This window comes from Leucobacter sp. USHLN153, from assembly GCF_037145615.1.
In the GTDB taxonomy this organism is placed as follows: Bacteria; Actinomycetota; Actinomycetes; order Actinomycetales; family Microbacteriaceae; genus Leucobacter.
The window spans coordinates 455,929-571,271 of record NZ_JBBCXE010000001.1 but is presented as its reverse complement, the minus strand read 5'-3'; the positions used below and the strand labels follow the sequence as shown (position 1 = coordinate 571,271).

93 protein-coding genes, 7 tRNA genes and 1 pseudogene (1 of these 101 running past the window's edge) are annotated in these 115,343 nt (G+C 65.8%); 54 read left to right on the top strand and 47 right to left on the bottom strand.

What is annotated here, in order from left to right:
- Together hpf and WFH00_RS02635 are read left to right on the top strand one after the other, a co-directional pair.
- Positions 1-223 carry the 3' end of a ribosome hibernation-promoting factor, HPF/YfiA family gene (gene hpf, locus WFH00_RS02640; protein WP_336659041.1) on the top strand. 407 nt of this gene lie to the left of the window's left edge, so 223 of the gene's 630 nt are visible here — the last part of the coding sequence; the start codon falls outside the window, past its left edge; it ends in the stop codon at positions 221-223.
- An 836-nt stretch (positions 224-1,059) separates the two neighbouring features.
- The gene (locus WFH00_RS02635; protein WP_336659040.1) at positions 1,060-2,289 is read left to right on the top strand and encodes a hypothetical protein; all 1,230 of its coding nucleotides are present in this window, start codon (positions 1,060-1,062) and stop codon (positions 2,287-2,289) included.
- Between the two features lie 1,175 nt (positions 2,290-3,464).
- Here the strand turns inward: WFH00_RS02635 and WFH00_RS02630 are convergent.
- Positions 3,465-4,196: a polyprenol monophosphomannose synthase gene (locus tag WFH00_RS02630; RefSeq protein ID WP_336659039.1), complete on the bottom strand. Its 732-nt coding sequence runs from the start codon at positions 4,194-4,196 to the stop codon at positions 3,465-3,467.
- A gap of 185 nt (positions 4,197-4,381) precedes the next feature.
- On the opposite strand from WFH00_RS02630, the gene secA reads away from it, so the two are divergent.
- The 4 genes from secA to WFH00_RS02610 all read left to right on the top strand — a co-directional run bounded on the left by secA (position 4,382) and on the right by WFH00_RS02610 (position 9,728).
- Positions 4,382-7,168 carry a preprotein translocase subunit SecA gene (secA, locus tag WFH00_RS02625; RefSeq protein WP_336659038.1) on the top strand — a complete coding sequence of 929 codons (2,787 nt, stop codon included), beginning with the start codon at positions 4,382-4,384 and terminating at the stop codon, positions 7,166-7,168.
- A 60-nt stretch (positions 7,169-7,228) separates the two neighbouring features.
- A complete protein-coding gene (locus tag WFH00_RS02620; RefSeq protein ID WP_336659037.1) occupies positions 7,229-8,191 on the top strand; it encodes a DsbA family protein in 963 nt (320 codons plus the stop codon).
- A 35-nt stretch (positions 8,192-8,226) separates the two neighbouring features.
- Positions 8,227-8,299, top strand: a tRNA-Thr gene (locus WFH00_RS02615).
- Positions 8,300-8,780: 481 nt separating this feature from the next.
- Positions 8,781-9,728: a DMT family transporter gene (locus tag WFH00_RS02610; protein WP_336659036.1), complete on the top strand. Its 948-nt coding sequence runs from the start codon at positions 8,781-8,783 to the stop codon at positions 9,726-9,728.
- A gap of 16 nt (positions 9,729-9,744) precedes the next feature.
- Here WFH00_RS02610 and WFH00_RS02605 read toward each other — a convergent pair whose 3' ends face one another.
- Positions 9,745-10,314 carry a nitroreductase family protein gene (locus WFH00_RS02605; RefSeq protein ID WP_336659035.1) on the bottom strand — a complete coding sequence of 190 codons (570 nt, stop codon included), beginning with the start codon at positions 10,312-10,314 and terminating at the stop codon, positions 9,745-9,747.
- Between the two features lie 253 nt (positions 10,315-10,567).
- Between WFH00_RS02605 and WFH00_RS02600 the strand changes: the two genes are divergently transcribed.
- Together WFH00_RS02600 and groL are read left to right on the top strand one after the other, a co-directional pair.
- On the top strand, positions 10,568-11,449 hold the full coding sequence (locus WFH00_RS02600; RefSeq protein ID WP_336659034.1) for a LytR C-terminal domain-containing protein: 882 nt from the start codon (positions 10,568-10,570) through the stop codon (positions 11,447-11,449).
- Positions 11,450-11,640: 191 nt separating this feature from the next.
- A complete protein-coding gene (groL, locus tag WFH00_RS02595) occupies positions 11,641-13,260 on the top strand; it encodes a chaperonin GroEL (protein ID WP_336659033.1) in 1,620 nt (539 codons plus the stop codon).
- 109 nt (positions 13,261-13,369) lie between these two features.
- Here the strand turns inward: groL and WFH00_RS02590 are convergent, their stop codons facing one another.
- From WFH00_RS02590 to WFH00_RS02540, 11 genes are all read right to left on the bottom strand, one after another.
- Positions 13,370-14,929, bottom strand: a complete 1,560-nt coding sequence (locus WFH00_RS02590; RefSeq protein WP_336659032.1) for a sensor histidine kinase — start codon at positions 14,927-14,929, stop codon at positions 13,370-13,372.
- A 1-nt stretch (position 14,930) separates the two neighbouring features.
- Positions 14,931-15,632 (bottom strand): response regulator transcription factor, encoded by a 702-nt coding sequence (locus WFH00_RS02585; protein ID WP_336659031.1) that lies wholly within the window; start codon positions 15,630-15,632, stop codon positions 14,931-14,933.
- A 54-nt stretch (positions 15,633-15,686) separates the two neighbouring features.
- Positions 15,687-16,646 (bottom strand): carbohydrate kinase family protein, encoded by a 960-nt coding sequence (locus WFH00_RS02580; protein WP_336659030.1) that lies wholly within the window; start codon positions 16,644-16,646, stop codon positions 15,687-15,689.
- Complete coding sequence (locus WFH00_RS02575; RefSeq protein WP_336659029.1) at positions 16,643-17,902, bottom strand: AGE family epimerase/isomerase; 1,260 nt, start codon at positions 17,900-17,902, stop codon at positions 16,643-16,645. Before WFH00_RS02575 ends, WFH00_RS02580 begins: the two co-directional genes overlap by 4 nt.
- An 84-nt stretch (positions 17,903-17,986) precedes the next feature.
- Positions 17,987-19,114, bottom strand: coding sequence for a sugar-binding protein (locus tag WFH00_RS02570; RefSeq protein ID WP_336659028.1), 1,128 nt, complete (start codon positions 19,112-19,114; stop codon positions 17,987-17,989).
- Between the two features lie 132 nt (positions 19,115-19,246).
- Positions 19,247-20,671, bottom strand: a complete 1,425-nt coding sequence (mmsB, locus tag WFH00_RS02565) for a multiple monosaccharide ABC transporter permease (RefSeq protein ID WP_336659027.1) — start codon at positions 20,669-20,671, stop codon at positions 19,247-19,249.
- Entirely contained in the window at positions 20,668-22,257 is a 1,590-nt protein-coding gene (gene mmsA, locus WFH00_RS02560) for a multiple monosaccharide ABC transporter ATP-binding protein (RefSeq protein ID WP_442918766.1), read from the bottom strand. The genes mmsB and mmsA overlap by 4 nt, the downstream gene beginning before the upstream one ends.
- Positions 22,258-22,337: 80 nt before the next feature.
- Complete coding sequence (locus WFH00_RS02555) at positions 22,338-23,366, bottom strand: LacI family DNA-binding transcriptional regulator (RefSeq protein ID WP_336659026.1); 1,029 nt, start codon at positions 23,364-23,366, stop codon at positions 22,338-22,340.
- Positions 23,367-23,516: 150 nt separating this feature from the next.
- Positions 23,517-25,187 carry a DNA repair helicase XPB gene (locus WFH00_RS02550; protein ID WP_336659025.1) on the bottom strand — a complete coding sequence of 557 codons (1,671 nt, stop codon included), beginning with the start codon at positions 25,185-25,187 and terminating at the stop codon, positions 23,517-23,519.
- Between the two features lie 85 nt (positions 25,188-25,272).
- Entirely contained in the window at positions 25,273-27,114 is a 1,842-nt protein-coding gene (locus WFH00_RS02545) for a helicase-associated domain-containing protein (RefSeq protein WP_336659024.1), read from the bottom strand.
- 15 nt (positions 27,115-27,129) lie between these two features.
- On the bottom strand, positions 27,130-27,411 hold the full coding sequence (locus WFH00_RS02540) for a hypothetical protein (protein ID WP_336659023.1): 282 nt from the start codon (positions 27,409-27,411) through the stop codon (positions 27,130-27,132).
- A gap of 138 nt (positions 27,412-27,549) precedes the next feature.
- Between WFH00_RS02540 and WFH00_RS02535 the strand changes: the two genes are divergently transcribed.
- The 5 genes from WFH00_RS02535 (at position 27,550) to WFH00_RS02515 (ending at position 34,847) form a co-directional block, all read left to right on the top strand.
- Complete coding sequence (locus tag WFH00_RS02535; protein ID WP_336659022.1) at positions 27,550-27,927, top strand: cold-shock protein; 378 nt, start codon at positions 27,550-27,552, stop codon at positions 27,925-27,927.
- Positions 27,920-28,645, top strand: coding sequence for a DUF3027 domain-containing protein (locus tag WFH00_RS02530; protein ID WP_336659021.1), 726 nt, complete (start codon positions 27,920-27,922; stop codon positions 28,643-28,645). The genes WFH00_RS02535 and WFH00_RS02530 overlap by 8 nt, the downstream gene beginning before the upstream one ends.
- Positions 28,646-28,954: 309 nt before the next feature.
- On the top strand, positions 28,955-32,221 hold the full coding sequence (locus WFH00_RS02525; protein WP_336659020.1) for a SpaA isopeptide-forming pilin-related protein: 3,267 nt from the start codon (positions 28,955-28,957) through the stop codon (positions 32,219-32,221).
- Between the two features lie 40 nt (positions 32,222-32,261).
- Complete coding sequence (locus WFH00_RS02520; RefSeq protein ID WP_336659019.1) at positions 32,262-33,740, top strand: SpaH/EbpB family LPXTG-anchored major pilin; 1,479 nt, start codon at positions 32,262-32,264, stop codon at positions 33,738-33,740.
- A 102-nt stretch (positions 33,741-33,842) separates the two neighbouring features.
- Positions 33,843-34,847, top strand: a complete 1,005-nt coding sequence (locus WFH00_RS02515; RefSeq protein ID WP_336659017.1) for a class C sortase — start codon at positions 33,843-33,845, stop codon at positions 34,845-34,847.
- Positions 34,848-34,964: 117 nt separating this feature from the next.
- Here the strand turns inward: WFH00_RS02515 and serC are convergent, their stop codons facing one another.
- Positions 34,965-36,083, bottom strand: a complete 1,119-nt coding sequence (serC, locus tag WFH00_RS02510) for a phosphoserine transaminase (protein ID WP_336659016.1) — start codon at positions 36,081-36,083, stop codon at positions 34,965-34,967.
- Between the two features lie 99 nt (positions 36,084-36,182).
- Between serC and WFH00_RS02505 the strand changes: the two genes are divergently transcribed.
- The 5 genes from WFH00_RS02505 to WFH00_RS02485 all read left to right on the top strand — a co-directional run bounded on the left by WFH00_RS02505 (position 36,183) and on the right by WFH00_RS02485 (position 40,053).
- Positions 36,183-36,875 (top strand): metal-dependent transcriptional regulator, encoded by a 693-nt coding sequence (locus WFH00_RS02505; protein WP_336659015.1) that lies wholly within the window; start codon positions 36,183-36,185, stop codon positions 36,873-36,875.
- Between the two features lie 115 nt (positions 36,876-36,990).
- Positions 36,991-38,343: an NADP-specific glutamate dehydrogenase gene (gdhA, locus tag WFH00_RS02500; RefSeq protein ID WP_336659014.1), complete on the top strand. Its 1,353-nt coding sequence runs from the start codon at positions 36,991-36,993 to the stop codon at positions 38,341-38,343.
- Between the two features lie 276 nt (positions 38,344-38,619).
- Entirely contained in the window at positions 38,620-39,378 is a 759-nt protein-coding gene (locus tag WFH00_RS02495) for an NlpC/P60 family protein (RefSeq protein WP_336659012.1), read from the top strand.
- A 163-nt stretch (positions 39,379-39,541) separates the two neighbouring features.
- A tRNA-Arg gene (locus WFH00_RS02490) sits at positions 39,542-39,614 on the top strand.
- 40 nt (positions 39,615-39,654) lie between these two features.
- Positions 39,655-40,053 carry a LysE family translocator gene (locus tag WFH00_RS02485; RefSeq protein ID WP_336659011.1) on the top strand — a complete coding sequence of 133 codons (399 nt, stop codon included), beginning with the start codon at positions 39,655-39,657 and terminating at the stop codon, positions 40,051-40,053.
- A gap of 323 nt (positions 40,054-40,376) precedes the next feature.
- Here the strand turns inward: WFH00_RS02485 and WFH00_RS02480 are convergent, their stop codons facing one another.
- The 3 genes from WFH00_RS02480 to WFH00_RS02470 form a co-directional block, all read right to left on the bottom strand.
- Positions 40,377-40,748: an antibiotic biosynthesis monooxygenase family protein gene (locus WFH00_RS02480; RefSeq protein ID WP_336659010.1), complete on the bottom strand. Its 372-nt coding sequence runs from the start codon at positions 40,746-40,748 to the stop codon at positions 40,377-40,379.
- Complete coding sequence (locus WFH00_RS02475) at positions 40,745-41,686, bottom strand: redoxin family protein (protein WP_336659009.1); 942 nt, start codon at positions 41,684-41,686, stop codon at positions 40,745-40,747. Before WFH00_RS02475 ends, WFH00_RS02480 begins: the two co-directional genes overlap by 4 nt.
- Before the next feature lie 131 nt (positions 41,687-41,817).
- Positions 41,818-42,147: a DUF7882 family protein gene (locus WFH00_RS02470; protein WP_336659008.1), complete on the bottom strand. Its 330-nt coding sequence runs from the start codon at positions 42,145-42,147 to the stop codon at positions 41,818-41,820.
- Positions 42,148-42,808: 661 nt separating this feature from the next.
- Here WFH00_RS02470 and WFH00_RS02465 point away from each other — a divergent pair.
- Positions 42,809-46,138, top strand: coding sequence for a DUF7927 domain-containing protein (locus WFH00_RS02465; RefSeq protein WP_336659007.1), 3,330 nt, complete (start codon positions 42,809-42,811; stop codon positions 46,136-46,138).
- A gap of 305 nt (positions 46,139-46,443) precedes the next feature.
- Here WFH00_RS02465 and WFH00_RS02460 read toward each other — a convergent pair whose 3' ends face one another.
- The gene (locus WFH00_RS02460) at positions 46,444-46,998 is read right to left on the bottom strand and encodes a hypothetical protein (RefSeq protein WP_336659006.1); all 555 of its coding nucleotides are present in this window, start codon (positions 46,996-46,998) and stop codon (positions 46,444-46,446) included.
- Between the two features lie 118 nt (positions 46,999-47,116).
- On the opposite strand from WFH00_RS02460, the gene WFH00_RS02455 reads away from it, so the two are divergent.
- The 7 genes from WFH00_RS02455 to WFH00_RS02425 all read left to right on the top strand — a co-directional run bounded on the left by WFH00_RS02455 (position 47,117) and on the right by WFH00_RS02425 (position 56,239).
- Positions 47,117-47,860 (top strand): CYTH domain-containing protein, encoded by a 744-nt coding sequence (locus WFH00_RS02455; protein WP_336659005.1) that lies wholly within the window; start codon positions 47,117-47,119, stop codon positions 47,858-47,860.
- Entirely contained in the window at positions 47,857-48,081 is a 225-nt protein-coding gene (locus tag WFH00_RS02450) for an HPP family protein (protein ID WP_336659004.1), read from the top strand. Before WFH00_RS02455 ends, WFH00_RS02450 begins: the two co-directional genes overlap by 4 nt.
- 183 nt (positions 48,082-48,264) lie before the next feature.
- Positions 48,265-49,689, top strand: coding sequence for an NAD(P)/FAD-dependent oxidoreductase (locus tag WFH00_RS02445; RefSeq protein ID WP_336659003.1), 1,425 nt, complete (start codon positions 48,265-48,267; stop codon positions 49,687-49,689).
- Complete coding sequence (locus tag WFH00_RS02440) at positions 49,686-50,066, top strand: cupin domain-containing protein (protein ID WP_336659002.1); 381 nt, start codon at positions 49,686-49,688, stop codon at positions 50,064-50,066. The genes WFH00_RS02445 and WFH00_RS02440 overlap by 4 nt, the downstream gene beginning before the upstream one ends.
- 143 nt (positions 50,067-50,209) lie before the next feature.
- Positions 50,210-51,577: a uracil-xanthine permease family protein gene (locus tag WFH00_RS02435; RefSeq protein ID WP_336659001.1), complete on the top strand. Its 1,368-nt coding sequence runs from the start codon at positions 50,210-50,212 to the stop codon at positions 51,575-51,577.
- Positions 51,578-51,784: 207 nt separating this feature from the next.
- Positions 51,785-55,711 carry an AAA family ATPase gene (locus WFH00_RS02430; RefSeq protein ID WP_336659000.1) on the top strand — a complete coding sequence of 1,309 codons (3,927 nt, stop codon included), beginning with the start codon at positions 51,785-51,787 and terminating at the stop codon, positions 55,709-55,711.
- Between the two features lie 258 nt (positions 55,712-55,969).
- Entirely contained in the window at positions 55,970-56,239 is a 270-nt protein-coding gene (locus tag WFH00_RS02425) for a hypothetical protein (protein WP_336659179.1), read from the top strand.
- Positions 56,240-56,253: 14 nt separating this feature from the next.
- Here WFH00_RS02425 and WFH00_RS02420 read toward each other — a convergent pair.
- Both WFH00_RS02420 and WFH00_RS02415 read right to left on the bottom strand, forming a co-directional pair.
- Positions 56,254-56,394 (bottom strand): annotated as a pseudogene (locus tag WFH00_RS02420) (FmdB family zinc ribbon protein); the annotation flags it as partial.
- 55 nt (positions 56,395-56,449) lie between these two features.
- Entirely contained in the window at positions 56,450-57,031 is a 582-nt protein-coding gene (locus WFH00_RS02415) for a 5-formyltetrahydrofolate cyclo-ligase (protein ID WP_336658999.1), read from the bottom strand.
- 78 nt (positions 57,032-57,109) lie between these two features.
- Here WFH00_RS02415 and WFH00_RS02410 point away from each other — a divergent pair, with 78 nt between their 5' ends.
- The 3 genes from WFH00_RS02410 (at position 57,110) to WFH00_RS02400 (ending at position 59,815) form a co-directional block, all read left to right on the top strand.
- Positions 57,110-58,039, top strand: coding sequence for a UTP--glucose-1-phosphate uridylyltransferase (locus WFH00_RS02410; protein WP_336658998.1), 930 nt, complete (start codon positions 57,110-57,112; stop codon positions 58,037-58,039).
- Positions 58,040-58,045: 6 nt separating this feature from the next.
- The gene (locus WFH00_RS02405) at positions 58,046-58,654 is read left to right on the top strand and encodes a GNAT family N-acetyltransferase (protein ID WP_336658997.1); all 609 of its coding nucleotides are present in this window, start codon (positions 58,046-58,048) and stop codon (positions 58,652-58,654) included.
- A 123-nt stretch (positions 58,655-58,777) separates the two neighbouring features.
- On the top strand, positions 58,778-59,815 hold the full coding sequence (locus WFH00_RS02400) for a hypothetical protein (protein ID WP_336658996.1): 1,038 nt from the start codon (positions 58,778-58,780) through the stop codon (positions 59,813-59,815).
- A gap of 131 nt (positions 59,816-59,946) precedes the next feature.
- Here the strand turns inward: WFH00_RS02400 and WFH00_RS02395 are convergent, their stop codons facing one another.
- The gene (locus WFH00_RS02395; protein ID WP_336658995.1) at positions 59,947-60,576 is read right to left on the bottom strand and encodes a hypothetical protein; all 630 of its coding nucleotides are present in this window, start codon (positions 60,574-60,576) and stop codon (positions 59,947-59,949) included.
- A gap of 243 nt (positions 60,577-60,819) precedes the next feature.
- On the opposite strand from WFH00_RS02395, the gene WFH00_RS02390 reads away from it, so the two are divergent.
- On the top strand, positions 60,820-61,005 hold the full coding sequence (locus WFH00_RS02390; RefSeq protein ID WP_336658994.1) for a CsbD family protein: 186 nt from the start codon (positions 60,820-60,822) through the stop codon (positions 61,003-61,005).
- Between the two features lie 142 nt (positions 61,006-61,147).
- Here the strand turns inward: WFH00_RS02390 and WFH00_RS02385 are convergent, their stop codons facing one another.
- The 3 genes from WFH00_RS02385 to WFH00_RS02375 all read right to left on the bottom strand — a co-directional run bounded on the left by WFH00_RS02385 (position 61,148) and on the right by WFH00_RS02375 (position 63,124).
- Positions 61,148-62,089, bottom strand: a complete 942-nt coding sequence (locus WFH00_RS02385) for a cation diffusion facilitator family transporter (RefSeq protein WP_336658993.1) — start codon at positions 62,087-62,089, stop codon at positions 61,148-61,150.
- Between the two features lie 173 nt (positions 62,090-62,262).
- Positions 62,263-62,334, bottom strand: a tRNA-Lys gene (locus tag WFH00_RS02380).
- A 148-nt stretch (positions 62,335-62,482) separates the two neighbouring features.
- Positions 62,483-63,124 carry a LysE family transporter gene (locus WFH00_RS02375; protein ID WP_336658992.1) on the bottom strand — a complete coding sequence of 214 codons (642 nt, stop codon included), beginning with the start codon at positions 63,122-63,124 and terminating at the stop codon, positions 62,483-62,485.
- A gap of 73 nt (positions 63,125-63,197) precedes the next feature.
- Between WFH00_RS02375 and WFH00_RS02370 the strand changes: the two genes are divergently transcribed.
- Positions 63,198-63,273, top strand: a tRNA-Ala gene (locus WFH00_RS02370).
- 592 nt (positions 63,274-63,865) lie between these two features.
- Here WFH00_RS02370 and pstB read toward each other — a convergent pair.
- The 8 genes from pstB to WFH00_RS02330 all read right to left on the bottom strand — a co-directional run bounded on the left by pstB (position 63,866) and on the right by WFH00_RS02330 (position 72,809).
- Entirely contained in the window at positions 63,866-64,645 is a 780-nt protein-coding gene (pstB, locus tag WFH00_RS02365) for a phosphate ABC transporter ATP-binding protein PstB (protein WP_336658991.1), read from the bottom strand.
- Between the two features lie 59 nt (positions 64,646-64,704).
- Positions 64,705-65,826 (bottom strand): phosphate ABC transporter permease PstA, encoded by a 1,122-nt coding sequence (gene pstA / locus WFH00_RS02360; RefSeq protein WP_336658989.1) that lies wholly within the window; start codon positions 65,824-65,826, stop codon positions 64,705-64,707.
- Entirely contained in the window at positions 65,826-66,764 is a 939-nt protein-coding gene (gene pstC / locus WFH00_RS02355) for a phosphate ABC transporter permease subunit PstC (protein ID WP_336658987.1), read from the bottom strand. Before pstC ends, pstA begins: the two co-directional genes overlap by 1 nt.
- 105 nt (positions 66,765-66,869) lie before the next feature.
- On the bottom strand, positions 66,870-67,970 hold the full coding sequence (gene pstS, locus WFH00_RS02350) for a phosphate ABC transporter substrate-binding protein PstS (protein ID WP_336658986.1): 1,101 nt from the start codon (positions 67,968-67,970) through the stop codon (positions 66,870-66,872).
- A 139-nt stretch (positions 67,971-68,109) separates the two neighbouring features.
- Positions 68,110-69,063, bottom strand: coding sequence for an NUDIX hydrolase (locus WFH00_RS02345; RefSeq protein ID WP_336658985.1), 954 nt, complete (start codon positions 69,061-69,063; stop codon positions 68,110-68,112).
- Between the two features lie 7 nt (positions 69,064-69,070).
- A complete protein-coding gene (locus WFH00_RS02340) occupies positions 69,071-71,200 on the bottom strand; it encodes an RNA degradosome polyphosphate kinase (protein WP_336658984.1) in 2,130 nt (709 codons plus the stop codon).
- Entirely contained in the window at positions 71,197-72,138 is a 942-nt protein-coding gene (mshD, locus tag WFH00_RS02335) for a mycothiol synthase (RefSeq protein WP_336659171.1), read from the bottom strand. The genes WFH00_RS02340 and mshD overlap by 4 nt, the downstream gene beginning before the upstream one ends.
- Positions 72,138-72,809 (bottom strand): winged helix-turn-helix transcriptional regulator, encoded by a 672-nt coding sequence (locus tag WFH00_RS02330; RefSeq protein WP_336658982.1) that lies wholly within the window; start codon positions 72,807-72,809, stop codon positions 72,138-72,140. Before WFH00_RS02330 ends, mshD begins: the two co-directional genes overlap by 1 nt.
- Positions 72,810-72,929: 120 nt before the next feature.
- Here WFH00_RS02330 and WFH00_RS02325 point away from each other — a divergent pair, with 120 nt between their 5' ends.
- The 3 genes from WFH00_RS02325 to WFH00_RS02315 all read left to right on the top strand — a co-directional run bounded on the left by WFH00_RS02325 (position 72,930) and on the right by WFH00_RS02315 (position 75,437).
- Complete coding sequence (locus tag WFH00_RS02325) at positions 72,930-73,232, top strand: hypothetical protein (protein WP_336658981.1); 303 nt, start codon at positions 72,930-72,932, stop codon at positions 73,230-73,232.
- A gap of 225 nt (positions 73,233-73,457) precedes the next feature.
- A complete protein-coding gene (ygfZ, locus tag WFH00_RS02320; protein WP_336658980.1) occupies positions 73,458-74,600 on the top strand; it encodes a CAF17-like 4Fe-4S cluster assembly/insertion protein YgfZ in 1,143 nt (380 codons plus the stop codon).
- A 90-nt stretch (positions 74,601-74,690) separates the two neighbouring features.
- Positions 74,691-75,437, top strand: coding sequence for a phosphoglyceromutase (locus WFH00_RS02315; protein ID WP_336658979.1), 747 nt, complete (start codon positions 74,691-74,693; stop codon positions 75,435-75,437).
- Positions 75,438-75,558: 121 nt separating this feature from the next.
- Here WFH00_RS02315 and WFH00_RS02310 read toward each other — a convergent pair whose 3' ends face one another.
- Both WFH00_RS02310 and WFH00_RS02305 read right to left on the bottom strand, forming a co-directional pair.
- A complete protein-coding gene (locus WFH00_RS02310) occupies positions 75,559-75,747 on the bottom strand; it encodes a DUF3073 family protein (protein ID WP_336658978.1) in 189 nt (62 codons plus the stop codon).
- A 120-nt stretch (positions 75,748-75,867) separates the two neighbouring features.
- Positions 75,868-77,166, bottom strand: a complete 1,299-nt coding sequence (locus tag WFH00_RS02305) for a DUF445 domain-containing protein (RefSeq protein ID WP_336658977.1) — start codon at positions 77,164-77,166, stop codon at positions 75,868-75,870.
- 81 nt (positions 77,167-77,247) lie between these two features.
- Between WFH00_RS02305 and WFH00_RS02300 the strand changes: the two genes are divergently transcribed.
- From WFH00_RS02300 to ypfJ, 4 genes are all read left to right on the top strand, one after another.
- Positions 77,248-81,099 carry an efflux RND transporter permease subunit gene (locus WFH00_RS02300; RefSeq protein ID WP_336658976.1) on the top strand — a complete coding sequence of 1,284 codons (3,852 nt, stop codon included), beginning with the start codon at positions 77,248-77,250 and terminating at the stop codon, positions 81,097-81,099.
- A gap of 2 nt (positions 81,100-81,101) precedes the next feature.
- Positions 81,102-82,541 (top strand): DEAD/DEAH box helicase, encoded by a 1,440-nt coding sequence (locus WFH00_RS02295; protein WP_336658975.1) that lies wholly within the window; start codon positions 81,102-81,104, stop codon positions 82,539-82,541.
- A gap of 234 nt (positions 82,542-82,775) precedes the next feature.
- Positions 82,776-84,875 carry an acyl-CoA dehydrogenase family protein gene (locus WFH00_RS02290; RefSeq protein ID WP_336658974.1) on the top strand — a complete coding sequence of 700 codons (2,100 nt, stop codon included), beginning with the start codon at positions 82,776-82,778 and terminating at the stop codon, positions 84,873-84,875.
- A 127-nt stretch (positions 84,876-85,002) separates the two neighbouring features.
- Complete coding sequence (gene ypfJ / locus WFH00_RS02285; RefSeq protein ID WP_336658973.1) at positions 85,003-85,890, top strand: KPN_02809 family neutral zinc metallopeptidase; 888 nt, start codon at positions 85,003-85,005, stop codon at positions 85,888-85,890.
- Between the two features lie 24 nt (positions 85,891-85,914).
- Here ypfJ and WFH00_RS02280 read toward each other — a convergent pair whose 3' ends face one another.
- The 4 genes from WFH00_RS02280 to WFH00_RS02265 all read right to left on the bottom strand — a co-directional run bounded on the left by WFH00_RS02280 (position 85,915) and on the right by WFH00_RS02265 (position 90,158).
- Positions 85,915-86,853 (bottom strand): LysR substrate-binding domain-containing protein, encoded by a 939-nt coding sequence (locus tag WFH00_RS02280; protein WP_336658972.1) that lies wholly within the window; start codon positions 86,851-86,853, stop codon positions 85,915-85,917.
- Positions 86,850-87,248: an MGMT family protein gene (locus WFH00_RS02275; protein ID WP_336658971.1), complete on the bottom strand. Its 399-nt coding sequence runs from the start codon at positions 87,246-87,248 to the stop codon at positions 86,850-86,852. Before WFH00_RS02275 ends, WFH00_RS02280 begins: the two co-directional genes overlap by 4 nt.
- Positions 87,249-87,330: 82 nt before the next feature.
- Complete coding sequence (locus WFH00_RS02270) at positions 87,331-88,050, bottom strand: VIT1/CCC1 transporter family protein (protein ID WP_336658970.1); 720 nt, start codon at positions 88,048-88,050, stop codon at positions 87,331-87,333.
- 179 nt (positions 88,051-88,229) lie between these two features.
- A complete protein-coding gene (locus WFH00_RS02265; RefSeq protein WP_336658969.1) occupies positions 88,230-90,158 on the bottom strand; it encodes an ABC-F family ATP-binding cassette domain-containing protein in 1,929 nt (642 codons plus the stop codon).
- Between the two features lie 460 nt (positions 90,159-90,618).
- On the opposite strand from WFH00_RS02265, the gene WFH00_RS02260 reads away from it, so the two are divergent.
- Positions 90,619-91,122: an SRPBCC domain-containing protein gene (locus WFH00_RS02260; RefSeq protein WP_336658968.1), complete on the top strand. Its 504-nt coding sequence runs from the start codon at positions 90,619-90,621 to the stop codon at positions 91,120-91,122.
- 105 nt (positions 91,123-91,227) lie between these two features.
- Here WFH00_RS02260 and WFH00_RS02255 read toward each other — a convergent pair whose 3' ends face one another.
- From WFH00_RS02255 to WFH00_RS02240, 4 genes are all read right to left on the bottom strand, one after another.
- Complete coding sequence (locus WFH00_RS02255) at positions 91,228-91,491, bottom strand: type II toxin-antitoxin system RelE family toxin (protein WP_336658967.1); 264 nt, start codon at positions 91,489-91,491, stop codon at positions 91,228-91,230.
- Positions 91,492-91,713 carry a type II toxin-antitoxin system RelB family antitoxin gene (gene relB, locus WFH00_RS02250; protein WP_336658965.1) on the bottom strand — a complete coding sequence of 74 codons (222 nt, stop codon included), beginning with the start codon at positions 91,711-91,713 and terminating at the stop codon, positions 91,492-91,494.
- A gap of 518 nt (positions 91,714-92,231) precedes the next feature.
- Complete coding sequence (locus WFH00_RS02245; protein ID WP_336658964.1) at positions 92,232-93,998, bottom strand: AIPR family protein; 1,767 nt, start codon at positions 93,996-93,998, stop codon at positions 92,232-92,234.
- A 212-nt stretch (positions 93,999-94,210) separates the two neighbouring features.
- Complete coding sequence (locus WFH00_RS02240; protein WP_336658963.1) at positions 94,211-95,263, bottom strand: LLM class flavin-dependent oxidoreductase; 1,053 nt, start codon at positions 95,261-95,263, stop codon at positions 94,211-94,213.
- Positions 95,264-95,453: 190 nt separating this feature from the next.
- Between WFH00_RS02240 and WFH00_RS02235 the strand changes: the two genes are divergently transcribed.
- From WFH00_RS02235 to WFH00_RS02225, 3 genes are all read left to right on the top strand, one after another.
- On the top strand, positions 95,454-97,025 hold the full coding sequence (locus WFH00_RS02235) for a leucyl aminopeptidase family protein (protein WP_336658962.1): 1,572 nt from the start codon (positions 95,454-95,456) through the stop codon (positions 97,023-97,025).
- A gap of 4 nt (positions 97,026-97,029) precedes the next feature.
- Positions 97,030-98,379 carry a M18 family aminopeptidase gene (locus WFH00_RS02230; RefSeq protein ID WP_336658961.1) on the top strand — a complete coding sequence of 450 codons (1,350 nt, stop codon included), beginning with the start codon at positions 97,030-97,032 and terminating at the stop codon, positions 98,377-98,379.
- Between the two features lie 125 nt (positions 98,380-98,504).
- Complete coding sequence (locus tag WFH00_RS02225) at positions 98,505-98,792, top strand: hypothetical protein (RefSeq protein WP_336658960.1); 288 nt, start codon at positions 98,505-98,507, stop codon at positions 98,790-98,792.
- A gap of 4 nt (positions 98,793-98,796) precedes the next feature.
- Here WFH00_RS02225 and WFH00_RS02220 read toward each other — a convergent pair whose 3' ends face one another.
- Positions 98,797-99,756 carry an Lrp/AsnC family transcriptional regulator gene (locus tag WFH00_RS02220; RefSeq protein ID WP_336658959.1) on the bottom strand — a complete coding sequence of 320 codons (960 nt, stop codon included), beginning with the start codon at positions 99,754-99,756 and terminating at the stop codon, positions 98,797-98,799.
- A gap of 256 nt (positions 99,757-100,012) precedes the next feature.
- Between WFH00_RS02220 and WFH00_RS02215 the strand changes: the two genes are divergently transcribed.
- The 8 genes from WFH00_RS02215 to WFH00_RS02180 all read left to right on the top strand — a co-directional run bounded on the left by WFH00_RS02215 (position 100,013) and on the right by WFH00_RS02180 (position 108,109).
- Entirely contained in the window at positions 100,013-101,359 is a 1,347-nt protein-coding gene (locus tag WFH00_RS02215; protein ID WP_336658957.1) for an MFS transporter, read from the top strand.
- 43 nt (positions 101,360-101,402) lie between these two features.
- A complete protein-coding gene (locus WFH00_RS02210; protein ID WP_336658956.1) occupies positions 101,403-103,073 on the top strand; it encodes an amidohydrolase in 1,671 nt (556 codons plus the stop codon).
- A 5-nt stretch (positions 103,074-103,078) separates the two neighbouring features.
- On the top strand, positions 103,079-104,728 hold the full coding sequence (locus WFH00_RS02205) for a thiamine pyrophosphate-binding protein (RefSeq protein WP_336658955.1): 1,650 nt from the start codon (positions 103,079-103,081) through the stop codon (positions 104,726-104,728).
- Positions 104,729-104,820: 92 nt separating this feature from the next.
- Positions 104,821-105,813, top strand: a complete 993-nt coding sequence (locus tag WFH00_RS02200; protein WP_336658954.1) for a C-terminal binding protein — start codon at positions 104,821-104,823, stop codon at positions 105,811-105,813.
- A 94-nt stretch (positions 105,814-105,907) separates the two neighbouring features.
- Positions 105,908-107,530 carry an amidohydrolase gene (locus tag WFH00_RS02195; protein ID WP_336658953.1) on the top strand — a complete coding sequence of 541 codons (1,623 nt, stop codon included), beginning with the start codon at positions 105,908-105,910 and terminating at the stop codon, positions 107,528-107,530.
- A gap of 257 nt (positions 107,531-107,787) precedes the next feature.
- Positions 107,788-107,860 (top strand) — tRNA-Glu (locus WFH00_RS02190).
- 35 nt (positions 107,861-107,895) lie between these two features.
- Positions 107,896-107,972, top strand: a tRNA-Asp gene (locus tag WFH00_RS02185).
- Positions 107,973-108,036: 64 nt separating this feature from the next.
- Positions 108,037-108,109 (top strand) — tRNA-Phe (locus tag WFH00_RS02180).
- 134 nt (positions 108,110-108,243) lie between these two features.
- Here the strand turns inward: WFH00_RS02180 and WFH00_RS02175 are convergent.
- Positions 108,244-109,404, bottom strand: coding sequence for a site-specific integrase (locus tag WFH00_RS02175; protein WP_336658952.1), 1,161 nt, complete (start codon positions 109,402-109,404; stop codon positions 108,244-108,246).
- Between the two features lie 107 nt (positions 109,405-109,511).
- Here WFH00_RS02175 and WFH00_RS02170 point away from each other — a divergent pair, with 107 nt between their 5' ends.
- Entirely contained in the window at positions 109,512-111,053 is a 1,542-nt protein-coding gene (locus tag WFH00_RS02170) for a hypothetical protein (RefSeq protein WP_336658951.1), read from the top strand.
- A gap of 233 nt (positions 111,054-111,286) precedes the next feature.
- Here the strand turns inward: WFH00_RS02170 and WFH00_RS02165 are convergent, their stop codons facing one another.
- Positions 111,287-111,769, bottom strand: a complete 483-nt coding sequence (locus WFH00_RS02165; protein WP_336658949.1) for a hypothetical protein — start codon at positions 111,767-111,769, stop codon at positions 111,287-111,289.
- Between the two features lie 559 nt (positions 111,770-112,328).
- On the opposite strand from WFH00_RS02165, the gene WFH00_RS02160 reads away from it, so the two are divergent.
- Positions 112,329-113,180: a hypothetical protein gene (locus WFH00_RS02160; RefSeq protein WP_336658948.1), complete on the top strand. Its 852-nt coding sequence runs from the start codon at positions 112,329-112,331 to the stop codon at positions 113,178-113,180.
- On the opposite strand, the gene WFH00_RS02155 is transcribed toward WFH00_RS02160, so the two are convergent.
- The gene (locus tag WFH00_RS02155; RefSeq protein ID WP_336658947.1) at positions 113,177-113,944 is read right to left on the bottom strand and encodes a DUF488 domain-containing protein; all 768 of its coding nucleotides are present in this window, start codon (positions 113,942-113,944) and stop codon (positions 113,177-113,179) included. The two genes, WFH00_RS02160 and WFH00_RS02155, sit on opposite strands and share 4 nt — an antisense overlap.
- Before the next feature lie 73 nt (positions 113,945-114,017).
- On the opposite strand from WFH00_RS02155, the gene WFH00_RS02150 reads away from it, so the two are divergent.
- On the top strand, positions 114,018-114,257 hold the full coding sequence (locus WFH00_RS02150; protein ID WP_336658946.1) for a hypothetical protein: 240 nt from the start codon (positions 114,018-114,020) through the stop codon (positions 114,255-114,257).
- 94 nt (positions 114,258-114,351) lie between these two features.
- Here the strand turns inward: WFH00_RS02150 and WFH00_RS02145 are convergent, their stop codons facing one another.
- Entirely contained in the window at positions 114,352-114,558 is a 207-nt protein-coding gene (locus WFH00_RS02145) for a helix-turn-helix domain-containing protein (RefSeq protein ID WP_336658945.1), read from the bottom strand.
- A 162-nt stretch (positions 114,559-114,720) separates the two neighbouring features.
- Here WFH00_RS02145 and WFH00_RS02140 point away from each other — a divergent pair, with 162 nt between their 5' ends.
- Entirely contained in the window at positions 114,721-114,909 is a 189-nt protein-coding gene (locus WFH00_RS02140; RefSeq protein WP_336658944.1) for a hypothetical protein, read from the top strand.
- Positions 114,910-115,343: the final 434 nt, after the last annotated feature.

Genomic DNA, 115,343 nt, shown 5'->3' with positions numbered 1-115,343 from the left:
GGTGCCTGTCGTTCAGGATGAGGAGCAGGATTACTCGCCCGTGGTGATCCGCACCAAGGAGTTCCCGGCGGAGCGGATGACCACCGAAGATGCCGTGGACCGAATGGAGCTCGTCGGTCACGACTTCTTCCTGTTCATCGCGGAGGAGACCGGGCGCCCGAGCGTTGTCTACCGTCGCAAGGGCTGGAACTACGGAGTGATTTCCCTCACTGACGGAGAGTAGGGAAGTGCGGTTCCTGCCGGGCGGCCCGCGGGTCGCCCGGCAGACTGTGAAGTGTCGGTTTTGGTAGAGGCTGATTTAGTTGGATTCGGTCAGCGAAAGCTCGCGCGTCGTAGCGCGACAGGCCGCTTCGAGCTCGTCGGGCGGGACGTGGCCGATCTTGACATCGTTGATGCCGCGCCCCGCATGAGGCGACGGACCGTGGACTCGGCGACCTTCTCGCACCCAGGTGCGCAGTGCTTCGGGACGGGCACCGGGCTGCTCACCAATGCGCTTGTAGGCGCCGGTGCGGGTCTCGGGATTTTCCGCGCGTCGATCGCCATGCGCGTTGCTCGTTCTTTGAGCTTGGTGAGGTACTTACCGGGTGCTGCCATGATGGCGGGTCCCTCCGGGTGCCGTTACCCTCCATCAAACCCGACACGATTCATGCACGTTGCGTGCCGTATTACGTCGACGCTCGGCGCGAAGGTCGACTATATTCCACGCGCGAGTTGAGCCTCAGCGATGAATCGGTGCGCAGACCGCATGAGCTCTTCTCCGAAGACGGAATGCTGTGCTCGAGCCAAGGCCTTGAAAGCGTGAGCAGTGGACCTAAATGGAACCTGGGCAGTACCTATGCGGCGGTGAATCCTCGGATTCGTTCACGGCGCACCGTAACGTGCGGCTTACTACTTCTCGACCCAAGGACGTGTTGTGAAACAGAAATCATTGAAGCTCGCCGCTCTCTTATCCCTCCCACTCCTCCTGGCTTCGACGCCCGCTATCGCTCAGGCTGCCCCGGAGTCTGAGGATCCGGCTGTGGTGATCCCAGGCTCGCCCGTTGAGCAAGTCCGAATGGAATGACTGAGAGCGAATGGCGCGCGCTTCCTGAAGAACGGCAAATCACACTCAAGGAGCAGCAGAGCTCTGAGGAAGAGCGCTCCGAAGCTGACGTGCTGATGGCACCTACCGCAACTCTGTTCATGGACAGTGTGCGCTCATCCAGCGACGATCTCGAAGCCATTTTTGCTCAGTACTCGGACGTTCATTCGCGATTTGAGGTGAGCACTGAGGACTCGACTTACTGGTTGAAGTACTACTCCGGAGCGGAGCCGAACCGCATCGAAGAATACAAGCGAGCTATACGAAAGATAGTGAAAGCGACCGGCTTCGGCGCGAAAATAGAGCCAGTTGACTACCTCTACTCGCGCAATGAAGCCGTACTGTCTGAAATCGTCGCTCGTGAAGGCGTTTGGGCCGAACGCCTCGGGGACGGAAACATCGTAGGCGCTCCTGACCCGCTTGGAGACGGCGTCGTCCGTGTCGGCGTCGCACTTGACGGAGTCGAGGGAAAACTCGACGCATCCTGGCAAAAGTCGGAAATCGACGGGGTCTCCGTCGTGTTCACATCATCGGACTCCCCACTCGTTGAGCCGCAATCAAGAATCGTTGATTACTCCCCGTACAGTCCTGGCGCCCGGCTAAACAAGTACAACGGAAGTTTTGTCTGCACGAACGGCTTCGGGTGGAGACGATGGTCTGACAACAAGCTCATGGGCTCGACGGCCGCTCATTGCTACGGCTACTCCGGCGCTGATCAATTCTTCAACAACGGAAACATCGTAGGAACTCGTAATGCGTCCCATCAGAACTTCAGTAAGGATGCCGTCCTGATGACGCTTTATGGTGGCAACTCTGTTGCGCCGAATGTGTACGTCGGCGCGAGCAACTCGTCGACAATCTACCCGTTGGTCGGCGCGGCAGTGTTGCCAATCGGCTCCCCGATCGCGCTCACTGGCGCGTCTTCTGGAAGCCACGTATCATCCGTCGCTGCCAAAGGGCTACAAGCGTCATACACCACTATCAATGGCAGTTCAATTGTGGTCTCGCCGCTGTATGGTACGTGGTCTCGAACTGCGAACAGTGGCGATTCTGGTGGCGGCTGGATCACTTCCGACTCAAAGAATCGAGCGTATGCACATGGATCCCATTTCGGTTATGCCACCATTCCCGGTGTCGGCTCATACGCTTCCTACATCGACATCAACACGTTCAGCGCTGCAGTCAAAGCCACCATTTACACGCAGTAGTGCTGCGGTCGCTGCTATGAGATCGCGCCAGCGTCTACTTCTGCCTATCGCTGGCGTCGGCCTCCTTATATCGGCGGCTCTCGCAGGGTGCGCTTCGGCGGAACCCGTGAGAGCCACACCTCAGACAGCGGTGCCCACCGCACCTCCGACGCCAGTAGGAACATGGGCTTCCGAGGACATATCCGGCCTGACCGCTGAGATTGACGAAAGCGGCGAATTTTCCTTCGCCGGGCCCTGTCAGGTTTCGGGGCTCTGGAAGGAGACAAGCACGGGGTACTCCGCGTGGATGGACTCAATGTTGGGCATCGGGGGTTGCCCTGAGAGTTTCATTTTCGACCGCATGACGATCACTTCGTTTGAGCTCGATGGGCCTCGTCTCACCTTTTTCGACGCAGGCGGTGGAACGGCCGCCTTTATCAAGGAGTAGCCGCGAGCCACTTGCGGCTTGGAGTCACTTCCACACGGTGTCGCGGATGTCCCCCGACCGTCTTCGAACTGTTTGAAGAAGGGCACCGACTCCGGTGGCTTTTCTGGCGCACCAGTAAAGCCACCGAGCTGTTTAACGCGCGGAACAATGCGCAGCGAGCGAAGGCCGTCGTTCCGCAGGAGCTCGTAGGGTGATCAGCGAGCGCCCGGCGGCATGAAGGCCTCCGGGCGCTCGCAGTGCAAGCCGCGCGATGGTGGCGAGAGGATCGATATCGTTGACTCGCGCGGATGCCAGTGTGCGCAGGTCGGCGTCGCCCTTCTCGTGCAAGAGAGCGTGAATCTCACTCGGGTCATCGGTCAGGTGGAAGCCGCGGACGTAGCCTTCGGGCGCCACCCTTGAACATCCGGACTTACCAGCGGCCTGCCTGTCTCCGGTGCCGGTTTCGTTGTCCGCGGGCCTTTCGCCCGTGAGATCCCCTGCAACCCCGCGCCCCGCATGAGGCGACGGACCGTGGACTCGGCGACCTTCTCGCACCCAGGTGCGCAGTGCTTCGGGACGGACACCGGGCTGCTCACCAATGCGCTTGTAAGCGCCGGTGCGGGTCTCGGGGTTTTCCGCGCGCCGATCGCCATGCGCGTTGCTCGTTCTTTGAGCTCGGAGGGGTACTCACCGGGTGCTGCCATGATGGCGGGTCCCTCCGGGTGTTGTTACCCTCCATCAAGCCCGACACGATTCATGTTGTCAGGCGCTACAGCTGGTCCCGACGCAGACGCCATCCCCAGCGCAGCACATTCGCGAACGCCTCGGCGACGATGCCGAGCGTCATCTTCGAATGCCCGTCGGTTCGCTCGACGAACGTGATGGGAATCTCGGAGATCGGGCAGGCCAGGCGTTCGAGAGTCCAAGCCGTCTCGACCTGAAACGCGTAACCCTCGGAGTCGAGCTGGTCGAGGGAGACGACGCTCAGCCACTCGGCGTCGTACACGCGAAAGCCGCTGGTGAGATCCCGCAGGCGCGAGCGGAGCACGACTCTCGCGAAGCCGGTGCCCGCGCGCGAGATCCACCGACGGTAGAGCGGCCAGTTGACGATGCGGCCCCCGGGAACCCAACGGGCGCCGATCACGAGTCCCGCTCCGGCATTCGCTTCGGCGAGCAGCCGCGGGAGGTCGCTGGAAAGGTGGGAGCCGTCCGAGTCCATGGTGACGATCCGCCGGTAGCCCTCGGACAGCGCGATTCGGAAGCCGTGGGTATAGGCGGTGCCGAGGCCCAGCTTCGCGGCACGATGGTGCACGCGCACGTGAGGGAGGGTCTCGGCAATGCGATCCGCCGCCGCGCCGGTGCCGTCAGGGCTCGCGTCGTCAATAATGAGGATGTGCGCGTCCGGAATGTGCTGCCGCACCGAGGCGACCGTCGACCCGATCGTCGCGAGCTCGTTATACGTCGGGAGCACGACGAGAATTTCCGGTCGTGAATGCGGCACGAGATCCTCTCTTCGGGAGCGTCAGAGAGGTCAGACACTGCCCCGCCGCTCCGAACACCTATATTGGCATCTCCCCAGCCGCACGACAGATAGCCATTGCTAAGCTGGGGCGTTGTCACAATTTGACAACAACGGCGGCCCTCAGCCGAGGTGCCTCACCGTGCAGAACGTACAGGAGAGACAACGTGGCCACAGTTCTCGAAAAGCTTCTTCGCGTCGGCGAAGGTCGCATCTTGAAGAAGCTCGAGCGCCAGGCGAAGCTCGTGGCGGACCTCGAGGGCACCTTCTCCGAACTGAGCGACGAGGAGCTGCGCGAGGAGACCACGGAGTTCCGCGAGCGCCTTGAAAAGGGCGAATCGCTCGACGACTTGCTCCCTGAGGCGTTCGCCGCCGTGCGTGAGGCCGCGAAGCGCACCATCGGCCTCAACCCTTTCCCCGTGCAGATCATGGGTGGCGCGAACCTGCACCAGGGAAACATCTCCGAGATGAAGACCGGTGAAGGCAAGACGCTCGTGGCGACGATGCCGGCATACCTGAACGCACTCGCGGGCAAGGGCGTCCACATCGTCACTGTGAACGACTACCTCGCGAGCTATCAGAGCGACCTGATGGGCCGCGTGTTCCGCGCGCTCGGAATGTCCACGGGCTGCATCGTGTCGGGGCAGGATCCCGCAACGCGCCGCGAGCAGTACAACGCTGACATCACGTACGGCACGAACAATGAGTTCGGCTTCGATTACCTGCGCGACAACATGGCCTCCACGGCGGCCGAGCGCGTGCAGCGCGGTCACTTCTTCGCGATCATCGACGAGGTCGACTCGATCCTCATCGACGAGGCTCGTACGCCTCTCATCATCTCGGGACCGTCGTCCGGCGACGCGAACCGTTGGTTCAACGAGTTCGCGCGAATCGCGCGCAAGCTCGAGGCAGGGGTCGACTACGAGGTCGACGAGAAGAAGCGCACCGTCGGCGTGCTCGAGCCGGGCATCGAGAAGGTCGAGGACTACCTCGGCATCACGAACCTGTACGAGTCGGTCAATACCCCGCTGATCTCGTTCCTGAACAACTCGATCAAGGCGAACGCGCTGTTCACGCGCGACAAGGACTACGTCGTGCTGAACGGCGAGGTGCTCATCGTCGACGAGCACACCGGCCGTATTCTGGCGGGTCGTCGCTACAACGAGGGCATGCACCAGGCGATCGAGGCCAAGGAAGGGGTGCAGGTCAAGGCCGAGAACCAAATGCTCGCGACCGTCACCCTGCAGAACTACTTCCGCCTGTACGAGAAGCTCTCCGGCATGACCGGCACCGCCGAAACCGAGGCGAGCGAGTTCATGTCGACGTACAAGCTCGGCGTGGTTCCGATCCCGACGAACCGCACGATGCAGCGCAAGGATCAGCCGGACCTCGTTTACAAGAACGAAGAAGCGAAGTTCGCGCAGGTCGTCGTGGACATCGCTGAGCGTTACGAGAAGGGGCAGCCGGTGCTCGTCGGCACGACGAGCGTCGAGAAGAGCGAGTACCTCTCTCGTCTGCTCGCGAAGGCCGGTGTGCGCCACGAGGTGCTCAACGCGAAGAACCACGCGCGTGAGGCCGCGATCATCGCCCAGGCCGGTCGCCTCGGAGCGGTGACCGTCGCTACGAACATGGCCGGTCGTGGCACCGACATCATGCTCGGCGGCAACGCCGAGTTCCTCGCGGTGCAGGAGATGACGTCGCGGGGGTTGTCGACCGAGGACGACCCGGACGCCTACGAGGCCGCCTGGGACGACGTGTTCGCCTCCGTGAAAGAAGCCGTCGCCGTCGAGGCCGACAAGGTCATCGAGGTCGGTGGTCTCTACGTGCTCGGCACCGAGCGGCACGAGTCGCGCCGCATCGACAACCAGCTGCGCGGCCGCTCGGGTCGACAGGGCGACCCCGGCGAGAGCCGCTTCTACCTGTCGCTCGGCGACGACCTCATGCGCCTCTTCAACTCGGGCGCTGCGGCTGCGCTGATGAACCGAGACAGCTTCCCCGACGATCTCGCGATCGAGTCGAAGGTGGTGACGCGCGCGATCCAGAGTGCGCAGAGCCAGGTCGAGCAGCGCAACGCTGAGATCCGCAAGAACGTCCTCAAGTACGACGACGTCCTTGATCGTCAGCGTAAGGCGATCTACCACGACCGTCAGCAGATCCTCGACGGCGAAGAGATAGAGTCGCGCATCGACACGTTCCGTGAGCAGACGATCGACGCGATTCTCGACTCGCACGGGCACGACGGCGACTGGGACTTCGACGCGCTCTTCAACGACCTGCGTCAGGTGTACCCGGTCGGGCTCACCGTCGACGAGCTGCTGGCGGAGGCCGGTGGATCCCGCCGCGTCGACCGTGCCTTCCTGCGTCGCGAGATTCTCTCGGACGCCGAAGTTGCATATGAGAAGCGCGAGGAGACCCTCGGGGCCGAGGCGATGCGGGAGCTCGAGCGCCGTGTTGTGCTCGCGACCATTGACCGCCGCTGGCGCGATCACCTCTACGAGATGGAGTACCTCAAGGAGGGCATCGGGCTCCGCGCGATGGCGCAGCGCGATCCGCTCGTCGAATACCAGCGCGAGGGCTTCAACATGTTCGAGGGCATGATGGGGCAGATCAAGGAGGAGTCGCTGGGGCTGCTCTACAACCTCGAGGTCCAGGTGCGTCCGGCCGCGGGGCCGCAGGATCACGTGCACCTCGAGGGCGGCGGCCTCGAAGCGGAGCAGAGCGCCGACCAGTCGAAGCTGAGCTACAGCGCGCCGAGCGAAGATGGCGAACCCGAGGTGAGCGGCGCGAAGAGCCCGTCGGGTGCGAAGTCCGCGCGCATGTCCGCGGCGTCGCGAGCCACGCCCGGAAGGGGCGGCGCGGCGGCCCCCGCGGAGGAGCCGCGCGGCGCCTTCGGTCAGGCAAGCGGCAACGGCGCGAAGAACCGCGCCGAGCGGCGCTCCGAGAAGAAGAAGTAAGGCGCTTTCGCGCTGCAACCACCCGTGATCCGCTCCGGCGGACCGAGCGAGAGAACATCTATGGCGAACGAGACGAACCCGCGTCCGACCAAGAACGAACGACGCGCTGAAGCCCGCGCGCAGGCCGCTGCGGCACGCGAGCAGGAGAAGAAGCGGGAGAAGCGCAATCGCCTCTACCTGCAGGGCGGTATCGCGGTCGGCGTGATCGCCATTCTCGCGATCGTCGCACTCGTGCTGACTCAGTCCGTGAAGCCGGCAGGTCCCGGGCCCGCCAATATGGCGTCGGGTGGCGCGGTGTTCACCAAGGATCTGAAGGTGATCGAGGGGCCGGCGCTGGAGCCCGGTGAGGACCGCGTCGCGCCCGAGGCTGACTTCGACACCCTCCCAGTCGAGGTAGCGGTGTACGCCGACTACATGTGCCCCTTCTGCGGCCAGTTCGAGCAGCAGTACGGCACGATGCTCGAGAACTATGTCGGCGCCGGAGACGTGCAGCTCGAACTGTACCCGCTCAACTTCCTCGACAATAGCTCGCTCGGCACGAAGTACTCGACGCGAGCAGCGAACCTCTTCAGCTGCGTCGTCGACCAGCAGCCCGACGTCGCCTTCAAGCTGCACAACGCGCTGCTGAGCGCCGACGTGCAGCCCGCGGAGAACACCGCCGGTCTCACTGATGCGGAACTCCTCGAGCAGGCGGAAGCCGTGGGCGCCGAGGTGAACACCGAGCTGAAACAGTGCGTCAAGGATCGTCGCTTCGCGAACTTCATCTCCGCGAACTACAAGCAGGTGAGCGAGGAGGGCATTCTCGGCCTCGCCAAGGGTGCCCAGCTGCTCGGACCCGACAACCAGACGCTGCAGGACGCCGACGAGCCGCAGCGCCTCATCAGCACGCCCACCGTCATCGTCAACGGGCAGCAGTGGAGCCCGAACCGCGACGGCGACCTCGAATCGTACCTGCTCAAGGTGAAGAGCGAACTCGAGCAGAAGAGCGACGAGTCGTCGGATAAGGCCGCCGACGAGAAGTAGAATATACAGGGCGGTCGTTCCGCGACCGCCCTCATGCCGCCTTAGCTCATCTGGTAGAGCAGCGCCCTTGTAAAGCGCAGGTGATCGGTTCGAGTCCGATAGGCGGCTCCGCGAAAAGGCCCCGCAGTCGCGGGGCCTTTTGCGTCGCCGCCTATCGGCCTGCGAACCGATACCGACGAAGCGCAGCTTCGTCGGCTCGCCGCGCGCAACGCGTCACGTTGCTTCAAGCGCGGCGAGCAAGTCCGATAGGCGGCTCAAGGAGAAACGCGTAGCGTTTCGACGCGGAGCCGGTGCCGCTACAGCGGCAGCCCATGGAGCGTAGCGCGGGGTGGGCTCAAGGAGAAACGCGAAGCGTTTCGACGCGGAGCCGGTGCCGCTACAGCGGCAGCCCACGGAGCGCAGCGCGGGGTGGGCTCCGCGAAAAGGCCCCGCATGCGCGGGGCCTTTTGCGTCGCCGCCTATCGGCCTGCGAACCGATACCGACGAAGCGCAGCTTCGTCGGCTCGCCGCGCGCAACGCGTCGCGTTGCTTCAAGCGCGGCGAGCAAGTCCGAAAGGCCTGCGAACCGAGCCGGAGTAGAGTGGGCGGAATGCCGCACTCCAAGTTCCCCATCTGGGCGGCGCTCCTCGCGTCCGGGCTCGCCGGTGTGCTCGTCGCAGTGCAATCGCGTATCAACGGCGGGCTGAGCGCAGAGCTCGGAGACGGATACGTGGCGGCCGCCGTCTCCTTCGGTTCGGGGCTCGTCGTGCTGACCATAGTGCTGCTCGCCACTCCACGCGCACGGCGGGGGATCCAACGCGTCCGCGCTGAGGTGCGCAGCGGCGCGCTTCCCGTGTGGACGCTTCTCGGTGGCCTCGGCGGCGCGCTGTTCGTGCTGGGGCAGGGGCTCGTGGCTCCGATCACCGGGCTCGCGCTCTTCACCGTCGGAATCGTCGCCGGCCAGGTGCTCGGCGGCTTGATCTTCGACCGGGCGGGTCTCGGGCCGGGCGGTCGCATCGATCCGTCGCCGACCCGCATCACCGGCACGGTGCTCGCGGTCGCAGCGGTCGCGCTTTCAGTCGGGTTCGGAGGCGCCCCCGGCGTGTGGCTCGTTTTCTTTCCATTCATCGTCGGCGTTTGCGTCGCGGCGCAGTCGATGGTGAACGGTGTCGTGCGTGCCGCAGCTCAGAGCGCGGTCACGTCGACCTTCGTCAACTTCGTGGCCGGCACGACGATCCTGGTGATCATGGCCGTGATTTCGGTCGCGCTGCACGGTCTCCCGGCGCACTGGCCAACCGAACCGTACTTGTATCTCGGCGGCTGCATCGGCACGCTCTTCATCGCGGCGGCGGCTATGCTCGTGAGGACCGCAGGGGTATTGCTGCTGAGCATGTCGAACGTGGCGGGGCAGCTCGTTGCCGCCGTCGCATTCGAGGCGGGCCTCCCGCTCGGCGGCGGACTCACGCGCGGAATGATCGCCGGATCGGCGCTGGCGCTCCTCGCGGTCGCTGTTGCGGCGCTCCCCTCAAAGCAGCGGCGCTCGCGCGCCACTCGATAGCGGATCGGCTCCCGCGCTATTCGGAGCTCTCGGGGGACGAGGGCGCGAGTGAACTGAGATGCTTGCTCACGTCGAGCGGCTTCCGGGGTTTCGACTTGTGATCGCGCTGAGGGATCCCGCCGACGTACAACCAGCCGAGGAGATAATCGGGCTTCTTCACGCCGAGTGCTCGGCGCACGGCCTTCTTACGCGTCAGCGATCCGGTGCGCCAGATCGATCCCCAGCCGGCCTCCTGCAGGAGAAGACCTAGGTAGTGAGCGACGCCGCTCGCGACCGCCTCCTGTTCCCAGACCGGAATCTTGCCCTCGCGCGGGCAGACTACGACGGCGAGCACCAGCGGCGCTCGCTTCGCCTTCGCGATGTACTTGGCTGGGTCCTCGTCGGCCGCCGCGGCGAGGCCCTCACCGAGCCGCGCACGATCGTCCCCGCGGAGTTCGATGATCCGCCAGGGGCGAAGCCCGGAGTGGTCCGCGACGCTCGAGAGCACCGAAAGCAGCTCCCTCAGTTCGTCAGAACTGGGCGCCTCCTCCGTGACCTTCGAATGAGACCGACGCTTACGGATGGCATCAAAAACAGGGCGCGGCATGCCTGTCACTGTTCGATCTCCAGTTCCTTGTTCGTCGTCAGTTGCGGGGTGGGACGAACGCGATCTCGCGAGTGCGAGCTGGGCGCGGCCTTCGTCATCGCCACCTCCGAAGTCTCAACTGGGCGCCGCCAGTCTACGCGGGAACCTGGAATCGCTTCGCCGCCTGTCACCGTCCTGGCAGCCCAGTCCCGGTAGTGTGGTGACATCTCGCGGAGACGCGAGCTCAAGGGTGGTCGACAGCGGAGGGTGACGAGTGGCGCAACGGGACGAGGGAAGTACACGTCCGAGCACGCGTCAGTTGTACCCGGAAGACCGCTTCGACCGGGTGCAGCACACCGGCAGGGTGGGCGCGCACCGAGTGACGGCTCGTCCACGGTATATCTGGCAGTACCTGGTCGCGGGTCTTGTCGCGTTCGCCTTGCTCACCACCCTCGGCATATTCGCGGTACAGAGCATCGGCAGCACGGGCGACTCGCGCCTGTCTCCATCGGCGGGAAGCGAGCCGTCGAAGCCCGCAGAGGCAGAGGCGAAGCTGGATCCCGATGCGACGGTCGCGGTGCTGAATGGCACGACTACGAAGTATCTCGCTGCCGCCGTGGACTCGATCATCACCAAAGAAGAGTGGGGAACGATCGGGTTCTCGGGAAGCGCGGAGTCGAGCGACGTCGCGATTTCAGCCGTGTTCTACAACGATGAGGACGATGCGGCGGCAGCGGCCGGCCTTGCCGAGAAACTGGGCGGTGTTTCCACATACACCTCTGCCGATTACGAGCAGTACGACGTGCAACTCGTGGTGCTGCTCGGGGCTGACTACACCGGCCCGGGGCTGGATGAAGCGGCGAAGCTCGCAGCCGAAGAGGGCGACAGCGCGAGCGATGAGAGCGCTCAGGCCGAGGCTGACGCGGACGCGTCGGGGGAGGCTCAGCGCGAGGTGAACCCCGACACCGGTCGCGAGATCAACCCGGACACCGGGCGTGACATCGACCCGGACACCGGCTGGGACGTGGATGCCGCGACCGGGTACCCGATCGATCCGGCGACCGGCATGCCGACGGATCCGGTGACGGGCTTCCCCATCGATCCCGCGACCGGTCTTCCGACCGATCCTGCGACCGGCCTTCCCGCCACCCAGTAGGGCGGAACTCCTGCGCGCGCCCCGTTCACGGAGTGTTCGCTGTGCGCGAGCGGCGGCGCTTGCACTCGCAGTGTGGGAGTGCCAAGATTGGTGTTAGCAGTCGATCTGACTGAGTGCTAAACACCCGTGCGCAGGCGTTCCGCGTCGGCACGGTGCTCACCACACCGAGAACGTCCGGGAGGGGCGAATACATGGCAAAGATCATTGCGTTTGATGAGGAAGCGCGTCGTGGACTCGAGCGGGGTCTGAACACCCTTGCTGACGCTGTGAAGGTGACGCTGGGCCCGCGTGGCCGCAACGTCGTCCTGGAGAAGAAGTGGGGCGCCCCCACGATCACCAACGACGGTGTCTCCATCGCCAAGGAGATCGAGCTCGACGATCCCTACGAGAAGATCGGTGCTGAGCTCGTCAAGGAGGTCGCGAAGAAGACCGACGACGTCGCGGGCGACGGCACCACCACCGCAACCGTGCTGGCTCAGGCGCTCGTGCGCGAGGGACTGCGCAACGTCTCCGCTGGTAGCGACCCCATCGCGATCAAGAAGGGCATCGAGAAGGCCGTTGCGGCAGTTTCGGCGAAGCTCCTCGAGAACGCTCAGGAGATCGAGACCACCGATCAGATCGCGGCTACCGCTTCGATCTCGGCAGCTGATGAGCAGATCGGCCAGCTCATCGCTGAGGCGATCGACAAGGTCGGCAAGGAAGGCGTCGTCACCGTCGAGGAGTCGAACACCTTCGGCACCGAGCTCGAGCTGACCGAGGGCATGCGCTTCGACAAGGGCTACCTGTCGGCGTACTTCGTCACCGACGCTGATCGCCAGGAGGCGGTCTTCGAGGATCCCTACATCCTCATCGTCAACAGCAAGGTCTCGAACATCAAGGACCTGCTCCCCGTCGTCGATCCCGTGATCCAGTCGGGCAAGCAGCTCCTCATCCTCGCCGAGGATGTCGAGGGCGAAGCGCTCGCTACCCTCGTGCTCAACAAGATCCGCGGCATTTTCAAGTCGGCAGCCGTCAAGGCTCCGGGCTTCGGCGATCGTCGTAAGGCGATGCTGCAGGACATCGCGATCCTCACCGGTGGTCAGGTCATCTCCGAGGAGGTCGGCCTCAAGCTCGAGAACACCACCCTCGACATGCTCGGCACCGCGCGCAAGGTCATCATCACCAAGGATGAGACCACCATCGTGCAGGGTGGCGGCGACGAAGAGGCGATTCAGGGCCGCGTAACCCAGATTCGCCGCGAGATCGACAACACCGACAGCGACTACGATCGCGAGAAGCTGCAGGAGCGCCTCGCGAAGCTCGCCGGTGGCGTGGCCGTCATCAAGGCTGGCGCTGCGACCGAGGTCGAGCTCAAGGAGCGCAAGCACCGCATCGAGGATGCTGTCCGCAACGCGAAGGCTGCGGTCGACGAGGGCGTGCTCCCCGGCGGCGGCGTCGCGCTGATCCAGGCCGGCAAGGACGTGTTCGAGGGCCTCGAGCTCTCGGGCGACGAGGCTGTAGGCGCGAAGATCGTGCAGACCGCTATCGAGGCTCCGCTGCGCCAGATCGCTCAGAACGCTGGCCTCGAGCCGGGCGTCGTCGCGGATCGCGTCGCGAACCTGCCGATCGGTCACGGCCTGAACGCGGCGACGGGCGAGTACGGCGACCTCGTGGCCCAGGGCATCCTGGACCCGGCGAAGGTCACCCGCTCAGCGCTGCAGAACGCTGCGTCGATCGCCGGCCTGTTCCTCACCACCGAGGCCGTCGTGGCCGACAAGCCGGAGCCGGCATCCGCCGCTCCCGCTGACCCGACGGGTGGCATGGACTTCTAAGTCCTCGCTGACTCAGTCAGTTGCGGTAGGGGTCGCACCTTCGGGTGCGGCCCCTACTGTCGTTTGTGGGGGCGGGGCTAGGCGGCAGGCGGGGCGAGATCGGCAGCGGCTAGGCGGGCAGACGGCGGATCGGCACGGTGTCGTCCGAGGGCGGCGCACTCGGCAGATCGACGCGGAAGGTCGCCCCGCCGCCCGCCGTCTCGTGAACGCTCACCGAGCCCCCGTGCGCATCGACGATCGACTTCACGATCGCGAGCCCGAGCCCCGAGCCGCCGGTCTCGCGATTGCGAGACGTATCGGCGCGCCAGAAGCGCCCGAAGATCTTGTCGCGGATCTGCTCGGGCACGCCCTCACCGTGGTCGACGATCTCGAAGCGCGCGAAGGGCGCCGCTACGGCCGGCGTCGCCGCCGCAGACGTGCCTGACGCACTCGTGGCCTCCGCCGCATCGCCCCCGGACACCGGGCTCGACACCACGAGCTCGATCGGACTCCCGCTCGGCGTGTGACGCATCGCGTTGCCCAGCAGGTTGGTCATGAGCTGCCGCACCTTGTGTTCGTCGCCGATCACCGCGGGCTCCGTGGGGTCGGTGATCACGGTCACCTCGCGGTCCGGCGCCTGAGCGCGAGCATCGAGCGCCGCGTCAGTGGCAAGCTGATTGAGGGGGAGCGGTGCGATTTCGAGGGCACGCCGCTCGTCGAGGCGCGCAAGAGCGAGCAGATCCTCCACGAGGGAGGTCATCCGGATCGCCTCCTTCTCGATGCGCTCCATCGCCTGAGCGACGTTTTCCTCCTCCTGCAGCGCGCCCATGCGGTAGAGCTCCGCGTAGCCGCGCACGGACACGAGGGGCGTGCGCAGCTCGTGGCTGGCGTCGCCGATGAATCGCCGCATCCGCTCGATGGTGCGGGAGCGATCCTCGAGCGAACCGTCGAGCCGGTCGAGCATGATGTTGAGCGACTGGCCGAGGTGCCCGACCTCGGTGTGCGGGCTCGAAATCATGATGCGCTTCGAGTAGTCACCACGCGCGATCTCGAGCGCCGTACGCTCGACCTCGGCGAGGGGAAGGAAGGTGGCGGTCACGAGGAGGCGCGTGAGCGCTGCACCCAGGAGGATCACCGCGATCCCGAACCCCGTGAAGATGATGATGTATTGCGCGACCGTCTGCGTCACGGGGGCCGTGGACGACGCGATGAGCAGCGTGCCCCTCACCTGTCCGTCTACGCTGATCGGTTTCACCACAGCGTTCCACTTGGTGCCGTCGCCGGAGTGCAGCGGTACGAGAGCACTCGCGTACCGCTGCACGACCGCATCGATCGTGAGCAGGCCGTCGGGCACTGTGGGAAGAGCCCGGCTATCGAGATCGCGCGTATTGTCTCGCACGATGTCGCCGTTTTCGTCGAGTTGCGCGACGTAGTATCCCTGCGGCGCCTGAGTGATATCTTCGGGCTCCAGCCCGTTGACGTTCGCAAAGGGTCGGAGCGCGTTGGTGGGGTCGTTCCGCAATCGCTCCAGCGCCTGCGTCTGATTCGAGTTCAGCATCGGCTGCAGCACCGCGAGGGTGCCCACGCCGGCGACGATGAGCCCGAGGAAAAGGATGAAGACGGTGACGCCGGTGATCTTCGCGCGAAGCGAGACATCGGCCCAACGCTCGGTCCAGTTGGGCCGCGCCACGCTACTTCACTTCGGTCTTGAGCATGTAGCCGAAGCCGCGCTTCGTCTGGATCAGCGATTCGTCGGTGAGCGGGTCGAGCTTGCGGCGCAGGTACGAGATGTACGACTCGACGATGCCGGCGTCGCCGTTGAAGTCGTACTCCCACACGTGATCGAGAATCTGCGCCTTCGACAGCACGCGGTTCGCGTTCTGCATGAGGTAGCGCAGCAGTTTGAACTCGGTGGGGGAGAGCTCGACCGACGCGCCCTGGACCGTCACCTCGTGCGTGTCCTGATCCATCGTGATGGGCCCGACGCTCAGCACCGAGTCCTCATCTTCCTGGATGGTGCGGCGCAGCACGGCCTTGATGCGCGCGATGATCTCGTCGAGGCTGAACGGCTTCGTCACATAATCGTCGCCGCCGACGGTGAGTCCCTCGACCTTGTCCTCGGTGTCGTCCTTCGCGGTGAGGAAGATGATTGGCGCGGTGTAGCCCGCGGAGCGCAGACGCTTCGTCACGCTGAACCCGTTCATGTCGGGCAGCATCACGTCGAGCACGATGAGGTCGGGTTCCTCCTCGAGCACGGCCGAGATGGTCTGCGCGCCGTTGCCCACTGCGCGCACTCCGAACCCGGCGAAGCGCAAGCTCGTGCTGAGCAGCTCGCGGATGCTGGGCTCGTCATCGACGATAAGAATCCGGGGTCCCTTGTGCTGAGTGTTCATATTCCCAGTCTCTGACTGTTTGCTATGAAGTGCCTGGAAGTTCGTGCCGGCGTGTCACTCCAGCTCGCGCACCCAGGGCGGGTTCGCGCCGACGCGAGACGCGGTGATGGCGGCGACGCGCGACGCGAAACGCAAGGCGGCTTCGACGGGGGCAGGATCCGGGGCGGAGCCTGCCCGCAGCGCCCCGGCGAGGGGCCCGTCGAGCACCGCGGTGAGCAGGGCCGCCATGAACGAGTCGCCCGCGCCGACGGTGTCCGCGACCACGATGCGCTCCGAGGCAGCGCGCAGGGTGTGCTCCGCTGTTCGGGCGACGCACCCTTCGGCGCCGCGGGTGAGCACGGCAAGCCGGGTGCCCAGAGCGAGGAACCGATCGAGTGCCTCCTCGGGCGCGCGGTCGGGGTACAGCCACTGCGCGTCTTCGTCGCTGAGCTTCACGATGTGGCTCAGCGAAGCCAGACGTTCGACCTGCGCAATGGTCGCGTCTCGATCCGTCATGAGCTGTGGCCGGATATTCGGGTCGTAGCTGCGCAGCTGCGGGCCGGCGGCGCTGAACGCCTGCAGCACCGTCGAGGCACCCGGATCGAGCACGGCCCCGAGCGACCCGGTGTGCACGAGCTCGACCCCCGCGAGCGGGGTATCCGGCAGAGCTGAGTCGAGCACGAAGCGGTAAGTCGCGTGGCCTGCCTCGTCGAGCGTCACTTCGGCCCGGGAGGTCTCTGCGCCGGCGACGGGAGGCGCGAACTCGACGTGTGACTCCTCGAGGTGCTCGACGATCAGCGACCCGTGCGCGTCGGCGCCGAGTCGCGCGGCGAGGCGCGTGCGCACGCCGAGGCGGCTGAGCCCGACCGCCACGTTGAGGGGTGAGCCGCCGGGGAGCGCGACCCCGTTGATCACGTCGACGAGCGCCTCCCCGAACACCAGCGCGCGCGGCGCTGCACCGTGGTCAGAGCCCGCGGCAGCGGCCGAGCCCCCGGCAGAGGCCGAGCCGGTGACAGCGGCGGAGCGGGCGCTCACGCCAGCGCGCCCGAACGCAGGCCGTGCGTCACGCTCTGCGTGACCGGGAGCCGCGCGAACAGTGTGGCCTGCAGCGCGTGGTAGAGGTCGGGCTTGCCGCTCCACGTACCACTCGCGCGCTCACCGTCGGCGTCAAGCTCGTGAATCCAGCTCCCATCCGACTCGATGTGGTGCTCGGCCGCGTAGGCCCAGCTGCGGGCGTACCACTGCGCGTAGGCCTCGTTGCCCGTCACGCGGTAGAGCGCGGCAGAGGTGCCGATCGCCTCGGCGATCACCCAGTGGAAGCGGTGGTCGTTCAGTACGTTGCCCTCCCAGTCCGTGCTGAAGGCGAAGCCGCCGCGTTCCTCGTCCCACGCGTCCTGCACGGCGCGAGCGAAGAGGTGCTGCGAGGCGGGGATCATCCACGAGTCAGAGACGCCGAACACCTCGCGCTGGGCCGCCTCGAGCGCGATAAGGAGACGCGCCCACTCGAGCCAGTGCCCCACGGTCGCCCCATACGGGCGGAAGTGGCTGTCTGGGGAGTCGGCTCCGTATTCGGGGTCGGGCGTCCAGTCCTCGAGGTAATGCTCGGGGAGGCGCCAGTCGTTCTGCGCGGTGACGTCGGCGATGACGCGGCGCGCGATCGAGCTGGCGCGCTCGATGTGGCGGATGTTGCCGTCCGCCTCGAAGGCGAGGAGGCTCGCCTCGACGAGGTGCATGTTCGGATTTGCGCCGCGGTACGGGTCGAGCACCGTGAAGTCGCGGTTCCAGGTGTCCGCGTACATTCCGGCGTCGACTTCCCACCAGCGGTCGAGCTCGCGCAGCACGTCGGCGTAGAGGTCGTCGGCGTCAAAACCGGCGAGCTTCGCCGATGCGGCTGCCAGCAGCACGAACGCGTGTCCGTAGCTCTCCTTCGCGTCGGAGTTCGTCTCCGGATCCGCTGCCCCGACGGTCGTGAACCACCCGCCGTTCTCGCGATCGCGCAGCGCTCCCTCGCGGAGGTGGGCGAGACCGTGTTCGACGCGCTCTGCCTGACCGGGAACACCGAGCAGGTGGCCGAGCACGGCGCAGTACGTGTAGCGGCCCACCAGCCAGAGCTGCGAACCCTCGGCCGGCACGGGCGATCCCGCGTCATCAAGCCAGACGAAACCGCCGCGAGCATCGAGAGCGGGTTCTGCGAACTCGAGCAGGAGCTTCGCCTCTGCTTCGAGCCATCGTCGGTGCGCGTCGCTGTCGATGGCGAAGTCTTCGGCGTCGGTGGTTTCCGGGAGATGCATGCGCAACCTTTCACACAGCGCTGCGCCGAGGCACGGCAGATCGATCCTGCCATACCTCGGCGCAGCTCACGTGGTCGATTCGACCTAGTTGTATTCCTTCACGATCTCGAGCAGGCTCGGAACGTTCTTGTAGGCGTCAGCGGCGTTGTCCTTCGTGACGATCACCGGGTCGAGCAGGTACGCGGGAACGACCTTCGAGCCGTTGTCGTACTGGTCGGTGTCGTTGACGTCGACGTCGGAGCCTTCCTGCAGCTGGCCGACCATCTTGATGGTCTGCTCGACGAGCAGGGCGGTGTCCTTGTTGATGGTCGAGTACTGCTTGCCCTCCATGATGGAGCGCACCGACTCGACCTCGGAGTCCTGACCGGTCACGACGGGAAGCGGCTTGCCGGCCTGCTCCACTGAAGTGAGCACGGCGCGGGCGAGCGTGTCGTTGGGGGAGAGCACGCCGTCGAGGTCCTCGCTGCTGTAAGCGGAGGTCAGGATGGTGTCCATGCGGCTCTGCGCGTTCTCGGCCTTCCAGCCGGCGGTCGCGGTCTGCTGGATCTCGGTCTGACCCGATCCCACGACGAGCGTGCCGTCGTCGATCTTGGGCTGCAGCACGTCCATCGCGCCGTTGAAGAACACGGCCGAGTTCGCGTCGTCGGTCGAGCCGGAGAAGAGCTCGATGTTGTAGGGAGCATCGTGATCGGCGCGCTCTTCGAGCCCGTCGAGCAGAGCCTGGCCCTGCAGCTGACCGACCTTGAAGTTGTCGAACGCGACGTAGTAGTCGACTGCCTCGGTGTTCTCGATGAGGCGGTCGTACGCGATGACGGTCGCGCCGGCGTCCTTCGCGGCCTGCACCTGCGTGCCGAGCTGCTTGCCGTCCTTCGCGCCGACGATGATCACCTTGGCGCCGCCGGTGACCATTGCCTGGATCTGGTTCTGCTGCTCGGCGACGGTGTTCGACGCGGGAGCGTACTGCACGTCAGCCTTGTAGCCGGCCTCTTCGAGACCGTCGGTGAAGAGCTTGCCCGCGAGCACCCAGTTCTCGCTGGTCTTGTCGGGGAGCGCGACGCCGATGGTCGAGCCGGCCTCGAAGCCGGTCGTCGCCTCAGCCGAGTCGGAGGAGCCGCCTGCATCGCTGCCACCGCGCTCCGAGGAGCAGCCGGTGAGCGCCAGTGCTGCCGTGGCGAGCAGGGCGCCCGCCGAGAGGAGGATTCTCTTGTTCATTGGTTCCGTTCACTTTCTGTGTGGATGGCCCTCGTCGTCGGGAGCCGGATTCTCTCTTCGGGCTGTCGCCCTCGGGAGAAGTTGGGTGGATGCCGCGCGAGCGGCGGGAAAGGTCGGGGCGGTGGAGCTGCCTCAGACCGCGGGCGGGGTCGGGCTACCGGGATCCGCCGCCCGTGACCCTGCGGGGGTCGGCGCGTCATCACCTGAGCCGCCCGGGGTGGCCGAGGTCGCGCTCCCGTTTTCGGCCTGCATCGCGCGCGCCCCGATGGGAGTCGTGTCGATCGCGCCGAACTCGCCGGCGGGCTTGCGGCGCTTCGTGAGGAACCCGAGCACCGAGGGCCGGCCCTGCTGCTTGTTGTAGGCGTCGATGCCGACCGCGACGAGCAGCACCGCACCCTTCACCATCTGCACGGTGTCGGCGCCGAAGCTGAGCAGCTGCATGCCGTTGTTCAGGAACGCCATCACGAGACCACCGATGATCGAGCCGATTACGGTGCCGATGCCGCCGGAGACCGCTGCGCCGCCGATGAAGACGGCCGCGATGGCGTCGAGTTCCCAGCCGTTGCCGTCCTGAGGGCCGGACGCCTGCGAGCGCGCCACGAAGATCATGCCCGCAACCGCCGCGAGCACCGACATGTTCATCATGACGAAGAAGTCGACGCGGCGATCCTTGACGCCCGAGAGCTTCGCGGCCTGCCGGTTGCCGCCGACGGCGTAGATGTGCCGACCGAACACGGTGTGGTTCGTCACGAAGGAGTAGAGGATGACGAGCGCGAGGAGAATCAGGCCCGAGATCGGGAAGCTCGTGCCGGGGCGGCCGCTCGCGAAGAGGAAGGCAGCGCCGATGATGACGGCGCAGAGCAGCACGACCTTGACGACGCTGACCCAGAGCGGCGCGCGATCCGCACCCATCTTCTTCTGCTGGCGACGCGTGCGCCACTCGAAGAAGACGAGCCACGCAGCCGCGAGCAGACCGAGGATGAGCGTCGGCACGTTGTACGGGATCGGGATCGCGATCTCCGGCAGGTAGCCGGCGCCGATGATGACGAACTCGCGAGGCACCGGCACCGAGATCGAATCGCCGATCCACTGGTTGGCGCCGCGGAAGAACAGCATGCCCGCGAGGGTCACGATGAACGCCGGCACGCCGACGTACGCCACCCAGAGGCCCTGCCACGCTCCGACGAGCGCGCCAAGGGCGAGGCCGAGGAGGATCGCGGCCCACCACGGGAAGTTCCACTCGGCCATCGACTTCGCGACCACGATGCCGACGAAGGCCGCCACGGAGCCGACCGACAGATCGATGTGACCCATGATGATGACCATCACCATGCCGATCGCGAGGATCAGGATGTACGAGTACTGCTGCATCACGTTGATGACGTTGCCGGGGGAGAGCGTCAGGCCGTTCGAGAAGATCTGGAAGATCAGGATGATGGCGATGAGGCTGCCCAGGATGCCGAACTGACGCAGTGTGGACTGCCCTCCGCCGAACATCTTCCTGATGTCGGAGAACCGGAAGCCGCGATGCTCGGTCGTCGTGTCGGTCTTCGTCATGCGTGTGCCTTTTCGTTCAGCGACGTCATGCTGCGCATGAGCGTCTCGGGAGTCGCCGTTTCGGCGGGGATGCAGTCGGTGATGCGGCCCTCGAACACTGTGTAGATGCGGTCGCAGATGCCGAGCAGCTCGGGGAGCTCGCTCGAGATCACGACGACGCCTTTTCCAGCGTTCGCGAGCTCATTGATGATCGAGTAGATCTCGTACTTCGCGCCGACGTCGATGCCGCGGGTCGGCTCGTCGAGGATCAGCAGGTCGGGGTCCGTGAACATCCACTTCGCGAGCACCACCTTCTGCTGGTTGCCGCCCGAGAGGCTCGCGACCCCATTGTTGACGTCGGGAGTCTTGATGCGCAGTGACTTCCGGTATTCCTCGGCGACGATGCGCTCCTCGCGCGCGTCCACCATGCCGCGATGCGTGATCTTGGAGAGTTTCGCCGCGACGACCGAGCGCTTGATGGAGTCGAGCAAATTGAGCCCGAGGGTCTTGCGATCCTCACTCACGTACGCGATTCCGTGGCGGATCGCGGCAGGCACATCCGGCAACGAGATTTCAGCGCCGTCCTTCGTGATGGTTCCGGAGATGAAGCGACCGTACGAGCGGCCGAAGACGCTCATTGCGAGCTCGGTTCGACCAGCGCCCATGAGGCCCGCGATGCCGACGACCTCGCCGCGACGCACGTTGAAGCTCGAGCCCTTCACGACGTAGCGCTCCGGGACGGTCGGGTGCTGCACGACCCAGTCCTTGACCTCGAAGAAGACCTCGCCCGGGTTCGGTGTGCGGTCGGGGTAGCGGTTCTCGAGGGAACGGCCGACCATGCCGTGAATGATGCGGTCCTCGTTGATCGCGCCCTGCTTCACGTCGAGCGTCTCGACGACGCGCCCGTCACGGATGATCGTGATGTCGTCGGCGATCTGCTCGATCTCGTTGAGCTTGTGGCTGATGATGATGGAGGCGATGCCCCGCTCACGCAGGTCGCGGATCAGACCGAGCAGGTGCTCCGAGTCGGTGTCATTGAGTGCCGCTGTGGGCTCATCGAGGATGAGGAGGCGCACGTTCTTGTTGAGGGCCTTCGCGATCTCGATCAGCTGCTGCTTGCCCACACCGAGCGTCTTGATCGGGGTGTCCGGATCCTCGCGGAGGCCGACTCGCTCGAGCAGTTCGGCGGTGCGCGTGCGGGCCGCCTGCCAATCGATCGCGAAGCCCCGCCGCATCTCGTTGCCGAGGAAGATGTTCTCGGTGATCGAGAGCTCGGGGATGAGGGCGAGCTCCTGGTGGATGATGACGATGCCGGCTTCTTCGCTCGCGCGGATGTCGCGGAACTGCATGGGCTGGCCCTCGACGATGATCTCGCCCTCATAGGTGCCGTGCGGGTAGACGCCGGAGAGCACCTTCATGAGCGTCGACTTGCCGGCGCCGTTCTCACCGCAGATCGCGTGGATCGTCGCCGGTCGAACGGTGAGCGAAACGTTCGAGAGGGCCTTCACGCCGGGAAAGACCTTGGTGATGTCCCGCATCTGGAGCGCGGGCGCCCCGTGCTGCGAATTTGACTGGGCTTCCACTCGTGTGACCTCGCTGTCGTTCATCCCGACCCCTTTTGTGACCGTTCACATCGTCAATGATGTTACGCCCCGTGTCAATACGTTGTCGGCAGGTAACAAAAACGTTACCGATGCGTTGCGTACCTTCTTGTCGAGTCTCGTGCGATGAGTTCGGGGTGCAGCAGTCCGAAGGCCGGAGGAGCGGAGCCGTCGATCGCTGCGAGGAGATGCGTTACGGCGCGTCGCCCAAGCTCGGTGAAGTCGATGCGCACCGTCGAGAGGGTGGGCCATACGTGCCGTGCCACCGGCACATCGTCGAAGCCGATGACGCTCATCTCCGCGGGCACGGCCACGCCCGCGTCGCGGAATCCGTGCATCAGCCCGATAGCCATCAGGTCGTTCGCCGCGAAGACGGCGGTGAAGTCGCGTCTGGCCGCGAGCTCCCGCCCCGCAAAGTATCCGAAGTCGGCCGTCCAATCCCCTCGAATCGGCGGGATCGCGCTGAGGTCCGCAGCAGACATCGCGTCGAGGTAACCGCGCATCCGCGATTCCGCCTCGATCCAGTCCTGGGGGCCCGCTAGGTGGAGCACGTCCGTATGCCCGAGTGCGAGCAGGTGCTCGACCGCGAGGCGTGCGCCGTCCACCTGGTCCTCCGCGACACGTTCAGCGCTGCCGCCCGCCGACGTCTGCAGGCTGACGACCGGAATCGAGAGACCCAGCCCGCCGATGACGTTGTACACGCGCAGTTGCGGGGCGAGCACGATGATCCCGTCGACCTGCTCGTGCTGGAGGAGCCGCACCGCTTCACCGATGGCCTCGGGGGTCGAGTCGGCAAGGTTGAGCGTGCTGATCGAGTACCCGTGCTCGCGCGCGGCCTGCTCGATCGCGACAATGGCCGAGGTGGTGCCGTACTCGCCCACCGTGGCCGAAAGGATGCCGAGGAGGTTCGTGCGGGAGGAGGCGAGGGCCCGAGCCGCGAGGTTCGGGCGGTAATCGAGGGTCCGGATCGCGTCGAGCACCCGCTGACGCGTCTCTTCGCGAATGCTCGGATGATCATTGAGCACCCGGGAGACCGTCTGGTGCGACACCGAGGCGAGGCGTGCGACATCGCGAATGCTCGCCGGCCGAGGCTTCGTTTCCCCGTTCCCGGACATTAGGTCCTCCGCGCTGCGTTTCGAATGTGCACGTTCACATTATCGACCAGATGGAGCAGCAGGGCGCGGTCATTTCGGTCTGGCAGCGCCCGGATCATCGCGAAACGCCCGCGAACGGCTCGCGAACAGCCCGCAAACCGACGGCCCGATCTACAGGTCTTCGGCGTCGAGAATCGTGTAGGCGTACCCCTGCTCGGCGAGGAACCGCTGTCGGTTCTGCGCGAAGTCCTGATCCACCGTATCTCGCGTGATGAGGGTGTAGAACGAGGCGGTCGCGCCGTTCGACTTCGGGCGAAGGAGGCGTCCAAGTCGCTGCGCCTCCTCCTGGCGGGAGCCGAAGGAGCCCGAGATCTGAATCGCGACCGAGGCGTCCGGAAGGTCTACGGAGAAGTTTGCGACCTTCGAGACGACGAGGATCCGCTCTTCGCCCGAGCGGAACGCCTGGAAGAGGCGCTCGCGCTCGTCGACCGGAGTCTGGCCGGTGATGAGCGGAGCCTGCAGCGCCTCGGCCATCGACTCGAGCTGATCGATGTACTGGCCGATCACGAGCACGCTTTCGCCCGGATGCCGATCGATGATGCGCTGGGCGATCGGCTGCTTGATGAGCGCGCTCGACGCGATGCGATACCGTTCCTGGTCCTCGGCAACCGCGTAGTCCAAGCGTTCGCCCTCGCCGAAGTCCACGCGCACCTCGAAGCATTCGGCGGGTGCGATGAAGCCCTGAGCCTCGATGTCCTTCCACGCGGCGTCGTAGCGCTTCGGGCCGATGAGGCTGAAGACGTCGCTCTCCCGGCCGTCCTCGCGCACGAGCGTCGCGGTGAGCCCGAGTCGACGGCGTGCCTGCAGGTCGGCGGTGAGTTTGAATACAGGTGCCGGAAGGAGATGCACCTCGTCGTATACGATCACGCCCCAGTCCTCGGCGTCGAGCAGCGAGAGGTGCTGGTATTCGCCCTTCCGGCGGCTCGTCAAGATCTGGTACGTCGCTATCGTGACCGGCTTGATCTCCTTGACCTGTCCCGAATACTCGCCGATCTCGTCTTCGGTGAGGCTAGTTCGACGGAGTAGCTCATCTCGCCACTGGCGCGCCGAGACGGCGTTGGTCACGAGGATCAGGGTCTTCGCTCCGACCGCCGCCATCGATGCGGCGCCGACGATGGTCTTGCCCGCGCCGCAGGGAAGCACCACGACACCGGAACCGCCCCGCTCAAACGCGTCGACCGCCTTCGCTTGGTAATCGCGGAGCGTCCAGCCGTCCTCCACGAGCGCGATGTCGTAGGGCTCGCCCGGCGTGTACCCCGCGAGGTCCTCCGCGGGCCAGCCGCGCGCGACGAGCTGCTGCTTTAGCTCACCGCGCGCCCAAGGCTCGACGGGGAACGTGTGCTCGTCGATGCGATTTCCGAGGAGCGACGCGATCTTCTTCGCGCTCGCCACCTCGCGCAGCACCATTGGGTCCTCCGACCGCAGCACGAGCTGCGTTTCGTCATCAGCATCGGAGCCGCTCTCGGAGCCCGCGACCGGAGCGCGCTCGATCGTCAGCCGCCCGTAGCGGCGCATGGTGTCCTGGATCTCGCTCGCAACCCCGCTCGGCACCGGGAACTTCGCGTAACGGTTCAGGGTGTCGAGAATCTCCTCCGCAGTGTGCCCGGCGGCGCGTGCGTTCCAGAGGCCGAGCCGCGTCACGCGGTACGTGTGTATGTGCTCGGGCGCGCGTTCGAGCTCCGCGAACACCGCGAGTTCGTGGCGCGCGTCCTCCGCGTCGGGATGCGCGACCTCGAGGAGAACGGTGTGGTCGCTCTGCACGATGAGGGGGCCCAGAGTCATAACGTGCAAGTCTACCGCGCTGCGCTGTGCGGAGAGGAGGCGTGCGACGAGTTCGATGACCAGACGTGGCCGCGGCGCACCGCGTCTACGCCGGTTCGACCCCGGTGATCATGCTCACGGGAATGGTGCGCTCGACCCCGGCGGCCTGATCGGCGGCGCGCAGCCGCCCCGCGCTCAGGGCAACGGGCAGCAGCGTGAATGTGCGCTCCTCCCCGCGAGCCTCCGCGGTGACGAGAACCAGGCTTCGGTCACGGATCGCGAGCTCGAGGCGTCGTGTGTAATCTCCCGTGCCGGGCACGGCGCGGGCTGTAGCGTAAACCCGTTCGGCGAGTTCCGTGAGCGGGTTCGGGATCGCGGGGCCGTCTTCCGCTGAGACTCGAGTGGCGGGCGACCGCGCTGACCTACGATCCGCTGCTGCCTCATCGTCGACGGCGCCCTCGAGCGCCTCCGCTCGAGGCGCCGCGTCCTGCAACGACGCGTGATAGCGAGCATCGGTGAGCGCGGCGAGCACGTGATCAACGCTGAGCCGGGAGAACAGTTCCGTCTCGGACTCACCCGACCGCTGCAGCTGCAGGTGATGCAACGAGCGATCGACGAGCAGCGCGTGCGCGGTATCGTCGCGAGCAATGGTGATGCGCGTGCGCCCCAGGTCGCTGTCGACCTCACCGACGACGATTCCACCGACGCGATTGCCGATGGATTCGAGCAGATACTCGAGCGGCTGCGGGATGCCGGTGAGCGAGACTCCTTCGAATGCTTTGCGGGCGGCGGCCGGGGTGAGTCCGCGCTCGTACGCTTCCGTGATCGACGATTCGCTGATCCTGCGGGTCGAAGCCACGCCGATGTGCTCGGCTCGGGCGAGGACTGCCAAGCTCGCCTCGTTCTCCGGATCGAGGGGCCCGGGCACCACAACGCTGAGGTCGGGCTGCACGTAGACCCCCGGCGCCGCGTCCGGCATCGCGCGCGCGACCACTGCCTCATCGATTGCCCCGGTTGCCAGGAGAGTGCTCGCGATCGGAGTCAGTCTTCCCTCGTGTGTCAGCCCGAGGTACTCGCTCAGTCGCACGAACTCCTCGATGTTCTCGAACTCCGCGGAGGGGAGCAGTGGGTAGCGGTGGGGTATCGACGATGCGAGCACACTGAGGCTGTGCGGTTGCGCGTCTTCGCGATCCGCCGCGGCGCGCGCCCACTCCGTGCGCAGCTCAGTCGGCATCGTCTGGTGCGCTGCGCGGGCGAGGCGGATCCACCGAGCCGTATGGGTGAGCCCGAGCCACTGGCGGGCCCGCGCCGAGGCCACCAGGAGGTGATCGTGCGTGAGCGGGATGACGAGCTCGGCGCGCCGCAGAGCGGCGAGCACGAGTGCCACGTCATCGATCTCGATGCTGGTGGCTTCGGAGAGCTGTTTCAGAGTGGCGACCGCGATGCTGCCCGAGCGGTTGAGCTTGCCCGGCCGGTCGCGAAGCGAACGCAGACACTCCGCAGCCTGACCGACCGCGGTCAGTGCCGCGGTGAACCAGACGCTGAGATCGATCTCCGGGAGCTCTTCGCTCTCGACGGGATCCGTTCGCATGTCTTCAAGCGCGCCGCCGCGGGCTGCGAGGGCATCGCTCAGTGCTGCGGTGACCTCGGGAAGACGCACCACAGCGCCGCGATCTCTCCCCAGCAGGCCGAGTTCGAGGAGTTCCTCAGCGATCTGATCCGAAAACTCGGGCGCATATGCGTCATCGGCGGCGAGCACCGCAAGGTGCTCGCGATCCAGCGTCGCGATTGCGCGAGTGATCGACTCGGTTTTCAAGAGCTCCGAAGCCAGCCCGATCGGATCTGCGATCGCACCAGGGGAGTGGGGTGGTCGCGCGCGTACCAACGCCGCGAGTTCGTCGCGTTCCATCTCCGCGAGCGCGGAGGCGAGCGCGAGAGTGCCGCTCATGCAGTGCACCCCGGTCTAGCGACCGGAGAGCCTCCGGGCGTCTGCGCGGCGGCGGCGCTGACTCAGGATCAGAAGGAGGATCAGCAGCGCGAAGCCGATCGGAAGGCCGATCATCGAGATGGCGTAGACGACCGGCCAGAAGCCCTGCGCCAACGCTTCACGGTCGTTTAGGCCGACGATCAGTGTGCCGAAGAACGAAATCAGCGCAACAGCGATGATTGCGAGCGAGGCGTACGCGAGCACTCGCTCGACGAGCGACGGCGAGCTGGATTCTGCGGGGGAGGATTCGGTGGGCATCCGCTCCATGCTATCCGCTCGGGGCCTCAGTGCGTCGGCAGTATCCCCCGCTACAATTGGCGGGATATGCGGGCAGCCGCGCTCGCGAACGGACGTGAGCGGAACGCGGCAGAGCCCCAAGAACGGAAAGGACGAGGCATGCCGAACGGCAAGGTCAGGTTCTACGACGAGGAGAAGGGCTTCGGCTTTATCCAGGGGGACGACGGAGCGCAGGTGTATCTTCACGCTTCCGTGCTGCCCGCGGACCTCGAGGTTCAGGCGGGAACTCGGCTGGAGTACAGCGTTGCTGACGGTCGTCGCGGCCCGCAAGCTCTGTCGGTGCGTGTGCTCGACACCCCTCGACTCGCCAAGCGGAATCGCAAGTCTGCCGACGAGATGGCCGTGATTATTGAGGACCTCGTGAAGTTGCTCGATGGCCTCGGGGAACGACTCAAGCACGGGCAATACCCGGAGCGCTCGCAGTCGCGCAAGATCGCAACCATGCTGCGTCGAGTCGCGGATGACTTCGATGTCTGAGCCGGAGGAGCCCACGACGGTCGAGAATTCCATGTCTCTCGCGCCGGATAGCGTGCTGCTCGAGTCGCGCGACCAAGCGCGAGACGCGCTTCTCGAGATCACTTCCGCGGCTTCGATCGGGAGTCCGGACGGCTTCGAGGTCAACGAGGAGCACGTGCTCACGCTGTTCTTCGAGTGCCGGCTGCCCGGGTACCCGGGGTGGCGGTGGGCCGCGACGCTTGCGCGCACCGACGAGAACGCGCCGGTGACCGTGCTCGAGGTCGAGCTGCTCCCGGGTGCGGGCGCGGTGGTGGCGCCGGAATGGGTGCCGTGGTCGGAGCGTCTCGCGCAGTACCGCGACGCTCAAGCGAAGCAGGCCTCGGAGTCGCCAGACGGCGAGAATGGCGACGACGGCGACGACGACGCTGACGCTGATGTCGAGTTCAGCGGGGACGAGGATTTCGACGACGACCACGATGACGATATCGACGGCGTGGAGCTCGATGAAGAATCGATGGGCGTCGGGGACGACGATGACGAACTCGACGCCGACGACGAGGACGACGACGAAGGACTCGGGGACGACGCCGACGACACTGAGCTTTTCGATGATGACTCCGACGACATCGACACGGATGACGTCGATTCCGACGACAGCGACTCCGCCGCCGAGGGCTCAGCAGACAACTCGGCTGGCGATCCTCGATCGAGGAATGCACACCCCTCCGAAGAGGAGTAATCCGAAGCAGTGAAATGAGCGCCCCCGGTCCCTCGAGACCGGGGGCGCTTTCATGCGTGCGCCCTCCTGGCCGTGCTCTTCCGCGAAGAAGATACGTAGTTTTCCCGGATCCAGAACCCGCCCTCCCGTTCGTAGGGTGACTCGGCAATGGGGGGCTGTAACGGGCGACGTCAACGATGACGGAGCCGTCCCCGGAGCTGTGGAGACGGGGATGTCATGCATCAACGAGGATTGCGCACGAAATCGGGATCAACGTGGTGGGGGAGTGAGCGCCGGAGTTCCGGCGACCGCGCAGGACGGACCGGGCTGGTGCGAAGCCTCACGGTCGGTTTGCTGGCTGCAGCGCTCGCAGGCGGCTGGTCCATGCCGGCCTTCGCCGAGGATTCGGCGGCAGACCCGAACGTCGAGGCGACAACTGGCTCCTCTCGCGTGATGCAATCCGCGGACGAAATGCCCACGGAAACTCCGAGCACTGTCGAGGGCGATGCGGGCGGTGCTGGCGCAGCGATTGACGGCGTGGAGGATCCGGCTGGAGTCGTTCCCGGTGACGACCCGCCCGAGAACACGAACGCCGAAGTCCCGCCTCCGATCTCTCCGTCACCGGAGGCGCCGACAGCGGAGGTGACGGACCCGCAGAACCCCGCCGAGAACCCCGACGCCGGGACGCCCGGGACCAGCGCCCCATCAGAGGAAATCGAGCCGCAGTCACCGACTCAGAGTGGAGTGGCGGACGACTCCGCTCAGAAGCAGTCGGTGAGCGAGAGCACAACGAAGAAGAAGGCCGCGGGAGTAATCGCACTCGCCGCCCCGCCCGGTGCTCAGCCGAAGGGCACCTACCAGCCCTCTGACGACGCCTCGAATCCATCACGGTGGTACTCGTCCGGCGATCCGGCGCAGGCAACGGAGCTCAACTCCTTCACATCAAGCTATACGCGGACTTCAGAAAACACGTGGAGACTCGGCGCGACGTGGACGCGACCCGCTGCGACCGGCACCAAGGGATGGTCGATTGAGTACACGGTCGCTCCGGAGTCTTGGGGAACCGGGCGAGGCGCCGAGCCAGTGCCGCAGCCAGATCGATCGCAGGGCGGCATCGTGCTCCTGATCGAGAACAGCACCGGCAGTAGCCAGACTTACACGACGCGCTACTGCACCTACACGAGCGGCAATAGCTATCCCGGTTCGTGCTCGAGTCCCTTAAGTGGCGTGCTCTCATCGCCGGATGGTGGGTTCACGATGGTGCTCGATTGGCAGCTTCCAACGAGTCTCACGGGCTCATCGGGTTGCCCTTCCCAACTGGGGTCGACCGGATACATCAGGTCCTGGACGGGCAATCGGAACATTCAGGCGTGGGCTGCGCCGGTCGCTGTTGATCCGCCGTCGAGCTGCGGCACGACCACCCTGAAGATCACGAAGATCGGAGATCGCAAGGGCAGCGGGATGACCAACGGGCTGCCGGTCGCCGGTGCGACGTACGAGGCCTTCGCTTCGACCAGCGGCTCACCAGGCCAGCCGACCGGGGCTCCCCTCGGATCCTGCACGACCGGAGCTGATGGAACGTGCACGATACCGGTGTCGAACGCGAATCAGTCCGGTGCGTGGGTCGTGGAGAAGAGCACCCCCGCGGGATGGCGAGCGATCGACACCCTGGGAACGGGCGACTATGAGTCGACGAAGACGGAGACTCCGTATCGTTTCCGAGTCGCGGTCGGAACCGGATCGCAGAACGTCGTCCGGAATGTGACGGCCGATAGCAACTCTCCCGCTTCGAACACCGTCAGCGGAGCCTGGGTAAATGAGCGCGTGAATCCGCCGTTCCCTCAGGTGTGCGGAATATCGATCGCGATGGTGTTCGACACCTCGACTTCGATCAATAGCGGGGAGATGACGCAGTTCAAGACCGCCGCGAAGCAGTTCGTGGGGGCGAATGGCCTGGGTGGCACTCCGTCGCGAGTTTCGATGTTCGACTTCAATACAACCGCGGGCACGCTCAACGGCGGTACCGCCTACGATCTCGCGGTTCCCGGATCGGCGGGAGGGAACTCCGGCTATCTCGGTGCCGCCCGCATGATCGACAACGGCCTCCCCTCGCAGGGCAACGGCTACACCAACTGGGACGCGGCGCTGCAGAACGTCAACGCATGGGGCAAGTACGACATGGTGCTCATGCTGACCGACGGGGACCCGACCACCTTCGGCAACGGATCGACCACGAGCACCAACGTGCAGTTCCGCATGGTGGAGCAAGCCGTGATGTCGGCGAACGCCATCAAGGCGACCACGGGCCCGAGCGGGTCCAAGACGAAGATCGTGGGTGTCGGTGTCGGCCTGAGCACGAATTCCGACCTCAATCTCCGCGCGATCAGCGGACCGACGCCCGGGAATGACTACTTCCTCGCGTCGGACTTCGACGAACTGCAGGAAACCCTGCAGGAAATCGCCACCAAGAATTGCGCGAGCACCCTCACTGTGGTGAAGCAAGTGCAGGACGCCGATGGCAATGTGAAGATCGCGAACGCAGCGGGGTGGGAGTTCACAGGACAGAGCAGCGCTCCGGGCAGCGTTCCCGCGGTGCAGACGACCACGGATTCCGGCACCAACTTTCCCATCGTCTTCCCCGAAGCGGGCACGCTCCAATTCACCGTTCAGGAGACGCCGAAGCCGGGTTACACGTTCGTCGGGGCTACTTGTACGGACGCCGCGGGCGCGGTGGTTCCAGGCCAGAACGGCTTCACAGTTCCTGTGCGGAACGCCTTGATCACGAAGTGCACGGTCGTCAACCGCGAAGTGCGGCCTGAGGCCGAACTCACGCTCGTGAAGAAGGTCGTGAACGCGCATGGCGGCACCAGCAAGGTGAGCGACTGGACGCTCAGCGCCACCGGCGGCACGAACATCTCGGGCAAGACCGGAGATGACTCGGTGACGAAGGCAACGGTCACTCCAGGCGAGTACGCGCTCGACGAGTCGGGCCCCGCGGGATACCGCGCAAGCGCATGGACGTGCCTCGACGGTAAGACCGAGCTCGAGGTCGCGGAAGGTCACGTCGTTGACCTGAGCGACGGTGCCGCGGTGACCTGCACCATCGCCAACAGCGATCTTCCCGGCGCCGTCGCCTGGACGAAAGTCTCGAAGCACGACGAGGAACTCCTCGAGGGAGCCGAGTGGAACATCACCGGGCCCGGTATGGGCGCCTCAGGCACGACGATTCCCGACTGCACGGCTGTGCCGTGCTCGGGGCCAGACGTGAATCCAGCGGCGGGTGAGTTCGAGCTCGAAGACTTGAGCTGGGGCGACTACACCGTCCGTGAGACGAAGGCACCTCCGGGCTACACGGGCGGCGCCGAGTTCACCTTCTCGGTCACCGCCGAGAACGCCGGCTCGGTCATCGACCAGGGCGCGATCGTCAATGAGCAACAGACGCCCGTGCCGATTCCGCTCACCGGCGGCATCGGAGCGCATCTCTTCGCTCTCGGCGGTCTGTGTCTGGGAGTACTCGCGATCCTCACCGCGATCGTCGCGCACCGAGTCCGCTCCCTCCGCCGCCGTATCTCCACCTCAATCACCACCAACCCATGACCCGGGCGCAACGAAGCGCTCAGTAGAGAGGAACACCACCATGACTCGATCAGCACGGCGACCGCTCGCGCGGCGCGCGCTCGCAGCAGCCGGGGCCGCAGCACTGGCGCTCCTGGGCACCGCCATCGGATCCTCGGCAGCGCAGGCCACGGATCCGCCGCCACCGAGCCCGGCGAACATCACCGGCACCACCGGAAGTATCGTGATCCACAAGCACGCGGGCGATCCCGGGGCAGCCGGTGACGGCAAGGTGATCACGGATCCCACGAAGGTCACCGAGCTCGGCCAGGGTCTCGACGGTGTGGAATTCAGCGTGCAGCGCGTCTCGCATCTGGGCGTACCGATCGATCTGAAGACGGCCGAGGGCTGGGACTACGCGGAGGACGTCACCGTCGATAACGCGAGCACCGCACCGTACAGCTTGACGGACGTGGAGACGGTGACCACGGAGGGCGGAGGCCTCGCCACGGTAGACGAACTCCCATACGGTCTCTACCTCATCTCTGAGACGAGCCCAGGATCGAACCCGATCGTCTCTCCGGTCGAGCCGATGCTGGTTTCGGTGCCGTACCAGGACGAGACGAATAGCACCTGGCTCTATGAGGTGCACGTGTACCCGAAGAACAAGCTCAACGAGACGAACCCCGAGAAGACCGTCGCGGAGCCCGGCGGACTCGTGCTCGGTTCGACCGTGGAGTGGACCGTGACCGCGCCGATCCCCGAACTCGGAGCGGGAGATACCTACCGGAAGTTCGTGATCACCGATCAGTTGGACCCGCGACTGACGCTCACGGGTGCGATCGTCAGCCTCGACGGCGTGGAGCTCGATCCCGGGACCGACTACACCCTGTCGCCGGACACCCTGCCCGCGGAGGGAGCGAACGTAGCCGTCACGCTGACCGCAGCAGGGCGGGCGCAGCTCATGGACAAGAGCAACGTTGTCGTCAAGTTGACCACGACAGTGACGTCACTCGGCGAGGGGAACACCGGCGGCAAAATCTCGAACACGGCCGCGGTGAACGTAAACGACTCGGTTCGCGAGACCGACCCCGCGCAGACCAACTGGGGTCCGCTGAAGATCATGAAGGTCTCGGCGACCGCGAAGTCGCAGGGGCTGCAGGGGGCCGAGTTCACGCTGCATGAGACGAAGGGCGGCCCCGAGGTCGATGGCGTTGGCACGCTCACGAGCAACGCTGCCGGAGTGATCGTCGTTGATGGGCTCTGGGTCGGCAACGGAGCAACGCTCACGAAGTCCTACTGGGTGCAAGAGACGAAGGCTCCGGCCGGGTACGTTCTCCCCACGGGTGACGGAGCGTGGACCGAGGTGGTCGTTTCTGCGGGGCCGGCAGCCAGCGTGGTCGTGAAGTCCATCGCCAACACGCAGTACGACGGGCCGATGCTCCCGCTCACCGGTGCGGCGGGAACCACCGCGTTCATGGCTGGCGGCATGGCACTCGTCGCGATCGCCGGAGGCGCCGCGCTCGCAGCCTCGCGCCGCAAGCGGGGTTCGGTGAAGTAGTGCCGGAGAGGGTGGTCCGGTGGATGCTGGGCCACCCTTCCGCGGTTCGGGGCGATGAATGACCTCCTTCGACTGGAGGAACTGAGACGAGAGGGGCGTCCCATGAGCACGGTGCAGGCGGATCGCGGGGCCAGAGAGGACGAGGTCGCTCAGGGCCGCTGGCGAATTCCCAAGTTCGCGCTCACTGCGGCGCTCCTCGCGCTCACGGGCGTCGGCGTCGCACTTTACCCCGGAGTCGCCGCCTGGTTCTCCCAAGCCGCTCAGTCGCAGGTGGTGCGCTCAGTCGAGGGAGAAGTCGCGGCCGAGCCCTCCAGCAGCCTCTCGAGCGAACTCGACCGGGCGCGAGCCTACAACGAGGCGCTGAGCAGCGGAGCACTCCTCCCCGAGCAAGGCCGTCTGCCCGAGAGTACGGGAGTCGCAAGCGGGGTCGACGTGTACGAGGACTTGCTGAACGCGAGCTCCGACGGGGCGATGGGTCGACTCCGCCTCCCCGCGATCGACCTTGACCTTCCCATCTACCACGGCACAGACGATGCCACGCTCGAGCATGGAGTCGGGCACCTCGAGGGCACCTCGTTACCCGTCGGGGGAGCGTCCCAGCACTCTGTGCTCACCGCGCACCGCGGTCTCGCGACAGCTGAACTGTTCACGCGCCTCGACGAGGTGCGGCCAGGTGACCTGTTCAGCATCGAAGTGTTCGGCGAGGTGCTCGCGTACCGTGTGAGCGGCACCCAGGTAGTGCGGCCTGACGAAGGAGAGGCGCTCTATCCGACGTTTGGGAAAGATCTCGTCACGCTCGTCACCTGCACGCCGCTCGGTATCAACTCGCACCGCATCCTCGTGACCGGAGAACGTGTCACGCCAACCCCGGAAGCGGTGCTCGATGACGCGGGAACTCCCCCCGAGATCCCCGGTTTCCCCTGGTGGGCGGTCGGCCTCGGGGCGGCAGTGGTGCTGCTCACGGCGTACGTCGGCTGGGCTGGCCGCCCTCGGCGCGACGGGCTCGGAACGCCGACCGCGAATGCGGGAATGCGATCCGCCGACACGATGTTGATATCAGAGACCGGGGCGCCCGCGGCGATGGGCCGCGACAACGCCCCGAAATAGAAGCGGATCACACGGGCGCGTATCCATCGCCGTTTCACGGCGATCCGCGACCTCCCGCTTCACCGTCGGGCCCGGCGAGTCCCCCCTTCGCTCCGGGTCCGACGGCCGCGCCCGGCCTTAGCCGAGGCGCTCGAGCACGAAGTCGATCGACGCGGTGAGCGCGCGCACGTCATCAGGCTCGATCGCGGTGAACGTTGCGATGCGCAGCTGGTTGCGCCCCAGCTTGCGGTAGGGCTCGGTATCGACGACGCCATTCGCACGCAGCGCCGAGGAGATGGCCGCCGCATCCACCGCGTCATCGAAATCGATCGTCACGACAACCTGCGAGCGATCCTCGGAGTTCGCCACGAAAGGCCGTGCGACCGGGGTGCGTTCCGCCCACTCGTACAGTACCCCGGAGGATTCAGCGGTGCGGGCTGCCGCCCAGGAGAGACCGCCCTGTTCGTTCATCCAGCGCACCTGCTCGTCCATGAGGCCGAGCGTTGCGAGAGCCGGGGTGTTCAGCGTCTGGTTCTTGCGCGAGTTCTCGATTGCGCCCGCGAGGTTGAGCGTCTCCGGAATGTAACGACCCGATGCCGTCACGCGCTCGATGCGTTCGATCGCAGCGGGGGAGACGAGCGCGAACCAGAGCCCGCCGTCCGATGCGAAGTTCTTCTGCGGCGAGAAATAGTAGACGTCGACCTCGGAAGCGTCGAAGTCGATCCCGCCGGCCCCGCTCGTCGCGTCGACGACCGTCAGCGCACCGGCGTCGCCCTCGACGCGCTGCACCGGAGCCATCACGCCGGTCGAGGTCTCGTTGTGCGGGTATGCGTAGACGTCGACACCGGCCACGGCCTCGGTCGCTGAACGGGAGCCGGGATCCGCCGCCCGCACATCGGGCTCCTCGAGGAAGGGAGCCGCGCTCGCCGCCTTCGCGAACTTCGCCCCGAACTCGCCGAAGGTGAGGTGCTGGCTGCGACGCTCGATGAGCGAGTGGACGGCGGAGTCCCAGAACGTCGTCGCTCCTCCGTTCGCGAGCAGGATCTCGTAGCCCTCCGGTGCACGGAAGAGCTCGGCGAGACCCGCCCGCACGCTCCCGACGAGGTTCTTCACCGGTGCCTGGCGATGCGAGGTGCCGAGCACGCCCGGCTGCAGGGATCCGAGGAACGAGAGCTGTTCGTCGCGGACCTTCGAGGGCCCGCAGCCGAAACGTCCGTCGGCGGGCAGCAACTCAGCGGGGATCGTAATGTCAGCCATGCGGGCAATTCTAGCGATGGCGCGACGCGAGCAATGGCACAGCACGACCTCAATCAGCGTGCAATGGCATAAGCTGGAGGACGGACCCGAAAGGACGCGATGGCAGATCTGATCGACACCACAGAGATGTATCTCCGAACCATCTTGGAGCTGGAGGAGGAGGGCATCGTCCCGCTGCGCGCGCGCATCTCTGAGCGTCTCGGTCACTCGGGTCCGACCGTATCTCAGACCGTCGGGCGAATGGAGCGCGATGGACTGGTGATCGTGACCGGTGACCGTCGGCTTGAATTGACTGGTCCTGGGCGCAGCAAGGCCACGCATGTCATGCGCAAGCATCGCCTCGCCGAGCGCCTGCTCGCGGACGTCATCGGCCTTGAATGGGCGTACGTGCATGAAGAAGCTTGCCGCTGGGAGCACGTGATGAGCGAGCAGGTGGAACGCAAGCTGCTCGGCATCCTCGGCAACCCCACGGAATCGCCGTACGGCAACCCGATTCCTGGTCTCGAAGAGCTCGGAGCCATTCGCGCCGGTTCGTTCCAAACGGGCGTCACGGGGATCGGGGAGCTGCTCCTTGAGCCCGGGCTGCCGGTTGTCGCGCGCATCAAGCGTCTCGCAGAGCCGCTCCAAGTCGACCCCGAGCTGCTCGAGCAGCTCGCGGCGGCGGGGGTTCTGCCGGGCCGTACAGCTTCCTTCACTCGGAACGCGGACATCGTCCACGTCGAGGTCGAAGGTTCAAGTGAAGCGATTGACCTTCCATCCGAGGTCGCCGCTCACATTTTCGTCTCGCAGTAGAGACAACGCAGCACTTCCGCCGTCACGAAACGGCGGAAGCAGTGTGCGTATACGTACCCGGATCTGCCCGTTGCATGGGCTGTCCTAATGGAGTTGATATACCCGAGGAGTCCCTGTGACCACACCCACCCCTGAATTCCACCTGCGTACGGTGGCCGAGACCGTGGCTTCGCGAAGTGCCGCCGAGCCCGAATTTCTCCAAGCCGTCAACGAGGTGCTCGAAACGCTGCATCCGGTGCTCGCGGAGCACCCGGAGTTCATGGAAGCGGGGGTGCTCGACCGACTGGTCGAACCGGAGCGCCAGCTGATCTTCCGAGTGCCGTGGACGGACGACTCGGGTCAGGTGCGGGTGAACCGCGGGTACCGCGTGCAGTTCAACTCCGCGCTCGGCCCCTATAAGGGAGGACTCCGGTTCCACCCCTCGGTGAACCTGTCGGTCGTGAAGTTTCTCGGCTTCGAGCAGATCTTCAAGAATGCGCTCACTTCGCAGCGCATCGGTGGCGGCAAGGGCGGCTCGGACTTCGACCCGAGCGGCAAGAGCGACGCCGAGGTCATGCGTTTCTGCCAGAGCTTCATGATGGAGCTCGTGCACCACATCGGTGAGGACACCGACATTCCGGCCGGCGACATTGGTGTCGGGGCGCGCGAGATCGGGTATCTCTTCGGGCAGTATCGGCGGATCACCCAGCGCTACGAGTCTGGCGTGCTCACGGGTAAGGGTGTCGGCTGGGGCGGCGCCGAGGTGCGGACCGAGGCGACTGGCTATGGCGCGGTCTTCTTCGCAGAGGAGATGCTCGCTCGGGCGGGGGAGGGGATCGCGGGCCGTCGGGCGATCGTCTCCGGCTCCGGCAACGTCGCGACCTACGCGATCGAGAAGATTCAGCAGCTCGGCGGAACCCCGATCACCGCGTCGGACTCGAGCGGTTACATCGTGGACGAGGCCGGTATCGATGTTGACCTCTTGAAGCAGGTGAAGGAGGTCGAGCGGGCGCGGATCTCTGTATATGCGGATCGGCGGCCGAGCGCACGCTTCGTCTCCGGCGGTTCCGTGTGGGAGGTCACCGGTGAGCTCGCGTTCCCGTGCGCCACGCAGAACGAGCTCGACGCGAACCACGCCCGATCGCTCGTCGCGGGAGGGTTGCGGGCCGTCGCGGAGGGGGCGAACATGCCGACGACTCCGGAGGCCGTCGAGATCTTCCAGCAGGCGGGCGTGCTGTTCGCGCCAGGTAAGGCCGCGAACGCTGGCGGCGTCGCGACGTCGGCGCTCGAAATGCGTCAGAATGCCGCGCGCTCTCGCTGGGATCGCGATACGAGCGAATCGCGCCTGCACGACATCATGCGCGATGTGCACAATTCGACGTACGAGGCGTCGGAGCGTTACGGACGACCGGGCGACTACGTGCTCGGTGCGAACTCGGCGGCGTTCGTCACCGTGGCGCAAGCCATGCTCGCTCAGGGAGTGATCTAGGCCGCGGTGTGACGCCGCTGCGTTGCGAGGGATCATTCGGGAGGGGAGCGGTCGTGCGAGGGTGCATGGCCGCTCTCACCGGGAGTGCTGAGCGGCGTGATGACTCAGCGATTCATGCTCGAGAACCGCGCGGTTCTTGAGGCTTTCAGTAGAGGTTCAGGGTTTCGTGACCTGAGCGTGACATATCTGTGATGTTCGGTTAGCCTTGAACGGTCGCGGCCCCAGGGCCGCACCTGACGCAGACTCTTGTAGGCAACAGTAAGGCAGAAATCCCACGTGACTCAGCACTCCAGCGCGGACGTCGTGCTCCCGAATGACCTCGGCCAGCGGACCCCGACGCGAGCGAAGCGGTTCGTGCAGATGGCGGGTGCAGCAGCGCTCAGCCTCGGCATGGTCGGAACGTTCTCGATCCCTGCGTACGCAGCCTCACCGAATGCAGAGGGCGCGCCTGACGCGAATCCCGCTCTGCAGCAGTCGCTGACGGCGGCCGAAGCTGAGGCGACGGTGCTCGATTCCTCGGTCGACTCGGTCGAAGGCGCAGAGTTCATCGCCGCCGATCAGGCAGCTGTTGAAGAGAAGAAGCGCGAAGCCGAGGCGAAGAAGGCGGCTGAAGCAGCAGAGAAGGCCGCTGCAGAAGCGGCTACCACCGCGACCCCGGTGAGCAGCTCCCGTTCGGGAAGCGATGTGCCGGCTGGCGAGGGCGCTTCGGGGCTCGTGAACGCCGCTATCGCTCAGGTCGGCGTGAACCAGGATTGCACCGACCTCGTGCAGAACTCGCTCGCGGCCATCGGGCTGACCACGCGTCGCGACCAGGGCGGCTACGACCACGGCGTGCAGGACTTCGCGCGCTACGGCACGCCTGTTACCGACGGCAACTACGCACCGGGTGACATCCTGATGTGGCCGGGCGCCCCCCACGTGGCGATCTACATCGGCAACGGCCAGGCCGTGCACGGTGGCTGGGGCGGCAACCAGACGGTCGTGAGCACCTACGCATCACCGAACGCGTCGCCGACCGTGGTGCGCCTCAGCTAAGTCCGAGTATTCTTTCGCGTCGAGATAGGCGCAGTCGCGGGCGGGGTTTCGACCCCGCCCGTTGGCGTATCACTGCACGGAGACATGCGGTCGTCGCGACGCCGGAGCCTTACGACGCATGGGCTTGCGCTAGACTCGCAGGGGCCGTCCGCGGCTCAGACCCGCCCCGGTAGCTCAGTGGATAGAGCACTTCTCTCCTAAAGAAGGTGTCGTAGGTTCGATTCCTATCCGGGGCACCCTTACCACCATTGGCAAGAGCCTGAAGGCCTGGCAGTAGTGTGCTCGCCTGCGGGATTGTCGCGCCTCATTCGATGTTCCCCCTGCAAAGTTGCGCCGATTCACGTGTCGGACGCCCCCGCCGATGATCGACCGGCGACACAGTTCGTTCGTGGAGTGGGAGTCTCGGGCATCAATCCCAAAGGGATTCTTTTGCTGCTTGCGTTGCTGCCACAGTTCACGACGGTCGACGGTTGGTCCTCCTCGGTTCAGATGTTCGTGCTCGGCGCGCTGCATGTGGCGAACCGCGCGATTGCCTACTTCGCTGTAGCTCTCGCTGCGACACGGCTACTGCAGTCGAGGCCGCGGGTGAGCGTGACCGTGACCCGCGTCGCGGGCGTCATCATGCTGCTCATCGGTGGCGGCATCCTGGTCGAACAGGTCACGTACCTGAGATGACAGGCACCGGCCACTGCAGTCGTGCGTGCTGCGAGTGAGTAGGCGCGCCGTCCATGACTAATTCGCGAATGTCGAAGCCCGCGCGTAGCATTTCCGTTCGAACATAGTTTCGAACGAGGGAGGTGAGCGATGCGAGTGGATGAGATTCGGGTTTTACTGCCCGATGCGCCGCCAGCGCTCATCCCGCTCGCGAGCGTCGAGGCGGCGTGCGGGTTCCCGTCGCCCGCGCAGGACTACCAGACGAGCGAGATCGATCTCAACGAGCACCTCATGCCGAACCGGGTCGCGACCTCAGCCGCAGGGCCTTCGTCGTTATGTACGCCTCAACTTCCGCTGCCCTGGTTCCCCTTTGGCTGATGTTCGAGGCCAATAGCCGGGTTGCCGTACACGGCTTGCACCTCCGAGATCACGACACGGTACTCGCCGAGCCATTCGTCGTACCGTGACTTCGCGAGCTGGTGGGTGTCCATCGTTATGAGCTGCTTGAGAGCATCCATGTCGGTCCAGTAATAGACCTCCGCATGCAGCCCCGTTGCCTCGTTATGCCACGCTTCCTCACCGAGAAAACCAGGAATCTCGCGAGCGCGGGTCGCGATCTCGCTGTCGATCCGGTGGAATTCCTCGGTGAGGTTCGCGGTCTCGAAGATGAATGTGGAGCTGTACTGAGGCTTCTGCGTCAAAGATGTGCCGTTCATGCAGGGTGTTGCTCGAGCCACGCGAGTACCTGCTGCGCGTGCGTGTTGGGTGGGAAGATCGGGTAGAAGGCATGCTCGATCTCTCCGTCGCGCACAATGAGGGTGAGGCGCGAGTAGAGCCGCTCGTGGCCTGGCGCGGCGAAGGTGGGCAGTTTGAGTGCGTCTGCGACGGCGAGGCTCTCGTCCGAAATCATCGTGAATGGCAGCTGCAGCCGCTGAACTACTTCGTCTTGATACTCGGGGCTCTGACTCGACATCCCGTACACGCGCTGCGCTCCGGCCTGCCGAAGCTGATCAAAGTGATTGCTGAAATCACAGGCCTCCGTAGAGCAACCCCGCGCACCGGGAATCGCGTCCCAGCCCTCCGGGAGGTCAACGCCTGGCTTGCCCGTGAGGGGGTACAAGTACACCACGGTACGCCCTGGCCCTAGAGCGTCGAACGAGACACGGCGCCCATCACTCGTTGGGAGGACGAGATTCGGCAGGTGCATGCCCGGGAGGTGACCAGCGGCGCCGTCGTCGTCGGGAACGGGCAAGCCTTCGGGCAGGAGAGTGAAGTCGGTCATATTGCTCCTTTGTGTGAAGGTACGTTCGGCGCTCTCGTTCAGACGGCGTTGCAATTCGATGCGGCGTTCGGATAAAGAGCCGATCATGCGGTCGAGGTTGGCGATCGTGTCTCGGTAGACGCTGAGCGAACTGACGCAGTCGTCTCCTCGGTCGTGGCCCAGGCCCAGACATTCGAGGAAGGGCGCCGCTTGCTGCGGTGAAACGCCGAGGCTCGCGAGCTCTCGGATCTCGCTGACCGCACGCGCGTCATGGTCGTCGAACGAGCGGTATCCGTTGTCTTTACGGGCGGGCGCGATCAGTCCGAGTTGTTCGTAGTAGCGGATGGCCTTCACTGAAGCACCGGTGAGCGCGACGAGCTCTCCAATTCGCATAACGCTTCCTCCTTCCGGCTCACTTTAAACCTGGCCCCCCGGGGCAAGGTCAAATCTGGTGGACCCCCAGATACAAAAAACGCCCCCTCTCCCGGGCCGTTGGCTCAGGAGAGGGGGCATTTCCGATGTGGTCAGAGGAGGTCTGGGTTCTGCTTCGCGTACTTCACGGCGTCATCTTCCGACATCACGACGAGTCCACGAGACGTGTTCGACAACGAGTTGAGCACTCGGAGCCACGTCCTATTGAGCTCGGGAGGACGGCCACCGGAAAACCGGAACCCGAGCTGCACGAATGGAGAGAGCCAGAGCGATACTCGACCGCTCCCGGCCTCCGCCGTTTTCGTCCAGCTCAGCAGAAAGCCTTCCTGCTTCATCAGCTTTTGCGCGATCACCATTTTCAAGTGCGTGAGTAATCGGTCTTCGAACTCGTACTCGTGAGTTCCGTGCATTAAGTACCCCATTTGCTGAGGGTGTCACGGTCGCCCGAAATGCGCAGCTTTACGCACAAAGTCGTCGGCCTGTCGCAAAACTCGTTTTGCGAACGGCGTCGAGCAGGAGTAAAGATGGATCCTGGTCAACCTTCGACGCAAGTACCCCTTGTGTCTTTGAAGCGTGGCTGCCCATAAAGAAATCGCCCTCTCCCGACGCTGCCACGCGTCGCGGGGGCGATTTGTGTCGGGCGTCAGGCGGCGTGGCGACCGCTCTGCACAAGCGACCGCGTTCCGAGTCATCTGCAGGCGGGGAAGCGATCGACGTGAGCACTGACACGAGGGCGGTGACACCGGACAGGGGCAGTACGTTCTGTCAAGCCTCTTCGATGACGCCGATTCGGTACCGATAAAGCCGATGTAGTCAGTGCGGCGGCCCTCAACGCACGCTCACCGGCGCCCTTCCACGAAGTCTTCGACAGCATGAGTTCTCCGCCTTGCATGGCGGCGCGTGCGTGCGGCGGAAGCGCACTACTCAATTGCGTCGTGGACGTGCTGCACTTTTTCTTGCGGAGGGCCTAAGGCAGGGCGTGGAGCGCTGAGTCCAGGTCGTGATCTCTGACTCTATATAGCGGAAAGAGTGCCGTCCTTCTCGAGGACGCACCGTGTGTAGCGAGTCTTCAAGGGGTGAGTCATGGCGTTGACCAATCGTGTCTGGTCGAAGCGTGCACTGAGTATTTCGGCGGCGATGCTGCTGGCCGCGGCACTGGTGGTGCCGGCGTCGCTGCCGGTAGGTAGCGCCGCGTCGGCGACGGTGGATGACCCGGCGACTCCGGGCACCTCCGTCGAGCTGAAGAGCAGCGAGCAAAGTCTCCAGCCTGCGAGCGACGCTGCTGCCGCTGGTGACAATGGCGAAGTGCAGAACGACGCCGAAAAGATCGATGCGGGCGAGGAGCCCGACTCGAACGCTGCTGCCCAGGGTGCGGATCACCCGGGCGCCACCGACCCCACCTCCGCGGGGGGGGGGGGGGGCTCTGAAGACTCACCTGAAGTAACAGACGGCCCCTCGGAAGACTCGGCAACGAAGCCGAAGGACGAGGCCGTCCCGAAACAAAAACTCAATCCGCTGAAGAATCGCGGCCCGCTTTTTGATGCCCTCAAGGCGGACGCACCCACGATCGTGCAGCCGCTGCAAGGCGCTATGGCGACGGTGGTGCCTTTTAGTAGTCTCGCCGCAGATTCTCTGTTAAATATTCCGTCGGTCAATCGCAATACGAACCTGGCGTACCTTCGGGCCGGTGAAACTCTATTGCTTGTCGTAAAGAAGAGGGCCATCACCACCCTCGACTGGGAAATTATTCACCCATCAGGTGAACGCGAGTCCTATCAGTTCCCCAAGCAACAGGGTGTTGGAGGGATCAACTGGACGGACTATAAAGTCGCGACAATGACGGTCAGCCCAAAGTTCGCGTCGGGAGAGACGGACGGAATCGTCCAAATCAACTTTGATTCAGGAATGGCGGGCCGTTCAGGGCAGAATTTCTGGTACTTGCCCTTTACCGCGGTAATCCCGAACAGTCTTCCCACAATGGTCGGGCAGTACTCGTACGCAGACGCAACCGATTTGTATGACGGTCGCATTCAAGGACGTGTCGCCACGCCCCAGACGAACATCAATCAGAATCACGAGGACGGCAGGGACGTGAGGTTCTGGCCTCTGCTGCAGTCAGGGCATATTTACGAGGTGCTCGCACGCAACTGGATGGGCGGTTTCGCCACGATTGATACAACGAGCAGTGGCGTTCGGGATCCCGATATCGAAGATCGATGCATCTCAAAGTATCGGAGCGTCTACCACTGGTGGGAAGACTATGAGTCCCCATACAAGCCATGTGGCACGCCGTATCTTCAGTTTTATGAGCGGCCGGACAGCACCATGGCAGCAACCGCGACTCTCGATGGGGCAAAGGTGCGGCTTCTTCCTCCGACACTAATGCGCGCAGAGTTGGAGAATGTGCCAGTTCAATGGGAACCCGAGAGCACCGCGAACTTGCCTTTCCGAGGGAACTTGAACTGGAAACTTCCGGAGTCCTATTTGGGTACGTACCTGCTGCAAGTAGATGCAAACGGTAACGGTTCGTACGGGGATTCGGTCGATGTGTCGCTTCCCTTTAGTGCAAATTTTGGCTCAAGCGACGTCGAATTTGCGTTCGACGGGAAAGACGCTCTCGGGAAGTCGATACCCGCCAAAGCTGACGTGACCGCGCGACTCCATTTCGCGACTCTTGGAGAAGTTCATTTTACGATTGACGACGGCGAGGTCATGGAAGGGATAACGATCACTCGTCTGAACGGAAACGATCCCGACTCGATGCTTTTTTGGAACGACTCGGAACTCACTCCTTTGCCCGCGGGAGCGGTCGTCCCGGCGCCGCTCGATGGATCTATGGGAGTGAATAGCGACGTGCCGGGCGGAGTGCACGGATGGACGACGACGATCAACGACTGGGCGATGTCTTGGGGCGAGAACCGTTACATCGACAACTGGGCTTATGAACCGCTGAACGCGTCCGCGAAAGTAAAGCCACTGATGCTTCCGCCCGAAATCCAGGTGCAGAAGCAATCTTCGTATGACCAAGTCACTGGCAAGGTGACGTACACCGTGAACGTCCGCAACGACGGCCTCGGGTACTTCGATGAGGACACGGTCGCGGGTATCGGTCTCCTCGCGCGGGATCAGACCAAGGGTGTTCTCGACGATGCGGTGTTCAATAACGATCTCGCCGTGACGTCCGCGAACCCTGACGTGAAGGGGTCCTACGATCCGGCGACCGGCTATGTGAAAGTGTTCCTCGACAAGGGAGCCTCGTTCGGACCCGGTGAGACTGCGACGGTGAAGTATTCGGTGACGGTGAAGCCCGACCAGGCCGGGGACGCGACCCTGCTGAACTACGCCGAAGCCGGCACCTACGATGACGACACGTTTGGGTGCACCGATGATGACGGCAAGCTCATCCTGATGGTGGGCTCCTCGTCGGAGTGGTCGAAGTGTTCCTGGACCACGGACCTGGTTCCGGTGTTGTCGATCGAGAAGTCCGCCGACAAGACCGGGCTGTACGGCCTGAACGACGTCGCCACCTACAAGGTGAAGGTCACCAACCACGGTCCGGGTGTGCTGAACGGCTTCAACTTCGGCGGAACGAACGGCGTCAACCCGGTCATGACGGACGATCTTTCGAAGGTCACCGATGACGCCCAACTCGTGTGGACTGACATCGGGGGAACGGTCCCGACGAATCGGTTCTACGAGGACAACCACAAGCTCTACTGGCACGGCACACTCGCGGTCGGGGAGACCCGCACCCTGAGCTATCAGGCGAAGGTCGTGAAGAACAAGGTCGAGGATTACGAGCTGAACAACACGGCCTGTCTCGCGAATAACATCGTGCTCGCGAAAGACGCGGACCGGTGCTCGTCGGTGGATATCACGCGTGCGGGTCTCGCGATGTCGAAGACCGTGGATCCGGAGCCTGAAATGTTGGTGACGTACGGGGAGGAGTTGACGTACACGCTGACGTTCCACAACCCGGGGAAGGCCGCAGCGAAGGTCGACACGATCGATATCCTCGACGGCCTCTTGGATGATGCGGTCGTGAACCACGACTGGGTCGTGAAGGACGGCACCATCACCGTCACCCCCGACATCACCGGGCAGACCGGAAAACTCATCTTGAAGGGTACCGTCCCTGCGGGGAACACGGCCACGATCACGTACACGGCGACCGTCATGTCGGAAGAGGATCATGAGGGGGATCGTGATCTCGTGAATATGCTCCTCGCATCCCCCGACATCACTCCCGACTGCGAAGAGGACGGCGTGTTCTGTGTGTGGAACCCGCTCGCGGTCACCCCGCACCTCCCGTTCACGGGAACAGACGGCCTGATGCGCCTGCTCGTGCTCGGTGGTGGAGCCGTGGTGGTGCTCCTCGTGGTCGCACGCCGCCTCACCAAGCGCGCCGGGTAGTCCCCGGCGGTAGGTTCCTCGGGGGTCTCGACACGCTAGGAGGGCCCCGAGGCAGGGGAACCATCGCGTTCCCGGAATATGGTGCCCTGGGGCTCTCGACACGCAAGGAGAGCCCCGGGGCATTACCTATTGCGCTGAGCCGCACCCCGCACCCGCACCCGCCCGACGCATCACGCTCGAACCTCGATCGGTCAGTCGTTGTGGATAAGCCGACGTATAGCCACAACAAGTGGCCGATCCAAACGAGGGGCACTCGGTCTCGCGGACGGGCACGAGGGCGTCGGGCAGGCCAGGGCGGGCCGCGGTCAGTCGCGCGCGAAGGGCGGGTCGATGAGCAGGTCGACGCGCTCGCGGAGGAAGTCGCTCAGGGCTGGTGCGCCTGAGAGCGGTGCGCCGATCCGCCACCTCACCCGCACCTCGCCCTCCGCGAACCCGACCGGCAGGCTCTGAGGCGCCGACCGCAGCGCCTCAACGTCATCGGGGTCGAGGGGGAGCGGTGCCGCGTCGTAGTTGACCGGCGTTCCGACCGGGTACCCGCCGCGCAGCGCCGCCGCCGCGATCTCGCGACGCTCCTCGCGCGACACCGATTGGTACCCGGGTCGACCGCGTTCAGCCGAGCGGGTCGCGTGCCCCAACGCGTACATCGTGCCGTCGGGCGCCAACAGAATGGAGGCCACGCGCCACGCCTCACCGACGGGGCGCATCACGGCCGGCTTTCGGCGGAGGAAGCCTCGCCGCGCAGGGACGAATTCGGCCAGTGCCTCGCGCTCGACGCCAGCAGCCTCGAGGCGCTCGGCCTCGCGCGCACTTGCCTCACGGGCGCGGACGATCGCGTTCCGAATCTCGCTGTCATCGTCCACCGGCCCAGTGTAACCGCGGGCGCGCGCCCGCTGTGTGGCCGAGCGTCGAGGGGACCCACCGTGCTCACAGTGCTCGTGACCCGGCCAGCAGCACAGCCTCCGGCCGTACACTGAAACCATGAGCCAGCAAGCGGGGGAGGAGTCGCTCGAGATCGAGCGCAAGTACGAGGTCGCCCCTGATGTGCCGCTGCCCTCTGCCGCGACATTCGAGCGCGCGGGTTACGCCGCATCGTCGCCGGTGACGTACGAACTCTCCGCCGTGTACTTCGACACCGCCCGCGGCGACCTTGCTCGGCGCGGCCTCGCGTTACGCGTGCGTCACGGCGGCAAAGACGCGGGATGGCACATCAAGGTGCGCGGTGAAGAGGGCGTGCGGGAGTTCTTCTGGCCGCCCAGTGCCGAGATGCCAGAGGGCGCGAGGGCGGAACTCCGGGACCGCATCGGTGGGGCGGCCGGTGACGTCGCGCCGATCGCGGAGCTCGAAACCGAGCGCACGGTCGTGACGCTGAGCGACGCCGCGGGAGCCGAACTCGTGGAAATCGCAGATGATCGCGTGACGGCGTTCGACCGAAGTGCCGGGGTCGCGCGAGTGTGGCGCGAGTGGGAGGCCGAGCTGCTGCCCGGTGCCCTGCCCGAGGCGCTCGACGACGTGGAACCGTTGCTGCTGAGCGCGGGCGCGGCGCAGTCGCTCAGCCTCGCGAAGATCGCGCGTGCGACCGGCAACCTGGTGACGCTCGCGCGAGCGCGGGGCGCGGAACCCGAGCGGATCGCGGCGCTCGAAGCACTCGATCGCTCGGATCGGGCGGCGGCCGTCGAAGCGGGAGTAATCGCTGGCGAATCGGTGAATAGAGGAGAACGATGAAGCGCGGATCTGCGGGTGGAGCGGCACCGGAACGAGGATCGGGCGACGAGCCGCCATCACCGCGAGCGCGACGCAAGCAGATCATCGTTGGCCTCGTGATGGGCGCGATCATCGGTGTCGTCTTGAGCGCGCTCACCGAGTTCTGGCTGTGGCTACCCGCCGGTCTCGCGATGGGCCTCGCAACCGGCGCGATCATGAAGCCTCCCACTGACGAGAGGTAAGCAGCACGCCGGGGCGGACGGGCACCCGGTGCTGATTCGATAGCGTCGGGCGCGCTTCTCGGGGGAAATCGACCGTCGATCGCCCGCTTCGAACGCGATTTCGGAGCATACGCGCCGTAACGGCCATGTACACCCTCGCCGACTTATGCGAGGATCGAAGCGGACATCGACGACGAGGACCCCATGCACCCCACCATCTTTGAAACGCACCGCCCGACCGAGCAGACTCTCGATCAGGCACTCGCCGACACGAAGCTTTCCTGCTTCTGGCTTGATGATGTCGCCGATCGGGCTCCGCGGCACCCCGAGCTGAACGGCGAGCAGCAGGTCGATGACGCGATCGTCGGCGGCGGCTTCGCCGGCCTCTGGACCGCGATCAAGCTGAAGACGGAGCACCCCGAGCGCCGCGTCGTGCTGATCGAGGCCGTTCGCGTCGGTTGGGCCGCGTCCGGCCGCAACGGCGGATTCTGCGAGGCGAGCATCACCCACGGCGAGCCGAACGCCGAGTCACGGTGGCCCAACGAGACAGGCACACTGCGCCGCCTCGGCTACGAGAACCTCGACGCGATCGAGCGCTTCATCGCCGAGCACGAGCTCGACGTCGACTTCGAGCGCAACGGCGCCCTGTCGGTCGCGAACGAGGCCTATCAGGTCGACTGGCTCGGCGAGAGCGATGATCCGCACGTTGTCACGCTCGATCGCGACGAGACGCAGGCACGCATCAAGTCGCCCACGTTCCTCGGTGGCGAGTTCTCGCCGACCGAGAACGCGAACGTGCACCCCGCGAAGCTCGCGCTCGAGCTTGCCCGGCACGCGGCTGATATCGGCGTCGAGCTCTACGAGGGTTCCCCGGTGACGGACATTTCGGGATCGGCGGAGACCCCGATCCGCCTCTCGATCAAGAACGGCAGCGCCGTCACCGCAGAGCGCGTGGCGCTCTGCACGAACGTCTTCCCCTCCCTCCTCAAGCGCTACCGCTTCCACACGATCCCCGTCTACGACTACGTGCTCGTCACCGAGCCGCTGACCGACGAGCAGCTCGCCTCGATCGGGTGGGAGGGCCGCGAGGGGCTGTCGGATCTCGCGAACCAGTTCCATTACTCGCGCCTCACGAAGGACAACCGAATCCTCTGGGGCGGTTACGACGCCGTGTACCACGCGGGCGGGCGGATCAAGCGCGAGTACGAAGACCGCATGGAAAGCCACCGCAAACTCGCGAGCCACTTCTTCACGACGTTCCCGCAGCTCGAGGGCGTCAAGTTCTCGCACCGCTGGGCGGGCGCCATCGATTCGAGCACTCGCTTCTGCGCGTTCTTCGGTGAGGCCTACGGCGGCCGAGTGCAGTATGTGTCGGGCTTCACGGGTCTCGGCGTCGGCGCGACGCACTTCGCGGCTGATGTCATCGCCGACCGCTTCGAGGGGCGCGTCACGGAGCGGACGGAGCTCGAGATGGTGAAGCAGATGCCGCTGCCGTTCCCGCCCGAGCCCGCCGCTTCCATCGGCGTGAACATGTTCCGCTGGTCGTTCGACCGCGCCGACCACAACGGTGGCAAGCGCAACGTCTTCCTGAAGATCATGGACGCCGTCGGCTTCGGGTTCGACTCGTGAGCGCGCTGCTGCCCGAGGGGCGAAACGAGGCGGTGCGCGGGGGCTCGATCCCGGTCAAGCTGGAGCCCGTCGACGTCGCGGATGTCGTGTCGGGCTCGCCCGCTCAGGGCTTCGTCGAACTTGGCAAGATCGGCGAGGCCGAGGTCGGCATCTGGGAGCTGCGCGGCGGCGTCGCGACGGATACGGAAGTTGACGAGTTGTTCGTCGTGCTGAGCGGCGGGGCGACCATTGAGTTTCTCGAGGTGCCGGGGGAGCCCGAGGCGAGCGGCGAGGTCGTCGAGGTTACTGCGGGCGACGTCATGCGGCTTGTCGCGGGCACGCGTACCCGTTGGACGGTGCAGGACCACATTCGAAAGGTCTACATTTCGGAGGCGTGATCGCTACGGGGCTACGTGCGCAACATGGTGCGCCGCCCCGAGCATCCATCCGGGCAGACCCGCACTAGGATGTGAGATTGGCTGTGCGCTCAGAGGGGTGGCCGCGCGGCTCCTCGCGATCCGTCACCCCCGAAGGAGCCTCGATGGCGATGACCTGGAAGCAGCACGGCGACGGAACGCACGTCGCCCCCGAGGCGATCGTGCTCCCGGAGGAGCGACTCGGCTGGGGACGCACGATCGGCTTCGGCGCGCAGCACGTCATCGCCATGTTCGGCGCAACCTTCCTCGTGCCGCTGATCACCGGCTTCAGCCCGACCGCGACGCTCTTCTTCTCGGGTCTCGGCACGCTCCTGTTCCTGCTGATCACCGGCAACCGCCTCCCCAGCTACCTCGGTTCCTCCTTCGCGTTCATCGCGCCCATCATGGCGGCGCTCGCGAGCGGTGACCCCGCGAACCCGGATCTCGGACGCGCCTCGTTCGGGATCCTCGCGATCGGTGTGCTCATGGCGATCGTCGGCGTCATCGTGAACGTCTACGGATCCGGATGGATCAACGCCCTCATGCCGCCCGTCGTTATGGGCGGGGTGGTCGCGCTAATCGGCTTCAACCTGGCACCCGCGGTCAAGAACAACTGGATCGGCGACCCCGCCAACCACCCGGATGTCGACCAGGGCCTGTCGTCGACGGTCGCCCTCGTGACGATTGCCGCGATCCTGCTCATCACCGTGCTGTTCCGCGGTCTCATCGGCCGCCTCTCGATCGTGCTGGGCCTCGTGGTCGGCTACATCGTCGCGGCAATCACTGGCCTCGTCGACTTCTCCGGCGTGAGGCAGGCCGCCTGGTTCGGCCTGCCCGAGTTCCACGCGGTCGGCAACCCGTTCGCCGACCCGTCCCTCTGGGGGCTGCTGCCCGCGTTCCTGCCTGTCGTGCTCGTGCTCATCGCCGAGAACGTGGGGCACGTGAAGAGCGTCGGCCTGATGATCGACCGCGACATGGACGCGCTCACGGGCCGGGCACTTCTCGCGGACGGCGTCTCGACGATCCTCGCGGGCTTCGGTGGCGGATCGGGCACCACGACCTACGGCGAGAACATCGGCGTGATGGCGGCAACGCGCGTCTACTCGACGGCGGCCTACTGGGTCGCCGGCGTGATCGCCGTGCTGCTCAGCTTCTCGCCGAAGGTCGGCGCGGTCATCTTCTCGGTGCCGCCGGGGGTCCTCGGAGGCGTGACCGTGGCGCTGTACGGACTCATCGGCCTCATCGGCGTGAAGATCTGGATCGACAACAAGGTCGACTTTTCGAAGCCGATCAACCAGTTCTCGGCGGCAGTACCGTTGATCGTCGGCATCGCCGACTTCTCCCTGCAGATCGGCAACGTGATCTTCAACGGGATCGCGCTCGGCACGATCGCCGCGGTGGTCATCTATCACGTGATGCGAGGGCTCGCGAAGATGCGTGGCGGGCATGTCCAGGTCGCTGACCCGGTCGTCACGAGCGAATCACGCGACTGAGCGCCCGCTCAGAAGCTCCGTGACCGGGCGCGAAACTCCGGCGCGTCAGCGGGGATTTTGCGGAGATCCGCTTAGGGTGGCGGTGTGTGGAGTGTAGATCGGTTACGGCGACCCGATAAGGGAAGTGGCGCTGAGAGCGCCCGTTCTGCTTCCGCACGCCCCGAAGATGACGAGCAGGCGAGCGGGTCCACGTCTTCCGAGACATCGGTGGCGGATCGCGCGGCCGATGCCACCGCCCGCGCCCAGGGCGATGCGGCTGGGGCACCGAACACGACCGAGACCGCTGCCGCACGGGTCGCGCAGGCTTCGGGCGCCGAGGCCGGCGCCGCCGCGCCGGGATCCCGAACCGCGGGAGCGGGGAACCGAGGCGCGCGATCGGCAGGATCCGCAGCCGCGCAGCCGCGCAGTGAGGGTGCGCTCGCCACGGCGCACAACCCCGACGAGCAGGTCGACCTTTCTGCCGATATCGCGGGCCCGGTGAGCCTCGTCGATTCCTACGCTGACGACCACGCCAATTGGCGGCGGGAGCTTGCCGAGATCGGCGGGCGCAACCCGCTGCTGCACTTCGACGACCGCCCGGCGAACCGCATCGAGCTGTCGACCACGCACCCCGGCGGACTCCCGCAGTTCATCACGGGGAACAAGATCTTGCTCTCCGCCCTGATCCGCGATGATCTCGCGCTGCGCCACGCCCGCGTCGCCGCCGGTCGCGTCACGGATAAGGCGATCGAGATGCGCACGGTGCGCGGGCTCGAGACGACCAACCTCGGCATCGGCATCGCGAAGTGGGAGTTCGAGGGCGAGGAGTTCTGCGCGCCGATCCTGCTGCGGCCACTCGCGATCCGCCGCTACGGGCGTGACTTCGAGCTCAAGCTCAAGCAGTTCCCGGTCGTCAATTCCGAGCTCATCCGCGTCATGCGTCAGCAGTTCGGCATCAACGTCGATGCCCGTACGCTCATCGAGTTGTCGCAGTCGGAGGGCGTATTCAAGCCGCAGCCCGTCATCGACCGCCTCCGGCAGATGGCGGCGGGAGTGCCGGGATTCGTGGTGCAGCCGCGCCTCGTCGTGTCGTCGTTCCACAATGTCGCGCAGTCGCTCGTAGCTGACGCGACGGACCTGGATTCCCCGGTGCTCGCTGCTGTGTGCGGCAACGAGCCGGCGCGACGTCAGCTCGAAGCTGCGTACCGACCGGTGTCAGCGACTCCGCCGGACGAGCGCTCGCCCGACACCGACCGTGCACTGTATGACGCCGACGCGGAGCAGGACGATGTGCTCGCGCAGATCGACGCGGGGCAGTCGCTCGTCGTGCACACGCTCCCGGGCACCGGCGGCACGCAGACCGTCGTCAATGCGATCGGCAACCTGGTGCGCTCGGGTAAGCGCGTGCTCGTGGTCTCGCCCCGCCGCGCGACGCTCGATGGCATCTCCCACCGCCTCGCCCGCGTCGGTCTCGCGGGTCTCTCCGTGAGCCCCCGCCGGCTCCGTCGCAACCTTGTCGAGTCCATCAGCCGCAACGAGAACGCGAGAGGCGAGCAGCTGCGCGACGTCGACGACGCACTGACGCGCTTGCGCGGCGTGCTGCTCGACTACCAGCACGCGCTTTCCGAGACCGACGAGCGCTTCGGCGTCTCGCCACTCGAGGCGTTGCGTAGGCTCACCGCGCTCTCGCTCGCTGAGCAGCCGCCCGCCACGACCGTGCGACTCGACGATCAGGCACTCGGGCAGTTGACGCTCGATCGCTCCGCCGTCGCGGAGGCGCTCACCGAGGTGGCACGCCTGGGCCAGTTCCAGTACGGGCCCGAAGACTCTCCCTGGTACGGGGTGAGCTTCGCGACGACCGAGGACGCGCGCACCGCCTACAGCACCGCAGTCGACCTCGCGGAATCGCAGCTGCCGCGGCTGATCTCCATGGCCAACGAACTCATCGGGCAGACCTCGATGCGTCCCTACGAGACGGTCGCCGAGCTCGGCGTGTACCTGCGCCTGCTCATGGGCATTCAGGAGACGCTCGACCGATTCACGCCCCAGGTGTACGACCGCTCGCTCACCGAGGTCATCGCGGCGCACGCCCCACGCGGCGACGAGATGACGGCCGCGAACAAGCGGCGACTGCGCAAGCTCGCCCGCGAGTACGTGCGGCCGGGCGTGCACATCTCCGACATGTACTCGCGGCTCGTGCAGATTCAGCAGCAGCGGGTGCTGTGGCAGCGTTACACGACCGTCGTGGGCGCGCGGCCCGAGGTGCCCGTCGGTATCTCCGACGTCGTCACGGCCTTCCAGTCGGCGTATCAGGATCTCGACGCCCTCGACCGGGTGCTCGGGGCGACGTCAGACGGCGACCGCCTGAAGAACCAGTCGCTGGCGCGGCTCGCGAGCCGCATTTCCGACCTCGCCCGCGAATCGGAGGTGCTGCAGAACATCCAGGAGCGCACCACCATCGTGGAGCGCATGCGCGCCGCGCACCTCGAACCGCTGCTCGACGACCTCTCCGCCCGGCATGTCCCGGCGGAGCACGTGGCAGCCGAACTCGAGCTCGCGTGGTGGCAGTCCGCGCTCGAGCGAATGCTGCAGACGAACCCGGCGCTGCTCAGCGCGAACACGAGCGTCATCGAGCGGCTCGAGGCCGACTTCCGCCTCGTCGACGATGCGCACTCGGGGGCGAACGGAGCGCTGCTCGCGGCGTCGCTCTCGGATTCGTGGCGCGTCGCCGTGCTCGACTTCAAGCAGGAGGCGCTCGCCATGCGCGAGGCGCTGCGCAGCGGCTATGTGTCGCCCGCCTCTCTCGCGCAGCGTGCTCCGAACCTGCTCGCGGTGCTCGCGCCGGTGTGGACGATGTCGCCGTACGAGGTCGCGATGCTGCCCGACTCCATGCGCTTCGACGCCGCGCTGATCGTTGATGCCGGCGCGACGACGCTGGCGGAGAATCTCGGGGCGATCCGCCGCGCTGGGCAGGTGGTCGCGTTCGGCGACACGATGACTCAGTCGCCATCGCGCTTCGAGATCTCGGTCGGCGGGGGGAGCGATGAGGATCGCTCGGCCGGCGACGCCGATGACCTCCACGGCCGCTCCGCCTTCGCCCAGCTCGGCTCCGTGCTGCCGACCCTCACGCTGACGCGCAGCTACCGCGCGGGCGGCGAAGATCTCACAAACCTGGTGAATACGCGCTTCTACGGCGGGGCGATCCAGTCGCTCCCGTGGGCGGGCAGCTTCCTCGGCCACTCGAGCCTGACGTACGAGTTCGTGAAGGGCGGGCAGGGTCTGCCCGATCAGCAGACGGGGGCGGTCGAGAGCACCGACGCAGAGGTCGAGCGCGTCGTGCAGCTGGTGCTCGAGCACGCGAGCGACCGCGCCGCGGAGTCGCTCATGGTCATCACCGCGAGCGAGCGTCACGCGGTGCGCGTGTACCAGTCGGTGCTGCAGGCGTTCTCGAAGTTCCCGCAGTATCGCGAGTTCCTGCTCGGGGAACGGGCTGAGCCGTTCGCGGTGCTGACGCTCGAACAGGCGACGGCCCAGAGCCGCGATCGCGTGATCTTCTCGATCGGCTACGGCCGCACGCCGCACGGACGCGTACTGTCGAACTTCGGCGGCCTGGCACGGCCGGGCGGGGAGCGGCTCCTCGCGGTCGCCATGACCCGCGCCCGTCGCGCCATGACGATCGTGAGCTGCTTCAAGCCCGAAGACCTCGATCGAAACCGCCTGAAGCACGGCGTCGTCGAACTCGCTGAGCTGCTCGCGTTCGAACACCCGGAGCCCGAACCGCCGGCGCTGCCGTCTGAGCGCGACCCGATGCTCGGCGAGCTCGCGGACCGTCTCGAAGCGCTCGGACTCACCGTCGCCCTCGACTACCGCGGCGCGATTCCGCTCGCGGCGGCGCTCGGCGAGCGTGCAATCGCCGTCGATCTCGACCTCGGAGCGGCGGGGGAATACCGCGGCGACAGCCTCCGAGACACCCTGCGACTGCGCCCCGCGGTGCTGCGCCGGCTCGGTTGGCACTACCACCGGGTGCAGAGCTTCGACCTGTTCGCCGACCCCGACGAGGTCGCGCTTCGCATCGCCCGCATTGTGGGATACGAGGCTGGTGACGGCGCTGCTGGGAGTGCATCCGAGGGTGCGGCCGAGGCTGCACGCGAGTGAGCGGGGCGGATCGCGGAGCGAGTGCCGACCCGAGCGAGGGCGCGCCTTCGCGCCGACGGGCACCGCGCCGCGCTACACGCCCGGCCCCGCCGGGCGTGGATCCGCGACCCTCTGAGCACCCGCTCGATGCGCGAGCCAGCGAGGATCGCCCCGAAGCCTGGGGGGATGGTAGCTCGGGGGCGCGCCCCGCTTCAGCGAACCCGGGCGCACCAGGTTGCGCGGGCGCCGAAGTACGCGCTCCTCAGCCGAGTGCGCACGATGAGGCGCTCAAGCGAGACCGCCCGCCGCACTGGGGTTAGAGCCGCACTGGGGTTAGACCAGATCGGCCACCGCGTTGTATCGCGGACGCGCCGCGATCAGCTGCTGGAGCTGGAGCTGGAGCTGGATGAGCTTGACGAAGAGCTCTTCGATGAGGAGCTGGACGAGGAGCTTGCTCCCGAACCCGCGTTCGAAGAACCGCTCGAGCCCGAGCCGCCGCTACTGCCGGAGCCGGATTTCCCTGAACCCGCGCGCGAGTCGGTGCGGTAGAAACCCGAGCCGTTGAAGGTCACGCCGAGCGAGCCGAACACCTTGCGCAGCTTGCCGCCGCACTCGGGGCACTCGGTGAGCGAGGTGTCGGAGAACGACTGGTAAGCGTCAAAGGCGTGGCCGCACTCGGTGCAGCGATAGGCGTACGTAGGCACAATCCCACATTCTATCGCGCGCGTCTGACGCGGTAGTGAGGCCCGCGCGTCGCCGCTATGCGTTGAAGCGCAGGAGTCTGGTCGGCGTGACAGCGCCCGTGACCGGAACGTCGTGCGGATCGCGCGGCAACCACGAATACACGTCTTCGTCGTCGACGACGGCGAACACTGGGGGGTGCCCTCGGAGCTCACCGAGGGCGCGGTCGAAGTAGCCGAGCCCCCAGCCGAGTCGCGTACCGCGCTCGTCGACGGCGCACGCGGGAACGAGCATGAGGTCGACGTCTCCGATCTCCGAAGCATCAAGACGCGCGCCTCCCGGCTCCGAGATGCCGTGAAGACCCTCGACGCGGCTGCCATCGTCCCAAGCCCACGCCAGCCGGTGCCCCGGCAGCGCGACCGGAAGGAGTACGCGGACGTTCGCCTCGCGCGCCCACGCAAGGAACTCAGAGGTATCCGGCTCGCTTCCCAGCGATGCGTATGCCGTCAGGGTACGAGCGCCCGTTTGCTCCACCAGTTCGACGAGCTGCGCAGTGAGCAGCCCGCGCCTCCGTGTACGTTCCTGAGGCTCGACGGCCGCCCGGCGCGCGCGTACCTCCGAGCGCGTCTCGATCTTGGCTACCCGCGCGTCGCTCGACATAGCATTCAGCATAGGGTTCATGCGAGGGGGCGGACCCGCGACTTTGTGCGCGCACGCGCGACGGATAGGCTGACGCTCATGAGCGACACGAACGTGACGAAGCGCAGCACTGTGACGAAAGCGGTCGTGCCGGCCGCAGGCCTCGGCACCCGCTTCCTCCCGGCCACAAAGGCGATGCCGAAGGAGATGCTTCCGATCGTCGACAAGCCGGCGATTCAGTACGTGGTCGAAGAGGCGGCTGCGGCGGGTCTAGGCGACGTCCTGATCATCACGGGGCGCAACAAGGACAACCTCCTCAACCACTTCGATAGCGTCCCTGAGCTGGAGTACACGCTCGAGCGCAAGGGTGACGAGGGCAAGCTCGACAAGGTGCACGAGTCGAGCGAGGTCGCTGACGTGCACTTCCTCCGCCAGGGGCAGCCGCTCGGGCTCGGCCACGCGGTCGGGCGGGCGCGGAGCCACGTCGGGCACGAGTCGTTCGCGGTGCTGCTCGGCGACGACCTCATCGATCCGCGCGATCCGCTGCTCACGCGCATGATCGACGAGCATGACTCTCGTGGGGCGACCGTCATCGCTCTGATGGAGGTCCCCGCCGAGTCCGTGCACCTCTATGGATGCGCGGCCGTCGAAGAGACCAATGACCCCGACGTCGTGCGAGTCACCGGGCTCATCGAGAAGCCGGCTGCGGAAGAGGCGCCGTCGAACCTCGCGGTCATCGGACGCTACGTGCTGCGCCCGGAGCTGTTCGACATCATCGACGAGCTGCCTCCCGGCCGTGGCGGAGAGATTCAGCTCACGGACGCGCTGAACTACCTCGCGGAGGGCAAGGGCGAGGGGCCGGTCTACGGCGTGATCTTCCGCGGTCGCCGCTACGACACCGGCGACCGTGCCGATTGGATCAAGGCGAACGTGCTGCTCGGCGTCGACCACGAGGAGCTCGGTGACGAGATCTCCGAGTGGGTGCTCGGTTTCGCGGATCAGCTTCGCGCTCAGCGCACCGAGAGCTGACCCCACATGCCGCTCGGGCGAGCGATCGATGACCCGGGGCTTCTCACCGAGGGTCGCGTCGGCGTGCGTATCATCCGCTGGAGCGACGCCGATCGACTGAGGCAGTTGCTCGCCGACAACCGTTCATGGCTCGAGCGGTGGGAGGCGACCCATCCGTCAGGCCGGAGCGTGGTGCCGGGATCGGTATCCATGCGGCCGACCGTTCGCGTGCTGCGCCGACAGCTTCGAGCGGGGAGCGGGATGCCGTTCGTCGTACTGCTCGACGGTGAGCTTGTGGGGCAGCTGAGCGTCTCGGAGATCAGCGGCGGCGCTCTGCAGTCTTGCCAGATCGGTTACTGGGTCTCGCAGCACGCCGCTGGCCAGGGCGTGACGACCACCGCGGTGGCGCTCGTCATCGACTTTCTGTTCGCGTCGCTCGGGCTGCACCGAGTGGAGATCTGCATCCGCCCGGAGAACGGGCCCTCTCTCAGGGTCGTCGAGAAGCTCGGGTTCCGGCACGAGGGTCGTCGGCCGTCCTACATACACATCGACGGAGCGTGGCGCGACCACGAGTGCTTCGTTGCGCTGCGTGAGGAAGCCGGCGCGGGTTACGTCGCGCGGTTGCGGGCAGACTAGCGCTCTGGGTCGTCGCGCGTTCGCACCGCGCGCGTTCCGCGACAACCTCAGCCGCGTTCATTTCGACGCGGATCGCGGCGCGCCGGGAACTGGCCCACTGAGTAAGACCGTACAGTGATCCCCATGACGGGTGGCGTATTGGGTGGAGGCGTAATCTTCGTTGTTGCCGCCCTTCTCTGGGGTGCCGTGCTCGTGCCGTCCTGGATGAGACGCCGCGAGTTTCGTGCAGCGGAGAAGAACGCCCTGCGCTTGCAGCGCACGTTACGAGTACTCGCTGAAACCTCGGAGGTGCCGCAGGAGGTGCGTCTCGAGGCGAACGCGCGCGAGGCGCTGGCTCACGAGAAGCTGCTGCGAAGTGCGCAGAAACGTCAGGAAGCCGAGCGTGCGGCGGCGCTCGCGGAAGCGGAGGCGGAACAAGTGCGAGCTGAGATTCGAGCCCAGCAGATGCGACGGAAGCAGGCTGCCGCCCAGCGGTCAGCGCGCCTCCGGAAGCCCGTAGCCCGGCGCGCTCGGGCGATCTCGGCGCTCGGCGCGCTCCTCGGCGTCATCGGCATGTGCGTCGGTGTCGGTCTCGCGCTGGGCGGTAACGGCGCCGCAGCGCTGCTCGGTTCGGCGGCGCTTTTTGCGGCCTCGAGCGGTGCGCTTGTGCTGCTCGCTCCGGGCCGCCATCGTGTGCACGCGATCCCCGCAGAGCAGGAGACCGCGGCGATCGCGGAGGCCGTTGTCGAGGCCGCGCCGCAGCCGAAGCCGGAGGAGACCCCGGCCGCCACCGCGACCGCACACGCAGACGCGCAGCGCGCTGCCGCGGAGCGCATCGAGCGGGCCCGCGCTTTGGCCCGGGCACGAGCGGAACGACCGGCGCCTCGGGAGAACCAGACCGATTCGATGCTGCTGCGCGAGGTGCGTCGACAGCTCGAGAACGGTGCAGCCGAGGTTTCTCCCGCGCAGGCCGCGGCCGCCGCCGCTGCGGAGGAGCAGCGCCGACAGCATGAGCGAGCGCGCGAAGAAGCAGCCCAGCGGGAGGCGAAGCGCGCCCGCGAGCAGCAGGCGGCCCGCGACGCGGCGAGCGAGCGGTTGCGAAGCATGGGAATCGTGGGCGACACGGCGACCGGCATGCCCGATCTCGACGCCGCCCTGCGTCGTCGCCGCAACGCGAGCTGATCTGTTCGCGCCAGCAGCGGATCAGCCGTCAACAGAACGTGCTTCGCGCATTCGGGGTTGCTGACGCCAGAAAGTGTATTGAGCACTAACAGCGCCACGGCGCCCGCGGGGCACGCTGACCCGCGATCCGCCTAGCTCAGGGTGCCGTCGCGCCAGCGACGAGCGCCGCCGTGCAGATCGTGGGCGAGCTTCGAATAGCGGAGGGCTCGCCGGGTCAAGTGCTCCGCATGCGCGTCGTCGTGCGGGTCGCGGGAATCGGCAAGATCGGCTGCGCCCAGGGACATGAGGCGGCAGTAGCTCGCTGCGCGATCCAGCGCCCCTCCGAGGTCGCCCGCGAAGACCCCGCGAAGGATGGTGTCGCAGAGCTCGGCGATCGAATCGGGCGTCACCGGCTCGGCCGCACCCGCGACGACGGGGTCGATCGTTACGGCAACCTCGGCTCCGCGGCGGAAGAGGTCGGCCGATCCCTCCGGGTCCGAGTCGACCACGCGACGCAGCACGTAGAGCCGCCACAGCAGGCCCGCGAGCGAGTGTGCGCTCTCCTTCGCCCAGAGCTCTGCGATGTCGCCCAGGCCAGGACCCCCGGCGAGGCCCACCACGCGCTCCACGACATCAGGGTCAGCGACGCTTCGCACCCGGTCGAGCAGCGCCCATGAGGTCTCCTGAGCGAGCCGCTGAGCTGCGCCCGGCTCGTCGGAGCCGATCATCCAATCGAACATGTAGCTCGGTTGCATCACGGGGCGCGGGTAGTCGCGTGACATCTGCCTCTTTTCGGTGAGGGTTCGGGGTGGTTGCTGTGGTGCGGATCGCGGACCCCGTGAGTCTACGCCGCAATGAGCCGCTCCGCGCACTCCTCCGCTGCCTCTCAAAGTTGAGGCTCAGATATGCCGCGTAATCATTCATATTCAGAGCGGGATCTGCAACCCCCTGGGGCTGTGAAGCGTCGGATGGCAACGTAGAGGTGTTCTCGGAAACGGGAATTTCCAACACCGAAGGAGGATCATATGAGTGCATCCGACAAGATTTCTGCCGCCGGCGACAAGCTGAAGGGCAACGTGAAGGAAGGCGTCGGTCGCGCGACCGGCGATGAAGAGCAGGTCGCTGAGGGCAAGATGGATCAGGCCAAGGGCGATCTCAAGAGCGCCGGTGAAAAGGCGAAGGACTCCGCAAAGGACGTCTTCGACCGCTAACACCGGAAAGATCTCGGCCTCGCTCCCGTTTCGGGGGTGGGGCCGTTTTCGTGTGTGAAAACCGGTCGTGCGCATGCCAGGGACGATACGCCCAGCCTTCGACATTCATGGCGGGACGATGACGAATCCACCGTGGCCCGGGTCAAGGGTGTGTAACTGCCGCTGATTCGTGTTCGCTGATCTGCCGAGTTTCGATCTGAAAAGTCGAGTGGTGCACGGCAACTTCGAAATGCTCCGCAACGCAGGCCTGCACCTGGGTGAGTACCTGGGCCGCGTGTCCGTCGGTGAAGCATGCGTCCTCGATGACGACGTGCGCGGTGAGGGTGGGCAACCCAGTCGCGACCGTCGACGCGTGCAGGTCGTGGACGTCTATCACGTGCTCGAGCTCGAGGATGTGCTGCCGAACACTATCGAGGTCGAGCCCTCGGGGCGTGAACTCCATGAGAACGGCGCCGGTCTCACGCATCAGTGTGAACGCGCGAGGAACGATGAGGGCAGCGATAAGGAGACCAGCGAGTGCGTCGGCCTGTTGGAAGCCGGTCGTAGCAATGATGATTGCGGCAACGATGACACCGAGCGATCCGAACGCGTCATTGAGCACCTCGAGGAACGCCGCGCGCATATTGAAGTTCGCGCCCCGACTGGACAGGAGAATGCTGATCGCGATGAGGTTCGCAGCGAGGCCGATGACGCCGAAGATGAGTAACTCGGTCGCGGGGACCTCTGGCGGCTCGAACAGGCGGCGAATGCCTTCGATAGCAGTGTAGAAGCCGACGACGAGCAGGAGGGCCGCCTGAGCGAGCGCGGCAATCACTTCAATGCGCCGGAATCCCCACGTGCGCCTCGACGTCGCTGGACGCATCATCAGGGTCGCCGCGATCAACGCGACGAGCAGTCCGGCGGCATCCGTAATCGCGTGCGCGGTGTCCGTGAGAAGTGCGAGGCTGCCCGTGACCACTGAGCCGATCGCTTGTGCGGCGACGATCGCTGCCGTGATGCCGAAGGTGACCCACAGTCTTTTTCGGTAGTCACGGGGGAGCCCAGCAGCATCAGCGGTGGAACCGTGGCCGTGTCCGGAGCCCATCCGCTTCCCCCGATCCGCTGCCGCTCATCGCGCGCAAGTTTTCAATGCTTACATAGTGCTGTCGTGTTACCAACACTACGTCGTGCGCGACCGGGCGCTTCGCGCCGATAAGCTGCCGCTGGGGCCGGCACGTGGCACGTCACGAAAAACGCGATGCGTTTTGCCTCATGCAGTGCCCCCAGTAGGGATCGAACCTACGACCTGCGGATTAAAAGTCCGTAGCTCTACCGCTGAGCTATAGGGGCCAACCCGAGTAGCTTACCGGATCACAGGGATCGGCCCTTGCCCGCTCCGGTGGCGGTTCATTGCGGGAGAAGCGCGGATATTGCACAAAAGTGTCGCCGGTATCGAGACCGGAATCGGAACCGCGCTGCACCATGCAAGTCCAGGTGCTCAGTGCGCGAACGCGAGGAGCGCCGCAACGGCGATGAAGAGCACGCCGAAGACGGTATTGAGCACGCGCTGCCCTCTCGCGGACTCCGAGAATCGCCGGAACGGCCGGGCGGCGACGGCGAAGAATCCCCACATGACGAGCATGTCGACCGCTACGACCGTCGCGGTCAGCACGAGATATTGAGGCGCGAGCGGCGAGTCCGAGCGGATGAACTGCGGAATGAACGCGAGGAAGAAGACGATCGCCTTCGGATTGAGCAGGTTGACCCAGAACCCACGGCGAAGCATGGCTACGCTGCCGGCACCGGCGGAAGAAGGAGCGGGTGTGGCTGGCGAGGGATCCGCCCCGCCGTTCTCGGCCTTCGCGAAGATGAGCCGCAACCCGAGGTACACGAGGTAGAGCGCGCCCGCGTAGCGAATGGTGTTGAAGAGCAGGGGGCTGCTGGTGACGATGACACCGAGCCCGGCGGCGACGATCGCGAGGTGGACGAGGAGGGCCAGCTGCTGGCCGAGGACGCCCCAGATGGATCGCCGCCACCCGAACGTCATCGAGTTCGTCATGGTGTTGATCGCACCCGCTCCCGGGGTGAAGCTGATGACCACCGACGTGGTGAGGAGGGAGAACCAGATCGCGGGAGCCACTCACACAGTGTAGATGCGCCTGCCACGCGATTTCGTGTTGCGCCCGCGGGGCTGCTAGAGTGGTGCGCTGTCAGGGTCTGTGGCGCAGTTGGTAGCGCGTCTCGTTCGCAATGAGAAGGTCAGGGGTTCGATTCCCCTCAGATCCACCACAGTAAGGCGGGGTTGACCGGTTGGAAACAGCTGGTCAGCCCCGTTTTTTGCATGCCTCAGAGGCTCGCTGACGCGCTCGCGACCTCCTGCCGCACCACACCCGGATCGGTCACTTGTTGCGGCTTAGTCGACGGATAACCGCAACTACTGACCTGCCCAGAGGGAGACACGCGACACCGAGCGCTCCCTCGTGGCTTCGAGCCATTACCCACTCCGGGATTGGTCAATTCGCAGGTGCGGCGTGATCCGCCCCCATCACCCTTTTCGCCGCGAACAGCACGAAACCAGCGCGGTTGCTTCTGATTGTGGCGGATCCGCTGCTGGAGGTCGAAGGCAGCTCACGACCGCAGTTCTGAGGCTGGAAGGGGCGCAGGAGCGGAGGGTAAACGTCAGCGCCGACACGTCGCAAGGGGCAAGCGGGAGGACGGTCGGCGTGGGACGCGATGCGCGCCCTGCGGTAGACTCGAATCGCCGGGCCGCAGTAACCCCGGGCTCCAATTTTTGCCGCTTCGAGCGGCCTTCCGCCGAGAGGCGTTTCTGCGGCTCGGTCTTTTTGTGCCCGGAATGCGTAGCACCGCGGGCAGCCGCCTTCTACCCGAAGCGGCCCGAGACGTAGTCCTCGGTCGCCTGGACCGATGGCGTCGAGAAGATCTTCGACGTGGCGTCGTACTCGATGAGCTTGCCCGGCTTGCCCGTGCCGGCGATGTTGAAGAACGCGGTGCGATCGGAGACGCGCGACGCCTGCTGCATGTTGTGCGTCACGATCACGATCGTGTACTGCTGCTTGAGCTCGTCGATGAGATCTTCGATCGCGAGGGTCGAGATCGGGTCGAGCGCGGAGCACGGCTCGTCCATGAGGAGCACCTCGGGCGAGACCGCGATGGCGCGGGCGATGCAGAGGCGCTGCTGCTGACCGCCCGAGAGGCTCGAGCCCGGCTTGTCGAGGCGATCCTTCACCTCTTTCCAGAGGTTCGCGCCGGTGAGCGACTGCTCGACGAGTGCCTCGGCGTCGCTCTTCGAGATGCGCCGGTCGTTCAGCCGCACGCCCGCGAGCACGTTGTCGCGGATCGACATCGTGGGGAACGGGTTGGGCCGCTGAAATACCATGCCGACCTGGCGCCGCACGAGCACCGGGTCGACTCCGGGGCCATAGAGATCCTCGCCGTCGAGCAGCACCTGCCCCTCGACGCGAGCGCCGGGGATCACCTCGTGCATCCGGTTGAGCGTGCGCAGGAACGTCGACTTGCCGCAGCCCGACGGCCCGATGAACGCTGTGACGCTGCGGGGTTCGATGTTGATCGTCACGTCCTCGACCGCCAGGAACTTCGAGTAGTAGACGTTGAGGTCGCTGACCTCGATGCGCTTCGACATGGGATCTCTTTCGTGCAGATTCGGGGGAGTGAGAAGTGTGAGGGAGTGGCGGATCGCGCCTAGCGCCCAGTGCGCGGAGCGAACCAGCGCGCGATAAGTCGTCCGAGCAGATTCAGGGCCATGACGATGAGGATCAGCACGAGCGCCGCGGCCCACGCGCGCTCGATGAAGGCCTCCGCCGGGTTGCCCTGGTTCATGAACTGCGTGTACACGTACACGGGAAGCGACTGCATGCGATCGGAGAAGAGGTTGTAGTTCATCGACGCGGTGAAGCCGGCGGTGATGAGGAGCGGCGCCGTCTCACCGATAACTCGCGCGATCGAGAGCATGATTCCCGTGGTGATGCCGGCGATCGAGGTGGGGAGCACGACCTTCACGATGGTTCGCCACTTCGGCACGCCGAGCGCGTAAGAAGCCTCGCGCAGCTCATTCGGTACGAGGCGCAGCATCTCCTCGCTCGATCGAACCACGACGGGGATCATCAGCACGGACAGCGCCACGGCGCCCACGATGCCCATGCGCACTCCGGGCCCGAGGAAGAGCGCAAACAGCGCGTAGGCGAAGAGGCCGGCCACGATGGACGGGATGCCGGTCATCACGTCGACGAGGAAGGTGATGGTCTTGGCCAGCCGCCCCCGGCCGTACTCGACGAGGTAGATCGAGGTCAGGAGTCCGAGCGGCACAGAGATGATGGTCGCGGCCAGCGTGATGAGGAGCGTGCCGACCATTGCATGCAGGGCGCCGCCGCCCTCGCCCGTGATATTGCGCATCGACGAGTTGAAGAACTCACCGTCGAGGCGCGCGACGCCGTTCGAGACCACCGTGATCGCAACCGAGAAGAGCGGCACCATCGCGAGCAGGAACGCGCCGGTCACCACTGCCGTGATGAAGCGGTCCATGGCCTGCCGCGATCCCTCGACCGCGGCGGACATGATCGTGATGACGACGACGTACGCGATCGCGCCGACGAGAATCGCGCCGACGAGGGAGAAGTCCCCGTCGCCCGCGGCCGCGAGCAGGCCGAAAAGTGCGAACGACGCGACGATGCTCGCGCCGAGCACGATCCACGGCGTGGCTCGCGACAGGCGGTTGCCGGCGAGCGATGACCCCGCGCGAACGGGGCGGACGGTGATGGACACGGAGGTGTTCCCCTCTGCTGTCGGAGTGGAGGTCTGGAGCATCAGTTCGCCGCCGAGAACTCGGATCGGCGGCTCACGATCCACCGGGCCAGCGCGTTCACGAGGAACGTCACGACGAAGAGGATCAGGCCGGTCGCGATGAGCACGTTGATGTTCTCGCCGTAGGCCTCCGGGAAGGAGAGCGCGATGTTCGCGGCGATCGTCGACGGGTTCTCGGAGGTAAGGAGCCTGAAGCTGACGAGACCGGTGGCCGAAAGCACCATCGCTACGGCCATCGTTTCGCCGAGCGCGCGCCCGAGGCCGAGCATGGCCGCGGAAACGATGCCGGGACGGCCGAACGGTAGCACGGCGAGGCGGATCATCTCCCAGCGCGTTGCACCCAGCGCGAGCGCGGCTTCCTCGTGGAGCACCGGCGCCTGCAGAAAGATCTCGCGGCAGATCGCGGTCATGATCGGAAGGATCATCACCGCGAGCACGAGCGCTGCGGTCAAAATCGTGCGGCCGGTGCCGCTGACAGTCCCGCTGAAGAGCGGGATCCAGCCCAGGTACGTGTTCAGCCATTCGAAGATGGGTCGCGCCGCGGGGGCGAGCACCCCGATGCCCCAGAGTCCGAACACGACGCTCGGAACCGCGGCGAGGAGATCGACGACGTAACCGAGCACCTGCGAGAGGCGGCGCGGTGCGTAGTGCGAGATGAAGAGCGCGATCCCGATTGCCAGCGGGAGCGCGATGACGAGCGCGAGTGCGGCGGCCCAGACCGTGCCGAAGACGAGCGGCCCCACATACGACCAGAAGTTGCTCGTGAGGAGTGACGCACTCTCATCGGTCGCGACGAAGGCGGGCAGGCTCCGCGCGATGAGGAAGATCGCGACGGCCGCGAGCGTCACCAGGATCATGCTGCCCGCGAACACCGCGGATCGAGAGAACACGCGGTCGCCGAGGCTGAGCACCGGCTTGGCGGGGGCGGTTGTGACGGTCACTGTGTCTCCGGGGTGTTGTGTACGAGCGGGAGTGCTCGGACTTGCCTGCGAACTGCGTAAGAGCGGTGAGCGCGAAACGGGTCGCGCTCACCGCTCAAGCAGGTGCTAGCTGATCGAGTCGATCGCCGTCTGCACCTGACCGCGGAGGTCCTCCGAGATCGGGGCGCTGCCGGCAGCCTCAGCGGCGACCGACTGGCCCTCCTCGCTGACGATGTAGCTGAAGTAGGACTTCACGAGCTCAGCGCTTGCCGCATCCGTGTACTCGTGGCACCCGACGAGGTAGCTCACGAGCACAATCGGGTAGACGCCGTCCTCGGATGAGGTGCGGTCGAGCGAGATCGCGAGATCGTGCTCACCGCGGTCCTCCTCGAGCGGCGAAGCGTCCACGATTGCGGCTGCTGCTTCGGGCGAGTACGCGACGTACTCGTCGCCGACCTTGATCATGACGGTGCCGAGATCGCCGGCCTGCGACGCATCAGCGTAACCGATGGTGCCGGTGCCGTTCTTGACCGCGGAGACGACGCCGGAGGTGCCCTGCGCGCCCTCGCCACCGAACTCGGTCGGCCAGGTCTCGATGGACCCCGGGGTCCAGTCATCGGGGGCGGCCGCAGCCAGGTACTCGGTGAAGTTGCCGGTGGTTCCCGAATCGTCCGAGCGGTGCACCGCGGTGATGTTCGCCTCGGGAAGGTCGGCGTCAGGGTTCTGATCCGCAATGGCGGGATCGTTCCACTGGGTGATCTTGCCCGAGAAGATTTGCGCGACGGTCGCCGCATCGAGGTTGAGCGAGTCGACGCCCTCGACGTTGAAGATGATTGCGATGGGGGAGATGTACGCGGGGAACTCGACGATCTCATCGGTAGCGCAGCCGTCGAACGGGCCCGCGGCGACCTCATCGGCGGTGAACGCGCGATCCGACCCCGCGAAGGCGCTCGCGCCCTGCTGGAACGTCTCGCGACCTGCGCCCGAGCCGGAGGGCTCGTAGTTCACCGTGACGTCGGCGTTGGCGGTCTGGAAGCCTGCGACCCAGGCCTCCTGGGCGGAGCCCTGCGACGAGGCTCCGGCGCCGACCAGCTCGCCCGAAAGCTCGGAGGCAGCGGCGGCATCCTCTCCCGCGTTACTCCCGCCCTCGTTTGCGGCGCAGGAGGTCAGCGTGAGTGCGGCGATGCCGCCGATAGCGGCGATCTTGGCGAATGCAGAAAGCTTCACTGGGATGGATCCAATCTGGAAACGAGTGTGTGGTGATGGCCGCGAGCGGCCACAACTCCACGCTAAGCACGCTCCGTGACGGGCACTCTGCCACGGGGTGAACAGCGGGTGAACACCACGAAGCCGCATGCGTGAACACTCAGTGCTTGAGCGGATACGTTTCGACGACGATGATGCCGCGTTCCGGGTGGCGCTTCGAGATGTGGAAGACCGAGAAGCCGCCGGGAGGGAGCGACGTGGCTTCTGAGAGGTACTCGCCCCTCGGGCTTTCGGTGGCGTCGGCCAGTGCGCGGGCGATGTCGGGAATGACGGGACGGTGGCTGCAGATGACCGCGTTCTTCCGCCGGTTCACGACCTTCTCGACCAGGCGACGCATGCGGTCGAGCTCGCCCGCGTCCCAGGCATCTTGACTGATCGCGTCGGTCTCGCGCACGCGCTTGTCTCGGTAGTGCGCGAGCGGTGCGACCGTGGAACGGCACCGGACCGCGGTCGACGAGTAGATCTTGCGGGGGCCGAACGCGTCCAACGTGGGTACGAGCGTTTCCGCCTGCTCTTCTCCGAAGCTGGTCAGCGGGCGCAGATGATCCGCCATCGAGCTTTCGCGGCGCGGCAACGCCTTCGCGTGTCGCAGCACCGTCATGGAGAAGGTCTCGAGCAGGTCGCGCGCTTCGAGGTCGAGGAACACGTCGAAGAGTTCCTGGTCCGCGGGGTACGTGAGACGCTCTCGCGCCTCCGAGGCGGGCACCCACTCGATCGCGTCCACCTCGCTGTTCGCGCGAAACTTCATCGCGTGGGCGGCCTTCTCCGAGACCTCAGCGGCCCAGTACTGCACTGTCTTCCGACGGCTCTTGCTCACCTCGTAATGGATCGTGCCGAGGTGTACCCCGAGGCGCACCTTGAGGCCGGTCTCTTCCCGCGTCTCGCGCACCGCGGCCTGGGGGAGACTCTCACCCGCGTCGAGTTTGCCTTTGGGAAACGAGTAGTCCCGTCGCTTGGGGCGGTGGATCAGCAGAACCAGCGTGCGTTCCCGCCCGTCGTCGGCCACCTCCCGTCGCCAGCACACGGTACCGGCCGCGAAAATCTCCTCCGCCACCTGAGGGTCACCGTGCCCGACGCGAGCGCCGCGCCTCGGTGCGGTCGTTCATCACGAGGTCCTGCAGATCGGGGAGGGGCTCGCCGGACTCGTTCACGACCGAGCGGTGCCAGCTGCCATCGGGCAGCATGCGCCACGACGAGACGTCGTCGCTGAAGGCGAAGTCGAAGAATCGGTCGATGCGGGCGAGGTGCTCCCGATCTTCGAGACGCACGAGCACCTCGATGCGGCGATCGAGGTTGCGGTGCATGAGATCTGCGCTGCCGATGAACACCTCGCGCTCGCCGCCGTTCTCGAAACCGTAGATGCGGGAATGCTCGAGATAGCGGCCGAGCACGGATCGCACGCGGATCGTCTCGGAGAGACCGGGCACCTCGGCGCGGATCGAGCAGATACCGCGCACCCACACGTCGATCGGCACCCCCGCCTGGCTCGCCAGATAGAGGGCGTCGATGATCGCCTCGTCGACCATGGAATTGCCCTTGAGCCTGATGCCGCTCGGCCGCCCCGCTCGCGCGTGCTCCGCCTCGCGCTCGATGCGCTCGAGGAGCCCGCTGCGGAGTTGGAGCGGAGCAACGAGCAATCGGTCGTAATCGGTCTCGATCGCGTAGCCGGAGAGCACGTTGAAGAGCTTCGTGACGTCGCGACCCACCTCGGGCGAAGCGGTGAACAGGCCGAAGTCTTCGTAGATGCGGCTCGTCTTCGGGTTGTAGTTGCCCGTGCCGATGTGGCAGTAGTGAGCGAGACGCCCGCCCTCCTCGCGGATGACCTGCACGAGCTTGCAGTGGGTCTTCAAACCGACGAGCCCGTAGACGACGTGCACGCCAGCCTGTTCGAGCTTGCGGGCCCACGTGATGTTGGCCTCCTCGTCGAAGCGCGCCTTCACCTCGACGAGCGCGAGCACCTGCTTGCCGGCCTCGGCAGCCTTGATGAGCGAGGCGACGATGGGGCTGTCACCGGAGGTGCGGTACAACGTCTGCTTGATCGCGAGCACGTTCGGGTCCGTCGCCGCCTGTTCGACGAAGGCCTGCACGCTGGTCGAGAACGATTCGTAAGGGTGGTGCACAAGCACCTCGCGCCGCGCGATGGCTGCGAACGTGTCGGGCTTCTCGTTCGGCGAGTTCGGGCGGAACTGCGGGTGCGTCACCGGAATATGGGGCCTGAACTTCAGGTCCGGCCGCGCGATGCGCGTGAGCGCGAACAGCCCGCTGAGATCGAGCGGCGCGGGCAGCGTGTAGACCTGCTGCTCGTCGATGTCGAATTCACGAACGAGCAGCTCGAGCGTCGCCTCGTCCATGTCGTCCGAGATCTCGAGCCGGATGGGAGGACCGAACCTGCGCCTCAGCAGCTCCTTCTCGAGCGCCTGAATGAGGTTCTCGGTCTCGTCTTCCTCGATCTCCACGTCCTCGTTGCGGGTCACGCGGAAGACGTGGTGATCGATGACTTCCATGCCGGGGAAAAGCCCCTCGAGCCGGTTCGCGATCAGCTCCTCGAGCGCGATGAACCGGACGTCGTCGACACTTTCGCGGGCGTCGACGCGGACGTACCTCGGGATCATCTGCGGCACCTTCAGGCGCGCGAACTCGATTTTGTCCGTGTTCGGGTTGTGCACGCGAATCGAGATGTTGAGCGCGCGACCCGAGATATAAGGGAACGGGTGCGCCGGGTCGACGGCGAGCGGCATGAGCACGGGGTAGATGCGCTGCTCGTAGTACTCGTTCAGGATCACGCGATCCGCGTCATCGAGCTCTTCCCACTCGACGATCTTGATCCCGGCATCCGCGAGCGCTGGCTGCACCTCCGAGCGGAAGCACTCAGCGTGACGCAACTGCAGCTCGTAGGCTCTCCGATTGATGCTCGCCAGCACCTCGGTCGGTGCTCGCCCGACGTTGGTCGGCACCGCGAGGCCCGTGACGATGCGACGCTTGAGGCCCGCTACGCGCACCATGAAGAACTCATCGAGGTTGGCGGCGAAGATCGCGAGGAAGTTCGCGCGTTCCAGCAGCGGCGTCGCGGGATCCTCCGCGAGCTCGAGCACGCGCTGATTGAACGCGAGCCAGCTCAGTTCGCGGTCGATGTATCGGTCCGCGGGCAGAGCGACCGCGGCATCTGTGGAGTCGCGTGCGTCGTCGTTCATGCGTCCATTGTGGCACCAGGCTCCGACATTGGGGCCCGACGCCACTGGCGGCTTCGTGAATCAACGGTGAAGCCCGCGCGCTCGTACATGCGCACAGCGCGCTCGTTCTCACCGTCAACGTAGAGCGTCACGCGCGACGGCTCATGCTGGGCCATGCGCGCGAGCGTGACGTCGAGGAGCAAGCGCCCCAGGCCCGCGCCCGCGTACTCGGGTCGCACGCCGACCGCGTACAGCTCGGTCTCGACCTCTCCGTCGCGCACCGTCTTGATCCACGTCGACCCCGCTGCCTCCCCGGCGCTCGGGCCCTCCGTGGCGACCAGGAGGATGAGGTCGGCGGGGTCGAACCAAGTCTCTTCGCGGATCAGCGCGAAGTCGGCCTCGGTGATGCGCCCCTGCTCGGGGTGAGTCGCGAATGCAGCTGCGTTCGCTCGCACCCACACGCCGGCGTCTTCGGGTCGGTCGGGATCGAATGCATGAAGCGTGAGCCCATCGGGCGTCGCGATCGCGAGCGGATCGCCTCCGCGCGGCAGCTCGGCGGGATCGAGGGCCATCCGGAGGAGCGTGCGAACGGGCTGGAAGCCGTGTCGCGAGAGGAGCGCCTCGGCGGCGGAGTTGACGCCGTGAGCCCAAGAGAGGAGCTCCGTGTCGCGCGGTGCGTCGTCGAGGAGAGCGGCGAGAGCGGCGCTGCCGATCCCTCGCCCTCGGGCGTCGGGGCGTACGACGAGATCGACCTCTCCCTGGCCGACGATGCCGAACGCCGCGGGATCCTGCGCCCCCTGCTCGGTGAAGAGCAGTAAACGGCGCTCGTGCTGCGCGGCCGCGAGCAGAGCCTGGTCCGATACCGGTGAGGCGCCGTCGTGCTCTTCCGCTGCCGCCGCAATAATGCGAGCCTCGGCGAGGTCGGACTCGCTGCTGCCCGCGCGGGTATCAAGACGCATCACTCGAAGTTCTCCTGCTCGTCGCGGGCCCGGGCGAAGCCGTAGCCGACTCCGCGCACCGTACTGATGAGACCCTCGTGTTCGCCCAGCTTCGCACGGAGGCGACGCACGTGCACGTCGACCGTGCGTGTGCCACCGAAGTAGTCCGTGCCCCAGACATCGCTCAACAATTGCTCACGGGTGAACACGCGCCCGGGGTGCGCGGCGAGGAAGTGCAGGAGCTCGAACTCCTTATAGGTGAGGTCGAGCGGGCGCCCGAACAAGCGTGCCGTGAAGTTCGAGTCATCGATGACGACGCCCGCCGCATTGACGGTCGCCGGTTCAGCCGCCGTGATCGGGCGTTCGAGGAGCCGAAGCCTCAGCTCGATCTCGACCGGACTCGCGGTCGGCAGCAGCAGTTCCTGCACCCCCCACTCAGGGGTGAGCGCCGTGAGCGCGATCTCCGGGAGGAGCACGACGCGCGGCGTCTCGGTGATCTCGACGAGGCTGCGGCAGGCGGTGCGGGCCCGGCGTGCATCGAGCGTGCCGTCGACCAGGATCGCGTCGAAGCGATCCGCCATCGTTTCGGGCACCCGCATGGAGAGCGGGGACGTCCGCACATCGTGCGGCAGGAGGTCGAGCGCGGGCAGCGATTCAGCGGGATCGCGGTCGGTGAGGCAGAGCAGTTGCACGTCTTGCCCCCTTCCGCCTGCGACAGCCTGCTCCACATCGTACTCAGCGGGCTGTTTCGCGTGGGTTTCAGAACCGTTTCGGCCCGGGCCCGGCGAATCGCGGTGTGGAAGAATGGCCGCATGACCGAGACGCCGCCGCAGACCTCAGAAATGCCGGATGCGCATTCCTGGCATGTGCCGCGCCTCATCATCGCCTGGGCCGTTGCGGCGGTCATCGGCGTCCTCGTGACGGTCTTCGTCTCCGGCGATCAGCGCTTTTCGTGGCTCGCGCTCGCCGTCGGAGTATCGACGCTCGTCACGTTCGCGCTCCAGCTCGGAACCGCGCAGCGCGAGGGGTTCATCACTCGAGTCTCTTTTAGCGTCGCGGGCTCGGTCGTGATCATCGCCTGCATCGACATCGTCGCGTTGCTGCTGCCCCACTGAGCTTTGCGCGAGCTTCGCGCTCCCACTGCTGCGGCGCCGCTGCCACCGCACGCGTCTCGGCGCTCGGTGTAGACTTGCCGCATGCTTCTTGCTCTCGAACTCTTCTACCTTGGTCTGCTGGGTCTCGCCTCGCTGGCGATCGCCTGGGTCTCGGGCACGGTCATCTATAAGCTCTTCAAGGGGCAGCGCTAACCTCTGCGAGATACATCGGCGCTGGGAGGATCGATGAACGCGTTCTCCGCGATACCAGGAGCCGTGCTCGACGCTGAACGAGGCGTCGCCTTGCACTTCGGTGAGCCGCTGCAAGAGCAGCGCGCGCTCGAAGCCGGCAACGCGATTGTCGATCTTTCGCACCACGGCATCGTCACGGTCTCGGGCCCCGATCGCCTGAGCTGGTTGAACTCGATGACGAGCCAGCAGCTCAGCGGGCTTCGCGCGGGAGAGAGCACGGAGACGCTGCTGCTCGACGCGAACGGACGTATCGAGCGCGCCGCACGAGTCGTCGACGACGGCGAGACGACGTGGCTGCTGGTCGACGAGGGGTCGGCAGAGCCACTCGCGACCCACCTGCAGCGCATGCGATTCGCGTTGCGCGTGGAGGTCGAGGAGCGAAGTGACTCGCATGCCGCGGTGCTCGCGTTCGCGGGCGGCGACGCCGCGGACGCGCTGCGCACGCTGCTTCCCGAGGTGGAGTGGCAGGATCCCTGGGCGTCGGTGAGCCGCGGCGGAGTGCAGTACGCCCGAGCCGACGTGCCTCACGCCGGCTCCGACTGGAGTGCGACGCAGTTCGTGTTTCCTCGCGCGCGTCTGGACGAGATCGTGGGCCTCATGCGCACGGGGAGCGTTCGAGCAGCGGGCCTGCTCGCGCTCGACGCCCTTGAGATTCGCGCGTGGCGGCCCTCGCGCGCTCGCGATGTCGACGAGCGGGCGATCCCGCACGAATTCGACTGGCTGCGCACCGCGGTGCACCTGACGAAGGGCTGCTACCGAGGTCAGGAGACCGTGGCGAAGGTGCACAATCTGGGTCACCCGCCCAGGCGACTCGCGCTCCTCTTGCTCGACGGCTCCGGCGGAGAGCTCCCCGTTGACGGTGCCCTCGTCTTTGCTGGCGAGGGATCGGCGAGCGATTCCGGGGCTCGGCCGGTCGGGCGCCTCACTCGCGCAGCGCTGCACCACGAATGGGGCGGCGTCGCGCTCGCGCTGTTGAAGCGCTCGGTCTCCGAAGACGCGCAGCTCGAGGTGCGCGGGGGACCGAACGGGGCCGACCCTGCGGCCGCGCCGGCGGAGATCATCGCCGCGACGCAGGAGATCATTGTGCCGCCGGATGCGGGCGCCACGCGCGACATTCCGAGACTGCAGCGACTCTGAGGCTTCAGAGCGATCGCGCTGCGCACGCGATTACCGCTGCAATGACGAGCGTGCCCCGACCCCGGTCTGCGTCCCAATAGACTGAAGAGCATGACGAATACGCTGATCCTGCTGCGCCACGGCCAAAGCGAGTGGAACCAGAAGAACCTGTTCACCGGTTGGGTGGATGTGCGACTCACCGAGCAGGGCCGCGCTGAAGCGGCTCGAGCCGGTGAGCTGCTCGCCGAAGCCGGGATGCTTCCCGATGTGCTGCACACCTCGGTGCTGAGCCGCGCGATCCAGACCGCCCATATCGCGCTTGAGAGCGCGGACCGGCTCTGGGTGCCCGTTCGCCGGTCATGGCGCCTTAACGAGCGTCACTACGGCGCTCTGCAGGGGCTCGACAAGGCAGAAACTCTGGAGAAGTACGGCGAGGACCAGTTCATGGAGTGGCGGCGCTCCTTCGACACGCCGCCGCCGGCGCTCGACGACTCGAGCGAGTGGTCGCAGGCGAATGACCCGCGCTATGCGGACATCGACGGGGAGCGCCCCCGCACCGAGTGCCTCGCCGACGTGATCGGGCGCATGCTTCCGTATTGGACGAGCGACATCCTCACCGACCTGAACGCCGGCCGCACCGTGCTTGTGACCGCGCACGGCAATTCGCTGCGCGCGCTCGTGAAGCACCTCGACGGGATCTCGGACACCGACATCGCGGGAGTGAACATCCCCACCGGAATGCCGCTGGTCTACGAGATCGATGAGTCGGGCAAGCCGACCGGGCCGGGTCGCTACCTCGATCCCGAAGCTGCGGCCGCCGGTGCTGCAGCAGTCGCCGCACAGGGAAAGGGTGCCTGAGCGCCGAATCGCCGCAGACATGAGTGAGGGCCTCTCCTGATGGAGGGGCCCTCACTCATGTCTACCGGAAGCTATGCGCGGATCGAAATCGGTCTCAGCACGGCGTCAGCCGAACGACGTTCTAGTTCTCGTCGTCGTCTTCCGTGTTGTACTTGCTCGCGTACTCCGCCCAGGGATCTTCCTCCCGGACCCGCGCAGCTTCGGCGGCGGCGAGCTCGCGCTCGAGCGCCGAAAGGTTCGTATCAGGGCTGAAGTACTTCAGCTCCCGTGCGACCTTGGTGTGCTTTGCCTTCTGACGGCCGCGCCCCATGCGTGACCCCCTTACACAGTCGGGCCCCGCGGGATGCTCCCCGAGGCAGATGCCAGTTCTATAGACGTATGAGGCAGATTCTAGCATGATGGCCCTGCACGCTGAGGCCGCGGAGGCTACTCACATTCCTGCGAGAGGCGCGATCACCAGGGTGGCGATGGTGTAAATAGCGAGCCCTGCGAGGGAACCGACAATCGTCCCGTTGAGGCGGATGAATTGCAGGTCCTTTCCGACTTGCAACTCGATCTTCTCCGCAGCCTCTCGGGCGTCCCAACGCTGCACGGTCTCCGTGATGACGTTCGCGAGATCGTGCCGGTAGGTTCGCACGAGATGCTCGACCACCTCCATCACCCAGACGTCGATCTTGTACTGCAGGGTCGCATCGTCCTGGAGCTTGTGACCGAAATCTTGCGCGGCACTCACCATGCGCATTCGCAGGTCGCTGCTCGGGTCCTCGAGCATCTCAACGATCGCGGCGCGGGCGGTCTGCCACGTGCTCGTCGCGAGCGCGCGGATGCGGGGACTGTCGAAGACCTCGTGCTTGAACGATTCGACCTGCTGCTGCAGCCGATCCTGCTCACCGAGATCGCGCGCGAGGTCTGAAAGAAAGCGCCCGACCGCGATCCGAAATGGGTGCTCGGGATCAGCCGCGACGTTCTGCGTGAACTTCACTGCCTCCGAGTGCAGCCGTTGATCGAGGAAGCGATCGACCACGCTGGGCATCCAGGAGGGGAGCCGTGACGAGATCACTCGGTCGAAGGCTTCGGGGTGGGAGATCAACCACTCGCCGAGCCGGTCCGCTGCGATATCGAGCAGCGCCTCGTGGTGGCGGCCCGCTACGAACGTCTCCGCGGACCGGCCGAGCATCGGCGCCCACGCGGGATCGACGACATGACGGCGGACGAGTACCTCGATGAGCTCCTGCACATCGCCGTCGTCGAGTACCGCGAGGGTACCGAGACCAGCACTCGCCGCCATCTGCCCGACTCGTTCGGCGTTCGCGCGATCCGCCAACCACTCGCCCGCGCGCCGGGCCCCGCTGATTTCGGAGAGCTTGTCATGCACCACATCATCCGCGAGGAAGTTCTCTTCGACGAAGCCTCCGAGTCCGGCTCCGATCTCGTCCTTCTTCTGGGAGATGAGATTCGTGTGAGGAATCTTCAAGCCGAGCGGATGGCGGAAGAGTGCGGTCACCGCGAACCAGTCCGCGAGCGCACCGACCATGCCGCCCTCGCTCGCGGCCCGCACGAATCCCCAGCCCGGGTACCGGGACTGCAGAACGAACGATACGACGAACACGACTGCCATCGCGACGAGCAGCGCGATCGCGATCGCCTGCATGCGTCGAAGTTCCGCGAGTCGCTGGAAGTCGGCTTCCGTGACGGCTCCCAGGGTGCGACGAGTGGAAGGCTGCGGCATTCATCAATTATCCCTCTCTGAATCGCTGGTCGCGTTCCGCACCCCAGATTCGCCCGCCGCCTGCATGGAATAATCGAGCCCATGCACCTGCTCACGGCGCTCAGCCTGAAAAACCGCGCGCTGATCGCGCTCGTCACTATCGTCGCCGCGGTATTCGGGGTGATCGGCGTCGGGTCCCTCAAGCAGGAACTCATGCCCTCCGTGCAGTTCCCGACGATCGCCGTGCTGACGAGCTACCCGGGGGCCTCGCCCGAGGTCGTCAATAAGGACGTATCGGTGCCGATCGAGACGGCGCTGCGCGGCGTGCCGCAGCTCGAGAGCTCGTCAGCGACTTCGAGCACCGGGTCGTCGACCGTGCTCGCCGAATTCACGTACGGAGTGGATCTCGCCGCGACCGAGCAGAAGGTCGAGCGGGCGATCAGCCGGATCTCGCAGGCGCTTCCCGAGGCCGCGGACACGCAGGTCGTGTCCGGAAGCATCGACGATTTCCCCATTATTCAGATCGCGGTCACACCGGCCGAAGGCGAGACGCCGGAGTCGACGGCGGCGCTCGCTGAGCGGACGGCGATCCCTGATCTCACGGACATCGACGGCGTTCGCGACGCGCAGATCACGGGCGCTCGCGCGGAGCAGGTCACCATCACCCCGGATGTCGCTGCGCTCGCGGCGCAGGGGCTCACTCCGCAATCGATCACGGACACTCTGCAGCAGAGCGGGGTGCTCGTCGCGGCAGGATCAGTCACCGACGGGGACCGCACGCTCGCGGTGCAGGCGGGATCGGAACTCACCTCAGCCGACGACATCGCGGCACTGCCGCTCTCGGCGAGCGCTCCGACGCTCGTTCCGCAAGAAGAGGCCGGCCCGCCGGCTCCCGTGACTATCGGCTCCGTGGCGACGGTGAAGCTCGAACCCGGTCCGGAGCGCAGCATCTCCCGCGTCAACGGGGAGCCGGCACTCACGATCGCGGTCACGAAGACGTCGGCGGCTAACACGGTCGAGGTGTCGCACGCGGTGCAGGATCAGCTCGGTGAGCTCGAAGATCAGCTCGGGGGCGCCGAACTCACCGTCATCTTCGACCAGGCTCCATACGTGGAGCAGTCGATCGAGACGCTGACGACTGAGGGCCTCCTCGGCCTCGTCTTCGCGGTGCTCGTGATCCTCGTATTCCTCATGTCGATCCGAGCGACGCTCGTGACCGCCATCTCGATCCCGACGTCGGTGCTCCTCACCTTCGTGGGCCTCAACTTCGCCGACTACACCCTGAACTTGCTGACGCTCGGCGCGCTCACGATCTCGATCGGACGCGTGGTCGACGACTCGATCGTGGTGATCGAGAACATCAAGCGGCACCTCTCTGATTCCGGAGATCGCTCTGCCGTCATCATCAGCGCCGTGCGCGAGGTCGCCGGCGCGATCACCGCTTCGACCATCACGACCGTCGCGGTGTTCCTGCCGATGGCGTTCGTCGCGGGCATGGTGGGTGAGCTCTTCCGCCCGTTCGCGTTCACGGTGACGATCGCTCTGGTCGCGTCGCTCTTCGTGTCGCTCACGATCGTGCCGGTGCTCGCGTACTGGTTCCTTCGCACCGGCCCGGCGCGACGCCGCACAGGGTACGTTCCGGCTCAGGGGAGCGAGGAGGCTCAGCGGCAGGCCGGTTCGGAGATCGACGAGCACCCGACGCGTCTGCAACGCTGGTACCGGCCGGTGATCGAATGGACGCTGCTCCGGCCCGTGCGAACGCTCGCCATTGCACTCGTCGTGTTCCTGGGAACGGTGAGCCTCGCAGCCACTCCGCTGCTGAAGACGAACTTCATCGGTGCCGACGAGCAGAACTCGGTCGGTCTCGTGCAAAACCTCGAACCGGGCACGAGCCTCGAGGCGCAGTTGAAGCAGGCGGAGCGCGTGGAGAAGGCGCTCGACGACGTGGCGGAGATCGACAGCGTGCAGGTCTCCATCGGAAGCGCGGGGGGCGCTGCGGCCCTGTTCGGCGGCGGAGGAGACGGCGCGGTCAACTACTCGATCACGACGGACCCGGACGCGGACCAGGCGCGAGTGCAAGACGACATTCGTGCAGCGGTCGACTCGCTGAAGGACGCCGGCGAATTCTCGATGAGCCAGAGCGGCGGCGGCGTCACCGGCTCGAACGCGATCGAGGTCGAGGTGACGGCTCCGGACCAGAAGACCCTCGCCAAGGCGAGCGACGCCGTGGTCGCAGCGCTGAAGGACGAACCGAGTCTGGACCAGGTGGAGAGCGACCTGGGGGTGTCGCGCGAGTTCCTGGAGATCTCCGTGGATCGGACGCTCGCGGCTCAGGCGGGTATGACTGAGGCCGGTGTTGCGGGGCAGGTGGCGCAGTTGATGCAGCCCGCACAGATCGGGCAGATCACGATCGACGCGGACTCGGTATCTGTGTACCTCGCGAACGGCGAAGCTCCCACCGACGTCGCGGGCGTCGCGGCGCTTACGATCCAGACGGCCACCGGCCCGCAGCCGCTCAGCGCGCTCGCTCTTGTGGAGGTTGCCGACGGCCCTGTGACGGTGCGCACGCAGGATGGCGCGCGCTCGGTGACGGTGTCGGCACTCCCGGGTGCCGACGACCTGGGCACCGCGGGTGCGCAGGTGAGTGCCGCCCTCGAGGAGGTGGACCTGCCGCAGGGTGCGCAGGCCGAGGTCGGCGGGGTGCTGTCGCAGCAGTCGGAGGCCTTCCAACAGCTCGGGATCGCCCTGCTCGCCGCGATCCTGATCGTCTATGTGGTCATGGTCGCGACGTTCCGGAGCCTGTTGCAGCCGCTCCTCCTCCTGATCTCCGTGCCCTTCGCAGCGACCGGAGCCATTCTGCTCCTGGTGATCAGCGGTATCCCACTCGGCGTGGCCTCGCTCATCGGTGTGCTCATGCTCGTGGGAATCGTTGTCACGAACGCGATCGTGCTCATTGACCTCGTGAACCAGTACCGCAATCGGGGCGACGCGCTTCGAGACGCCGTGCTGCACGGGTCACTGCAGCGTCTGCGCCCGATCGTCATGACGGCGCTCGCCACGATTCTGGCGCTCACCCCCATGGCCCTCGGGATCACCGGGAAGGGTGGTTTCATCTCGCAGCCGCTCGCCGTCGTGGTCATCGGCGGTCTGCTCTCGTCGACGGTGCTCACGTTGATCGTGCTGCCGACGCTCTACTACCTCGTTGAGCGACGCCGCAGCGAGGGGCCGAAGCGTCATCGTGACACGAGCGCTGGGAGCCTGGTCGTTCCGGGAATGAGCGGCGGGCCTGCGCGTCGTCGCGGGGGCACGGTGGCGGCGGCGCCTGTGGCGACGCCGTCAGCCGAACCGTTTGTTCCGGCGAGACGGACGGAAGAAGCTGTAGCTGCGCCAGCGCAGGCATCGGCGGTGCCCGCGGTTCCGGTCTCGGCGTCGGCGGCCTCTCCTGCGCCATCCCCGGTTGCGGCGGTGCCCGCTGCGCCGGTTCCTGCGGTGTCCGTGACACCCGAGCCCAACGCGGAGCCCGGACCTGCTGACGAATTGTCTGCCGATAACGATGACTTTGGCGAACAGGGCAGTGAACCTCACGAGAGCGCGGCCTGGTCGGACGCCGCGGAGGACCCAGCAGAAGCGGTGCGCGCTGCGGAACCCGAAAGTTCGTCGGGGCCGGCAACAAAGCCGCTTGTGCTGACGGAGCCCTCCGACAGGGATAAGGCGACTCCAGAGGCTCCAGAGGCTCCGGAGGAAGCGGCGCCTGAAGTGGTTGAGCCCCCTCAAGGCCCGTCCGAGGAGTCAGTAGCGCCAGAGCCTGCCCCGCGTAACGACGTGGAGCTCGGATGGGAGCAGCTGCTGTGGGAGGCGACGCAAGAGGTTGAGGAAGCCGAGCAGGCAGAAGCGGCAGCGCGGCAGCGGAACGACGACGGGGCGGATCCCGAGCGCCCGCGTGAGAGCCGCTGATCATGGCGCAGAAGAAGCGCGGAGGTTTCAAGCCGCCGGCCAACTACGACCCCAACCGCGGGAAGAAGCGTGCCGCTGCCGCTGGAAAGCGCGGCGCTCGACCGGCGCAGCAAGCTGAACCGGATCGTGAGACGAGAGCTGCCGCTGACGCCCGGTCGCGGCGAAAGGCGGCGGATCGGCCTGCCGTTCCTGCTCCCGCTCGTCTGACCGCCAAGCTCACGACATCCGACGATGCGGCGCAGCTGACTTTCCGTGATCTCGGGCTCGGCGGAAACCTGCTGCGCGTGCTCGGCGAGATGGGGGCGGAGCGCCCGTTCCCGATTCAGGCCGCGACGATCCCGGACACGATCGCGGGGCGCGATGTGCTCGGGCGCGCGCGAACCGGCTCGGGTAAGACGATCGCGTTCGGCGCGGCGCTCGTCGAGCGGTTGCTGCGTTTGAAGGCGGACGGAGCGTTCGCTTCGGATCCCGCGCCCTCGAAACGCCAGCCGGCACGGGGGGTGCGCGCCCCAAAGCGGCCGACGCGTAAACCGAAGGCGCTGATCCTCGCCCCCACCCGCGAGCTCGCGCTCCAGATTGACCGGACGGTGCAGCCGCTCGCGCGCTCCGTCGGTTTCTACACGGCGCAGCTCGTTGGCGGGACGCCACTCGATCCGCAGCTGCACGCGCTCGAGCGCGGTATCGACATTGTGATCGGCACCCCGGGCCGCGTGCAGGACCTCGTCGACCGGCGGCGTCTGGATCTCCGCGAGGTGCTCGTCTCCGTGCTCGACGAGGCCGACCACATGTGCGATCTCGGGTTCCTCGAGCCCGTGCAAGACATCCTGCGTCAGACCGCGAAGGGCGGGCAGCACCTGCTGTTCTCCGCGACGCTTGATGCCTCGGTGAGTGCGCTCGTCGCCGAGTTCCTCGAGGATCCCGCGGTGCACGAAGCGGAGGAAGCCGCCGCGATGCCCGTCGATCACCGGGTGGTCATGGTGCGGCGCGAGCACAAGGACGACGTGCTCGCCAAGCTGGCGTCTGCGCGCGGGCGCACGATCGTATTCTGCCGCACGCGCGCGTACGCCGAGCAGATCGCGACGCAGCTCGAGGAGCGGGGCGTCGGAGTCACCGCCCTGCACGGCGATCTGAGCCAATCGCGGCGCGAGCGGAACCTCGCGGCTTTCTCGTTGGGCAGAGCGACCGTGCTCGTCGCGACCGACGTTGCGGCGCGTGGGCTCCATATTGACGATGTCGATCTCGTGGTGCAGGCCGATCCGCCGCACGATTTCAAGGCGTATCTGCACCGTTCGGGCCGCACCGGTCGCGCGGGGAAGGCCGGGCGAGTGGTCACGTTGATTCCGCAGGCTCGGCAGGAGCGCATGCGCGAGATCCTGCGCGAGGCGGGTGTGGAGGCGAGCTACTTCGGCGTGGCCGAGCCCGGCTCACGCGTGCTCCGGTAGCGGGGCGCCGCGGTGCCCCGGGTCTCGGTGCACGCGACCGCTCTATGGCGAATGTAACCATCTCGCGCGCCGCAAATTTAGAGGATGGATACAAGTCTCTGGTGACCCGTGGCAACGGTTCGTTGTGTAGGGGCAGATGAGCGCTTGCCGGTGTCGGTGGTGCTCCCTACGCTGACAGCAGTTGGGTGGATGGCGAGTAGGGCCGTCCCCGCATGTCATCTCGAAGGAGAACTGATGGCCGAGAGCACCCCCTCGCTGCAGCCCCGAATCAACGTTTCAGTCGTGAGCGATGCACTGCTCGGGGCGTGGAAGGCTGAACGTCTCGAATCGCGCCGACTCGCCGCTGATCCGCGTCTCCATACGATCCCCGGGCAGTCTATGGAGGAGCACCGAGAGCGTGCCCTGCAGCAGCTGCATATTCTCGTCGAGAACGGTGCGATTCAGCGCGCGTTCCCGACCGCGCTGGGAGGCGCGGATAACCATGGCGGTAACATTGCGGCATTCCAAGAGCTCGTGCTCGCCGACCCGTCGCTGCAGATCAAGAGCGGCGTGCAGTGGGGTTTGTTCGGTGCGGCGATCCTGCATCTGGGTACCGCGAAGCACCACGAGCGCTGGCTCCCCGACGTCATCAGCCTGAAGCTTCCCGGCGCGTTCGCGATGACCGAGATCGGACACGGATCTGACGTCGCATCGATCGGCACGACGGCGACCTACGATCCCGAGACCGAAGAGTTCGAGATCCACACGCCGATCCGCGGCGCGTGGAAGGACTACCTCGGTAACGCCGCATTGCACGGGCGAGCGGCGGTCGTGTTCGCTCAGCTCATCTCCCAGGGCGTGAACCACGGAGTGCACGCGTTCTTCGTGCCGATTCGCACCGCCGAGGGCGAGATGCTGCCGGGTGTGGGGAGCGAGGATGACGGGGTGAAGGGCGGGCTCAACGGCATCGACAATGGCCGTCTCCACTTCACCCATGTGCGTGTGCCGCGCGAGAACCTGCTGAACCGCTACGGCGACGTCGCGCCGGATGGCACGTACTCCTCGGCCATCGAGAGTCCGGGCCGGCGTTTCTTCACGATGATCGGCACGCTCGTGCAGGGGCGCGTCTCGCTCGACGGATCGGCCGTGCGCGCGATGCAGGCAGCGCTCGCGATTGCGATCCGCTATGGCAGCGAGCGCCGGCAGTTCCCGGGCGCGACCGGCCGCGAGAGCGTGCTGCTCGACTACGGCCAGCACCAGCGGCGCCTGCTGCCGCGCCTCGCCCAGACGTACGCGATGGCGTTCGCGGACGAGCGGTTACTCACCGTGTTCGACGAGGTGTTCTCGGGCGCGAAGGACACCGATGAGAACCGCGAGGATCTCGAAACCCTGGCGGCGGCCTTGAAGCCCCTCTCGACCTGGGCGGCGCTCGACACCCTCCAGGAGGCGCGCGAAGCGTGCGGCGGCGCGGGGTTCATGGCGAAGAACCGCATCGTCGGGTTGCGCGCCGACCTCGACATCTACGCGACGTTCGAGGGCGACAACAACGTGCTGCTCCAGCTTGTGGGCAAGCGTCTGCTGACTGACTACGCAGCGCAATTCAAGAATGCGGATCGCGCGACGCTGGCCCGCGCAGCCGCGAGCCAGATCGGCAACCGGGTGAGCCGTTTCGGGCTGCGTCAGGTCGGGCAGACGATCGCTGACTTCGGTCAGGTCGGACGATCGGTGGAGAGCATGCGGAGCTCCGCTGCGCAGCGGCAGTTGCTCGCGGACCGCGTGCAGACCATGGTCTCCGAGATCGCGCTCGCGTTGCGTGAGGCAACCAAGGGAATCCCGAAGAGCGACGCTCAGGCGCGCGCGATCGCGAACGAGGACGCGTTCAACGCCCAGCAGCACAAGCTCATCGAGGCCGCTCGCGCGCACGGCGAGCTGCTGCAGTGGGAGGCATTCACTGAGGCGGTCGAGAAGATCGGCGACGCGGAGACGCGCCAGGTGATGACCTGGCTGCGAGACCTGTTCGGCCTCGGGCTCATCGAGCGGAACGCCGCGTGGTACCTCGCGACGGGGCGGATCTCCGGCCAGCGAGCCGAATCGGTGACGGCGTATATCGACCGTTTGCTTCGTCGCCTGCGTCCGCACGCGCTCGACCTGATCGAGCCGTTCGGTCTCAGCCCCGAGCTGCTTCGTGCCGAGATTGCTACTGGCATCGAGGCGGAGCGCCAGGAGGAGGCGCACGCCTATGTCGAGGCGCAGCGCGCGGCGGGTACCTGGCCGGTGCACGAGAAGGAGCTGCGGAAGCGCCAGCGGGACGCCGCGAAGCTTCCGGCTGTGCCGCGCGCGACAAACGTGAGCTAACGCGAATCTGAAAGGCCGGTTCGAACGCAAGGCCCGTGCCAAGCAGTTCGCGTGCTCACTAGGATCTGGAGCGAATAGCCCGATGACGCTTGCGCCATCGGGCCCGCCCCGGATGTGAGGAATCGCCGTGACGTTCAACGACAACGTGCGCATCGACAGCTCGAAAGCGCGCAAACGCAAAGGTGGGAAAGGCGGGGTCATTGCGGGTGGCGGCGCGGGAATTGCCCTGCTGCTCGTCATCGGGTCGCAGTTGCTCGGCTTCGATCTGACCCCGTTCGCGCCCGCGGTGCAGCAGATCGCGGGCGGAGGAGCGACGTCGGAACAGGCCGATGAGGTGCTCGATTCATGTGCGAGCGGTGCCGATGCGAACTCGAATGTCGAGTGCCGGATGGCTGCGACGGCTGATTCGCTCGACCGGTACTGGTCGACGCAGGTGGGCAACTACCGGGCGCCTGCGCCCGTGGTGCTGTTCAACGGCCAGACGCAGTCAGGCTGCGGCACGGCGTCCTCATCGACCGGTCCCTTCTATTGCCCGCCCGACGAGACGATCTACGTCGACGTCGCGTTCTTCGACACGCTCACCGAGGACTACGGTGCCTCCGGCGGATCGCTCTCGCAGATGTACGTGCTCGCCCACGAGTGGGGTCACCACATCTCGAACCTCATCGGCACCCTTTCCGGGGCCGGGCAGGAGACCGGGCCGACTTCGGGGTCAGTGCGACTCGAGCTGCAGGCCGACTGCTTTGCGGGAGCCTGGGTGCAGAACGCTTCGAACGTGACGGACGAGACCGGCGTGCCCTACTTGAAGCCCGTTACCGAGCAGCAAATTGCAGACGCGATGAGCGCGGCCGCCGCCGTCGGAGACGACCACATCATGCAGTCGGCCGGAGTCGAAGTGAATCCCGAGCGCTTCTCGCACGGCATCTCGGAACAGCGCCAGCGCTGGTTCATGACCGGGTACGAGGAGGGCCCGACCGGCTGCGGCACGTTCGACGTTCCGGCCTCGCAGCTCTAGCTGCCGAGGCGGCGCAGCCCGATGTCAGCGACGCTTGCGACGCTTGGCCTGCCGCGCTTCCGCCTTCTTCCGCTCTGCCTTGTCTTTTGCGGCCTGAAGCTGAGCTCCGCGCGAGTTTGGCTTGAGTTTCGGGGCCTGCTTGCGTGCCTGCGTCTGCTGCTTCGGAGCGCGCTGCGTCTGCCGGGCCTCCTCGGTCGCGGACTCCCGGGAGCTGTTCGCGGTGCGGCCGCGGAGGATGCCAGCGAGGTGCTGCACCGTTGCGTCGTCACGCTCCTGCGCCCAAACCGCCCAGATGACCGGGCCATCGAGCGGCGCTTCATCCTCCTCGGGCCGCACGGGAAGCACGGCGTGCTCACGCTTATTCACGAGGTGGCGAGCGAGCGGCACGGGGAGCAGGATCGCGCCCGCCCCGGTTGCCACGAGCTCAAGGGCGGCACGGGGGTGCCTCGGCATCCATGACGGGTCATCCCAAGGCTGCGGATCGGGCCAGCCCGAGAAGTGGTCCGGGTGGTCGAGCAACTTCACGAACTGCAGCTCCGCGAGACTCACCGATTCTTGCTCGGCAAGCTCGTGGTCGACGGGCACAACGAGCGCGACGGTCTCGGCGTACAGACGGATCGCGTGGCGAGTCTTCAGCACCTCTGCGGTGGCTACCGAACCCGCGGGGCGCCCGTCGGGAGCAGTGCGCTCGATGAGCACGTCGCAGTCGGCGGCGGCCGCGGCAGTCTCGGGATTCCCCGCGTCGAGTGCTGACCCGAAGGCGACCGGAAGGGGAACGAGCTCGAGCTTGCGGCCCGGCGTCGCGGTCTTCCAGCGGCGGGCCCACTTGCTCGGCGCGACACCGCGGGCGAACCCCAGGCGGATCGGCGCGACGCTCGATCCTGCGCCCGTCGCACCCGCTGCCGCGCCGCTCGCGCTGCCGCTCGCTTCGCTGCTCATCGCGTCGCTTGTCGTGTCGCTCACAGCGCCACCTCTCCGTAGATCTCGTGGGTGTAGGGAAGGCGCGCGGCCGACAGCACAAGGCGGTACTCGCCGGCTTGCAGCGAGCGCGCCACGGTCTCGTGGCTGGCGGCGGCCGCCGCAGTGCCCGCGCGAGGGGCGCCCGTCGCTCTGATCGGCGTTCCCTCGGCGAGGTAGTGGGGGAGCGCAAGCGTTGCGTGACCCTGAGGCGGGTTGCCGCTCGCGGGCACCACGCGCCACCACGCCACCGAGTGCCCATAGAGGGCGAGTACACGACCGACGGCTCGCGGCGCCTCGGAACCGATCGCGATTCCGACGTCGCCGTACGTCATCACGCGCCCCCCGGGGATGCGTTCGACGACGCCGAGCACGGCTTCGACGAATTCGGCGGACGGCATGCGATAAGACTACGCGTCGCCGCCGACACTGAAACCGCGGCGGCCGCTGTCTTCGACTGCCACCGCGCGGCGCCGGGCGCGCCTACGCCGTCGCCACCCCGAACAGCGTGCCGATCGAGTAGGTCGCCGCTACCGCAATGCCTCCGAACAGGAGCTGTCGCGCCGCACCCGCGAGCCAGTTGCGCCTTGTGAACCGCGCCGCGAGTCCGCCCGCGATGAGCAGGCCCACACCGCCGAACGCGAGGCCGAGGCCGAGGGTGCCGAACCCGAAGAAGAACGGAATGATCGGGATCAGCGCACCCACCGCGAACGACAGGAACGATGAGATCGCGGCGACCCACGGCGAGGGCTGGTCTTCGGGGCTCATGCCCAGCTCGGAGAGCAGGTGCACGCGTACGGCCTGATCCGCATTCTCATGCACCTGCTCGGCAGCCAGCTTCGCGATCTGGGATTCCACACCGAGGTTCTCGAGGAGTGCGGTCAGCTCGGCCTTCTCGCCCTCCGGGTTGCGCAGGTGCGCTTCCCGCTCGATTCGCACCTCAGCCGCCAACTGCTCGTTCGCCGCGCGCACGGAGGTGAACTCGCCGAGCGCCATCGAGATAGCGCCCGCGATGAGGCCCGAGATTCCCGTGATCGCCACGAAGTGCGGGGCCGCACCCGCCGCCGCGATACCCGCGACGAGCCCGAGGTTCGAGACGAGGCCGTCCATGGCTCCGAAGACGCTCGCGCGCAACCAGCCGGAGCTGACGTTCGCGTGCCGATGATCGTATTCGTGCGGATTGGCAAGGTTGATGCCAGTCATGTGTGCTCCCCGGGTCGTGCGGTGCGCGGTGGCGCACGGTGAGCAACCGTAGCAAGCTTGCGGCGGAAGGCAGAAGCCGAGCGGAGACCTCGGCGCGGGGTGTGTCGAGAGTTCGACGAGGCGAACTTTCGGCCCTGATAGAGCGGCGGCGGATCGCACGTCGTGGGCGCGCCCACGCCTCACCGGGCGGGCTGCAGCTCCATGACCTCCCCCTGCCATCTCGATCGCAGCCAGCGGTCGTGCGAGGCGACGATCAGCGCGCCCGCGAAGTCCTGAAGCGCCTCCTCGAGCTCCTCGACCAGGGTGAGCGACAGATGGTTCGTGGGCTCGTCGAGCAGCAGGGCGTCGGGCGGATCCGCGACGAGGGTCGCGAGCACCAGCCGGCGACGCTGCCCCACGCTCAGCGAGGCCACTGGGCGGTCGAGGTCGCGCGCGGCGAGAAGGCCCGTCTGAGCGAGTGGGTGCAACTCGGCGCGGTCGTGGCCGACGATCTCGCGGTAGTGGTCGGCCGCGGTGCGATCCGGTCTCTCGAAGTGGCTTTCCTGGGGGAGATAGCCAATGCGCCCGAGCCGCACGAGCTGGGTCTGATCCGCCGCATCTGCAGCGCTTGCTCCCGGATCCTGGCTCGGCTCGAGCGCAACTGAGAGGATCGCGAGAAGCGTCGACTTTCCCGCACCGTTCGGCCCCGTGAGCAGGATCCTGCCGCGAGAAGCGAGGGTGAGCGAGGTCGGCCGTAGCCGCCCTGCGAGCGACACGTTGTTCGCGATGAGAACCGGGGAATCGGGATGTGTCGCGACGGAGACACGCGACCCGTCTTTCGTGGCGGGGGGTACTGTTCCGCTTCGGTCGAGGTCCGTCGCGAAACCCGAGAATGTGAGGGGCTCCGGCGGCCGCCGCACGCGATCTCGCTCGAGCGCGTCGAGGCGCACCCGCGCGTTGCGAGCTCGTCTGGCGGTGACGCGCGCGTCTTTGTCGGCGTAGAACTTGCGGGTGATTCGAGATTCCGACTTCGACTCATGCTTGCGGTTCACCTCCCGCGATCCGACCTCGATCTCGTGCAGCAGGTCACGGCGTTCCTCGCTTTCTTGCGCATAACGTTCGCGCCAGCGGTCGATCTCGCGACGCTTCGCCGCTCGCGCCTCCGAGTAGCCGACGCCCCAGAGCCTGGCACCGAAGCCAGAACCGGTGTCCGCGGTCGTCTCGGTTGCTGCAGTGGGCGCACTCATGTGGCGCTCGACGCCGGTGCTCGCGGAGCCGGTCTCTGCGTCGGCGAGTTCTGTCGCGCCAACGGGGAGGGGGTCGAGGTCGAGAATGCGCGTCGTGATCGCATCGAGCAGCGCGCGGTCGTGGCTCGCGACGATGACGATGCCCGGCCAATTCGTGAGCACGCGTTCGAGGTAGGCCGCGGACTCGTCGTCGAGGTGGTTTGACGGCTCGTCGAGCAGGATCGTGTGCGGGGCGCTCAGCAGGAGCGCCGCGAGGGCGAGGCGCAGGCGCTGACCGCCCGAGAGCTGGCCGATCGGTCGATCGAGTTCGATGCGTCCGAGGCCCAGGCCCGACAGGGTGTCGCCGCGACGCGCCTCAGCGGCCCACGCGTCGTCGTGCTCGGCCCGTTCGAGCGCGTCCGCGAACGCTGCCGCCACACCGGGATCGTCGGGCTGCTCCGCCATTCGCGCGCCCCACTCCTCGAGAGCCGCGAGGGCGGCGACAGCCGCTGATTGCGCGTCGTCGAGCACGCGCGCCACAGGGGTCGAGTCGGGGTAGGGGAGCTCCTGCGCGAGCAGGCCCACCGAGCCGGGCACGGAGATGCTGCCGCGATCCGCCGCGAGCTCACCCGCGATAAGGCGCAGGAGCGTGGATTTTCCCGTGCCGTTCTCACCGATCAGCCCGAGTCGATCGCCGGGGCGAGCGGTGAAGGAGATGCCAGTGAGCACTCGACGGTCGCGGAAGGCGTGCGAGACATCGTCGACGGAGAGGTGTGTCGGGCGGCCGCTCGGCGCGGCGTCGGCGTGCGTCGCGGCTCGGACTGCGGCGCGTGAAGTGTCGGTAGATGGGCGGCGTGCGGCGGCTGAAGCGTTAGCTGGGGATACCGGTGATGTCGCGGGCATGGGAAGCCTTTCGGAACGAAATGGGGTTCCGCGGGGCAGTGCCGTGAGGAGCGCGGTGGTGCCGAATGGTGGCTCGAATCCCTGATGCTCGGTTCTCGAATGCCGCGGTGCGAGCGACGAGAGAACGGACAAGGGTGGCGGGTGAGCCCGCGAGCGAGTGATGGCATACGCGCGATCCCGGCGCCTCAGCGCAGAACGGGAACGTCGTTAGCTCTTCACGCGGTCGACTGTACTCGCGGCTCACGGCGCGCACAAGTCTTCCGTGCCGCTCGGTGGACTGTTGGCGTGGGGTACGGGGCGTGGGGCACGGGCGCGGGGTGGGCTGCGACGCTTCGTGCTGCGTGGGGTTGTCGCCGGGAATGGTCGCGTTGCTTGAGACCGGAACCGGCGGGCGTCGGGGGACCCGCGTAGGCTGGGCGCCGCACGGTGTTTCGAGAACGCGGTGGAACGGGGAGTGCTCATGGGGCCAGAAGCAAGCGGTCGTCTCGTAGCGACGTCGCGCGGAGCCGATCTCGTGCTGGTGCGCTCGCTCGCGCTCGCCGCCGAAGAGGCGTGGGCCTTCGTTACCGAATCCGAGCACACCGAGCGGTGGTTCGGGCCGTGGGAAGGCGATGCGCGACCCGGTGGCGCGGTGCGGCTGCGCATGCGCTTCGAGGATCACGAGCCGTCTATCACGCTTCGCATTCACGCGTGCGAGGCGCCGCATCGGCTCATCATCGAGGCCGACCAAGAGGTCGGCGGCTGGAAGCTCGAGATCCTCGTCGAGGAGGACGGGGAAGATGACGCCCTGGTGACGCTCATTCACCATCTCGGAAGCGACGACCTGGGTGGCGTCGGCGAGATCGGGCCCGGGTGGGAGTACTACCTCGACCTGCTCGTTGCCGCGACGGAGGACACGGAGCGCCCCGGATTCGACCAGTACTACCCGGCGCTCCGCGACGCGTACCAGGCGATGCGCGGCTGACCCGCGAACGGTCGTTGCGCCGATGCGACGCGAATGGCCGCATTACGGCCCGGAAGGGGCCACTCGCGTCTCATGGACGGGTGAATGCGGGTCGCGGGCGTTGACTCACCGATAGATATCGCTCCGATGGCCGATCTCAATCGCGAGGACGACGAGCTCTTCGTCGCGGATTTCGCACAGAATTCGATAGTCGCCGACGCGATACCGCCACTTGTGAGAGAGATTCCCGGTGAGGCCCTTGCCGTGCGCTCGCGGATCTGCGCACCCGTTGATGTTCTTCAGCAGCCAAGCGACAATGACCCGACGAACGCCCGGGTCGAGCTTAGACAGCTGCTTGTCGGCTCTCCGGGAGAACAATAGCTCCCACATTTACAAGTACTTCGCCGCAATCTCGCTCGCTGAGAGAGTCGCTGGGTCGGCCTCGTGCTCGTCCTTCGCGCGATCCCACGCCTGCAGGTCGAGCTCATCTTCAATGCGGTCGAGTGCGGATCGGCGCACGAACTCCGACACCGACATGTTGAAGGCGCGTGCATAATCTGCAAGAAGTTGCTTCTCGGAATCCTCGAGCCTCAGGGTCAGTGTCGTCGTCATAGCGCGCCTCCTGTGCGACATTGTAACACCCGCGGCCTGCCCCCGTCAGCGCAGCGTCACATCGACGCGTGAATGCGGGCGGCAGCCGAATTTTCGAACGCTACGCGTTCTCGGTGTTCGCTTGCAATCCCAGCGTGGCGGCGACGTGCTTCGAGGAGGAGTCGAGAACGTGGGCGTTGCAGTCGGGCTAGAGCGGGTTCGGAACGATGGCGTTTGCCTCTAATCAGATATCACGAAGCGCAGCCGAACAGATGTCTCCGTCATCGAACTGATGGTAGGCGCGGAGACAATAGAAATTCCGGTGACGCGGAAAATAAGCGCGCAGGCTGCAAACTGCTTGACGAGCAGAATTTACGCCCAGGAGTTTGTATCTCACTGAAGGCGCGAGGGCTGCTTGACGCTCACGGTTAAGTCTCAGAGGAGTAGATCTCGACGCCGCTTTCACGCCGAGAGGCTGAACTCGCCTCCCGGTGAAAATAGCGTCACTAAATCCCGCGGTGCGGACAAATGCGTAGTGATCAGTTCTCAAGGTCGAGAGTGGCCCGCAAAAGGCTCTCTTGGCTGCGTCGGTTTCTTACATCGTCTCTCCGAAGGCTCCTTCCCTCAGCAAGAGCCGTGGCGAATTCGTCGCGCGCAAGTGGAGTAACTCTAGGAATCACCGCATCGATCTCCGCGTCCCTTGCATCGAATTTAAGACTTTTTCCGCGCTCAAGCTGCTCTCGTGTTCTCCGAGTGCTTTCTCGACCGAATCCGTCCGCGAAGGCGGGATTAAGAACGACCGATGTCATCATCGCGAGGTGATACTTTGCTGCCCGGAGTGGGGTATCGTCCGTGACTCTCCCAAAGTGGCGATCGATGCGGTAGAGGATACGTGCCGCGTAGTAGAAGGCTTCGAGAGGGTACTCTCCCCATACAAATGCGTCTCTGCTCTCGAGATCCTTGGGTGAGCTGATTGCACGTGCAGACTCGCCGAACAGAGCTGATGCAACCGCCCTATTCATGTCCGGGGTGGTCACAACACGGGTGCGAGGAAACTCGATAGGAATACCTCGGTCTTGTCGTTCATACCGTAAGCCGCTGGTTCCAGTGTGTGCGAAGTAGTCCTCAACGTCCTGCGCTATTTTAGTGCTTGCCTGGATGTCGGACGCCGCGATTGGGGATTGAAGGTTCGTGGCGACGGCGATACTGCTGCGAACTTCTGAGTCGTCTGAGCTGACGATCTTTACTGGCACCCAAACTTCCTGAAGGTGGTCGGGCGAACTCTGGATTTGCTTGGAACGTGCCCAGCGAACTAGCTGGTTGCTAGTTTGCCCTCCGTTCACAATTTGGTAGCTGCTGAGGGTGAAGCGATCGCTCAGGTTAGACATCGTGTTTGCGACGATCGTCAGCCCGTTATTGAGAAAAGGGAAGTACGTGCGCTCAGCGGAAATAAGGGTTTCGCTTATCCTCGCGTTCACTTCATTTTCAGCTCCGAGGTCCAGTCGTACGTTGTCGTCAAAGATCCCAGGGCGAAGCTCCCCGGTCTCGTCCAACAGCAGCTTCATTAGCTCATCAGCCTGTAGCAGTCCAATGAAGGCTTCAGTCACGTTGCCAGTCTCAGGAATTGCCTGACGCTTTGAGAAATTGAACTTCACATTTTGTGGCCCGAAGCGTTCTTTCTGTTTTAGAGCGAGTTCCGGATGTCCGTGGAGCTGAACGTCCAAACTGGCCTGATACACCCCGTGGTTCTGAATCCGCTTGATCGCCTCGGAAACTTGGAGCTCTCCTCGCGCGCTCGAGGTGTCGTTTGAGCTTGTAGTTACGAAATAAATCTCACAAGGTATGTGGTTCTCTCGAAACTGATCCAGATTCTCGGCGATCTTATCGATCAACAGCGCCGCATCTACGAGTCGGGCAGGTAGTGAGATGCTCGTGGCATCCATAGCGTATTTTGTGACCGATTCCACGCCATGCAGGAATTTTGCGATCAGCTTTGTATCGTAACTCTCACTCGTCTTGGCCTGCATGAACACCACTTTTGCCGTGTTGGCGCTGCTTCCTGCTATCAGTTCCTCTATCTCGGCGGGCTCGAATACGGGAACACCATTTACGACTACTACGGCGATGTCAATTCCCTCGTCTGATCCACTGCCAAGTATCGTCTTCTCCAACATCTCTGTATCGTCACGCAGGTATTGGTAGAGGTAGTTAGCCGCCACGTATCGCTCAAACTGCTGGGCTTGTGTGCCTACCAGCTCAAGTTCCCTTACGAACTTCTCGAGTTTCTTCCTCGTGAGCTGGTGCACGGTGGTCTCCTTCGATCGGCATTGCGAATTGCGGTCGGGAGCCGGGCGAGCGGCACACGATTTCTCCCAACCTATCGAATTGTTGTGCGCCAGTCGAAGGGTTCGAATTGGTTTCCATTGTGAAAGTTGCGTAGGTAGCTCTTTAAGAGCGCGTCATCCGTGTCGCAGCTTCCTATGGTTTTGTCGCAGGCGGAATAGCTTCCCAAATGTCCTCAGAACGGCGAGCGACTGTCAACTGATTCTTCGGTATTCGGTTGCCATCCCAGCGCGGGGGCGACGTGTTTCGCGAAGGAGTCCAGGATGTGGGCGTTGTACTCCGGCCCCAACTGATTCGGGATCGTCAGCATCAGCGTGTCCGCCGCCACCACGGCCTCGTCCGCCTGCAACTGCGCGATGAGCCGGTCGGGCTCATCGGCGTAGGTCTTGCCGAAGGTCGAGCGGAAACCGTCGATGATCCCGACCTGGTCCATGTTCTCCCGCGAGCGCAGCCCGAAGTAGGCCTCGTCCTCCGCGGTGACGATCGGGAACACGCTCCGGCTCACCGAGACGCGCGGCGTGCCAGAGTGCCCCGCGGCGCGGTACGCCTCCCGGAAGCGGTCGATCTGCTCGCGCTGCAGCACGTGGAACGGCTGCCCGGTCGCCTCGGTGAGCAGCGTAGAGCTCATGAGGTTCAAGCCTTGACGGCCGACCTCTTCGGCGGAATCGCGCGATCCTGCACCCCACCAAATGCGGTCGCGGAGGCCGGGCGACCGTGGCTCGAGCGCGAGCCGGCCAGGGGGAGCCATCTGCGGGTCGCTATCGACGAGCGGTTCACCGTCGATCGCGCGCAAGAACAGGTCGAACTTGGCTCGCGCGAGATCCGCCCCACGGGGGTCTTCCGCACCGAGGTACCCGAACGCTTCGTAGCCGCGCAGTGCCGTTTCGGGTGATCCACGACTGACGCCGATCGCGATGCGCTGGTCGGCAAGCAGGTCGAGCGCCGCGAGCTCCTCCGCGAGGTAGAGCGGGTTCTCGTACCGCATGTCGATGACGCCGGTGCCGACCTCGATGTGCTTCGTGCGGGCGGCCATGGCGGTGAGCAGAGGGATCGGCGACGCGGCCTGCCGCGCGAAGTGATGCACCCGCACGTACGCGCCATTCACGCCGATCTCATCAGCCGCTTTCGCGAGCTCAACGGTCTGTCGCAGCATGTCTCCGGCCGTCCGCACGCGGGAGCCGGGCACCGGGCCGTAATGGCCGAAAGAGAGGAATCCGAATGATTGCATGGTTGCTGCAACCGTTCCCTGCTGAATATATTCCCGCGCATATAGTTCGGGATCGCGATCGGCCGTTCCGACGCATCGCCGAGAGCCGGTCACTGTTTTCTTCAGCCGGCGCCACTGAACGCGCGGCGCTTCGCGAGCGGCGTATCTCCGAACCAGAAAGATGTCGGAGGTGGTGAGTAATGTGGAGACCATGAGCGTTGTGATTGATCCTGCATTCGATCCCGTCCCGTCCCTGGCCCACAACACTGAGGTGCAAGTGGTCGCGAGCCCCGGGCTCGAGGGGGTCGGTGCCGGTGCCGACGCGCTCGCAATTGCGCGTCTGGCGACGGAGGAAGGCGAGCTCCCGTCGGAACTCGGCGGGGTCACGCGTGAGGCGCTCGCCGCAGCGGGGTTCACGGGTGGGCGAGGGCAGACTCTGGTGCTGCCGGGCGAGCGGCTGCAGGTGTTGGTCGGCATCGGCTCAGGCATTGCGACAGCGGCACACCTGCGCGACGCGGTTGCGGCCTTCACGCGTGCGGCTCGTGAGGCTGCCCAGTTGGTGATCGACCTGAGCGGAGTCGTTTCCGGCGGCGCAGGTTCGGCCGGGCTTGAGCCGTTCGATGCGGCGCTTGCGGCGACGGAGGGTGCGGTGCTCGCTCGGTACCGGTACGACGCGCTCAAGGGTGACCCGCATACCGTCGCGCTGCGGTCGCTGACGCTCGGAGTGCCCGAGTCCGACGTTGACTCCGCGCACGAGGGCGTCGAACGTGGCCTGATCCTGGCCCGGTCCGCGAGCATCGCGCGAGATCTCGCGAACACGCCTCCTCGTCACCTGAGCGCAGAGAAGTTCGCAACGGTCATCGAGGGGCTGGCCCCGCAGTTCGGGCTTGAGGTTGAGGTGTTCGACCGGCAACAGCTCATCGAGCTCGGCGCGGGCGGACTGCTGGGCGTGAACGCCGGCAGCGTTGAAGAGCCCCGAATGATTAAGATCTCATACCGCCCGGCCGACCCTGAGGGCCACCTTGCGCTCATCGGTAAGGGCATCATGTACGACTCGGGCGGCATCAGCCTGAAGCCCTCGAACGCAATGCATGCGGCGATGAAGTTCGACATGATGGGCGCGGGTTCCGTGTTCTCGTCCATGACCGCACTGCGTGACCTCGGGGCGAAGACGGCGGTCACGGGTTGGCTGATGTGCACGGACAACATGCCCTCGGGCAGCGCGACGAAGCTCGGCGACGTGCTCACCATCCGCGGAGGCAAGACCGTCGAGGTGAAGAACACCGATGCCGAGGGACGCCTCGTGATGGCGGACGGGCTCGTGCTCGCGACGGAGGATCTCACCATCGGCGAGCGCCGACCCGACGCGATCGTCGACATCGCGACGCTCACCGGCGCGGCGATGGCAGCACTCGGCACGCGCACGGCTGCGATGCTCGCGAATGACGACGAGGTTGCGGCGCAGTTGCAGGTCGCTGCTGACGCGACCGACGAGAACATCTGGCGATTCCCGCTCGACCACCGGTACCGCGAGCAGCTGAAGTCGAACGTCGCGGACCTCTCGAACATCGGCGGTCAGTACGCCGGCGTGATCCTCGCCGCCCTCTTCCTGAACGAGTTCGTCGACGGCACGCCGTGGGGTCACCTCGACATTGCCGGAACGATGCAGGCCGAGAGCGACGATCTCTGGCGTTCGGTCGGCTCGACCGGCTTCGGCGCGCGCCTGCTCGCCGAATACGCGACCAACTTCGCGCCCTCCGCGGGCGCCCGCACGGAGGAATAACGCGATGCCCCGTTCCGTATTGCAGGATCGCGACGCCTACAGCGCCGTCTTCGCCGACTTCGTGTCGGCGTCACCGAGCTCGTATCATGCGGCGGGAGCAATCGCCGAGAGCCTCACGAAGGCTGGATTCGCTGATCTCGATGAGCTTGCCGCATGGTCCGCTCTGGAAGCGGGTGGGCGGGGCTTCGTGCGACGTGATGGCGCGATCATCGCCTGGCGTGCCGGTTCCGACATCGACGCGACGAGCCCGGTTCGCGTACTCGGCACCCACACCGATTCCCCGGGATTCATCGTGAAGCCGCAGCCGGACTTCACCACCGAAGGGTGGGCTCAGGTCGGCGTCGAGGTCTACGGCGGGCCGCTCCTCACCTCGTGGCTGGATCGAGATCTCGGGTTCGCGGGTCGGGTGGTGACGCGCGACGGTGCTGAGCATCTCGTGCGCACCGGCCCCGTGGCGCGCATCCCGCAGCTTGCGATACACCTCGATCGCTCGCAGAACTCCGAGCTGACGCTCGACAAGCAGCGTCATACGCAGCCGATCATTGGCCTTGCGGATGAGGAACTCTCGCTCAGCGCGCTGCTCATTCGAGCGCTCGGAGGTGGGCGCAAGGGCTCCGGCCGCGGGCGCGCAGCTGCTCGATCCGCCGCCCGAGCGTCGCTCACCGCCGAAGATCTCGTCGGGCTCGACCTCCGATTGTACGACACCCAGGAGCCGCAGCGAATCGGAGCGAACGCCGAACTCTTCGCGTCGGCGCGTCTCGACAATTTGAGCTCGACGTATGCCGCTCTCGCCGCACTCCTCGAGACCGAACCCGAGCCCGGCACCATCGCGATGTTCGCGGCCTTCGACCACGAAGAGGTCGGCTCCAATACGCGTTCGGGAGCGGCGGGACCGTTTCTTGCGGACGTGCTCGAGCGCTTGCGATTCGGACTTGATGCCTCGGCTGAAGACACGGCCCGGGCACTCGCGGCCTCGTGGTGCCTGTCGGCCGATGCAGGCCACTCGGTGCACCCGAACTACGCAGAGAAGCACGATCCTCGCGTGCACCCGATTGCCGGTGCCGGCCCCATGCTGAAGCGAAATGCCAATCAGCGGTACGCGAGCGACGCCCAGGGAGCCGCGCTCTGGGCGCGCCTCGGCGAGACGGCTGGCGTTCCCACGCAGGAGTTCGTGTCGAACAACACCGTGCCCTGCGGTTCCACCATCGGGCCGCTCACCGCGACGCGGCTCGGCATCCGCACCGTCGACGTCGGTGTGCCGCTGCTGTCGATGCATTCCGCGCGCGAACTCGCCCATGTCGACGATCTCTACGGCCTCGCCCGCGTCGCGAGCGCGTTCTTCGAGCGAGCGTGACACGCGGCGCACGCCCAGTCGCCGCGCAATGTCAGCGGCGGCGCGGCGGCGCAACCCCCTCCGGTCTCGCGGCGTGATCTGCCGTTTTAGTGCCCGAACCGCCAGTGATTCGCTAGGATCGTGCCATGAGCGAGTTGCAGCAGACGGAGAACGGGAGCGTCGCCCTGTCACGGAACCAGCTGATGCCCGACGTGCAGCGCATCGGCACTCGCCAGATCGAGATCACATATCTCGGGAAGAATGCCGACGGGCTCCCGACGTGGATCATGTGGAACGCCGACGAGCCCATGTTCATCGGAATGCTGCGACAGGGCAAGATGGGGTACCACTTCGAGCAGCGCACCAGCTCAGGTGTGCTGCTGCTCGAGAATATCTCGCTGAGCCGTGTGCAGCGCGCGCTCGGCGGCTACTAAGCAATCACTGCTTGACGAGTACGCGACCGAGCGTGCGAGCGTAGTCCTCCTTGATGACGTCGTAGTGCGTCCACGAGTCGAGCGCGCTGACGCCCGGGAGCGCACGCAGCTCGTCCATGACTCCTACGAGATGCTCGGGCGACGAACCGACCATGGTCGCGACGAAGTCGAAACTCCCGTGCGCGCGAGCCGCAAAGTCGATGTCGGGTGAGTCGACGATGTACTGCCTCACCGGAGCCGCGTCGCCGTTCACGGTGATGCCCACGCCGATGGCGAGTCGGCTGCGGAGGATGCCGCCGGACTTGATGGTGGAGATGCGAATCACACCCGCGTCGATGAGCCGATGCACTCGGGCGCGCGCGGCCGAGGGGGAGAGGTGGACCGTGTCCGCAAGATTGCGATAGCTCGCCCGGCCATCCTGCTGCAGCGCGGCCACCAGTTCGTAATCGATGCGATCGAGTGTCACCGAGCTCTTCTGGTGGGACACGAAGAACCCCTTGAGTACCTCGACATACGTCGAAACGATGATGCGGCGCACCCCGGGGAGTTGGCGCGCGTACTCGAGCGTCTCATGCAGTTCGTGGATGTCGCCGTGCCGCGTCTCGAACACGAGTGGGAACGGGCCGCTCGCCATTGAGACGAAAACTGCGTCGGGTAGCTCGGCGATCTCGCGCGCAATCGGGGCGAGCGGGCCGTCAACCTCAGCCTTCGCATGCACTAGCAGGCGGTGGCCCACAAAGCCCGGGTCAAGGGCGGCCACAATGCGGAGTCCGCCGCGCTCCGTGAGCGTCTTGAGGCGCGCCGCAACGACGTCGCGCGTCGCTCCGAGCCGGGTCGCGAGCGTCTGCGTGCTCGCCCGCCCGTCGTTTTGAAGTTCGCGGATCAGCGCTGCGTCGAAGGTGTCGAGCTCGTTCTTGCGCCGGGCGCCACGGGGCGGTTCGGTCTGCGGGGTGCGTGAGGTCATGGCGGCTTTCTGCTGAACGCGGGTGCGTCGGGCATCCACCAAACTACGCGATTCTGCGGCGTCCGTGCCGCAAAACGTTCGCCGGCATCGATCACCAGGGCATCATTTCCGACGAGATCGACAACACTGCCCTTATTTCGACGGTCAAACGAGCGTCCCGCGAACGAGAAGTGCTCGCGGCCGGGCCGCCGCTGACTTACAGTCGATGCAGTTGCGCGCGCAACACTGCTGTTTCTAAGCAAGGGAGCTTCCTCACATGTCCACTGCCACCGCACCGGTGACGTCCCATCGACGGGCGTTGAAGTCCGGTTTCGCTGCCGCCGTCGGCACCACCATCGAGTGGTACGACTTCTACGTCTACGCCACCGCCGCGGCGATCGTGTTCCCGAGCGTCTTCTTCCCCGAGCTCGATCGGGGCCTCGGCACGCTCGCATCGTTCGGCACCTACGCCGTCGCGTTCTTCGCTCGCCCGCTCGGCGGCATCATCTTCGGCCACGTCGGCGACAAGCTCGGTCGTAAGCCGGCGCTCACCATCACGCTGCTCGTCATGGGCATCGCGACGACGCTCGTCGGTGTGCTGCCCGGGTACGCGACCGCCGGCATTGTCGGGCCGATCCTGCTCATCGTTCTCCGCATTGCTCAGGGCCTCGCCGTCGGTGGCGAGTGGGGTGGTGCGAGCCTCATGTCGGTCGAGAGCGCTCCGACGAAGTTCAAGACCTTCTACGGCGGCTTCACGCAGCTCGGCAACCCGCTCGGCGCGCTGATGGCGTCCGGTGCCTTCTGGCTGCTCTCCGCCATGGGCGACGACGTGCTGCTCAGCTGGGGCTGGCGCGTGCCGTTCCTCTTCAGCATCGTGCTCATTGGCGTCGGCTTCTGGGTGCGCTTCCGCGTCGAGGAGACCCCGGTCTTCGAGGAGAAGATCGGCGGCCACCAGCAGTCGACCCCGATCCTCTTCGCACTGAAGAACAACTGGTGGCCCATGCTGCTCGGCTTCGGCATCATCGCGATGTCGTCGGGTGGCTACGTGCTCGCTACGACGTTCGTGCAGAACTACGCCACGACCCCGGAGATCGGCCTCGCTGCGAGCGTCATTCTTGGCGCAATGACCATCGCGTCGTTGCTCGAAGCGATCGTCACGCTTCCGCTCGCGTGGCTCGGCGACAAGATCGGCCCGAAGACAGTCATGATTCTCGGATCCGGCCTCTCGCTCCTCGCGGTGATCCCGCTCGTGCTCTTCATCGACAACCACAACGTCGCGATGATCTACATCTTCGTGTCGGTGCTGCGACTCACCCTGAGCGGCGCGTGGGCCCCGCTGTCGACGATCATGGCGCAGATGTTCCGCCCCCAGGCGCGGTACACCTCGATGTCGCTCTCGTACGGGATCGGCGCGGCGGTTTGGGGCGGCCTGTCGCCCGCGATCGCCTCGGCGTTGCTCGCCACGACGGGGAACTTCTGGACCGTCATCGCCTTCTTCGGCCTGCTCGCCGTGCTCGCGATCGTCGGCACGGCGCTCGCGCCGCAGCATTCCGACGCGGCACCCGCGACCGGATCACTGAACGCCCGTCTCGACACGACGGCCGTCAAGACCAACCGCCGCTGAAGCGGCTGTTCGAACCAACCACCACCACTCGAAGGAGTAGCCCGTGCGACAGCTCGCCACCTACGACAACCGCGACTCGATCCCCACGATTGTGACCGCTCAGCGCGTGCTCACGGTCGATGCCGACCGACCGGAGGCTGAGGCGTTCCTCACCGCCGGCGGGCGCATTCTCGCCGTGGGTTCGGTCGCGGAGGTCGAGGCGGCGGCTGTCGCGGCCGGCCTCGACGCGGAGCGCGCGGACTACCCCGACGCGGTGATCGTTCCCGGGTTCATCGACCCGCACGCGCACCCGCTGATGTACGGGCAGATGCTCACGTGGATCGATATCTCGCCGGCGAAGGCGGGGTCGATCCCCGAGATCATCGGGCTCATGCGCGAGGGCGCGGCGAAGCTGCCCGCGGGCGCACCGATCCGCGGGTACGGCTACGAGCAGCGCAACCTCGAGGAGCGTCGCCACCCGACTCGCCAGGAGCTCGACGCCATCGCCACGGACCGCGAGGTCTACATCATGAACGCCTCCGGCCACGGCGGCGTCGTCAACACGTTCACGTTCGAGAAGTTCGGGATCACCCGCGACACCCCGAACCCCGAGGGCGGCGAATTTTTCCGCGACGCCGACGGCGAGCTAACTGGCGAGCTCTCGGACGCGGCATGCAACGTGCTCACCGGCCTGCACGGCGTGAAGATCGGCCACCACGGCCCGAACTTCCACCTCGGCGACGAGCCGGCCGAGCACCAGCGCCAGCTAGACCTCGTGCAGCGCGAGTTCCTGCGCGGCGGCGTCACGGCGATCGGCGACGCGCAGGTGTCGAAGCGCGAGCTCGCGGCGTACCTCGAGGCGGCGGATCGCGGCGCGCTCAACATGCGCGTCTCGATGTACTTCCTCTCGCATCTGCTCGATCAGGTGCTCGACATCGGCCTCACGGGCCCCTTCGGCAACGCCTTCCTCTCGGCGACCGGCATCAAGCTGTACGCCGACGGCACGCTCGGCGGCTGGACCGCGTACTTCCCCGAGGGGTACGTCGGCGATCCCTGCCGCACCGGGCAGCTCTACCACGAACCCCGCGAGTACACCGAGCTCGTCAGCAAGGCGCACGCTGCGGGTCTCCAGACCGCGACGCACGCGCAGTCGCCGACCGCGATCAAGCTGGTCGTCGATGCGATCGAGCAGGCGCTGACCGAGCGCCCCGACGCAGACGCTCGCCACCGCATCGAGCACTGCGGTCTCCCGACGCCCGAGGAGATCACGCGCATGGCGAAGCTCGGCATTCGCCCGGTGAACCAGACGCAGCACTACTACAACTGGGGCGAGGGCGTCGAGCAGGCCATCGGCACCCCCGGCGAGCGCTTCAACCCGCTCGGCGAGTTCGTCGAGGCAGGCGTGCCCGTCACGATCTCCTCCGATGCTCCGGTCGCCGAGCCCCGCCCGCTCGAGGCGATCCAGGCAGCCGTGACCCGCATCACCCGCCGCGGCGCCCAGCTCGGCCCAGATTCGCTCCGCATCAGCCCCGAGGCGGCCCTGCGCGGCCACACGCTCGAGGGCGCGATCACCCTCGGCCGCGAGAGCGAGCTCGGCTCGATCACGCCGGGCAAGCGCGCCGACTTCGTCGTGCTCGGTGCGAACCCGCTCGAGGTCGATGGAGCCGACATCTCGCAGATCCCCGTCCGCGAGACCTGGGTCGACGGCAGCCGCCGCTTCAGCGAGAGCGAGTAACCAGCATGACCACGCTCAGCGAGACGACCGCGAAGCGCACGACCGGCTGGGTCGTCATGGAAGCCCTCCGCGGCTATGGCGTCGATACCGTGTTCGGTATCCCGGGCACCCACAACCTCGAGCTCTACCGCCCCCTCGGAGCGCTCGGGATCCGCCCGGTCACCACGCGCCACGAGCAGGGCGCGGGGTATGCCGCTGATGGATGGTCGCTGCAGACCGGGCTTCCGGGAGTCGTTATCACGACGAGCGGACCCGGTCTGCTGAACGCCCTCTCCGCCGCGGGCACCGCCTACTGCGAGTCCCGGCCGATGATCATTCTGTCGCCCGGGCCGGCCCGCGGAGCCGAGTTCGCAGATCTGGGCACGCTCCATGAGACGAAGGATCAGCTCGCCGCCGCATCCGCCATCGTCGAGTGGGGCCGCCGCGTTCAGTCCGCTGACGAGGCGGTTGCAGCAGTGCACGACGCGTTCGAGCTCTTCACCACCACTCGGCCGCGCCCGGTCTACATCGAGATCCCGCTCGACCTCCTCGAGGAGGAGACCGATCTTGACGCGGACGCGCTGCAGCCGCGAGAGCGTGCGGTGGCGCAGGCGGCCGCCGCTGCACGGGTCGCTGAAGCGGCGCAGCTGCTCGCGAGCGCATGCGACCCCGTGATCCTCGCGGGTGGCGGATCGCGCGGCGCGGGCGAGCCGCTCCGAGAGCTCGCCGAGCGCCTCGGAGCGCCCGTCGTCACGACGCTGAACGCGAAGGGCGTGCTCGATGAGCAGCACCCGCTCGCGATCGGCTCGAGCCTCCGTCTGGCGGCAGCGCGAACCCGAGCCCAGGAGGCGGACGTGCTGCTCGTCGTCGGCTCGAAGTTGGGGGAGGCGGAACTCTGGGTGTCGCGTCTCGAAGCTCGGGGGCGGGTGATCCGCATCGATCTGCTCGAGTCGCAGCTGCAGAAGAACCAGGCCGTCGAGATCGGCCTCGTGGGCGATGCCGCCGCCACGCTCGACGCGCTGGTCTCAGAGCTCGATCGGGTCTCGAGCGGTGGCGCGTCGCGCCTCGCCAGCCGCGCGAAGGCCGAGGCATCGGTCGCGGAGACGGTGGCCGCGGTACGGGCGGAGTCGGTGGAGCTTTCGGAAGCGAACACAGTGCTTGCCGAGCGCATCGCGGAGTCACTGCCGAAGGACGCGATCGTCACGACCGATTCCTCGCAGATCGCGTACTGGGGGCTGCTCAACACGCTGCGCGTCTCCAAGCCGAACTCGACGCCCTACATGGCGACGTACGCGACGCTCGGCTACGGCCTGCCCGCGGCGATCGGGTCGCGCATCGCAGAACCGGAACGCCCGACGTTCGTCGTCACCGGCGACGGTGCGCTGATGTTCTCGATGCAGGAGTTCATCACCGTGATCGAGCAGCGACTCGACGTTACGGTGATCGTGGTCGACAACGGCGGCTACGCCGAGATCAAGCAGAACGAGGCCGATGCCGGAATCGCTCCGGTCGGCGTGGACCTCGCGCAACCGAACTGGCCGGCGGTCGCGACGGCCTTCGGGGGCACGGGACGCCGGGCTGCGAACCCCGCCGAACTGCGCGAGGCCGTGCAGGCCGCCACTGCGGAGGGCGGACTGCAGCTCATCCACATCGATCAGGCGGCGTTCGCCCTCTGATCCTGGTGCCGGGGCGCATTCCCGCTCCGGCACCGCAAGCACCGCACCCCAGACCCAGACGTGGGCGCCGCCCGCGCGGAAGCGAGGACGACATGACGACTGATCGAGGGACCCGCATCGCGGTCTACACGGACACCGACGACACCGACGTATCGAGCGGCGTGCGCTTGCTCGAAGCCGCCGGATACACCGTGCGGGTGCTCGGCTCGCGCGACGCTGCCGAGATCATCGAGGGCGCGCGCGACGCGGAAGTGCTGCTGCCCGGCTACGCTTCTGTGACGCGCGAGATCATCGAGGCGTTGCCCGATCTCAAGCTCATTGCGCTCATGTCCATGGGCTTCGACTACGTCGACGTCGACGCCGCGACTGAGCGCGGAGTGTGGGTCACGAACGTGCCCGGTGCCGCGACTGAGGAGGTAGCGACCCACGCGCTCGCGATCCTGCTCCATGCGGTGCGGCAGCTGCCGTTCTACCTCGCCTCCGCGACGCCGGGGGAGTGGAATTCACGAGCCGAGACCGCGCCGCCGCGCCTGAGCGAGACGACGCTCGGGATCGTCGGGCTCGGAAAGATCGGACGCGAGCTGGCTCGCCTTGCGGGCCCGCTGTTCGGACGCGTCGTCGGGTACGATCCGCTGCTACCCGATACCCCGGAAGTGCGCGCCGAACTCGACCGCCTCGGCGTGACTCGCGCCGGTCTCGCGGACGTGCGCCGGGAAGCGAACGTGCTGTCGCTGCACCTGCCGCTCACCTCCGAGACGGAGCGGATGATCGACGCGGCGTTCCTCGCCGAGATGCCGACAGGATCGGTGCTCGTCAACGTCTCGCGCGGCGCTCTCATCGATGAGCAGGCCCTCGCTGACGCACTCGACGCGGGGCACCTCTCGGCTGCCGCGCTCGATGTGCTCGCCGAAGAGCCGCCGAGTGCATCTCACCCACTCGTCGGGCGCCCCGACGTCGTACTGACGCCGCACATCGCGTACTTCTCGGCACGCACTGAAACCGAGTATGTGCGCATTCAGGCGCAGAACGCCGCGAGCTACGCGGACGCCGGCGCGCCGGATTCGCCGGTGAACCGGATCGGCTGATCCGCCCCCGTTCTGGACCCCACGAGCGCCGCTCGCGACCGCGCACCGCTCCCTATCACTCAACCCCCCCCCCGAAACGAGAGGACACCGCACCGTGACCGAACTCACCGCCGAAGCGAAGCGCACCGCGCAGACGTGGATCGACGAGCACCTGACGCAGCTCACCGAATGGCACACGCACATCTGGGAGCTCGCCGAGCCGGCGTGGCGCGAGTATCGCTCGCAGCAGTGGTACGTGGATCGGCTGCGCGCCGAAGGCTTCGAGGTGGAGGACGGCTCGGCGGGCATGCCGACCGCGTTCAGTGCGCACTGGTCGAACGGTGACGGGCCGACGCTACTGACCTATGCCGAGTACGACGCAGTGCCGGGCAACAGCCAGGCCGCGACGACGTCTGAAGCGCCGCGAGAGGGGCTCTCACGCTTCGCTCCGGGGCACACCGACCCCCACTCGGTACTCGGCATCTCCACGCTCGCGGGCGTGCTCGCGACGAAGCACGCGATGGAGCAGCACGGAATCACTGGCAGGCTCCACTACACGGGGGAGCCGGCGGAGAAGATGCACGGCTCGAAGGTTGTGCACGGCCTCCGCGGCTACTACGACGACGCCGACGCGATCGTGTCGTTCCACCCCTTCTACATGCTGCCGCTCTGCAACACCGCCCGCTGGGATACGCAGTGCGGCGCGTACTACAGCAAGGTGTACAGCTTCGTCTGCGATCGGCCCGAGGAATGGCAGCTGTCGAGCGCTGACCCGAACTCGCCCATCCCGGCGTCGCACTCGGCGGCGCGGGCCCCGGGGGCGAACCTCTCGCTCGTGCAGATGTACTCGGCATCCCGCAGCATGCTCGACGCGATGCTGCCCGCGACGGGTGGGTGGAGCTTCTCCGACGCGATCCTCACCGATGGTCAAGCGACCGCGGATAACCTGCCGCAGCGGGTTGCGCGCATTCAGTTCTCGTGGCGCACCCCCGATATCGAGATGGCGGAGCACATTCTGCAGGTGCTCGATCGCAACGCGGCGGCCGCGGCCTCGATGGGGCACTGCGATCTTGAAGAGCGGTGGATCGCGCGCAGCCGACCGGGCCGCACGAACCATACGATGGCGACCGTGCTGTTCGAGAACCTGTCGGAGGTCGGGGCGCCGAGCTACGGGCCGGAGGCGGTCGCCGTCGCGCAGGAGGTGCAGCGCTCGCTGGGGCTTGAGCCGAGTGAGCAGCCGTTCCTCGCCGAGACGGAGCAGCTCATCACGCCGCAAGACGCGGAGCGGGAGCTGCGCGAGCACATGCCCGCCTGGCAGCGGAACTGGACGAGCGACGACTACGTCGAGATGAGCCACTACGCGCCGCTCGTGCGGTTTTACGTGTCTCGGCCGGCGCTGCAGCCCGTGCCTGGCGCTGGTCCGTATCCCGCGTGGGTGATGAACGCGCTCGGCGGGATTCCCGAGACGATCGCGCCGACGATCGTGACGGCCGGGAAGACGGTCGCCGGCACCTTCCTCGATCTGCTCACGCGGCCCGAGGTGCTCGCCGAGGCGAAGCGGGAGTTTGCGGAGCGCGTGGCGGCTTCGCCCGTGCCGGCGCTGCTCCCCGCCGACTTTGAGCCGCCGATCGACCTCCCCTGGCCGGACTACCGCCGCGGGGGTGTTGATTCGGGTGTGGGCGCTGCTGCGCTCGTTGGTGACACCGGTGCTACCTCGAGCAGTGGTCGCTCCTGGTAGCAGGCTTCGGTTCGTGCTCGAGCCCCTCTCTGCGCCTCCTTCTTGGGGCGCTCGGGAGGGGCTCGGTGCTTCGAGGGAGCGGGATCGGCGTCTGGGGGAGAGCGGGCTCTGCGCTGGAGGAGAGCAGGCTCTGTGCTTGAGGAGAGCGGTCGCGAACAACGCGACACGCCAGGGAAACCGCCGCGGGCGCCCCGATTTGCGCGCGCATGCAGAACCCCCGTAAGATTTCATCTCGGTAGCAAGCGAGAAATCGCTTCGGCCCCATCGTTTAGCGGCCTAGGACACCGCCCTTTCACGGCGGCAGCACGGGTTCGAATCCCGTTGGGGTCACTCGCACCGAATACAATTGAATAGCAACACAGTATGGCCCTGTAGCGCAGTTGGTTAGCGCGCCGCCCTGTCACGGCGGAGGTCGCGGGTTCAAGTCCCGTCAGGGTCGCCAAGGTGAGAGGCCCTTCTTCGGAAGGGCTTCTTCATCTCCGGCGGTCGCCGTATGGTGAGTGCCTGGCTCTGTAGCTCAGTTGGTAGAGCGTTCGACTGAAAATCGAAAGGTCACCGGATCGATGCCGGTCGGAGCCACTGAACCCTCGCGTGGCTTCTACACGCGGGGGTTCTTTTGTTTTCCTGACCTGGGATTTCTGCGTAGGCCACGTCGCGTTTGAAACGCGGGCTCAAAATCTTTCAGTCAAGCGCCCCGCAAATACCCCGCACTTTCAAATCAACTTGCCGAGCTGACTCTGCATGACGTCACGCGCCTTGGTTGCGCCCTTGATCGTGTTCATGTACACGTCCTGCGTCATGGACGGGTTCTCATGCCCGAGGTAGTCCGCGATCTCCGTAGCCGAGAGGCCGGCCTTGTCGAGGATCGTCGCGGCCGTCTTGCGGAATGAGTGAGTCGAGAGGTCTGGGTAGCCGAGCAACGCACGGCGGTCCCGGATCTCTCGCTGCGTGTTCGACGGATCGCGAGGGCGCATGAGAGGCGTCGGGAACAACAAGGTGGTGAACTCCTTGAGTCGATCGTGCCGACGCCGGAGAAGCGCCATTGTGGCCTTCGGGAGGGGAGTGGTGCGGCCCGACTTCTCTGTCTTGGGGAACTCCTGGCGAACGATGCCCTTGCCCTTCACGCGCACGTTGATCGCCTCAACGGTCGCCGTGCCGGCCTCCCAATCGATGGAAGAAGCGTCGAGAGCGCAGACCTCGGCGACGCGCCACCCCGACGACAGCATGAACTCGATCAGTTCGACCGTGTCCCACTCGGCGAGCTTCTCATCGGCACGGATCGCCTCGAGGAATGCCGGAAGCTGATCGAGGGAGATCGCTGCGGAACCCTTCTTCCTACGCTGCGAGATCCGCTCGAGCTCCCGCACGGGATTGTGTGAGATCGCGCCGTTGCGGACCGCGATACCGAGCATCCCTGAGAGCGTGGAACGGCAGTTCTTCGCTGCACCCGCCCCGCTCTCTTTCTCCACCGATGTCAGGAAGCGCTGTAGGCGCTCTGGTTTCGCTTCGGCAACGCTCATGTCGCCGATCTTTGGCGTGATGTGCGCGGACACCGCGTAGCCGTACGTCTCCAAGGTGCCTTCCGAGCGTCCGAGATCGCGCTTGGATGCGAGGAACTGTTGCCCGAGCGCGCGCAGCGTCGTGGAGGGTTTGAGCTCCCCGCCTCGGTCTGCCTCTATCGTGAGGAGCGCCTTCTTGAGCTTGTTCTCTGCTTTCGGTCCGGTCGTGTCGAATCGTTCGACCTGGCGAGCTTTCCCGTCGCTGAATCTGTAACGGGTCCGCGCCCGATACTTGACCTTCGGAACTATCTCGTCAACCTTGATGGCACCGTGCGAGCCGATCGGGTTGCGCGGCCTAGGCACGTCGAACTTCATTCATCGGACTGTTGATGACCCACTTTCGATCGAGCTCACCCATCTGCTTAAGTTCGAGTCGCTTTTCCTCTCGCACCTCAGACCAAGGCGATCGGACGCTGTGATTTGTGGGGAAGGGGCTCGGAGCGATCGCCGCTGTCGGTGCTGTGTCGGGCGCTCTCGACATTATGCGGCGCAGCGTTGACGATGCGACGGTCTCGGCGGAGAGCCTCGGGAACGCGCTCGGGACAGCTGGCACCGCAAAGGATGTCGTGGCGGAAGCGTTCAAGGAGTCCGCGAGCATCCTTGACGGGTTCGACATCAACACGCAGAAAGCGAAGGACTCCTTTGGGGAGTTCATCGAGGAGACCAGTGACGCACCCGATATGCGGTGGATGGGATCGGTCGGCACGTATCTGCTCGCCCTTGACCCTGCGGCGGATAAGGCGCGTGACCGGTTCGAGAAGCTCGGTGAGTCCCTGGCGGGGATGAATGCTGAGGATGCGTCGGCGTCGATGCAACTGCTGCGGGATGAGTACAAACTCACCGATGAGCAGTTGACGCAGATGATCGACATGATGCCGGACTTTAAGAACCACCTGACGGAGCAGGCGACTGAGCTCGGGAAGTCCGCAAGTGAGGCGACGCTCCTGGATCTTGCTCTTGGGGATCTTCCGCCGACGACGGATGAGAGCGCTGCGAGCACGGGCACGCAAGCTGAGGCGCTGGGTGGTCTGCAGCAGAGCGCGGAGGACGCGCAGGAACAGGTCGAGACCCTCGCTGACGAGATCCGCAACTTTGGCGAAACCACGTTCGATACGCGGGCGGCGAATCGGGAACTTGAGGAGTCTCTGGCGACGCTCGGGGAGAAGCTGGCGGAGAACGGCAACAATTTCGACATCACGACGGAGGCTGGCCGCGAGAACGAGGCCGCACTGGATGCCGTCGCTCAGGCCACGAACGAGGCTGCTGCTGCCGCATATCTACAGACAGGATCGCAGGAGGAGGCGAACGCAAAGCTCGCGGAAGGTAAGCAGAAGCTGATCGACATTCTCGCTCCCACGTACGGTTCTCGGGATGCCGCGGCAGCGTACGTCGACCAGTTGAACCTGATCTCCCCAGAGAAGGTCACGGAGATCGTGCTCAAGCAGGCGTACGAGGCAATGAATGTGCTGTCTCAGATTGAGGAGTTCCAGTTCGCGCCGAAGGTCCTGAAAATCGAGGAGCAGGTGCGCCGTAACCTTCTCTACCAGGACCCGGGAGATCCGAGCATTCCGGGGCATGCAAACGGCGCGATAGTCGCCTACGCGGATGGTGGCATCAACGAGAACGTGCGTGCGATGCATGCCTTCGCTGCTGGCGGTGGCGTCGACACGGGCATCTACTCGGGCGGTAAGCCGATCATCAAGTTCGCTGAGGAGGAGACCGGCTGGGAATCATTCATCTCGGGGAAGCCCGACCAGCGGGAGCGTAACCGTCAGATCTGGGTCGAGACCGGCCGCCGACTTGGGATGAGCACTGGTGGTGAGAATACGGTGTACGTCCCGACGAGCGTGACGGTCGTTGACGCGGACCGCCGGCTCATCGGGACGATGAATGTCGTTGCAGACAAGAAGATCAATGCCCTCGTTGAAGACCAGGCGCAGGCCGCTCGACGGTCGAAGCTCTAACGACAAGTGCCCCTCTCTGGCTACGGCTAGGGAGGGGCACTATTCGTCTTTCTGGGGGCTCGAGGCTAGCCGTCCGATTTGCCGTCATTCCCGCGGGGCTGCTGTTCCCTGCGAGCGGCCTCGCGAGCGCGCTGCTCATTTGCCCGCTGCTCACGTGCCGAATCTTCAGAGTGCTTGATTTCAGAGTATCTCTGATTCTGCGGCTCTCGGCGTTCGTACTCAGTCATTGCGTTTCAGCCTTTCAATGCTTGGTCGACGATGAAAAGTATGGTGAGTGAAAGCCCAGCAACGAGCAGCAAAATATATCCAGCTCTGACTGCTTTGGAGTTTTTCCGAGTCGCGTCTTCCCTGGACCTGATTACTGCTTTGTAGGACTTCAGAAGATGATCCTGGAGATCGACAGTCTTCGCCTTCGACTCAAAGAAGAGATCGGTCAGTTCCTCAAGGCTGGTTTCCTCTGCGGGCTCTGGGCGCATCGCATATGAGGCGAACCCTAGTGAAATGACTGCCGCAATCAACGGTAGCGCGGTCGACCAATCCTTTAGAGTCCAAGCGTAGGTCAACGCCGCGGTAATCAGAACGCCAGCGCTTACCGCAAGAAATGACGCTTTATTAGTTACTGTTCGCGCTCGATCGCGCGCAGCGTGCTTTAGATCGAGGGCAACGCTAGCTAAAAGCTGGTGTTTTTCCGCGGCGTCGTCAGGACCGTTGTTCATTGGGTGAGCATACCGCGGCAACGGTAGAAGTCATAGGTTCAGTAGTTCCGCGGTCTGACCCCGACGTCCGCTGACACAAGATAGCGCCCCCTCTCCTGAGCCTCACGGCTCGGGAGAGGGGGCTTTTCTATGTTCCCCGCTAGTTCGGCTGCTTTTCGTGTTTACGCGGGCACGATCTGGGGAACCGGGTGGGTATCCGTTGCCGTCTGCGTGGGAGTCTCTGAGTCGTCCGGGTTGGGGGAGCGGCGGTACGGGTGCGTTCCTTGGGGGCCAAGGCACAGCCCGCTCAGCCTCCTGCAGGGTCGAGTGCAGCCCAACCATGCGCTGCTTGTGCCTGACCGCATCCCACGTGAACAGCAGGAACCTCGCCTCACCACCCCGATCCCTCACCCCACGGATCACGGCTTTCGGGTAAGCGGCGAACTCACGCATCACGATCCACTCATCGAACGCCACCTGAATCAGGTTCGACCGATCCACCACTACTCCTATTCGAAAGTATGTTCGAACAGGTTACAACGTGTCACAATGCGGTGAAATCATGTCCTATGCTCGGGCTATGCGTATCGGTGCGGAGCGGGCTGAAGTTCTCATTACCGTTAAGGCGGCACCTCAGCCATCTACCAAATATGGCGACACTGTGTGCGTGGCCGGAATTCGGCTAGACCGGGGCCGCCCCGAGTGGATTCGCCTCTATCCCGTGGACTATCGGTGGCTGCACACCGACAAGCAATTCGCTAAGTACGACGTGCTTGAAGTGAGCATCTCCAAAGCTTCAAATGACAACCGGGTAGAGAGCTATCGTCCGACGCGCGGGGAATGGGACTTAGTTCGGAATATCTCGACCGATCACGGATGGCGGGAACGCCACGAGATTATTGGGCAGATGCCTTTGAATACTACGTGTGAGATGTCTGCCGCGGCTCGAGCTGACGGGAAAGCTCCCTCGTTGGGCCTTGTTCCCGTCCAAGACATTTCTAACCTCAAGTTGGAGAAGCAAGATCCGTGGACCCCGGAGCAGTTGAAGCGGCTCAACGCCCGGAGCTTAGCGGAAGCAAACGCGCTGATCCCGCTCGAGGGGAATGTCCCAGCACAACTCCTTGCGCCACGTTTCCGAGCAACGTACAGCTACCGTTGCACCGCTTCAGGTTGCGATGGGCACAATGGCCTGATGCTCGATTGGGAGCTCAACGCCATGCAGTGGCACAATCAGCGTCGTTCAGATGCAGATCTCCGAGCGGCAATCGAGAACAACTTCTGGCGAAGAATGGAGCCTCCGGCCAAATGGACAGCCTTTTACGTCGGCAACATGTCTGACCCTCGAAAGCGGCATTCGTTTAGTGTCCTGGGCACCTACTACCCGCCGGCCGCGACAGTCGAGCAGTCGAAAGCGAACCCCGGCCTGTTCTAGGCCGTGAGTGCTTCCATGACCTGTTCGCGGTGGCAATGCGCGGAGTTGTGTTCGTAGCAAAAGAGTGCGATCTGCTCACCCTTCGACAGCTTCCGCACCTCCAGGAGCGCGGAAGCCGCGGTCTCGGTCTTCAGGACTTCCCGGAACCTGTCTCGAGCCGCGTCAGCAGCCGCAGTGCCCACCTCCGCGTAGCCTTCCCGGTTATCGCGGTGATTTCCCAGTGCCCGGAAGTGCTCATAGCCGATGCCATTCGAAATAAGAGCGTCGCGGAGCGCTGACTTAGAGAAGCCCTTCTTGCGGGAGATCGCGTTCATCCGTACATCGACGAGAGTTTTTACGCCTGCATGATGGAGGGAGGCGATGAGGTCGTCGACACTTTTCCCTTCGTAGCCGAAGCCGAGGATGCTGTTTGGCTGATTGTGAAGGTTGGCCTTGAGGCGATGTGCGGATGTCCTGCACCGCGTTGAGCAGAACTGTGCTCCTGCTCGTCCGGCGAATGTCTCGTGACAGTAAATGCACGATCTCGAGGCTTGGCGACGTTCGCGGAGTTCAGATCGTATCGCCGCAGCGAGTGTTCTCAACTGCTCGTCAGAGTAGGTGGAGAAGTCCAGGGGTGTCATGTAACAGATAATATCCGTTACAACCCAGGCCGCTTTTCGGCGCGCTATGTCAGCATCGTTGTCGCAATTATGGTCCGTCCAGATCCCGGGCACTCCGACCAGGTCCGCCACGGGATCATCGTCGGGAAATCGCAGAACGGACACGAGGGAGTGTCCGGTGGGGTCCAGTCATCGCCGGTCATGTATCTACAGTGTGCTTGCTGAGTAACCTAGCCCCATGAGTTTCCTTGCATCACTCTTTCGGCCGCGTCGAGCTGTCGTGTGGCTTGCGTTCCAGGATGACGATGAAGTTGAGGAGCTTATTGGTGTGTTCCGCACCCAGGAGGAAGCATTGAAGTTCGCGGGCGAAGTTGAACACGGGTACGAAAATGGTGTGCTGTATCGCCCGTACTGTTTCGGGTGGACCGAACCAACCTCAGGTATGTCGCGCTACCGCACGTACACCGACGAGGACTGAGCGAGGGTAGCCCGCCAGTATGCTCATCGCCCCTATCCGCAACCTCGAAACCGTGGACTTTCGCAGAACGGGCACGAGGGAGCATTCGGCGGGATCAGGTCATCGGCCATGAGTAGGTATGCGACTCGATGTACGCGTTGATAGAAGATGCCGGAATCCGCCTCTTCGACTTTCCTTCACCGAAGTTCGCGATCGTGAAGGTGCCGTCTTCGATGCGGTCGTACACCCAGTCACGAGACATCCCAAGCAGACGCGCGACCTCGACAACCGGGTAGTGCCGCTCGACTTCTCCGGGCCTCAACGGTCGCTCCACAATTGGTGACTCGATTCGCTCATGTGGCGCTCGCAAGACGGGCTCCCGCGGCAGAGGCTTCCGGCACTCGAGTACAGTCGCGAGCTCCTCGCGGACGATCCTGCGTATCTCAGCAGTGAAGATGTCTTCCATGCCATCGATACTGGACCGATGACCGAATGGATGACACCCGACGATCTCGCGAAGCTCACGGGCCTCGACCTCAAATCCCTCGCGAACCTTCGATCCGATCGGCGTCGGTTCCCGTTCTATCGCATCGAAGGTTCGCGGAAGCCTCTGTATAAGCGCGACGAGATCGACGCGATTCTCGAAGCCGCTCGTGTCAATGTGAGGCCGTAGTCTGACTGGTCCGAATCCCGCATCTATCCCGCACATTCGTGAACGACAGATCGAAGCTGAGATAAGCGGATGGATACTCTGACCTGGCTTTTGCGAATAAAAGCGAAGCCCGCATAAACCCTTGATTATGGAGAATTCTTAATCGAAAGGTCACCGGATCGATGCCGGTCGGAGCCACTGAACCCTCGCGTGGCTTCTACACGCGGGGGTTCTTTTGTTTGCCGCGGCAGTGGCTCGAGCGCGCGATTCGTGAGTCCAACGCCGGTACGTTGCGGTTCAACGTTCAACACCCTTTCCGGCGTCATCAGTGCGGCGTCGTCCCAGCAGCTTCGGCTGGCGGAGGATTTGCTGACGAGGGTGCAGGGCGGCGGCGGATCGAGCTCCACATCTCAGCCGGAACGCAAGGGGCGGCGCTGGCCGAGCGCGATCCTCGA

Bases quoted from the DNA above. Each gene is read 5' to 3' on its own strand.
- WFH00_RS02300 (WP_336658976.1), top strand. From the start codon at position 77,248: ATGCACCTGCTCACGGCGCTCAGCCTGAAAAACCGCGCGCTGATCGCG.
- WFH00_RS02230 (WP_336658961.1), top strand. From the start codon at position 97,030: ATGCCCCGTTCCGTATTGCAGGATCGCGACGCCTACAGCGCCGTCTTC.
- WFH00_RS02270 (WP_336658970.1), bottom strand. From the start codon at position 88,050: ATGACTGGCATCAACCTTGCCAATCCGCACGAATACGATCATCGGCAC.
- WFH00_RS02605 (WP_336659035.1), bottom strand. From the start codon at position 10,314: ATGCCGCGCCCTGTTTTTGATGCCATCCGTAAGCGTCGGTCTCATTCG.
- pstB (WP_336658991.1), bottom strand. From the start codon at position 64,645: ATGTCGAAGCGCATCGAGGTCAGCGACCTCAACGTCTACTACTCGAAG.
- WFH00_RS02475 (WP_336659009.1), bottom strand. From the start codon at position 41,686: ATGCGAATTGGAGAGCTCGTCGCGCTCACCGGTGCTTCAGTGAAGGCC.
- WFH00_RS02235 (WP_336658962.1), top strand. From the start codon at position 95,454: ATGAGCGTTGTGATTGATCCTGCATTCGATCCCGTCCCGTCCCTGGCC.
- WFH00_RS02220 (WP_336658959.1), bottom strand. From the start codon at position 99,756: ATGACCTCACGCACCCCGCAGACCGAACCGCCCCGTGGCGCCCGGCGC.
- WFH00_RS02610 (WP_336659036.1), top strand. From the start codon at position 8,781: ATGCCGCACTCCAAGTTCCCCATCTGGGCGGCGCTCCTCGCGTCCGGG.
- WFH00_RS02435 (WP_336659001.1), top strand. From the start codon at position 50,210: ATGGCGATGACCTGGAAGCAGCACGGCGACGGAACGCACGTCGCCCCC.
- WFH00_RS02340 (WP_336658984.1), bottom strand. From the start codon at position 71,200: ATGAACGACGACGCACGCGACTCCACAGATGCCGCGGTCGCTCTGCCC.
- WFH00_RS02405 (WP_336658997.1), top strand. From the start codon at position 58,046: ATGCCGCTCGGGCGAGCGATCGATGACCCGGGGCTTCTCACCGAGGGT.
- WFH00_RS02620 (WP_336659037.1), top strand. From the start codon at position 7,229: ATGGCGAACGAGACGAACCCGCGTCCGACCAAGAACGAACGACGCGCT.
- WFH00_RS02385 (WP_336658993.1), bottom strand. From the start codon at position 62,089: ATGGGCTCCGGACACGGCCACGGTTCCACCGCTGATGCTGCTGGGCTC.
- WFH00_RS02395 (WP_336658995.1), bottom strand. From the start codon at position 60,576: ATGTCACGCGACTACCCGCGCCCCGTGATGCAACCGAGCTACATGTTC.
- WFH00_RS02275 (WP_336658971.1), bottom strand. From the start codon at position 87,248: ATGCCGTCCGCCGAATTCGTCGAAGCCGTGCTCGGCGTCGTCGAACGC.
- WFH00_RS02415 (WP_336658999.1), bottom strand. From the start codon at position 57,031: ATGTCGAGCGACGCGCGGGTAGCCAAGATCGAGACGCGCTCGGAGGTA.
- WFH00_RS02315 (WP_336658979.1), top strand. From the start codon at position 74,691: ATGACGAATACGCTGATCCTGCTGCGCCACGGCCAAAGCGAGTGGAAC.
- groL (WP_336659033.1), top strand. From the start codon at position 11,641: ATGGCAAAGATCATTGCGTTTGATGAGGAAGCGCGTCGTGGACTCGAG.
- WFH00_RS02455 (WP_336659005.1), top strand. From the start codon at position 47,117: ATGAGCCAGCAAGCGGGGGAGGAGTCGCTCGAGATCGAGCGCAAGTAC.
- serC (WP_336659016.1), bottom strand. From the start codon at position 36,083: ATGGCTGACATTACGATCCCCGCTGAGTTGCTGCCCGCCGACGGACGT.
- WFH00_RS02260 (WP_336658968.1), top strand. From the start codon at position 90,619: ATGGGGCCAGAAGCAAGCGGTCGTCTCGTAGCGACGTCGCGCGGAGCC.
- WFH00_RS02150 (WP_336658946.1), top strand. From the start codon at position 114,018: ATGAGTTTCCTTGCATCACTCTTTCGGCCGCGTCGAGCTGTCGTGTGG.
- ygfZ (WP_336658980.1), top strand. From the start codon at position 73,458: ATGAACGCGTTCTCCGCGATACCAGGAGCCGTGCTCGACGCTGAACGA.
- WFH00_RS02585 (WP_336659031.1), bottom strand. From the start codon at position 15,632: ATGAACACTCAGCACAAGGGACCCCGGATTCTTATCGTCGATGACGAG.
- WFH00_RS02535 (WP_336659022.1), top strand. From the start codon at position 27,550: ATGCCGAACGGCAAGGTCAGGTTCTACGACGAGGAGAAGGGCTTCGGC.
- WFH00_RS02465 (WP_336659007.1), top strand. From the start codon at position 42,809: ATGGCGTTGACCAATCGTGTCTGGTCGAAGCGTGCACTGAGTATTTCG.
- WFH00_RS02445 (WP_336659003.1), top strand. From the start codon at position 48,265: ATGCACCCCACCATCTTTGAAACGCACCGCCCGACCGAGCAGACTCTC.
- WFH00_RS02450 (WP_336659004.1), top strand. From the start codon at position 47,857: ATGAAGCGCGGATCTGCGGGTGGAGCGGCACCGGAACGAGGATCGGGC.
- WFH00_RS02295 (WP_336658975.1), top strand. From the start codon at position 81,102: ATGGCGCAGAAGAAGCGCGGAGGTTTCAAGCCGCCGGCCAACTACGAC.
- relB (WP_336658965.1), bottom strand. From the start codon at position 91,713: ATGACGACGACACTGACCCTGAGGCTCGAGGATTCCGAGAAGCAACTT.
- WFH00_RS02410 (WP_336658998.1), top strand. From the start codon at position 57,110: ATGAGCGACACGAACGTGACGAAGCGCAGCACTGTGACGAAAGCGGTC.
- WFH00_RS02540 (WP_336659023.1), bottom strand. From the start codon at position 27,411: ATGCCCACCGAATCCTCCCCCGCAGAATCCAGCTCGCCGTCGCTCGTC.
- WFH00_RS02325 (WP_336658981.1), top strand. From the start codon at position 72,930: ATGACCGAGACGCCGCCGCAGACCTCAGAAATGCCGGATGCGCATTCC.
- WFH00_RS02240 (WP_336658963.1), bottom strand. From the start codon at position 95,263: ATGCAATCATTCGGATTCCTCTCTTTCGGCCATTACGGCCCGGTGCCC.
- WFH00_RS02175 (WP_336658952.1), bottom strand. From the start codon at position 109,404: ATGAAGTTCGACGTGCCTAGGCCGCGCAACCCGATCGGCTCGCACGGT.
- mmsB (WP_336659027.1), bottom strand. From the start codon at position 20,671: ATGACGAAGACCGACACGACGACCGAGCATCGCGGCTTCCGGTTCTCC.
- WFH00_RS02390 (WP_336658994.1), top strand. From the start codon at position 60,820: ATGAGTGCATCCGACAAGATTTCTGCCGCCGGCGACAAGCTGAAGGGC.
- WFH00_RS02140 (WP_336658944.1), top strand. From the start codon at position 114,721: ATGACCGAATGGATGACACCCGACGATCTCGCGAAGCTCACGGGCCTC.
- WFH00_RS02425 (WP_336659179.1), top strand. From the start codon at position 55,970: ATGAGGCGCTCAAGCGAGACCGCCCGCCGCACTGGGGTTAGAGCCGCA.
- WFH00_RS02205 (WP_336658955.1), top strand. From the start codon at position 103,079: ATGACCACGCTCAGCGAGACGACCGCGAAGCGCACGACCGGCTGGGTC.
- WFH00_RS02505 (WP_336659015.1), top strand. From the start codon at position 36,183: ATGGCAGATCTGATCGACACCACAGAGATGTATCTCCGAACCATCTTG.
- mshD (WP_336659171.1), bottom strand. From the start codon at position 72,138: ATGCGTCTTGATACCCGCGCGGGCAGCAGCGAGTCCGACCTCGCCGAG.
- WFH00_RS02570 (WP_336659028.1), bottom strand. From the start codon at position 19,114: ATGAACAAGAGAATCCTCCTCTCGGCGGGCGCCCTGCTCGCCACGGCA.
- WFH00_RS02200 (WP_336658954.1), top strand. From the start codon at position 104,821: ATGACGACTGATCGAGGGACCCGCATCGCGGTCTACACGGACACCGAC.
- WFH00_RS02470 (WP_336659008.1), bottom strand. From the start codon at position 42,147: ATGGGGTACTTAATGCACGGAACTCACGAGTACGAGTTCGAAGACCGA.
- WFH00_RS02550 (WP_336659025.1), bottom strand. From the start codon at position 25,187: ATGACTCTGGGCCCCCTCATCGTGCAGAGCGACCACACCGTTCTCCTC.
- WFH00_RS02215 (WP_336658957.1), top strand. From the start codon at position 100,013: ATGTCCACTGCCACCGCACCGGTGACGTCCCATCGACGGGCGTTGAAG.
- WFH00_RS02305 (WP_336658977.1), bottom strand. From the start codon at position 77,166: ATGCCGCAGCCTTCCACTCGTCGCACCCTGGGAGCCGTCACGGAAGCC.
- WFH00_RS02530 (WP_336659021.1), top strand. From the start codon at position 27,920: ATGTCTGAGCCGGAGGAGCCCACGACGGTCGAGAATTCCATGTCTCTC.
- pstA (WP_336658989.1), bottom strand. From the start codon at position 65,826: ATGCTCCAGACCTCCACTCCGACAGCAGAGGGGAACACCTCCGTGTCC.
- mmsA (WP_442918766.1), bottom strand. From the start codon at position 22,257: ATGAACGACAGCGAGGTCACACGAGTGGAAGCCCAGTCAAATTCGCAG.
- WFH00_RS02165 (WP_336658949.1), bottom strand. From the start codon at position 111,769: ATGAACAACGGTCCTGACGACGCCGCGGAAAAACACCAGCTTTTAGCT.
- WFH00_RS02160 (WP_336658948.1), top strand. From the start codon at position 112,329: ATGCGTATCGGTGCGGAGCGGGCTGAAGTTCTCATTACCGTTAAGGCG.
- WFH00_RS02575 (WP_336659029.1), bottom strand. From the start codon at position 17,902: ATGCATCTCCCGGAAACCACCGACGCCGAAGACTTCGCCATCGACAGC.
- WFH00_RS02265 (WP_336658969.1), bottom strand. From the start codon at position 90,158: ATGCCCGCGACATCACCGGTATCCCCAGCTAACGCTTCAGCCGCCGCA.
- WFH00_RS02400 (WP_336658996.1), top strand. From the start codon at position 58,778: ATGACGGGTGGCGTATTGGGTGGAGGCGTAATCTTCGTTGTTGCCGCC.
- WFH00_RS02635 (WP_336659040.1), top strand. From the start codon at position 1,060: ATGACTGAGAGCGAATGGCGCGCGCTTCCTGAAGAACGGCAAATCACA.
- WFH00_RS02555 (WP_336659026.1), bottom strand. From the start codon at position 23,366: ATGTCCGGGAACGGGGAAACGAAGCCTCGGCCGGCGAGCATTCGCGAT.
- WFH00_RS02545 (WP_336659024.1), bottom strand. From the start codon at position 27,114: ATGAGCGGCACTCTCGCGCTCGCCTCCGCGCTCGCGGAGATGGAACGC.
- WFH00_RS02515 (WP_336659017.1), top strand. From the start codon at position 33,843: ATGAGCACGGTGCAGGCGGATCGCGGGGCCAGAGAGGACGAGGTCGCT.
- WFH00_RS02225 (WP_336658960.1), top strand. From the start codon at position 98,505: ATGAGCGAGTTGCAGCAGACGGAGAACGGGAGCGTCGCCCTGTCACGG.
- WFH00_RS02290 (WP_336658974.1), top strand. From the start codon at position 82,776: ATGGCCGAGAGCACCCCCTCGCTGCAGCCCCGAATCAACGTTTCAGTC.
- WFH00_RS02255 (WP_336658967.1), bottom strand. From the start codon at position 91,491: ATGTGGGAGCTATTGTTCTCCCGGAGAGCCGACAAGCAGCTGTCTAAG.
- WFH00_RS02520 (WP_336659019.1), top strand. From the start codon at position 32,262: ATGACTCGATCAGCACGGCGACCGCTCGCGCGGCGCGCGCTCGCAGCA.
- WFH00_RS02480 (WP_336659010.1), bottom strand. From the start codon at position 40,748: ATGAACGGCACATCTTTGACGCAGAAGCCTCAGTACAGCTCCACATTC.
- WFH00_RS02310 (WP_336658978.1), bottom strand. From the start codon at position 75,747: ATGGGGCGCGGCCGTCAGAAGGCAAAGCACACCAAGGTCGCACGGGAG.